We start from the raw sequence: 104,647 nt of genomic DNA, 5'->3' as shown, positions 1-104,647 counted from the left end.
GGTGATGTCAAGCCGCGTGTGTAAATTGACGAAGGGTGCGCTGAGTCCATTCCAAGTTAAACCGGTTAAAGATGGAGAAAATAATCCGTTCCACACTCTGCACGTTGACAAAGCATACCATCGGTCGTGTGCGCCGCCGGACTTCGACGAAGCAGCGTTCAATGATATTGGTCGTTCGGAGCTTCCGCCAGAGGGGCCGCGGACACTGGAAGAACGCGAGCAACTCCGGCAGGTCTTCGAGCAGCCGCGTCACCAGTGATGGATACGCGTCCCGCCAGCGGCGCGCGAACGTTCGAGCGGCGTGTTCCGCCTCCGCCCGACTCGTTGCCTGATAGATCGCTTGAGCGCCCGCCTTCATCGCGGCGTGATCCCGACGACGGGCGCCACTCAACAGATTGCGGAGCTTATGCACCCAACAGCGTTGATGGGCCACCCGGGGATAGACGGTCTGCAGGGCGGCCGCCAACCCCGCACAGCCATCAGTCACAATCAGTTGGAGCTGGCGGCCTTCGAGGCCGCGCCGATAGAGATCCTGTAAGAGGCCCTCCCACGCCGCCTGGCTCTCACCGGTACTCCGGGTGAAGGCCAGCAACTGCCGCGTCCCATCGACCCGGATGCCATAGGCGACGAGTAGCTGCACCCGCTTGCGTCCGCCTGGTCGCCGCACCCGCAAGCTGACCCCATCCAGAAACAGATACCGCCAGTCATCGGTCAGGGGCGCCTGATGAAACTGCGCCACCGCGTGGTCCAAGTCCCGCGTGAGCCGCGAGACGGTCTGGGCACTCACGGGGTCCTCTGTGAGCAAGGCCACCACCCGCCCCACGGCCCGTGTGCTCAACCCCCGAAGGAACGCTTCCCGGATCAACAACAGGATCTCGTCCGCTCGGCGCGCCAAGCGCGTGAGACCGCTGGGCAAGAAGGTCTGCTGCCGCGTCCGGGCCACCCGCACGCGGAGGGTCCCCAGGCGCGTCCCGAAATCTCGTTCGTAGAAGCCGTTGCGGGTATCCGGCCGCTCCAGACTCCGTTCATACTCGCGCACCCCGAGATACCGATCCCGGGCTTCGATGGACAGCCGGCCTAAGAAGTTTTGCCAGCTCTGCCGCGTGTGTCGGGCTAAATCGCCCCAGAACTGGTCCCGAATATCCCGCTGCAAGTGTTGCCACTGCTCGGTCCATGGTGCTAGCGTCGTCATGGGTGTAAGCCTCCTTTAGTGGAATGGGTTCGCCTTCGACAGCAACCCAGCTTACACCCTTCGTCTTTTACACAGAGAAGATTACATCACCCGACCTGTGGCTCGACGTCAGTGATGTGCCGAACCCGGTCATGAGAGGAGGCTAGTCGCGGTGGCCATGAGCGCTGACGGCGAAAGTTCTTCTATGTCATAAGTCGATCAACGGTGCGACAGAGTTCTCGTACCGCATTGGCCGACGTTGCCAACGCCGCCCGTTCGTCACTGGTGAGTTCATACTCCAGAATCTGCTCGGCCCCTGCTCGCCCGATTATCACTGGAACCCCGACGACGACGTCTTTGAGTCCGTATTCTCCCTCACACAACACCGCACAAGGCATCACCTGTTTCTCGTCCTTATGGATCGACTCGACCATCGCCACTGCTGAAGCGGACGGAGCATAGAAGGCACTCCCTGTTTTCAAGAGGCCCACGATTTCGGCTCCGCCTTCCCTCGTTCGCTTGACGATGGCGTCCAGCTTTTCCTTTGACATGAGTTCGGACACCGGTTTCCCCTTCACAGTGGTATACCGCGGCAGCGGCACCATCGTGTCGCCGTGTCCGCCCAACACCATCGCCTGCACCTCCGTGGCCCGTACGTTGAGTTCTGCGGCAATGAACGTGCGCATTCTCGCCGAATCCAACACACCGGCCATCCCGAGGATCCTGGATTTCGGCAAGCCGCTGACAGAACGCGCGACATGCACCATGGCATCCAATGGATTGGTGACAAGGATCAGGATAATGTTCGGAGAGCGGGAGACTAATTCCTTGACGACGGATTTCACGATTTTCGCATTCGTCGCCAACAACTCGTCTCGACTCATGCCCGGCTTTCGTGGAATGCCGGACGTAATCACCGCAATCGATGATCCCGCGGTCTCCATGTACTCGTTGGTGCCGACCACCTGCGTGCTGTACCCACAGACCGGCCCCGCCTGTGAAATATCGAGCGCCTTGCCCTGTGGAACCCCTTGGGCGATATCGACCAATACCACGTCGTAGAGATTCTTTTCGGCCAACCGCTGCGCCGTCGTCCCTCCGACATTCCCCGCCCCAACTACCGTGACTTTCGGCCGTTTCATCATTGCCACCTCGTGAAGCGTGAAACGTAGGGTGTGAAGCGTAACATCTCCTTATTACACCGCACGCCGTAACCGTCACGCATGTTCGTGTTCCGTCCAGCCCGCAACCTTGAAGTTGATCGTACAGACGAAATTATCTTCGTCATAGAAATTAACTTTGATTTTCTTCTTGCCGAATGTTTTTGCCAAAAACTCCTCCGGATTGTCGACGAGTTCCTGAAAACCCCCGGGAGGATACTCTCCCAGGTCATGAAAGACCACGATCATCCCTTCTTTGACTTCCTGCAACACCTTCACCCGACAACGTGGATAGACTTCCCAGAATTTAGCTTCGATCATTTCCTTCGTCGGTTCCGGACGGTCTTCACCCGGTTTCACCGTTTGTCCGAACTTGGCTAATCGGCGGACATACGGATATTGGTGCCCCGTGAAGAGCTTGTATAACCAGGCGGGGATCGTCGGCTTACCGATCGAGTGTGTCATGTCTTGAATTCTTATGCCGTCAATTGCTTGTAGATTCCGGGCAACTTCGTCGGGAGTGCTTCAATGCGGTCGATGACGCAATACTGGGCATCGGCGTACATGCGGCGTAGATATTGCTCGGCCTCCCGATCGATGGTGACACAGAACGTCTCGACCCCCCGTTGTCTTGCCTCACGGAGAGCCATTTTCGTATCTTCCAAGGAATAGTCGTCCTTGTACTGGTCGTCCAAGGGACGTCCGTCGCTCAGCAACACGAGGATGCGGTTCTTCGCTTCGCGCGTCAGCAACTTGGCGGTCGCATGGCGGATCGCCGCCCCGTCGCGGTTCTGATGACGCGGAACGAGCCCGCCCAACCGATGAGCGGTTGACGGACCCAGGCGATCGTCAAAGTCCTTGATCGTCAAAAAATCGACGTTCGCTCGTCCTTGGCCGGAGTAGGCGTAGAGTCCATACTGATCGCCGACGGCATCCAGAGCCTCACAGAGCAGCACCAAACCCGCCTTCTCAATATCGATCACCCGCCGACGGTCTCCGAGTTCTCGGCTCGTGGAGCCGCTGATATCGACCAGGAAGGCTACCGCGACATTCCGCTCTTTTTTTTCGCGCCTGACATACAAACGATCGCCGCCTTCCATCCCGGCCCGCTGCTCACCTATTCTTCGGATGAGGGCATCAAGGTCCACTTCTTCTCCGTCGACTTGGCCCGCGACGCGCCGGAAAGCCGGAGGTCGCAACCCTTCAAAAAACCGGCGCAGCGACTTGACGGTACTCTGCTGGCCGGCCAAGGTCGCCGTGACGAACTCGTCTGATCCCCAATCCGCCGGCTGTTCCATCACACGGCACCAATCCATCCGGTAATCTTCAATTCGATAGTCCCACTCAGGGTAAAGGACGGCTCGCCCTTCATGGGCCTTCGGCTCTTGCAACGATTGCACATCGGTATCACGCGTCAAACGTTCCTCAACGACGGACAACAGTGAACGTTCTTGACTGACCATGTTTCTGTCTTTGGACGCCTGCGTACCGCTCAAGACATTCCGAGTCACCGTGCCGTCCGATTGTGCCGGATATTGCTCCTTCGGTTCCAGCGGTTCCTGACTCCTTGAAATGAATTCCGCATTCATCGAGCCCCGATGGATCACGTCGGCCATGGCACGGTAGTCGTCGCCCCGCTGGTCCGGTCGCATGGGTGTCGTTTCCGGTTCTTTCGGTTCTTCGAGCGGTTCCGCAAGAATCATTTCACCGCGAGCCGCCAGCAGTTCCTCCAGTCGAACATAGACCGCATCGACCCGACGCACCGTATCTTCCGCCGTGGCTGTCGTCGTCAGAACGGACTGACAGAGACTCCAGAGAATCGACACTTCCTCCCTGACCGCCTTGGGAACTGCGGAATCAGGCGATTCCCCCGTGGAGAGCCTGAGAAGGCAATCGACGACCAATTCCTTGGGGGTCACCCCTCGAGCAGGATCGCGGGGGCCGATGGATTCAGCCGCCAACCGCGCCAGATCCTTGTGAAGACCGGGGTACTCGGCTTGAAGCAGGAATTCCACGCGCGCATCCTCCAGCACCACCCAAAGATCTCGCACCAGTAAGGGGTTCGGGTAAAGCTGAAACAGCGCCGCCAGGGTATCGGCCGTAGCTTGCGGCGATCGCCCATACCGCCCACGTACGGTTTCAATCAAATCCGTGAGAGATTCGAGCCGGAGGCGATAGGTACCGAACTCCAAGTGTCCGGCCTCGTGCGCCGCCATCACAAGATAAAGACGCTCGTTTTCCGCAGCCGTTGGATACCGACGGAGCAGCGCCGGCAACGAAATGCTTCGACCGTCCTGGGTGACCGTCGCACGGGCTGGAGATGTCACGGAATCCGGAAGGGCTGCCACAGTGACTTCGGTTCCGCAAAGTCCCTGAACAAACAGTTTCAACCTTCGGGCGACCTGTCGAAACGACACCCCGCTCAAGGCCTCCTCGACCGACGTCAGCGCTCTCTGAGACTCCGCCGCAAAATAAGCGCGTGCGCCGTCCGGACTGTATGCCAACACTTCCATGCCGGTCCCGAACCAATTCTCGAACTTTGCCGGAGCCTCAGGACTGTCCCCGATCAGTTGGACGAGTTCCGGAACTCGACGGAGATACTCCAGGGTGACTTCCGCGCTCTTCTCGGCAAGCAGGGAGCCGTACTGCAATACTTTGATCTGCCAGTCCAGGGAAGGCATTGCACGCAAACGATCGGCCGACTCCGAAAGCCAGGCCAAAGCCGCCTCGGCCGATTGCCCGGCCAGCACCGAGCACAGAGACACCACTTTCCCTCGAACGGACGCTTCCCTGATTTCTCCCAACATCGCCGGGCTTGTTCTCAGAAACTCGATCGTCGCTACATAGTCCGGCTTTCCCAGACTGTTCGGTACGATCAATTTCATTCCCAAGGTCGCCCAGTCCCTCACACTTTCCACTGGGAGCACGCGGGCAAGCGCTGAGATCTGTCGGATGAATTCGAGCCCGACGACCACGTCGATCTGGGTCAGTTCAGTGCCAATATCCAGCCACGGTCGCAATTGCTCTGAAGGAACTTCAGATAGGATCTGGAGCGCCTGTTGGATATATTCCAAGGCCACGTTCGGATCTTGTTCGGCGATGTCCAGGCCGATCGTCAGCACCTCGATGCGCGCATCAGGCCGTTCGATCAATCCAAGGACCAAGGGGCTATTCTTAAAATATTTGAGCGCGGACGCTCCGGAAGATTGAGTGATCGCGATTCCAAGATCGAGCCACAATATGACCTCCGAGAGCGCGCCGCGCCGATCGAGCTCAGGAAGAGCTTCGATCGCCGCACGGAAGACTTTCAAGGATAACTCTTGGAGCTCGTCAAGCAACGACAGGAGACGCGCCTCCTCGTCCGGCCTTGCCGTGGCCTGACACACATGGGCTGCGAGCTGCTCGGCCTCTTGAACCCCTAATTCGTGGGCCAGCCGGTCCAGCAATGTCCGTCGGATTGATTCTTCTGTCATGATTGTTTCCGATCGTCCGAAGGGACGGATTGTAAAGCAGCGAATTACCCTTGTAAACTAGAGGCTCCGCCCATCGTTGCCCGGAGGAGGTCCATGGCTGAACCGACGCAGGAGAGTCTCGATAAGATTTGGAAGTTCGTAGAAGGTTTCGCCGAAAAAAGCGGAACGGCGATGCATCCCAACAGGGCCGTGACCGAGGCGGTCGTCAAAGGGCTCGCGTCCCACATCGACGAACTCGGGAAACCGCTTTGTCCGTGCAACTTCTACAAAGATAAGGCGGCCGAAGCCAAGCTCCGGCGCTGGATCTGCGCCTGCGACGAAATGCAGATCTACAAGTACTGCCACTGTCTGCTCTTCGTGCGTGAAGACGGCATGCCGATCACGGAGTATTTGCCGGAGGGCCATGAGGGTCGTGAAGTATACGGGGTGGTTTCCGATCCGACGCCGGACAAGGGTCGTGCCCTTAAACACAAGGCGACCCACTCTCCTACGGTCGCCGACGAGTCCTCGACCGTGCCGGTTTCCTCGACATGATGGGGCATCCTCTCAGGCTTCTCGGCTGGTTTGCTGGTGTTCTGCTGGGCGGTAGCTTGTTCTATCCGCAAGCGATGGCCGCCGAGCCGAGCCCTTCGAACCCGCCCCAGTTCAACGAGAAAGAACTCTTCTCATACAAACCCAGAGGTCACGCAGCGGCCGCCGGACAAGTGTTTCTGAGTGCTCCGTCTGGAAAAGCCTTTACGCAAGCGGGGGTCTCCATCTACATGATTCCGACGGTTACCTATACACGCCATTGGTTCGATCGAAACATACGTGTGAACGCTTGTTCCTCAAAACATGAGAGTTCACCGTCGGAGCACTCCACACTTGCCGTTTCACCCGCAGACTGCATGCGGCACATCCTGGCTCAACTTCTGACCGACAAGCGGTTCCAGCCCTATCTCCGCACCACTCGGGCAAATCCGACAGGCCATTTTTGGTTCACGAAAGTTCCCGCCGGCCGTTATTATATTGTCAGCTTCCTCGAAGGAGGGGGCAACGGGCCTCACAAGGAGGAGCACGCGGCCGGAATGGCTTGGTTGACCATCGAGTTGGAAGCCGAGGAGAAAGCCACAAACCTTGTGTTGACCGATTGCAAGGGCACCTTCTGTTGATTCACACTTTCCTGCTTTGTCGGCCGGGATGCTTCGACAGGGAGGATGGAACGGCATGCGCATACTGTTGGTGGAAGACGACGTGGATCTGGCTCAGTTCATCCGGAAAGGATTGAAAGAAGAGCACTACGCGGTGGACGTCGCAGCCGACGGCGAAGAAGGGTTGGCGTTGGCATCGGACAATCCGTACGATCTCGTGATTCTCGATATCATGCTGCCCAAGCTGGACGGCCTCACGCTCTGCCGCCGTGTGCGCGACAAGGGAATCATGACTCCGATTCTGCTGTTGACCGCGCGCAATACAGTGGAGACCAAGGTATCGGGTTTTGACACGGGCGCGGATCAGTTTTTGGCGAAACCGTTCGCCTTCTCGGAACTCTTGGCCCGGATCCGGGCCCTGCTGCGCCGGGGCAGTGCTCAGCAACTCGCCCACCTGCAGGCGGCGGACTTGAGGTTGGACCCCGCTTCCCACCGCGTCTGGCGGGCCGGACAGGAAATCTCCCTGACGAACAAAGAATACGCACTGCTGGAGTTCCTCTTGCGGAACAAGAATCGTGTCCTCACGCGAACGGCGATCATCGAACATGTGTGGGACATCAGCTATGATCCCATGACGAACATCGTCGACGCCCATATTCGGGCCTTGCGCGCGAAGATCGACCGGGATTTTTCACCGCCGTTGATCGCCACGGTACGCGGGGCCGGATACATGCTCGAAGAACCAGAATCATCGGCATGAAGTCTCTGCGCAGCTTGATCACTTGGTCCGCCTTTGTCTTGATGGCGGGGCTCCTGGTGTTTTCCGCGCTCGTGTACGCCGCCAGCGAGATCCTCTTGCAACGTTTCGTGGACGGACGACTCCTCGTGTTGGCGGAGACGCTGGCTGAGTTCGTCGAACGGCAGCCTGATCTCTTCAAAAGCGACAGGAAGGATAGCGCCCCAACCAACGAATTGACCCAAAGCGCGACGGAGCCGCACGTCCTGCCAGACGTGACCCATGCCCTTCGCGTCTTTTCACCCGATGGCTCGCTCTTGTGGAGAAGTCCTCACGCGACAGCACACATGTCACTTTCCACGCGTGTGCTGGAACAGGTCCGCCTGAAGAACATTCTGTTCGAGACACTCGACGCCCCCGATGGAACTCCTGCGCGACACCTATTTCTTTTCCTCGTCGGCAAAAACCACGTGCAGTACATCTTGCAGGCGGAAACCTCCTTGCTCCATTACCAAGAAACGTTGCATGGTCTGGTGTTTCTGCTCGCCCTCGGATCCGGAGCCACTCTAATCTTGGCCTGGGTCGGCAGCCTCTGGTTGGCCAGAAAAGTGCTGGCCCCAATCGACGCATTGTGTACGGGCGCCGAGACCATGTCGGAGGCCGACCTTGGGAAACGACTAGCGGTGGATTCACCCTATCGAGAATTCCGACGCCTCACCCAAGCCGTCAATTCCGTGTTGGATCAGTTTCAGCGAGGCAGTGAGGTCCAACGCAATTTTTGTGAGATCGCCGCCCATGAAATGAAAACGCCCCTGACCATCCTGCAGGGGACCCTCGAGGTGGCGCTCATGAAAGCGAGGACCCCAGGAGAGTATCACGAAGTGCTGCTCAATAATCTCCAGCAGGTCGACCGGCTTATTGCTTTGACCCGCCCGTTGTTGACCCTCGCGAAATTTACCAGCAGCAAGCCTCCCGTCAATCTCGTGCCGCTTGCCTTGGAACCCTTAATCCAAGAGCTCGTGGATGAGTTGATTCTCTTGGCTGATGACCGTCAGATTACCTTGCGGTTCGAATCCCAGCCGGTCCCCTCGGTACTTGGCGACGCACAGTGGTTGAAACAAGCATTGATCAATTTGCTCGATAATGCGTTGCGCTACACCCCGTCCGGTGGAGCCGTCACCGTCCGCCTGCAAACCGTCGGTCATGAGGTCACCGTGGCGGTCGAGGACACCGGGCATGGTATCGAGCCGGAGAGTATTCCCCATCTGTTCGAGCGATTCTACCGGACCGATTGGGCCCGCGCCAAAGATTCCGCCGGCACCGGGCTAGGGCTACCCATCGTGAAAGAAATCATGGACGCCCATGGCGGGAGTATTTCGGTCACCAGTGAGGTCAATAAAGGCTCCGTCTTCACTTTACGTTTGCCGGCTCTCGCTCAACAAACGGTCCCAGCCTAGCACGATCTTCGGCGGCAGCCCCGTTCATTCCTTCCGCGCACGATAGTGAGCAACCACAGTTCCGACGGACTGGACATCACCCGGGCCCGAGTGATGAGATGGAATATTTTCACAATGTCTTCATGCCCGTCCATGTGTGCCCAGTACACTCACATTACGACACGTTTGTTCTCAAACGGCTTGAATGAAGAAGGTATTGCACAGGGCAACTATCATCCCTGCGTCAATGGTGTGTTTTCCGTACGTCATTGCAGGCCTAGGACCCACAATTATTGTTGGCGCGCGCACTCTGGTGGAAAAACAGTCCGCGACAGAGTCGCGGCTCGAGGACGGATAGTGTCCCTTACAACCGACCAAGTAGCGACATGTTGCAGAGTCTCCTTCATACCTGGGCGTCCCGAATTTGCGCCACGTTGAGTCGGTGGGCACTCAGGAGAGTACGTCGCATCAATGCTGTAACGAGTTTCGACACCAGTTCATTGTCTGGTGATCACGTCTTTCTTCAAATACCCATTGACGAAAGTAGATACCCGTTTATTCTGAGAGAAGCTGGTTACCATGAAGAATTCTTCACCATCCCCTCATGGAGGCTTCATCTTAAAGGCGTAGGTAACGTAGGTACTTTAAGAAAGTGAAAGGGGGGTGAGCGACATGATTTCCTTTATCGAAGTATTCTTACTAGCTGCCATATTCGGTGTGTTGTACACCATGCTGCAGCTTGCCAGTAGATGAGGTGAGTCTAAGTCGATCGCGTGGGCTGATCCTCTTGGAACGCGGAGGACGCGTACCCGTTGACACGCCGCTACAGGGTAGCGACCTCCCGACTGTCCGATCTAAACCGTGGCGCCGATCGAAAGTCGATTGAAGTAGCACGAACCCTGAGAGCCATGGACGATGAAGATATCTTCATAATTTCATCATCCAGCATTCATTTTGGAACGCTATCATTAGCAGCATATGAAAGGTAGAAGGAGGTGAAGGGGTCATGATGACGATATTTTTTGCGTTGCTCGCACTGACGGCTGTTTTTGGAGCGATGTATAAAGCAGTGTACCTGGATCGTGACTAGTAGCGGCAGTGGGAGTGAGAGAGTGGATCCGTCTTCTTTCTTGATGAGAAGGGAGAGGCCGTGGAGACTAGGGCTTTTGAAGGATCTCACTACGCGCCGTGTAGGCCGGTGCCAACAACGGACGGCAACACGGCGCGGTACCCTTGCTCTCTACTGGTTCGGGAAATGCCGAACGAAGGATGAATTTTCGACCGTCAACTGACACAGACAACGAACTCCCGTCCTACTTCCGTTCTTTGATTGCCCGCTCCACTTCTCTACCGGCTTCCCGAGCCTTGATCGATTCTCTGCGATCATGCTGTTTCTTTCCTTTGGCTAACCCCAGCTCGACCTTGGCTTGACCTCGTTCTGAAAAATAGATCCGAAGCGGGATCAGAGTGAGGCCCTTTTGCTGGGTTTTCCCCAGGAGCTTGTTGATTTCCTTGCGATGCAGGAGCAGTTTGCGGGTCCTGACCGGATCATGGTTCATAATGTTGCCGTGACTATAGGGACTGATGTGGCAATGGTAGAGAAAGACCTCGCCCTCTTTGACGCCCGCATAACTGTCCTGCAAGTTTACTCGTCTGTCCCGGAGTGATTTCACCTCGGTACCTTTGAGCACGATCCCGGCCTCGAACTTTTCTTCGATAAAATAATCGTGATAAGCCTTGCGATTGGTGGCCACCACCTTCCCCTGATCCTCCGTTTCTTTAGCCATGATTCGACTCCGGCGCCTTGATCTCGGTCTCCGCTACCGCCTATGATGGCACATGGCCGCCCAGGGTACATTCAATTCCTTCGGCAGCATCCTCTCAGGGCTCTCCAAGCGGCTCGGTCTCGAATCCAGACTGGTGGAACTTCGTTTACAGCATCGGTGGCGCGACATTGTGGGCGAGCCCATGGCTTCCCACACCAGGCCGACCCAGATTCGCTTCAAAAAGCTGTACCTCGTCGTCAGGAACTCCGTCTGGCTGCAACAGCTGGCATTCCTCAAACCGGCGCTTTTGGCGAAGCTGCAGGCTGAGGCAGGAGCAGGGTTTGTAACCGACATCGCGTTTCGCGTCGGAGAGATTCCTGACGATACGAACTCCTCCCCGGTGAGTCCCGATGCGGACGTCCGATCCCCTCAGACCAATGAATCTTGGGCCGAAGTGGTCTTACATACCACGGCCATCCAGGATTCCGCGCTACGCGAGCACTTCAGAAAGGTGATATCGGCTTACCTCGTCCAGACTCCGCCTCCACCGGTAAAGGATCCGTCACGCGTCCTTTAAAGAGGATCCTGGTGTCGCTGGAAACTTGACCAGTCTTCAAGATGGGCCCCAACCCTCCTTCTTCATCCTGATCCCGCAAGCGATAGTATCCGCGCATGGATCGTTCATACCCCTTGACGACCGCCTCATCTCCGGCCACATACTTCTCCAAGACTTCCGGATCGGTCCACCCATGGTCGTCAAACACGTAAATCAGGATCTGGCTGTACGGACCACTGGGATCCCCCGGAGTCGTGGGATAGATCTTCATGCGGGCGAAATCGTGTGTTTGGTGGCCGACCTTTCGGAAACGCCTTACCAGCGATTCAATCTCCTCATCGGTCGTCCCGCGGGGAACGTCCGTTGTGACGACGTGGCCTGATTGCGCGCCGACCGTATAGGGAGGAATTGATCGATCGGGACGGCTCAGATACATGCCGCCCCAAATCAAGGCGAAGGATCCTGCAAAGACGGCCAGCGCGAACTTCACGACGATATCAAGCGGCTTCTTGGTCTTGGGACCGCCGGGAGGGATGGACGTCGGTACCTGCTCGTGCATGGAACAACCGCGCGGCTCGGTGCGGTTAGGCCTCGGGGGGTTCTTCCGATCCCGCGTCCTCCCGTTCGACCGCTTCCGCGAGCCTGGCGACACCTACGACTCGGTCTCCTTCGCCGTCCAGGTCCAGAATGCGCACGCCTTGGGTATTGCGGCCGATTTCACGGATGTCCTCCACCTTGCAACGAAGCACCTTCCCTTGCGCGGCGATCAACATGATTTCGTCGCCGTCGCGTACTTGGAGAAAACCGATGGCCAGTCCATTGCGCTCGGTCGTCTTGACGCTGATGATGCCCTTCCCGCCACGACCCTGAATACGATATTCGCCAACGGGTGTTCGTTTGCCGTAGCCGCCTTCCGTGACAGTCAAGATCGAAGTGGTGGAATCGGGGGTAATGGTTTCCATGCCGATGACTTCGTTTCCTTCTTCAAGCGTGATCCCTTTCACGCCATACGCGGTCCGACCCATCGGCCTCACTTCTTCTTCTTTGAATCGAATGGTGATGCCCTGCCTAGTCCCAAGGAGAATCTCCCGTTGGCCATCGGTCAGTTGAACTCCGATCAGTTTATCGCCGCCCTCGAGTCCCAACGCAATGATCCCGCCTTGCCGTGGATTGCTGAATGCGGAGAGTTCCGTCTTTTTGATGATGCCCTTCTTGGTGCCCATCACGATATAGCGGTCGTCTCGGAATTCTTTCACCGGCAGCGTGGCCGTGACTTTTTCGCTTCCTGACAGAGCAAGCAGATTCACAAGGGCTTTGCCCTTCGCCGCCCGACTCGCCTCCGGTATCTCATGGACTTTCAACCAATAGACCTTGCCGGCATCGGTGAAAAAAAGCAGTGAATCATGGGTGGAGGCGGTGAAGAGGTTTTCGACGAAGTCTTCCTCCTTGATTCCCATGCCGATCTTGCCCTTTCCCCCGCGTCGCTGGGCGCGATAGAGGGACACGGCATTGCGTTTGATGTAGCCGGCGTGGGAAATGGTCACGACCACTTCTTCCGCTGCGATCAGGTCTTCCAGACTGATCTCCGCTTCTTCTTTGACGATTTGCGTCCGCCGCTCGTCCTTGTAGGCCTCGCGTATTTCGGTCAGCTCGTCTTTGATGATGGTCCGGACCAGAGCTTCGCTGGCGAGCACGGATTTCAGATATTCAATCTGCTTGAGCACTTCCTGGTATTCCTCGATGAGCTTGGTGCGTTCCAGCTGTGTCAAGCGCTGAAGTCGCATGTCGAGGATGGCGTTGGCCTGTATCTCGGTCAGGCCGAACTGCCGCATCAATCCGGCTCGGGCCTCATCGGGGGATTGCGATCCCCTGATGAGCGTGATGACGGCATCCAAATTGTCGAGCGCGATCTTGAGTCCTTCGAGGATATGCGCCCGCTCCTCCGCTTTTCGGAGTTCGAAGGCCGTCCGTCGCACCACGACTTCCCGTCGATGCTCGAGAAAATGATGGAGAATCTGCTTGAGGTTCAGAATCTCCGGACGATTGTTCACCAGCGCCAGCATGATGACTCCGAAGGTGGTTTCAAGCGGCGTGTGCTTGTACAGATTGTTCAGCACCACCAGCGGGATCTCGCCTCGCTTCAGCTCGATGACCACTCGGACCCCTTCGCGATCCGATGATTCGTCCCGCAGGTCGGAGATGCCTTTGATCCGGTCATCCTGAACCAACTCGGCAATCTTCTTGATCAATGACACTTTGTTGACTTGATAGGGAATCTCCGTCACGATCAGCCGTTCGCGATCGGTGCGTTCATCGGTCTCCACGACCACTTTCGCCCGCAACGTCAAGAGTCCCCGGCCGGTCTCGTAGGCTTCCTTGATCCCGCTCATGCCGTAAATGAACCCGGCCGTGGGGAAATCAGGCCCGGGGATCTTCTTCATCAGCTGGGCGATCGTGACATCCGGACTATCCAACAGCAGGAGCAACCCATCGATGATCTCAGCAATGTTGTGCGTCGGTATATTCGTGGCATAACCAACCGCGATGCCCCCCGCTCCGTTAATGAGGAGATTGGGCACCCTCGTCGGCAACACCAGCGGTTCCTGCCTCGATTCGTCGTAGTTCGGGCCGAAATCAACTGTTTCCTTGTCGATGTCGGCCAGCATCTCCTCGGCAAGTTTGGTCATGCGCGCTTCAGTGTAGCGCATGGCGGCCGCTGAATCGCCGTCCATCGACCCATAATTTCCCTGACCGTCGACGAGGGGATAACGCATGTTGAAGTCCTGCGCCATCCGTACGAGGGTGTCGTAAATGGCCGTATCACCGTGGGGGTGATAGTTGCCCATGATCTCGCCCACGATCTTGGCCGACTTGCGGTAGGCCCGATTGGAGGCGAGGCCCATTTCGTTCATGCCGAACAAGATACGGCGATGGACCGGCTTGAGTCCGTCGCGGACGTCGGGCAGCGCGCGACCTACGATCACGCTCATCGCGTAATCGAGGTACGACGACTTCATCTCATCTTCGATCGCGATGTGGCCCAAACGCTCGTCAAAGGGCATTCCGAACTCCTCGTCCACTGCCATTCGTCAATCGGCCGATCAACCCAGGCTCCACGGTTGAGTTGGCCGATGCCACGCTATACGTCAAGATTCCTTACCTCAAGGGCATGGGTTTGAATGAAGTTGCGCCGCGGTTCGACCTCATCGCCCATCAAGATCGTAAAGATTTCATCGACGCCGGTGAGATCTTCGAGCGTCACTCTCAAGAGCGTCCTCACCTCGGGATTCATGGTCGTTTCCCAGAGCTGTCCCGGGTTCATCTCGCCCAGCCCTTTGTAGCGCTGGATGCCGAGCCCCTGCTTCCCCATGTCCAAGATCGCCTTCACCAACTCATCGGTCGCTCGATGGAAACTTTCTTGTCCCTTGGCTTTGAGTTTGTAGGGGGGGCGCCCTAGTCCAATAGCGGACGGAGTTAGTTTCTGCAGTTCACGGAAGTCCGCCGAACCGACGAGGTCATGGGTGACGTCCAATTCATGAGTGACCCCGTTCATGTGTAGCCGACAGACCACCTTGTTCGACTGATGTTCTTCGTCATCCACTACGTCGAAGAGCGCCGTCACTTTCGGTAAGGCGACGGCGAGCGACCGCCCGATGTTTTCGATCGATCGTTGGAGCGCCGCACGATCCTTGAGCAGGTCGCGATCCAGCCCGGGTTCATCGACAAAGGCCCGCAGCATCACGGCTTCGTGTGATTTCTTGTTGAACCGGCCGAGCAACGTTTCGAAGGCGATCATTTTTTTGAGGATTGGCAGCAGCCGGCGTCCGGTCACATAGTCTTGAACCCCTTCCATGTACAGTTCGACATCCTCGACCGCCAAATCGGCCAGGTATTCGTTCAGCGCCCCTTCGTCTTTGAGGTATCGCTCGGTCTTGCCCTTTTTGACTTTGAATAACGGAGGCTGAGCGATGTAGACATAGCCCCGTTCGATCAACTCAGGCATCTGCCGGAAAAAGAACGTCAAGAGCAAGGTTCTGATATGGCTGCCGTCCACATCGGCGTCGGTCATGAGGATGATTTTGTGGTAACGAGCCTTGGCGATATCGAACGTATCTTTCTCCGTCTTGTCGCTCTCTTCTCGCTTGCGACCGATGCCGGTGCCCAGTGCCATGATGAGCGTCCTGATCTCATCGCTGGAGAGCATCTTGTCGAACCGTGCCTTCTCGACGTTCAAGATCTTCCCTTTAAGCGGCAAAATCGCCTGAAACTTTCGATCACGCCCTTGCTTCGCGGATCCGCCCGCCGAATCACCTTCCACGATGTAGAGTTCGCTCAAGGCCGGATCTTTTTCAGAACAATCGGCCAACTTTCCGGGAAGCGAGCCACCATCGAGCGCGCTCTTGCGCCGGATCAAATCCTTGGCTTTCCGAGCCGCTTCCCTCGCACGGGCGGCGTCGACGGCTTTGCCGATGATCTTTCGAGCCACCGGAGGATTTTCCTCGAAATAATTTCCCAAGGCCTCGTTGACGGCGGCCTCGACAACACCTTTGACCTCGCTGTTTCCGAGCTTGGCTTTCGTCTGACCCTCGAACTGCGGATTGCGCACCTTGACGCTGACGACCGCCGTGAGCCCTTCCCGCACATCGTCTCCGGTCAGCGATTCGGTTTCTTTCTTGAGCAGATCATTGGCATTGGCATAATTGTTGATCGTCCTGGTGAGGGCGGCTTTGAACCCGACCAAATGCGTGCCGCCTTCCTTGGTGTTGATGTTGTTCGCGAATGAAAACAGGTTCTCCGCGTAACTGTCGTTGTACTGGAGCGCCACTTCAAGGATCATTTCGGGCTTTTCGACCTTGACATAGATCGGCTTGTGTAACGGCGTTTTGGCTTCGTTGAGATGCTCGACGAACGACACGATGCCGCCCTTGTACAAGAACACTTGCTCTTTCGCCGGTTCCTTGCGCTCATCTCGAAGGGTGATGGCCAAGCCTTTATTGAGAAAGGCGAGCTCCCGGAGCCGCTGGGCCAGGACGTCGAAGCTGAATTCCAGCGTCTCGAAGATCTGGCCGTCCGGTTTGAACCGAACCTTGGTCCCTCGGCGTTTTGTCTTGCCTGTCGCATTGAGAGGTGCATCGGGCTTGCCCCGTTCATATCGTTGTTCGAACACTTGGCCGTCCTGCCAAATCTCCAGCTCAAGCCATTCCGACAAGGCGTTCACAACGGAGATACCGACCCCGTGCAAGCCGCCGGAGACGGTGTAGGCTCCCTGCTCGAACTTGCCGCCCGCATGAAGGACGGTCAGGGCTACTTCGGCGGCGGACTTCTTTTGCGTGGGATGCATGCCGGTGGGAATACCCCGTCCATTGTCGATGACCGTCACACTCCCATCGATATGGATCATGACCTCGATCGCCTCGCCGAAGCCGGCCATGTGTTCGTCGACGCTATTGTCGACGACTTCATAGACCAAATGATGAAGTCCGTCGACGCCGGTGCTCCCGATGTACATCGCCGGGCGCTTTCGCACGGCATCGAGGCCTTCGAGGACTTTGATCTGATCGGCGCTGTAGCTGTCTGACTTGGGTCGGGAAGAATCGTCTGTGGTCATCCGTTTCCTAAGAGTCCGTTGAAGTGCACACGTCGAATCGTCCGGCCTTATGATACATCGGAAGCGTATTCCAAAAGATGTCCCGCCGAGTTACAGCCAGAGGCGAGACCTACGCAGGGGGACGTCACGTCTCCGCCGTTGCGACACAATGCAGGCGGACCCTTTCAGTCTCCCCGCTAAATCTTCACGGGCATGACCACGCACCTGAATCCCGGACTTTCAGGCTCCTGGATCAGACAGGGACTCAGCGGCGTTTCCATCTGAAGCGAGATGGTTTCCCCGTCCATCACACTGAAGACATCCAGGAGATATCGAGCATTGAATCCCGTGTTCAGGCTCTCTCCGTCATATCGGGCCGGCAATTCTTCGGTGGCTTCCCCGTAGTCCGGACTGCTGGAGAACAGGGTCATCTTGCCCGGTACGAAGGAAACCTTTACGGCGCTGGCTTTATCCTTGGACAGCACCGATACACGGCGCAGCGCGCTTTCCATCTCATTGCGGTTCACGGTGATCTTCTTCCCGCTTTCTTTTGGAATGACCTGTTGGTAATTGGGGTAGTTGCCTTCCATCAACCGCGACGTCAACAGTAACCCACTCTTACGGAAGATCATAAGGTTCTTGGAAAAACCGATGAGCGGCTCGGCATCTCCCCCTTCCTCCAAGAGATGACGGATTTCATGCGCAGCTTTCTTCGGGATGATCGCTTTCATTTCCTGCGGCAGTCCTTTGCTGCCCGCCTGGCCGACTTCCTGCTCCGCCACCGCCAAACGATGGCCGTCCGTGCCGACGAGGCGAAGAGTGGTTTTCTTGTCCGTCGCCACCAGGGTAACCAGAAGGCCGTTCAAGATATACCGGGCATCGTTATCCCCGGCGGCAAAGAGCGTCTTCCGGATCAACTCCAGCAGTCCTTCTCCCGCGAGGGGAATCAATCCCTCTCGTTCGATCGTCGGCAACGCGGGATATTCGCCGCTGGGGAGGCCCACGACCTTGAACTGGCTCTTTCCAGCTTGAATAGTGGTCCAGTTGTTGTCGCTCGCCGTGAGTTCAATGTCACCGGTCGGTAGTTCTTTGACGATTTCGAACAGCTTCCTCGCCGAAATGGTGACCCCGCCGGTCGACAGCACGGTCCCCTTGTACAGGCCGCGCATGCCGATCTCGAGGTCCGTCGCCACGATTTCCACGCCGTCCTGCTTGGCTTCCAAGAGGATGTTCGACAGAATCGGCATCGTGTTCCGTTTCTCGACGACACCCTGGACCCTTTGCAGTCCCGTCAATAACTCATCCCGACCAATGCGTATTTTCATGGAGAATTCTCCCGTCAAAGCCCTTAACTGCGAAGAATCTGCTCTTTCAACGCTTCAATCGTCGTTTGCAGGACCGTGTCCGTCTCCCTGGCCTTCGCGACTTGGCGACAGGCGTGAATGATGGTCGTGTGGTCCTTACCGCCGAATTGGCGTCCTATTTCCGGATACGACGCGTCGGTCAGCTCCCGGCACAAATACATCGCGATCTGGCGAGGGTGCACAAGCGTCTTGCTACGACGGCGCGATTTCAGTTCCGTCATCTTGACGTGGAACTGCGTACAGACGGCTTCTTGAATATCATCCATTGCAACGATCTTTTTCTTATCCCCGATGACATCACGGAGAACGCTCTTGGCCAGCTCAAGGGAAATCACCTGTCCGGTCAACGACGCATAGGCACCCAAGCGAACCAGACTGCCCTCGAGCTCGCGGATATTACTCTTCATCGTGGTCGACAAAAATTGGATGACGTCCTCGGGCAGTTTCACCCCTTCATCCTCTGATTTCTTTCTCAGGATGGCGATGCGTGTCTCCACATCCGGAGGTTGCAAGTCCGCGATGAGCCCCCATTCAAAGCGTGATCTCAAACGCTCCTCGATATCCGGCATGTCCTTGGGAAAACGATCACTGGAGAGCACAATCTGCTTATGGCCTTCATATAAAGCATTGAAAGTATGAAAGAATTCTTCTTGAGTGCGTTCTTTTCCCACCAGAAACTGAATATCATCGATCATCAGCATATCGATGTGCCGGTAACGCTTCCGGAGATCCATCATCTTGTCATAGCGAATCGAGTTGATCACTTCGTTGGTAAATTGTTCGGTCGTCAGATACGCAATCCTAAGATCGCTTTTTTCGCCCACATGGTTGCCTATGGCGTTGAGAAGATGCGTTTTCCCGAGTCCCACTCCTCCGTAAATGAAGAGCGGGTTGTATGTTTGCCCGGGCTGTTCCGCCACCGCCATGCACGCTGCATGGGCGAACTGATTCCCGGCCCCCACGACGAAGTTCTTGAACGTGTATTTGGGGTTCAGCTGAATCCCACGCCGCGGCTTCGTCTGCGTTCCTCCACGGGGCGCAGTTACCTGAGGGTGGGACTCGACTTGCTGTGTCACACCTTTTTCACTGACTGTAAACGCAACTGCCACTTGCCCGCCGCCACGGGCCGTAGCCATAGCCTCTGCCAGAAGAGGGCCATAGTGCGTATCCAACCATTCCCCAAAAAATTTATTCGGAACTCCAATATGCGCCGTAGAATTCTCTATCCGTTCCAAATGCACCGGTATGAACCACGTGTCATACACCTGTTTCGGCACCTTCCCTTGGATATATTGCAGAACCTCCTGCCAGATAGTTTCGAGACTCATAATCTACTCAAATCCCTATACACAGGCTTATTCACACCTGTGGATAAATACCTTCTTACCGCCGTAATTTGTGTGGGAAGCTGAGGGTGCATACCACGACGGACCAGTTTCTGTCGAGTTGCGAGCGCCCATTACGACGGCCTCTCCTCTCCCATTCACAAGCGCTTCACAGTTTGCCACTCTTCCATCGAGAAGCAGTCCCCAATGTTATCCGTCCCTCTATTATTCGTTTTTATTAATAAAATCAAAACTATATAAGTTATCACCCTAATTCACTTGCTTATTACTACTACCACTCCTACTAGTTTTCTTTAAGAGAGAGATATCGGAGTCATAGAGTTAAAATCTTCTCGGCCTTCAGTAAAATATCTATCACGTCGCTATAGGACAACTTATCCCCGGCTTTCACCCCGAGCTTATGCATACCCCGCACTACTTCTCCGGAAAGCTGTGCTTCAAGAGACACAACCACTTCAGAAGTGTCTTCAGAGAAAAGCGCACGGTGCAGCGCATGAACGGGAGACCGAATAAGATAAACCATCTGGTTCAAAAAACGAGGGCACAGTCCATTGAACGAATAAAGGAGTTCAGAGCGTTCGCTTCTTCTCTCCTCACAGAAAATTCATTCCGAAGTAGTATCTGGTCCGACTTGTCTTCCAGAAGGAAGGGGATGTCGAGTTGGGCAATAGACGGAAGATACTTTTCCAGGATATCGACATCGATGATATCATCAGTCTCTTCAGAAAGAAGGCGAGGAGCTTCACCGAGGAGAACAACTGTGGTCTTATGCGATCCTGCCGCAAGGCCAAGGGCGATACGTAATGCTTCGACAGGTCTGTGGGTGTTGCGAGGGTCTTCTTGAATAACGACGGCGATATTTTTTGCCATAGTCGGAAGATTACGTAAAAGACAAAAACTTGTCGCATGCGTCGATCAAGCCGGAGAGGACGACCAACCCACAGAGGGACATTTTTGGATCGATAGTATCCGTTGGAACGTGATGTTGCTGGCAACCATATGCACAGGCAAAAACGCGACCTCCGGTCTGAGCCAATGCCCGGTATTGGTCACTATGGATGTTCTTCACACCTTCATCTATCAAGTACACGTAAACCTCATGTCCGGCGCGAAGGGCAGCCTGGGCTAACCCGTGAACTGTCGCGGCACTTGTATGCGATGGAGGAAGAGCTAGAAGGAATCCAATTTTCTTAGAATCCACAGGAATAAACTTATAATTCTAATAGGTTATGATTCAGAATATAGAGATAGATTACGGAGTTTTCCAAGGGAAGTCAATCTGAAAAACTATGAGTTACGAAGGGGGCATGAAGGACCGTACGCGGAGTGCGAGGATGGACAAATCAACGTTATATTGAGCCTTAGTTTCCATATCGCGGAGCATAGCGGATCCTTTTGCCGCCTCATCATCTCCGAGGATTAATGTAAAGCGACAGCCGAGTCGATCGGCTTGCCGAAGGTGTGCCTTCAGCGTTGCGGATCGAAAATCGGAGACTGCATGGATTCCGGAGAGACGAAGCTCTTCAAGAGCCGTGAGACCGGCCGCAGCACCCTGACCACCGAATCCCGCGACATAGACCGTCACCTCTTCCAGTGACTGGAGAGGCACGGATTCCGGCAGCAACATCGCTATTCTTTCGAGACCTATCGCAAAACCGACGGCGGGAGTGGTCGGCCCTCCAAGAGTTTCTACGAGTCCGTCATACCTCCCTCCCGCGCCGACTGCGTTCTGTGCACCCAGGTTCGTGGCGGTCACTTCGAAGGTGGTGAGGTTATAGTAATCCAGGCCTCGAACGAGGCGATGGTTCAAGGAATAGGGTACTTTAATGACGTCGAGACCGGCTAAGACTTGGGCAAAGTAAGCACGAGCCGGCTCGGCAAGCGAGTCAGCGAGTCGAGGAGCCATCTCAGTAATCATGCGGCATTCCGGGACCTTACAGTCGAGAACTCGTAGCGGGTTTGTGGCGATCCGGTAGCGACAATTTGGACAAAGACCGGGCTCGTGTTGTCGAAGGTACGCGACGAGATGAGGCCGATAGCTATCCCGATCGGCGGCATAACCCAGATTGTTAATCTCCAACGTGAGTCCAGGCAGCGCGAGGTGAGAGAGGATGCGCCAGAGGAGGGCGATGACCTCGATATCGGCTCGAGGATCGGCCATACCGAGGGACTCGACGCCGAACTGATGAAATTGCCTGAGGCGTCCGGCTTGAGGCCGCTCGTGGCGAAACATCGGCCCGGAGTAAAAATATTTTTGAGGGACCGGAATCGCAGCACGGTTGTGCTCGATGTAGGCTCGAACCGTCCCTGCGGTCCCCTCCGGGCGAAGAGTCAACGACGTACCGTCCCGGTCTTGGAACGTGTACATTTCTTTCTCGACAATATCGGTCGACGCGCCGATGCTCCTCGCAAACAGCGTGGTCACTTCAAAGATCGGAATGCGAATTTCTTGAAATCCATACCGGGTGGACCACCGCCTGGCGGATTCTTCGATGAACCGCCACCGGGGTGATTCTTCCGGTAACAGATCCTTGACGCCTTTGATGCCCTTGATCATGGTCATGAGCTGATGCGATGGTGTTAGATCAGGGATTAGAGGAATTCCTGCACCGCCGCGCGGTCGAAGGGACTATAGCGGCGCTTTCTGGAGCAAGTCAACGGACTGATCTTGCACGGTTCTGAGTCCAGGGGTATAGTGCGCGACCTACGTAGGGAGTCACATACCCAACCTGTCTAATCGCAAAACCGAGCTATGAATCAAGATCAAAACAGTCGCCGCGTGGTCGCCATCGCGCCGATGCCCCCTGAACCATCTGCCTATGCGCTCGCCCGATATAGTCGATCCCCCGATTCCATAGAAAACAGCATCAAATGGGTTCATGGGCACTCCTCCGAGAAGTTTTGGGAACAGTTCTACTTCGATTACGGGCATGCCTCGATCGCCGATCTCGGACACGTTACGATCTGCTTTGAAAACATCTCCGAACTGGCCGCTATTCGGCTGGAAGACGAGCCATTGTGGGATGGACAGGCGAAATCGAGTCGCTATCAGAATTTTGCATCGGACCGCTGGTTTGTCCCGGGTCAGATTCGAGGCAGTGAAACGGAAGCTGTGTACGAGGGCATCATTCGAAGTCTCTCGGAGGTTTATCGGCTGCTTCATGATCCGCTCAAGACATTCCTTGCTGAACGAGAGCCGCGGCCCGACTCGATGAAACCCGCCGATTACGAGCGGACGATTGCCGCCAGAGCCTTCGACATCACACGGTATCTGCTTCCTCTCGCGGCAAAGACCAACGTCGGACAAGTCGTCAGCATTCGGACGCTGGAAAAGCAGATTACACGGCTCTTGTCGTCGCAACTCCCTGAGTTGCGGGGAATCGGGGAGGATTTGAAAGAGGCGTGTCAGAGTCCACCGGTGAATCTGTGGGGTGAACTCTGCGGTCAGACCTTAGGCGGGACCGATCCTCTGGCGCCGACATTGGCGAGGCACGCGAAGGCGAATGTCTATCAAGAATCGGTGTATTCCGATTTGGCTCGGCATGCAAAAGACGTATTACGCGGCACGGGATTGGACCAGCCGGAGACCTGGGGGGCCGTGGACGCCGTCGAGTTCATCGGGGGTCATCATCCGCTGGACGAACTTGTCACGACGTTGCTCTACCGCGTGTCGCAGGCCCCGTACCGAAAGATCCTCGAGGTGGTGACAGGATGGCCTGAGAAGGACAAGCACGCGACCATCGAGGTGGCCACGAGGCAACGCGGACCCTACGATGAACTCATCAAAGAGTTTCGCAGCGGCTACTCGTTCATGTTCGACGTCCTCATGGACATCGGGGCGTGGCGCGACATGCACCGTCATCGACGCTGTCAACAAGTGCAGCAGAATTTCACGACGGTCCACGGCTACGATGTCCCACCACCGTTGATCGACGCCGGTTTGGATCAGGAGTATCGGCAGGCGATGGATGCCGTACGTCAGGATATCGAACTGCTCAAGAAAAAGGATCAGGAAGCCTCGCTTTATGCCATTCCGTTTGGATTCAAGGTGCGCTGTTTATTCAAGATGGACTATGCCGAGGCGGAGTATATCGCCAAACTCCGGTCCGGCGTGAAGGGCCATTGGTCGTACCGAACGGTGGCTTGGCAGATGAAGCAGCAGCTGGCCAAGACATTTCCCTTCCTCGGCGACGGGATTCAGGCGACACCGCCTGATGTCGAAGACGCACTGACTCGATAAAAGCCTCCCATTCTCATGAGCGCCCATCAGCAACAATGCGAAGCCGCCATCGTGGCCGGAGCATGGGATGTCCTGTTCGCGGAGTCCTTGGCCTGGAGCCGGGATCCGGATGGAGCAAAGGATCCACGGCCTCTGTTTGCGCGCAACGTCGTGTATCTTGTGCAAGGTCGGTTCGCCGATGCGTGGAAAACCCACGCGCTTTGCCTCGAAGCCGCGCAGGACATTGAGACAGTGGGTGACTGGGTCCATGATCTGCTCGATCGACATGGGGACAGCGGCTATGCCCATTTGGCCAAAGGCTTGTTTCTCGCGCAATCGGGTCAATCCGAACAATCGATGCGGCCATACGCCGAAGCCGCACGATTGCTTCCACAATCTGCCTATCCGCACTACTTCCTGGCACAGATTCACGAACGGGCCGGTCACCTGGAAATGGCGATCAAAGAGTATCGTGAGGCTGTCCGATTGGCTCCGGATTATGCACCGGCACGGATGAATCTCGGAGTCGCCTATCAAGACCAGGGGCGGCTGGAGATGGCGATCAAGGAATACCGAGAGGTGATCAAGCTCACTCCGAACGATTCGGCAGCCCACTCCAATCTCGCCTGCGCGCTCGCGGAACAGGGAAAGATGGAGCCGGCGGTGCAGTCCTATAAGACGGCGTTGAAGCTGAACCCCCAGGATGCCGAAGTGCACTTCGCGCTGGGCGGCCTTTATGAAACGCGCGGTCGTCTGGACTTGGCACAAAAGAGCTACCAGGAGGCGCTCAACGCCAACCCCGACTTCGGCCCGGCCCATTCCGCGCTCGGCTGGCTCGCGTTAGGGAAGCATCGACTTCAAGAGGCGGCGGACATTTTCAGCCGGGCGCTCAAGTGCAATGAGGAAGATGCCCGGGCCTATCACGGCATCGCCGAAATCTACGCGATCCGCGGCAAGCGCCAGAGCGCGATGGAAAACTACAGCAAGGCCCTGAAGTACTATCAAGATCCGGAAAAGCGGAATCAGATCATGAACCAGTTGTTTCAGGAAGGGCAGGTGGGGGATTAAACGCGTCGGGCTTGGTCCTTCTGTGCTCACTGAGCAGAGAAAGGATTCACAAGCAGTATATCTGATATGAGCACCATCACACACATCACGGATCAGCTCCAGTCCGATCTCAGCCAATTTCGAGAAGAAGTCGGTGTCATCAACACGACGTTAGTACGACTTACGTGGCAAGTGCATACACATCATTTCCCAGCCACATTGTGGGCCTATATTATGTCTGGGTTTTCCAAGGTCGATCTATACTCGAAGCTCTGGGATGGAGGTGCGACGAAAGAGCAGACGCCACGAATGTGCACATTTTTCGCTCGATATCTGCCAAGAAATCCTTTGGCCGACTCACTGGCAATTCAGCTATGGCGCCATACACTGATGCACACCAGTCGGCCTCGTCGCCTTCGTGATTCAACCGGTCGTGAGTACTCATACTTGTTGCACTGGGGAGCTCCGGAACTTTTGCGCGATGACCACTACAGAGTTTCTGGAAACAGCAAACTCGACTTTGGTCTAGAATATTTCATAGAGGACCTTGGTACTCTATTGGGCGCTTACCTTGTCGACCTCAGCAAGTCGCCAGAGCTACAGGTGAAAGTCTTGGCAACATGGCCAAAGATCGAAATTCAAGATTTCAGAATGTGAAGAGCTGTTCGTCTTCTGCAGGATATTGTGGTGTTCTCTTGACGTAGGTCGATGCAGAAAGAGGACGAGAAGCGCGCAGAAACTTAGAATACGTTACAGTTCTCTGATGGCGCCCTGCAACACGGTAATCTGCGTGGTCGGGTCGCCGGTCGCCTTCAGTTCGTTGCGGATCTGGTCCTTCAGGTAGGATGAATAGCCGACTCGGTCGATGAGGAGGTCGAGAAATCGCTCAGCCGGTAACAGGCTTTGTTCCTTGAGTTCGTCCAGGGTCTCGTCGCTCACCGGCACGTACGTGCTGCCGATGTGGAAGACCACATTGTAGTGGCGTCCGGTGGCAATCCGTTCAAATCTCAAGCCCTTCACAGATTCCTCCTCGGCAGGATGTTGAACAAACCCGCCCGCTTCGTTCTCGCCTCGCTCAACGCTCAACATACTTAGAAGTATGCCTCTGCATCTCGCTCGCTGCGGCCTCGCTGGACGGTCTTTGTGAACATCCTGCAGCGCGAATAGAAGGGGATCATTCTAGACAAGTTAGAGCCGTGAAGACAAGGGTGCCTGAGAGTTCGCTTGGTGGACAGTGATGACGACGGACATTTATCATGACGTTCCCATGAGAGGAACCCAGGCGAGCTGAGTCGTCATGACGGCAACGGAGCTTATCGAGTGGTGGATTACTCGCCTTGAAGGCGAGCAAGCCCGACTGACTGATACGAGGCATGACGCGCCGATCGTGGCGTCGAGAGGCCGTTTGGTCAAAACGACGGGGGGACTTCATCTGTACGAATTCACGCTGCCGGCCGATGTCCTCCTGAGCGTGGATCTTCCGGTGTCCGTCATTCCCGTTGACGAGGCGGATACGACAGAGGGAATCGTGCTGCGGCAGACAGGCAACAGCATCCTGGTCCAACTGGTGGATACCCTTGGAAGCGACGTCCCGTCAGTGACTCTTGTTCCTGATCAGGACGGCCTTGTCAGCACATCAGTCGGACGATTGAAAGATATACTGGCCAAACCTGACCTCTATCATCTTGGACCGACCGAGCGGTTGGCCTCGCTGTTGCAGATGCCAGCCGTGGATTCTGAGACATTTTCTTCCGCCTCATCCGTCTTCACGACCGTGTGGTCGCATGACCGGTCACTCCGCCGCCAAAAGCTTGGGAACCTGGCGATGGAACTCATCCGCGCCAACAAACGCATCCTTCTGATCAGCCCTGATCATGAAGAATGCGATGAGATGGTGGGGACAGTCGGGCGTACCATGAAAGCCGGCGGACTGAACCACAAGACCTGGATCACCCGGTATGAACTCCCCATCACCTGGCAGGCCGGGGACCTTGCTCTTCACGAGCTGGGCTTCGAAGCGCAGATGCACCAATTCCATGCGAAGTCACAAGGGGACAAAGCCTCCTTAAAATACAAGTACGACCGTTTTCGCGAGTTGGCTCCTTTTTTGTCCCAGAAAGAAGCGAAACAAAAGGATCTGGACGAGGTCCGTCTTTTGGAGTGGCGCCTTGTCACGCAGATGCGCGATCTTCAAGTGCGGATGGCCGATGTTCAGAAGACGCTCAAGGAGTTCGAGAGCCTGCCGCTGTTTCAACGTCTGACGTTGCAGGCAGTGGGAAAGAATGCCGAATCTCTCAAGCAATACTGTGCGCTGTATCAAGGGCAGATGGATCAACTGGACAAAGAACTGGATGTGGTCAAAGATCGCATTCAGCAGCTCGCACCGGAGGCCGCGGTTCCCAGAGGGAAGCGAGCCGAGTTCGAGGAACTCCAAGCGCAGATCGCAAAGCTGGGTGGAACCAAGAAGGTCCGAGAATTATTGGCAGCCGAGGAGCAGCCGAACCGCCAGGCTTTCATCCAGAATCGAAGACTCGTTGCCGCCACACCCGCCAGGGTGGCAAGCGATCCCCTGTTCAGCCGGGTGCGCTTCGATGTCCTCATGGTCGATGAGGCTCCCAGGATCGCCGCACCGGCACTCCTGGCGGCGGCGGCGCTGGTGCGCGAACGCATTATCGTCAGTGGTGATCCACGAGAGATCGCTATCGTCGGGCAATGGCCCATGCCTCCAACGGTCATGCGCGCCACACCCCTGAGCAGGTGAGCCGGTTGCTTGACGCGGGCGAGGAAAATTCAGGATAATCCGACTCCTTGTGTTGCTTCCCGTCCGGATGTTCAAAGCAGCCGTAGAGACTGGAAGGATGAAGGGAGCGGTCGAGAGCCGTACAGGCTGCTCGAAATGGGTTCCACCAAGATCCCAGCGAATAAGATCCCAGGTGTACTGGAAGGGTACGTCGGAGATCCGACGGCTGTGAGAACGACGGTGGAAGCCATTTACAGCAACTCATAGAGCCGAAGTGGCGGAACTGGCAGACGCACTAGATTCAGGGTCTAGCGCCCTCACGGGTGTCCGGGTTCAAATCCCGGCTTCGGCACCAACCAGTATATGCTTCACGGAGCCTCAGCGGGCTGAGGCTCCTCTTCATGAAGCGCCGAACCAACACTTCCAACCGGTCTTGCCTCGTTCAATCCGATTCATTCGTACCGTGAGCTCAGTAAGCCACATATTGCCTTTGATCCCTCCGGATGGACGCTGCTGATGGGCCACGTCATATCGGTTCGGCGATTGATGGCGATGAGGTACAACACCGTAACGGTTTCATCGATCCGGGATGAACAGCGATATGAATATTTTGATGACATTGTGACCTCGTTCGACAACAATAGCACCATCTTGCACGCCATCGATGTCGCGAGGGACTCCTCAATTATTCGTATCACCGAGGGTTGGACAGCAAGCCAGCAAGCGGTTCATGGTCCTGAAAGGCAGGTACGCGATGAGGCTAGTTGCGATCGTGGGAATTTTGATCTTGACCAGTGCACCCGTTGCGGATGCAGCAGGATCGAGTGATGCGAAGAAAAATAGTGATTTGAATAGGGCCATGTCTCTGTCCGGTGAAGAACCATATGAGGCCCTGAAGCGTGGGGATTACAGGATCGCGGCCGGGCTCCTTTACCCCTTGGCGGAGAAGGGCGACGTACGAGCGCAATACAATCTTGGGATGCTCTATGCAAGCGGGCTGGGTGTCGAGCAGGATTACCATGTGGCTCTGAAATGGCATCGATTGGCGGCGAGTCAGGGTCATGCCGGGGCGCAAAACGAACTTGCGCAGATGTATGCGAAGGGTCAGGGTGTGCAACAGGATCACGTTCGGGCGTATGTGTGGTACAGCGTGGCGGCGGAATTGTTGAGCGGCGGGTCGAAAAATGAACTCACGAAGGACCGGGACAGAATGGCGTCGCGCATGACACCGGCTCAGATTCAGAAGGCACAGGAGTTGGCGCAGCAGTGCCAAGAGTCGAAGTTCACGAAGTGCGGAGACAAGTAGGGCTCACGCCGGAAGTTGAATCACGCCTCGGAGACCACACCCCATCTCACCGTTTTTCGTGCTAGACTCAGCTGTTATCATTGCATAATTCACCTTACGGCATTCCATTCAGCAGGTGGACGTGGAAGTCATCGGCGAAGCCGCCGATGAGTACTTTCAGTCGGATCTGTCAGTGCGGTGTGAGATGAACGGCAACCTGTGGGTCTCCACCAGTGGACTACGATCTTTGTCGAGATTAGACTGTACGAGGGTGGTCCTATGGAAAAATTTCAGAGAGCTCTTTCGCGTCTCGTTGGCTCTGAGTCGTCGTAAGAATGCGAGACGAAGAGGTAATGAGTCATGAAGATCTTCATAAATCTGGAGAAGGTGATTCTCGCTTCGGGTCTTGCGCTTTGTGCCGCCATGCAATCGGACTACGGTGTTCAAGCGGATGATACGGCCCTCGATCGGCCAGGATTCTCCCTGATCACTCGCGACGGTTCCGGTGATGTTGGTCGGTTCACCTCGGTGGCCATAGGCGCCGACGGTCTCGGCCTGATCAGTTTCTACGATGCAACCAATGGGGACCTCAAGGTCGCCCATTGTTCGAACCAAGCTTGCACTTCCGCGACAATCAGCTCGCTGGACCGCACAGGCGATGTCGGGCAGTACACCTCGATCGCGCTTGGGAGCGACGACCTCGGTCTCATCAGCTACTACGATGCGACGAACGGGGATCTGAAAGTCGCCCACTGCGTCGATGTCGCCTGTACGTCGGCCACGCTCAAGACACTCGATCAGGCCGGAGATGTCGGCCAGTACACATCTCTGACCGTCGGCACCGACAAGCTGCCTCTCATCACCTACTACGATGTCACGAACGGCGACCTGAAGATCGCACACTGCACCGATGTGGCCTGTGAGGCGGCGACCATTACGGTCCTCACGTTTTTGCAAGCAGAGGGGAACGTCGGGCTCCACACCTCGGTCACTATGGTGATGAGCCAGGGCGTCATCAGCTATTATGACGCCACGGACCACTATTTGAAGTCGGCCCTATGCCCCGATGTGGCCTGCACGGAACCGACCCTCACCACGACTCCGGATAAAACCGCCGATGTGGGCCAATACAGTTCCGTGACGATTGGGACGGCCGATAGTCGTCCCCTCATCAGCTATTACGATGCGACGAACGGAGATCTCAAAGTTGTCCACTGTGAAGAGGTGGTGTGCACATCTGCGACGCGCACCACGTTGGAGAGCGACGGCAACGTCGGCCAGTACACCTCTATCGTGATCGGCAGCGACAACCTCGGTGTCATCAGCTACTACGATGTGACGAATGGAGATTTGAAAGTCGCCCACTGCGCCGATGTCACCTGTTCCTCGGCCACCCTCGCGACACTTGATAGGACCGGCAACGTCGGTCAATACACATCCGTGACCATCGGGACGGATGGTCTGCCGCTCATCAGTTACTATGATGTCACGAATGGAGACCTGAAGGTTGCGCATTGCAGCGACGTGGACTGTACCTCCGCAACCGTGACTCCACTGGACGGAGCCAAGATTGATGTGGGAGCGCCGTCGGCGATGGTAATGGGAGCTGACGGCAGGGGCGTGATCGGCTACTACGACGCGACGAACGGCGATCTCAAAGTCGTTCACTGTCTTGACTTTGCCTGCGCTTCAGCGACGCTTACCACCGTCCAGAGTCAAGGTGATGTGGGCCGACACGTGTCCATGGCCATCGGGGCCGATGGTTTCCCTTTGATCAGTTACTACGACGCCTCTAATGGGGATCTGCGAGTTGCGCACTGTACAGATCTCGCTTGTATCACTCTGACTCACCATCCGTTAGACGAGGCCGGTCAGGTTGGACAGTTCACGTCGATGGCCGTTGGGACTGACGGCCGAGGCCTCATCAGCTATTACGATGCGACGGACGGGAATCTGAAAGTGGCCCATTGTACCGATCCTGTCTGTAGCTCAGCCAAGGTCATAACCCTTGTTAGCAACGGCGACGTCGGTCAGTTCACGTCGATCACAATCGGCGCCGACGGGTTGGCGCTCATCACCTACTACGATGCCACGAACCAGGATCTGAAAGTCGCGCATTGCGAGGATGTCGCATGTAGTTCTGCGACGGAGAGTACCTTGGATAGTGCTGGCGATGTCGGCCGGTATAGTTCCGTGGCGATCGGTGCCGATGGATTGGCATTGGTCAGCTACTACGACACAACGAACGGCGATCTGAAAGTGGCCCACTGTATGGACCTTGCGTGCAGCTCTGCCAAAATAAATGCACTTCGAAGCGAGAATAACGTAGGCCAGTTCACCTCCATTACCATCGGTTCCGATAGCCACGGCCTCATCAGCTATTACGATGCGACGAACGGGGACTTACGGGTTGCGCACTGTGCCGATGTCGATTGTCAGGCGGCCACCCACACGATCATCCAGAGTGAAGACGATATCGGTCAGTTCACGACGATTGCGATGGGGATGGATGGTCGAGGTTTGATCAGTTATTACGACGTCACGAATGGTGATCTGAAGGTCGCCCATTGCTCGAACAGCTTCTGTGTGCCGTATCACCGCCGTTGAACGGCAGCCTTCCCCAGTTTTCCACCTTCCCGACTAAGACGCGCGCAGATTTCGGATCTCGGTCAGCGTCTTCTCGATCTCAACGGACGAGTTCAGGAGGCTCGGCGCGAGCCTGGCATACTTTGTCGCGTAGGGTGTCACGCTCCCGACAATGCCGCGGTGGCGAAGCTTCTCTATAACTGCGCGGGGCGCCATTCCATCCACCTCAAAACAGACGATCCCTGCTGACAGATCTTGCAACATCGGTGTGTGTAGTGAAACATGAGGCATGGCCGCCAAGCCTTGTTTCAGCTGCTGATTCAGTTCATAAATGCGCTGCGTCACCCTTTCTTTCCCGATGGCCTGATGAAACAAGAAGGCCTCATCCAACGCCCAGCGATGTTCGAAGGAATGGAAACCGCCCGGCGTCATGAGAACGGATTGCGGGAGATCTTTCGGCGATTTGTTTTCCATCCAGAGGTCATAGGCCTGTGTGTTGAACGTCGGGATAATGGCATGGGCGATCGGCCAGGCCTTGGGGTGGCCCCAGACGAGCCCCGTGCCGCGTGGTCCGAACATCCATTTATGCGTTCCGGCGATGAGAAAGTCGCAGCCGAGCTCGCTCACGCGGAAATCTTCAACCCCCAAGGCGTGCACTCCATCCACGCAAAAGATGATTCGGTTCTGTTCGTCACGCGAGCGATTGATGGATTGGATCGCCAGTGCCATGTCGTGGATCGGCAGTTTGAGACCCGTGCTGGAATGAACCCACGTAACCGCCACGATCCGGGTCGCGGGAGAGATGCCCCTTTTCAGGGAGTCGACGAGCTCGTCGCGCGACAGGGTCTTGAGTGAACGATAGAGGGGAATCTGACGTACAGTCGTACCTGTTCGCTCGGCGCGAAGACGTAGCGAAGTTTCAGTCGAATAATGGTCGTGCGTCGTCGTCAAGATTTCTTGCCCGGTACGCACTGTGAGCCCCCCATAAAGCAGACCCAATCCCATGGTCGTGCTGTCGGTCAACGCGATGTCGGTTGGGTGGGCACCCAGATAGTCAGCCGCTGCGCGAAGGACCTTCGCTTCTTGTTTCTCCTCGTGCTCAACCCAATAGCCGATAGGATCGGCATCGAGGCCGGCGCGATGCCGTTCGATCGCTTCACGCACGGGGGTAGGATGGGACGCAAGAAAAAACGCGGCAAGATGGATGAGCTGCGGAGACAACGGAAACTGTGCCCGGAGGTCTTCCCAGTCCTTGAACCGGTACTTCGGGGATTGTTCGTCGGCCAACGCGCGAGATGAGGCACCGGCCAGCACCGCGGCGCCCAGAGTCAACCCAGTGCGTACCAGAAAATCTCGACGGCCGATGTAGGTCATACCAACCTCCTCTTCAGGACCCTTTCTTGTACTCTACTGCGACGGTGGAAAATCGTGCAAGGCAGAGCGGGCCGGCGAGCGTCCTTCGACAGGCAGGACGAACGGAATATCACCGGAATGTAAGTGAGACAACACGAGCAGGTTATTGAAAAACTATTGTGAGGTTCTGAACCGATAGGATTTCAGAACCCCGCTGCCGGGCTCTTATTCAACACACGACTAGGACTGGTAGTTCTCCATCGGCGGACAACTACAGACGAGATGGCGATCGCCGTAGGCTTCGTCGATACGACTCACGCTTGGCCAGAATTTGCTGTGCTTCACCCACGGAGCGGGAAAGGCCGCTTGTTCCCGGCTGTACGGACGATTCCATTCCGTTGCCGCGACAATCGCCGCGGTATGCGGGGCGTTTTTCAGCACGTTATTCGTCCGCGGTTGACGTCCGTCGACGATCTCCTGAATCTCGGCGCGGATCAGAATAAGCGCTTCGCAGAGCCGATCGAGTTCGCTCTTGGCTTCGCTTTCCGTCGGTTCGATCATGAGCGTACCGGCAACCGGGAAAGAAACGGTGGGCGCGTGGAAACCGTAGTCCATCAATCGCTTGGCAACGTCCATCGCCTCGATGCCCGCGCTGTCCTTGAATTCCCGCAGGTCCAAGATGAACTCATGAGCCACCAGGCCGGAATCGCCACGGTACAGAATGGAATAGTGCTTTTCCAACCGCTTGGCCATGTAGTTGGCATTGAGAATGGCCACGTGCGTGGCTGCGGTCAATCCGTCACGGCCCATCAGGGCAATGTAGACCCAGGAGACCGGCAGAATGCTCGGGCTGCCGAACGGGGCCGCCGACACCGGGCCGATGGCTTGCGGCCCTCCGAGCTTGAGCACAGGATGTCCCGGCAAAAACGGCACGAGATGTTGAGCCACGCCGATCGGTCCCACGCCCGGTCCGCCGCCGCCATGGGGAATGCAAAAAGTCTTATGGAGGTTGAGGTGGCAGACATCCGCCCCGATGTCACCCAGCCGGCAGAGACCCACCATGGCATTCATATTGGCTCCATCGATATAGACCTGACCGCCATGGGTATGAATGATTTGACAAATGCGGCGCACGCCTCCCTCGAACACGCCATGCGTCGAAGGATATGTGAGCATCAGGGCGGCCAATCGGTCCCGATGTTGAGCGGCCTTGGCCTCTAGGTCGGCGACATCCACGTTTCCGTTTCGATCGCACGCGACGGCGACGACCGTCATGCCGACCATGGCGGCGCTGGCGGGGTTCGTGCCGTGGGCCGATACGGGGATTAGGCAGACGTTGCGGTGTGATTCACCTTTGGATCGGTGGTATGCCCGGATCACCATGAGACCCGAATATTCGCCTTGAGAACCCGCGTTCGGTTGGAGCGAGAACGCCGCAAAGCCGGCAATTTCCGCCAGCCACGATTCGAGCTGCGCGAACAAGGTCCGATAGCCACGCGTTTGTTCAGCCGGAGCAAAGGGGTGGAGGCGGGAGAACTCCGGCCAGGTCACCGGCAGCATTTCAGCCGTCGCGTTCAGTTTCATGGTGCAGGAGCCCAATGGAATCATGGAGTGGACGAGCGACAGGTCCTTGGACTGCAGCCTGTATAAATACCGGAGCATTTCGTGCTCGGAATGATAGCGATGAAAGACTTCGTGGGTCAGATACTGACTCGTCCTCGCCAAGGGAGACGAGTAGTCGAGGTCGAGGGAAGCGGCCAGATCCGAGAGGGAGAAGGGCAACTGGTCCAGGCCGACGAAGATGTTCAGGAGGCGGTGCACTTCCTCCTCGGAGCTGACTTCATCGAGTGAAACTCCGATCGAGCCGTCTTCATAGTGCCGGAAATTGATCCCCTGCTCGTTCGCCCTGGTCGCAATCTGATCCGCTTGATCCTTGGAGACCGGTATCCGCACCGTATCGAAGAAGACTTTCGGCAAGACTTCGAATCCCAGCCGACGCAGTCCTTCCGCCAACAGCAACGTGAGGCCATGTACACGTTCGGCGATCCGACGCAATCCGTCCGGCCCATGGTAGACCGCATACATGCCGGCCATGACGGCCAGCAAGACTTGAGCCGTACAGATGTTACTGGTGGCTTTCTCCCGTCGAATGTGTTGTTCTCGAGTCTGAAGCGAAAGCCTGATGGCCGGCTTGCCGGTCACGTCTTTGGAGACACCGACAAGGCGACCCGGCAGCTGCCGTTTATACTCCTCCCGGGTGGCGAGAAACGCGGCATGGGGCCCACCGAATCCGACCGGGACACCGAATCGCTGTGTCGACCCGACGGCGATATCGGCGCCGAATTCACCGGGCGGACGGAGCAAGGTCAGGGCGAGAAGATCGGTCGCGACCGCCACGCGAACGCCGGCCTCATGAGCCTGTGTGACCAATGTGCTGAAATCACCCACGTAGCCGTCCGTAGCCGGATACTGCAGCAGAATGCCGCAGAGCTGGGGGCGCGAGCAATCCACGGACGAAGCGACACCGGTCTTGATAACGAGGCCCAAAGGCTCGGCTCTGGTCTGCAGGACCGCCAAGGTTTGTGGGTGGCAGTCACGCGAGACAAAAAATTCCTTGCGGTCTTCGCCTGCGTTACGGGCGATTGTGTAACACATCGCCATCGCTTCAGCGGCCGCGGTCGCTTCATCCAAGAGCGAGGCATTCGCCAGCGGCAGACCCGTCAGGTCCGCCACCATGGTCTGAAAATTCACCAGTGCCTCGAGGCGGCCCTGCGAGATTTCCGCTTGGTAGGGCGTGTATTGGGTGTACCATGCCGGATTCTCCAGGATGTTTCGCTGGATCACGCCGGGGGTCACGCAATCGTAGTATCCCATGCCGATGACTGATCGATAGACCTTGTTCTGGGACGCGAGGTCTCTCAGACGGGCCAGGACGGCTTGTTCGCCGTCGCTTGCCGGAATGTCCAGGGATCGACGAAGACGGATGTCCGAAGGAATGGCCGTATCGGCCAATGTGTCGAGCGAGCGTAGACCCAACGTAGCCAGCATTTCTTGAATATCGGCTTTGGTGGGGCCTAAGTGCCGGTGAAGGAAGTCGTCCGTGGGTTGTCGCCAGCTCTCAATGGTCATGGAGTCATCCACTTTCTGTAGTCTTGAGAAGATTGGGTTATCTCAAGTCTCTGCCAATCGCGCAGCGTACCATGCCATCGACTCTTTTCCAAGTGACCAGCTCCGCCTCCTCAATGCCACGAGACCATGACCGTCCCCGTGTTTGGAAGGAAAGCTGGTCTGAAGCAGCTTTCGGACTCGGCAAGAACTCCGTCCGGTCGGTCGTCCTGCAGAGCCGCCGGCTTTGATTGCTTTTTACGTAATTCACGCTATTGTTAACTCATAACCGGGCCCGAATGGGGAGAGCTGACCTATGGTCGCCATGAAACAGAGTCCAGAGGAAGGGACGGAGAAGGGACCGCCGCGGCATTTTTCGGGGGTCACGGTTCTCATCGCCGCGTTTGTTCTCGGCGTCACAGGGGTCATCGGATACACGGGATACGGAATGTTCAAGAACCAAAGCCTGATTCCGAGGTTTCTGGTCCCCCATTTACCGCCCGGTCAGTCTCACGTCGTCCGCACGGAGCCGCTGCCCAAGTCCTTACCAAGCGATGTCCGGCTGACTCGCGAAGGGATTGATCACCTCCTAGGCGCGCTCGACGAAGCTGTCCGGCGAAAGGATGTCGACGGCGTCCTGCGCCACATTGCTCATGACGCGACCATCACCATTCATCTGAAACAGGGCCCGCAACAACAGATGGCCGTCCTGACGCGAGAAGAGTATCGGAAAACCCTCGGCATGAGTTTCTCCTTTCCCAGTGCCAATGACTTCACTCGTACGACTACGTCCGTCTCGTTGGCCTCGGATGAGCGGAGCGCGAAAGTGTCCTTCAAGTCCACAGAGACGCTGCGACAGGCCAATCGGGAATTCAAGACGGAAGGCGAAGAAACGCTGGTCTTTCATATCCGCGACGGCAAGCCCATGATTACTTCCCTGGAACAGACCTTCCCCGGCGATTCGACCTAGCCTCGGCTTCGTGGGCATCGGGATTCTCTCCTAGCTCCAAGATTCACAGTCAACGGTCTGGTATAATCACGCGGCTGATCAACACCGTCGGAGTTTGTATGCGGGTCCTCGTCATCGAAGATGAAACCAAAGTCGGCTGCTTTATCAAGCGGGCGCTTGAAGAAGAAAGTTATGCCGTCGATCTCTGTGAGGACGGTGCCAAAGGGTTGGACATGGTTCGGGGCACCAACTACGACCTCCTGGTCGTCGACGTGATGTTGCCCTCCATGTCCGGTCTCGATGTTCTGAAGAACATTCGCCGGGAACGAATCCACACACCGGTGCTGATCCTTTCGGCCCAATCCCAGATCGATCAGCGGGTCAAAGGACTGGATGCCGGCGCCGATGACTACCTGACCAAGCCATTCGCCATCGATGAACTCTTGGCGCGCGTGCGAGCCCTATTGCGCCGTGGGGCATCCGAAAGCCCGGGGATCCTTCAGGTGGACGATCTCATTCTGAACCCGGCGACCCGCGATGTGACCCGCGGCGGGCAACGTATCGATCTGACGTTAAAAGAGTACGCCTTGCTCGAATATCTGATGCGCCATACAGGCCGGGTGCTCACCAGGCCCATGATTTCCGAACACGTGTGGAATCAAGACTTCGACACGTTCACGAACGTCATCGATGTCTACGTCAATTACCTCAGAAATAAAATCGATCGAGGGCGAACCAAGAAATTGATCCATACCATTCGCGGTAGCGGGTATATGCTGAAAGCCGACTAGCACGATGCCGAAACCTCTCTCGCGTTCGTGCAGCGACTTTAGATGGGCCAAACCGACGACAAGGCTCTACAGCGGTATCATTTCGTCACGGTGACCAGGAACTGACCTATGCCGCTACGTGTTCGGCTGACCCTCTGGTACGGGACCGCTCTCGCCGTGGTCTTGATCGTTTTCTCCGTGATTCTGTATGCCATTACGGCGAGAAACCTCCGCGACACGGTCGATGAATCGCTGGAAGAAACGGCGACGACCGCCGTGCGATCGCTTGAAGCCCGAGGATTTCTTCCGTTGATCGACGAAGAAGAGCTGATTTCACAGTTTCCCGAGCTCGCCAGAATCGATAAATTCTTCCAGATCTTCAGCCCCTCGGGGACGATCACGATCCGATCCCCCAATATCAGGCAACACGAGGTTCCACTCAGTCGCACGGCTCTAGAAACCGCCTTCGCCGGCCAGAGCACGTTCGAGTCGGCCAAGTATCCCAATGAGCCTCCGTTGCGGCTGATTTCCGTGCCCATCATGTATCGGGGGAATCTCCTGTACATCGTGCAAGTGGGCACGTCGATGGAGTCGGTCGGAGAGACGCTCCACCGATTCCTGATTCTACTCCTGGTGGCCATCCCGATCGCCTTGGCCGTCTCTCTGGCGGGGGGATGGTTCTTGGCGGGACGAGCGTTACGTCCCGTCGATAAGATTACGCTTGCGGCACAGCGCATTGCCGCGGGAGATCTCAGCCAACGCCTCACCATGCCGGCGGCTCACGACGAAATCGGCCGACTGGCCGCCACCTTCAACAACATGATCGGCCGACTGGATGTCTCGTTCCGCCAAATCCGTCAATTCACCAGCGATGCGTCGCATGAGTTGCGGACCCCTCTCACGGTGATGAAGGGCGAAACGGACTTGGTTCTGCGGCGACCTCGTGCTCTCGAAGATTATAAGTCGGTGCTCGAGAGCAATTTGGAGGAAATTGATCGAATGACCCGAATCGTCGACGAGTTGTTGTTCCTCTCCCGTGCCGATATGGGAGAGGTCAAAATGGAGTCGTTGCCCGTGGCGATGGAGTCCTTGGTTGAAGATATTCATCGCCAGGCCACGCTGCTCGGGCAGGACCGCAATATCGAGGTCGTGCTGGGAACGGTGATGCCCGTGGTCGTTCAGGGCGACGACTTGCGACTTCGCGAGCTGTTGCTCAATCTCGTCGAGAATGCAATGAAGTATTCGTATCCTGGCGGCAAGGTCGAGATCTCGCTGTTGAACGACGGTCGAGAGGCCAGGTTGTCGGTCACGGACCATGGGATCGGCATCGCCCAGGCCGATCATAAGAAGATTTTCCAGCGGTTCTTCCGCACGGATGTCGCCCGCGCTCACACGAAGAAGGGGACGGGCCTCGGTCTCGCCATCTGTGCCTGGATCGCGGATTTGCACGAGGGTCGGGTAGAAGTCAAAAGCGATCTCGGCCAGGGATCAACCTTTACGGTCGTGCTGCCGCTCACTCATTCCGCCGCTTAGCAAAGTTTAATCCGCCGTTAATCTGCTTCTCATCACCGGTTGTTAGCTTCCGTCGAGACCGGGAAACGTTCTTTGTCGTCTAGAATTCGATTTCCGTCGATCATCGATCAACGGCGTCACAAGGAGGAAGTCATGCCATCGCATCCGTATCGCGCCATCGGTTCCGTGATAGGAATCGGTCTTCTGAGCGGCGTCCTGATTTGGGGCGGCCACTTACTCACGGCATCCTACGCATCGAACGTTCCGTCACCGACGGTTATGCCTGTCGCCGTAGGCCCGCCGGCAAGCGGCTTCACGGAGGTTGCCAAGCAGGTCACTCCGGCGGTCGTCAACATCACGACTGTCATGACGGACAAGGTATCGGAGGGATTCGCTGTCCCTGACGAGCTGCGAGACCGAATGGAAGAATTTTTCGGTAAACCGTTCGGTCCTCGCGGGCGGGGACCAGCCGACCCTTTTGAACCTCGAGGGCCGCGGAGGGGGCAAGGGTCGGGCGTCGTCATTTCTGCGGATGGCTATATCTTGACCAATAATCACGTGATCGCCAAGGCGCGTGAGGTCAATGTCACGCTTCCGGACAAGCGCGAATTCAAGGGAAAAATCGTCGGCACCGATCCCAAAACCGATTTGGCAGTGGTGAAAGTCAACGCGCAGGATCTTCCTGCCGTACCGTGGGGCGATGCTTCACGTCTGCAAGTCGGGGAGTATGTGTTGGCCGTCGGCAATCCGTTCGGGTTGAATTCCACAGTGACCCTGGGAATTGTAAGCGCGGTCGGTCGGGGCCATATGGGAATCACGCAATATGAGGATTTCATTCAAACAGACGCCGCCATCAACCCCGGTAACTCAGGCGGTGCATTGGTGAACACCAAAGGCGAGCTCGTGGGCATCAACACCGCCATCTTTTCGCAGACCGGAGGGTATCAAGGCGTCGGCTTCGCGGTCTCCACGACGATGGCCAAGCCGATCTATGAGAGTCTCGTCAAGAGCGGCAAGGTGGTCCGGGGTTATCTTGGTATCGGTCTTCAAGACCTGAACCAGGACCTGGCAAGGTCGTTCAGCGTGAAGGACGCCAAAGGCGCGTTGATCAGTGACGTGAAAGAGGGAAGTCCGGCGGAGCAGGCAGGCCTGAAGCAGGGCGACGTAATTATCGGGTATCACGGCACTCCCGTGGAAGATGGAGTCGCCTTGCAGCGTCTTGTGACCAGAACGTCAGTCGGCACGAGGGTGATCCTGAAAGTAATCCGTGATGGACGAGAACGTGAGTTGACCGTGAGAGTCGGTGAGCAGCCGGAAGAAACGAAGATTGCCAAGGCGGAACGGACCGACACCGACTATGCCTTATCCGGTCTTGCGGCCGAAGACATAGATCACGACACCGCGAAAGAACGTGGTCTGAAAGAGAAGCAGGGTGTCGTGGTGACTAAAGTCGAGCCGGACAGTGGAGCCGGGAAAGCCGGGCTTATGCCGGGCGATGTCATCCGGGAAATGAACCGGCAGCCGATCACGTCCGTGAAGGATTTCGAGAGAGCGTCCTCCGAGGTGAAAAAGGGGGACAATATCTTAATGCTCATCAATCGGCGTGGAAATTCTCTGTTCCTATCCGCAAAAGTATAGTCTTGAAGAAACCGAGAAAAGGGGAGCGGTGTCATCCCGCTCCCTATCGGTTTTCCGTCTACAGGTACGAAGGGGTCAGTCGAACACCACGGTCTTTCTTCCGTAGACTAAGATACGCCGCTCGATGTGCCGCCGCACGGCCCGGGCGAGCACGATCTCTTCCAAGTCGCGTCCTTTCCGCACGAGATCTTCAACCGTATCCCGATGTCCTACACGAATCACGTCTTGTTCGATGATCGGTCCTTCGTCCAAATCTTTGGTCGCGTAGTGTGCCGTGGCTCCGATGATCTTCACGCCGCGATCGTAGGCCTGCCGGTAAGGATTGGCTCCGATAAAGGCCGGAAGAAAAGAATGGTGGATGTTGATGACCGGGCTGCCGACCTGAGATAAAAAATCCGCGGTGAGAACCTGCATGTAGCGGGCCATCACCACGAGCTCTACCCGATGCTCTTTCAGCAGGGCCAAAACCTGTTGTTCCTGCTGAGGCTTGGTCTCCTTCGTCACGGGATAGACGGCAAAGGGAATCTTGAAGAGATCGGCCCAGCCGGCGCAGGTGTCGTGATTCGAGATAATGACCGGGATATCGATGTGCAGCTCGTCTCGCCGGTGCCGCTGGAGGAGATCGGCCAGGCAGTGATCTTGTTTCGAAACCAGTAGGCCGACGCGGGTTCGTCGGCTGGATGGGTATACTTCGTAATGCATCTCATACACTTTTGCGATCGGAGCAAAGGCGGCTGGAATGTCGTCCGAGGGAATCTGAAATCCCTCCGTGGCGAATTCCATCCGCATGAGGAAATCGTTCGTTTCCTCGTCAGTGTGATGGTCGGAGTCGAGAATATTGCCGCCGAAGTCGTGAATAAATCCCGATACTCGCGCGACGATGCCTTTACGGTCCTTGCAATGGATCAGCAGAATGATCGAATCTTTTGTCCGGGCGGTCATCGAGGTTTTACTCCAGTGTTGGACGGCGCTTTGAGCGTAACAGGAACAACAAGAAACCACACTCAGTGAATGGGATTCGTAACGATGCGTCCGATGAGATCGAAGCCGGCCGCATCAGTGATCTCGACCTTGCAGAAGTCACCCGATGTTGGAGCGAGGACATTGTGGTGCGCAAGGTACCGTGGAGCGGGATCAGACTTGCCTTCGTCGATGTAGACCACCCCGTCGATTTCAGGAGCGAGTCCTGCGTGGCGTCCCTCCAAGACGCCGTCCGTTTCTGCGGAGCGTCCATCGATGAGCACATCGAGGATGGAGCCCACGTTGGCCCTTCCTTTGGCGACCGCAATCGATTCCTGGATCGATAGAATCGCGCTGCGGCGCTCATCCATCACCTCCCGCTCGACTTTGTCGCCCAGGTCGACGGCCGAGGTTCCTTCCTCGTCCGAGTAGAGAAAGACGGCGACCCGATCGAACTCCGTCCGCTCGACGTAATCGCGCAGCTCGGCGAACGCGGCGTCGGTTTCGCCGGGGAACCCCACGATGAACGCGGTGCGAAAGGTGACGCCGGGAATACGATGTCTGATCCGCTCGACCAATCGCTCGATGGCCGCCCGGTCACCCAATCGGTGCATGGCTTTGAGCATCCGATCGTTGATGTGTTGCAACGGCATGTCGATGTACTTGACGATGCGTTCTTCGCCCGCATAGAGGTCCAACAGCTCGTCGGTGACTTGCTGCGGATATAAGTAGAAGGGTCTGATCCAACGCGCATCCTTTACCGTGACCAATTCACGGAGGAGTGACACGAGTCCATGGCGAAGTCCGAGATCGACTCCGTAGTTGACCGTGTCCTGTGAGATGAGGTTGATCTCTTTGACCCCTTCGGCGGCGAGCCGGCGCGCCTCAGCGACAATGGATTCTACCGGTCTGCTGCGCTGTTTCCCGCGCATCAGCGGAATGGCGCAGAAGGCACAGTTACGGTTGCAGCCTTCGGCGATCTTCACGTAGGCGCTATGCCGGTTGCCGAGTCTTAGGCGGGGGGCCAATTCATCGTAGAGGTAGGGGGGTTGACTGATCCAAAGGCGTTGGTGCCGTTTCTTGGGAGCCAACAAATCTCGGCAAATCTCCGCGATCTTGCCGAACTCCCCGGTGCCGACCACCCCATCCAATTCCGGTAATTCCTTGAGCAAGTCGCCTTGATAGCGTTGTGCCAAGCAGCCGGCCGCAATCAAGACACGGCAGGTGCCGGTTTTCTTTAGACGGCCGTGTTCGAGAATCGTGTTGATCGATTCTTCTTTGGCTTCTTCAATGAAGCCGCACGTATTGACAATGACGACCTCGGCCTTTTGGGGTTCGTTGGTCAGTTGAAAGCCATCGGACACGAGGGTCCCAAGCATGATTTCCGAGTCGACCTGATTTTTGGAGCAGCCTAGGTTCACAAACCCGATCGTGGTTTTCCGAGAACCGGCTTCGATCAGGGATCCGTGCCTGTCCCGTTGGGCTGGCGGTTTGGTGCTTCGTGGAGTGATCAGCGGTTGTGACATGGAGGCAGTCTACGGGAGGGCCAAAAAGACTGTCAATCAGGCCGTGCAGACCCTTGCGGGCAACCGCTCACTTCCCATAGAGTGCCCCTCATGATTCGAACCTTCCAGGGCATCAGACCAACGATCCCCGAATCCTGCTTTGTCGAAGAGACCGCCGTTGTGATCGGCGATGTCGCCATGGGTGACTACTGCAGCGCTTGGTTCAACGCTGTCATCCGGGGCGATGTGAACTACATCCGAATCGGAGAAAGAACGAACGTCCAGGATCTCTGCATGCTCCATGTGACGCATGATACCCATCCACTCATCATCGGTAACGATGTCACAATTGGTCACAATGTCGTGTTGCACGGCTGTACGATCCATGATCGCGTATTGGTGGGCATGGGCGCGATCATCATGGACGGTGCAGTGATCGGCGAAGATTCCGTAGTGGGAGCCGGAGCTTTGATCGTCGAGGGCACGCTCGTTCCACCGAAGAGTTTGATCCTTGGATCACCGGCTAGGGTGAAGCGACCGGTTACCGAGAAAGAGCTCGCCTGGGTTAGAGAGTCGGCAGAGAACTACGTGAGATACGCCCGCCAGTATCTATCCGATTCGGGGAAGAACGCGGGGTTCAAAGTGTAAAAGTCGGCAAGGTGCAAAGGTGAGACGTTATGACGTGCGGAGTGTTCGACTTTTGAACTTGCGCCGTCCGATCCGAACAACACAGATCGGATCACCCACCAGAGCCGTAGGGTACTGTTTCCGTTCCACGCGGTAGGGAACCCCATGCCGATGGCACCAATCCGCAATCCAGATAGCTTCCTCAGTCGATGTCGTCACGAGGCCCGGCAGCCGCAGCTTTGGCAGGCAGCGGTTCACGATGGATTGAACAATCCGCCGCTCCTTCTGAAACCGTCCAGGGTCAAACGTCACGGGATCCGCTCGGCCATAGGACAAGGGCGATAGGTGGGGGAACCGTTCAGGATCGTTCAAGACACTCACAATCCAGAGATGGTCGAAGAGGCCTGACGCGAGGGAGGCGTCCTGTGCTCTAAACTTCACGGGGAGCGATCGGCAGGCACGATTGAGGACCGCTACCTCCGACCGCCTAAGATTATAGGGCGCGACCTCGCGCTCGAGTTCTATCACTTCCGCGATTAATGTCGGCAGCTCCGTTACGCCGGCTCCGACATACAGACTTCGCCCGCCATGCGGTAACTTCTGTACGAGAACTTCGGCCACTTTGGTTCCTAGCCGTCGGCAGGGTTCCCGCTTCTTACGCCAGAACTCATCGCCCCCTTCGTAGCAATAGACGGATTCCAAGCGCTTGTAATCAAGGCGATCAAATATAGAGGCGATAGCTTGCCGAGTTGAACCAGAGAGGCGCGTCCTCATTGAATCCTGCTAGGCTTTTCCCTTCGACTGAAAACCGATTCGTCGCTTAGGTGCGTCGGGAGGTGGTTGCAGCAGCGGTTGCAGTTTCTCGTACAGGTCCACCAAGGCGGTATCCTGCTCGAGCAAGGTCTTATCAATCTCAGCGAGACGTTTGAGAATGGTTCGGTTGGCGGCGATCTGTTCTCGCAACTGAACAAAGGCTCGGACCACAAAGACACTCATGTGAATCGCTTGTTCGCTATGAAGAATGTTAGCGGCCATCACGGCGCCGTGTTCGGTAAAGGCCCAAGGGTGATACCGACGACCGCCGTGAGGACTGGTCGTAGATTCAATAGCTTGCGAACTTGAGGTCGCACATTACGACCTCAAGTTGGTGAACTCCACGGCGGTGAGTTGAAAGGCGAAATCGTCAGGGAACCGATGCCGATTGCGTTTGAATGCTTCGTTGAAGCGCTTCGTTTGCACGCCGTACAACTTGGCTAAGTCCGCGTCCAGGATGACACGTTGGTTTCGAATGACTAGGATCAGCGGCTCCAAGGTATGAGGAGCAAGATCAGGTTTTCGAGAAGGCATCAGTTCGACTGCCTCATGAAATCGGCTTCCCCACATACCGTCTCTCGCGGCACTCCTGTTCCGCTTCAAGCCGGTCGAGGCGGTCAAGAACTTCCTCGGGCAATGGACTCGACGAACCACGCAACCGGCGCAGCTCGCGCTTCTGTCGGTAACGGCGCCACACCGCTGAGCCACGGGATTCTAGCCAATTCGGCAAATGAAAGCTACGCAGAACGCCGACCGGCCAATGCGATGATCGCCGCCATGAGACCATCGGCCACTGACGCAATGAAGTCGAGGTTCAAGGTGTCGAGCGTGTCGGTCGAACGATGGTAGTGAGGATTGCGGAAGTTCGCCGTATCGGTGAGCATGACGGCGGGGATCCTTTGCTCCCAGAACGAGGTGTGATCGCTACGCCTGGTGTCCGGGAGCCTTTCTCCGTTGCCAGGCACGATCAAGGGAACGATCGGGAGGTGTGATTTCATAGCCTGAACGACGGAGCTGGTCAGGGCCTGTGACCGCTCGTTCCCGACCACGGCGAGAAAATTTCCAGTCGTGGGCACGGCGATGGGCACACCGGGAGGAATTTTTTGCGAGTTCGGTTGGTGGCTCGCATAACCGACACATTCCAACACGATCGCGCCGTGGATCGCTTCGCGATTCTTTCTCAAAAGCCCCGTATAGGCGGCGCTGCCGAGCAAGTTCTCTTCTTCCAAGTTGAAGGCGATGAAACGGATCGGTCTGGTGACGTTCAGGGCTCGGACCTGGCGAGCAACGTGGAGCATCACCGAGAGGGCGCTGGCGTTGTCGTCGGCACCGGGAGACCCCTGCACTGTGTCGAAGTGTGCGGCGAGGATCAGCGGCGGCGCGGATTGGAATGGCTCCGTGTCGGGAACCACCGTTCCGATCACATTATGGTACGTGCCGCCCAGGGCTTGAAAGGGTGGCTTCGTGACGGTCAGACCGGCTTCTGAGAACTGTCGGTGTAGATACGCTTCGGCTTCCTGCAGGCGAATCGGAGAAGAGAGAGGATGACGCTCGCCGATGAGGCGATGGAGGTCCTTGTTGAGCAGATTTCGATCAACCGGCACGTGGTCCGTCAATGGTGAATTAATTTACGATCTCAGTCCCAATGCCCTTGTGCGTGAAAATTTCAAGCAGTACGGCGTGGGGAATGCGCCCGTCGATGATATGGGCTTTCCCGACCCCCTCGGCCAACGCGTCCAGGCAGGCGTGAACTTTCGGGATCATCCCCTCCGTGATGGTCCCTTTCTTCATCATGCGCTGCACGTCTTTCCGGGAGACGGTGGAGAGATGGCGCCCGTTGGCGTCGCGAATGCCTTTGATATCGGTCATCATGACGAGTTTTTCCGCACGTAACGCACCGGCGACCGCCCCCGCCACAAGATCGGCGTTGATGTTGTACGTATTCCCTTCGCGATCCGTTCCGATGGGCGCGATCACGGGGATGTAGTGATCTTCCTGCAAGTTGCGTAATAAACCCGGATCGACCTTTTCGATGTCGCCCACCAACCCAAAATCACCGTCGCCGTCCGCTCCCTCCAACTCGCGATCGAGGCTTTCGGCCCAGGCCTTGGCCGTCAACGGCTTGCTGAGAATCAAGCCTCCATCCTTCCCGCTCAACCCGACCGCACTGCCGCCGTGTCGGTTGATCAAATCGGTGATCTCCATGTTGATTTTTCCCGCCAGGACCATTTCCACGATTTCCATCGTGGCCTCGTCGGTAATCCGAACGCCATGACGGAATTTCGCTTCGATGCCGAGGCGGTCGAGCATCTTGTCGATTTGCGGACCGCCGCCGTGAATGATGACGGGATTGATGCCGACGTACTTCAGCAGCACGATATTTTGCGCAAACCGTTCCTTGAGGGACGAATCCGTCATCGCATGGCCGCCGTATTTGACGACCACGGTCTTACCCCGAAACGTCCGAATGTACGGGAGGGCTTCGATGAGGACGTTGGCCTTCTTGATCAGTTTGTTCATGCTGAACTTCCGGCGACCACCGCCGGACCCTTACAAAATATACCGGCTCAGATCCTGGTCCTTCACGATATCTTTCAACCGGTCCCGGACGTACGTCGCAGTAATGTTGATCCGTTTGTCGGGCCAGCCTGGTCCCTCGAAAGAAATGTCTTCAAGTAACCGTTCCATGATGGTGAACAGGCGACGCGCACCGATGTTCTCGGTCCGTTCATTTACCTGCACCGCTACCTCGGCGACCTCTTCCAGGCCGTCCTTGGTGAACTCAATGGCGAGCCCTTCGGTGGCCAGCAAAGCCTGATACTGCCGGACCAAGGCGCCTTTCGGTTCCGTCAGGATGCGCACGAAATCCTCCTTGGACAACGGACTGAGTTCGACACGGATCGGAAATCGACCTTGAAGCTCCGGGATCAGATCGGACGGCTTTGCGACATGAAACGCTCCGGCGGCGATGAACAGGATGTGATCCGTCACGACGGGGCCATGCTTGGTGTTGACCGTACAGCCTTCCACGATGGGAAGGAGATCGCGCTGGACACCCTCTCGGGATACATCGGGCCCCATGGTGCGCTCACGGCCGGCGATCTTATCGATCTCGTCGAGAAACACAATGCCGGTCTGTTCCACCTTGGTGATGGCCTCCCGTGTGGCGTCATCCATGTCGATCAGTTTCTGCGCCTCTTCCTGCGTCAGGTGTTTGAGCGCTTCGGGCACCTTCATCACCCGTTTCTTCTTCTTGCCCTGGAACATCCCGCCCAGCATGTCACGAAGATTGCTCTCGAGGTCGTCCAGGCCGCCCACGTTGGAGATGACGCCCACCGGAAGTCCTCGCTCTTTGACTTCCATCTCCACGGTTCGCTCATCCAGCTTCCCTTCGCGCAGCTGCAGACGCAGTTTCGATCGCGTCGTGTCGTGGGAATCGTGAGGGGTCTGAGCCGCAGGCTCGCTCGTGCTGTCCACAAAGCCCGGGCGAGGGGGAGGCGGCGGCAGGAGCAAATCGAGCAATCGTTCCTCGCCTTGTTGTTCCGCCTTCTGCTGAACGGAGGCCAACCGTTGGGTCTTGACCATGTTGATGGCCAGTTCGGTCAAGTCACGAATGATCGATTCCACATCACGTCCGACGTAACCGACCTCGGTGAACTTCGACGCTTCGACCTTGATGAAGGGGGCTTCGGCCAACTTGGCAAGCCGCCGCGCGATCTCCGTCTTGCCCACGCCGGTCGGCCCGATCATGATGATGTTCTTCGGCATGACCTCATCCCGGAGATCGGGCGACAGTTGCTGACGGCGCCAGCGGTTGCGAAGGGCGATGGCGACCATTCGTTTCGCGTCCTTTTGTCCAATGACGTAGCGATTCAGTTCTTCGACGATCTGACGCGGCGTGAGACTGTTGAGATTGAGCGGTTCGGCGTCGCTCGCAAGCGGCTTCATCATCGTGCGTTATCCTTGGAGTTCTTCAACAGTAATCTGTTGGTTGGTATAGATGTCAATAGACCCGGCGATATTCATGGCTTCCGTGACGATGACCGGAGCTTCGAGCTGGGAGTGGCGTAAGAGCCCGCGAGCCGCTGCCAGCGCATAAGGCCCACCGGAGCCGATGGCGAGAATGCCGTCTTCCGGTTCGACCACATCGCCGGTCCCAGAAATGATGAACGACTGGTCCCGCCCCGCAACGGCGAGCAGCGCCTCCAATCGTCGAAGCACCCGGTCGGTGCGCCAGTCTTTCGCCAGTTCGACCGCGGCTCTCGTGAGGTTGCCCCGATACTCCTCCAACTTGCTCTCGAATTTCTCGAACAACGTAAACGCGTCGGCCGTGGCGCCGGCAAATCCCGCCAGCACTTGGTCATGATGCAAGCGTCGGAGCTTCTTGGCATTGTGCTTCATCACCGTGGTTCCAACGGTCACCTGACCGTCGCAGCCCATGGCAACTCGACCGTTGCGCCGGACGCATAGGATGGTGGTCGATCGAATGGTCATGACGATTTCCGGTCCTTTCCTGACGAAGAACGTGTCGCCGCCCGCGCTCGCGGATGGGCGTGGTCGTACACCGCGACGAGTTGATCCATTGCCAAGTGGGTATATTTTTGTGTCGTACTCAGCGACGCGTGGCCGAGCATTTCCTGTATGGACCGTAGGTCTGCGCCCTCATCGAGGAGATGAGTTGCATAGGAGTGCCGCAACGCGTGGGGACTGACCGCTCCGCTCGCGAGACGGCTGGAGTATCGAGAAACCATTCGAGCCACGCTTCTCGTCGTGATCCGATCCCCACGATGATTCAAGAACAGCGGAGACGACAGATGACTGCTGCCGATCGTCGGTTTCAAGGACTTGCGATACTCTCGGATCGCGAGAAGCGCCATATCTCCGATGGGAACCATCCGCTCCTTGCGGCCCTTTCCTCTCAGACACACGATGCCGTCCGGCTCGTTCAAGTCATCAAGATTGATCCCCACGACCTCACTCACCCGAGCACCGGTCGAATACATTGTTTCCAGCATGGCACGATCGCGCAAAGAGAGAGGCGATTGTCCCACCGGAAACTCCATGAGCGCTGCTGCATCGTCCTTGGTCAACACACGTGGAAGTGGCTTTGGTACCTTGGGGCTTCGCAGGTTTTCCGTGGGGTTGTTACGGAGATGCCCCTCACGAATGAGAAATCGAAAAAAACTTCGCAGGCAAGCCAACTTTCTGGCCAAAGATGAAACTTTCTCACCTCGTCGATCCAGGTCGTGTAGGTACGCACGAATATCGTCGCCGGTGATCGTATCGATGTGAATAGGTGAGGTGTCTTGTCGGGTTCCTTGAAGGAACTTCTCCAGCTGATGCAGGTCGGATCGGTAATTGCGAATCGTCTCGTGTGAGGCGTTGCGTTCGACCTGGAGCTGCATTAGGAAAGTCTTGATCGCATCTTCCATGCGTCGAAATCCTCAAGCGCTCGCTGGCTCAACGCGCGACGCTTCTTCTCTTTGTCTTTGGGGGGTGGCGACAAAGGTGGAAATAAACCGAAATTCGTATTCATCGGTTGGAAATGGCGAGGATCCGAGGCGGCGATATGGGAAACCAAGCAGCCATGCGCGCTTGTGGGAGGAGGTGTGATCAACGGTTCCCCCGCCAAAGCTCGCGCAGCGTTGATCCCGGCCAGGCCTCCCATGGCCGCCGATTCGGTATAGCCTTCCACGCCGACGAGCTGCCCGGCAAAAAAAAGCGTGCCGCGAGCTTTGAACTGCAAGGTGTTCAACAGGAGCTGTGGGGAGTTAATGAAGGTATTGCGATGGAGGCTTCCATATCTAAGAAACTCCGCCTGTTCGAGGCCTGGAATCATCCGAAAGACGCGCTTCTGTTCGGGATAGGTCAGTTTGGTCTGAAAGCCGACCAAATTGTAACAGGTGCGATGGATGTTTTCTGTGCGTAGTTGCACGACTGCGGCGGGCTCGAACCCGGTTCGTGGATCTTTGAGGCCCACCGGCTTGAGCGGACCAAATTGCATCGTCTGGCGGCCGCGCTCGGCTAGCACTTCGATCGGCACACAGGCCTCGAAATACGGTGTCTTTTCAAATTCCTTCGGCTGTACTTTTTCTGCGGCCATCAGGGCATCATAAAAGGCAGTGTACTGTTCTGCCGTCATGGGACAATTCAAATAATCATCTCCACCCTTGTCGTAGCGCGAGGCACGAAAGACCACGTTCATGTTGATCGAGTCCGCATCGACGATGGGCGAAATGGCGTCATAGAAATACAAATGTTGGGATTGCGTTGCAGCACGAATGGCTTGAGACAGCTTATCGGAGGTCAACGGTCCCGTTGCGATGATACAGAGGCAGTCCGTTGGAATGTCGGAGATTTCCTCATGAAGAATTCTGATGCGTGGATGTCCTTCCAAGGCATGGGTGATGTGCAACGAAAACTGATCACGGTCCACCGCCAGCGCCGATCCGGCCGGAACACGGGCCTGCTCTGCGGCGGATATGATCAGCGAATTCAGTCGACGCATCTCTTCTTTGAGTATGCCCGGTGCATTCAGCGGGTCCAAGGATCCCAGCGAATTTGAACAGACGAGTTCGGCCAAATGTCCCGTCTTGTGCGCCTTCGTCATTTCTTTCGGGCGCATCTCGTAGAGCGTGACCTTGGCGCCGCGATTCGCCGCTTGCCAGGCGGCTTCGGAGCCAGCCAGACCTCCACCCACGATGACCACATCGTCTCTCATGATCGAACATTCCTTTGAGTGAAAGGCGTTCATTCTAAAAACCATCTTTCGGTGAAGTCAAGGAGAGAGACAACGTTGAACCATGCCGAAACCCCATGCTAGACTCTACCCCGGTTGGGCGATTAGCTCAGTGGTAGAGCGCTTCCTTCACACGGAAGAGGCCACAGGTTCGATACCTGTATCGCCCACCATGCTCCCTTTTGGAACCTCGCTGTTTCTGTTAGCTGATTGGGATCTCCTCACAAAGTCGAAATCTTGGACAGAACCAAGGATATCGGCTACACTTCTCATTGTTTTGGTAGGAGAGACAGGTTTGTAAGTGAGACAGAACCAAAATCTAGCGAGGTGCTGTTATGAAAGTCAGGCTGACTGTTATCGGTGTCATGATGCTGGCGATGGTCGCTATGGGCTGCAGCACGACGCACCAACAAGGCGCAAGTGTCGATGCCAAGGAATATACGCCTCCGACTAGCATCTATAACATTCTGGACAGCACCGCACTAGTCTACTCGGACCCCGCCGCGGGTTCGGCTGTCAATGATCACCCTCTTCGCTGGCTGGGTTTCGTTGCCAATCCGATCGGTCATGCGTTCGATTATGGGATCAATCGTCCAATCTACACGCTAGCCAGCGGATTCGCTTATCTCTCAGGCTATACGGCTGAAGACAATATGGTGAACGCTCAACGACGGTAGTTCTGGTCATTCTCGCGGTCCAGCGAGGGCCCGCTCTTTCCCAAGAGCGGGCCTTTTCATTTCCTCTTCGCGATGCTCCCCTCAAATCGTGTATTGTTCGGTGATACGCAGTTCAGGATTGTTCTATGGATTTCCTCCGGTACATATCTTTGGCCTACCTCACTATTGGTGTGGGTCTAGTGATCGGGTGTAGCGGTTCAGCGGCTCCCATCAAACCTCCGCTTCCCCCCTCCAAAAGCGACCTGGTCCTGCTGGGCTCAGCGGCACTGTGTGAGCGTCAGGTGGAATTCCTGAAAAAACATCCCATCGTATCCCACACCTCGAAGGATTGGGGAAGCGGCCAGGAACTCACGATTCCATTGAACAACAGTGCATCACACGGAGAAGAGTCTTATTTTTTTGACGAGGATGGTGTCTTAGTTGGAGCGCTGTTTACGTTCCCAAAAGGACTGGATCTCGACCCCTATCCTGTGCTCCGGCGCACGCTCTCCCAGTTGAAACCCTCCGTGGAGTTCTATTTGAACGTGGCTCAATTGGAAACAAGAACAAATATGGAAAGCAGCGCGCTCCTGGAAACTGGAGACGAAAAAAGTACGACCCAGTATCTCGTTATCGGTCTGAACGAGCACCCGGTGCTGCTCCAGGCCTCGTTCACCATTGATCCTTATGTACGGCTCTTCTCTCCGTACCGACGAGAGTTCCTCGATCGGCTTCGCAATCCGGCGGGCGGTAAGGGGGGGCAGAAAATGGAGAGCCAGGGAACCGAGGATAAAGAACCGTTTTCGTCTTTGCAGCAATTCGCTCGTGGCCAAGCCGCTCAGCTCGCCTATTGCGGTGACAAGAACTATGATGTCGCGGCCGATGCGTATCAAAAAGCGATTGCCAGTGGATTCACAAATCAAGTATGGCTGGCCGAAGCACGGCACAAACTTGGAGTCACATGGCTGGTGAAGGGACAATTTGAAAAGGCGAAAGCGGAATTGCAACAATCACTGGCCCTGAGGCCCAATACTCCGGAAGTTTTGAACAATCTCGGCACCGTCCAGGTCAAACTCGGGGACAGAGCTGCCGGCATACGCTTGTTTGAAAAAGCGGTGACCCTGCGCCCCAACTATGCTCTCGCCCGATTCAATTTGGCCGAAGCTTCTGAAAGCACGAACCCTAAACGCGCCATCTCCGAGTACGAAACCTATCTCGCCCTTGTGGAAGGAATCCCCGAAGAGGAAGCTCGTGTTGCGTATGCCAAGGATCGGGTCAAGGCCTTGAAGCAGTAGTCTCGGCTTCTGTCGTGAGTATCTTTGCGCGTTCGATCCCGCGAGCAGAAGACCTCAGCCTCGAGCTTGCTCTTCCTGCTCTTGAAGGGTTTTGCATTCGATACAGAAAGTGGTGACCGGGCGGGCTTTAAGCCGCTTGTAAGGGATGTCTCCGCCGCAGCGTTCGCATGTCCCGTAGGTGGCGGCGTCCATCCGCTCCAGGGCTTCGTCGATTTTCTTCAGCAGTTTCCGTTCGCGTTCCCGAATTCGCATGGAAAAATTCTGGTCGACTTCAGCGGAGGCTTGGTCACTGACGTCGGGAAATGCCTCGAGGTCGCCTCGATGGGTCAAGACTTCCCCAACGTCAGAGAGGATGGCCGCGCGTTGACGTTCGAGATCACGGCGGATGTCGGGGTATTTGGCGTTCCGAGTTCCGCCTTTCGACTTGTTTGCCGGACGTTTTGCACGTGCCGGACTGGAGGACTTTGTCGAGGGAATGGGTGTGCCGGAACGGCGTCTCTTCATGGCTAGAATTCTGAGTGTAAGAAAAACATGGAACTATACCAATCCGGTTGAGAGGGGTCAACGAGGCGGAAACTTTCCCACATTCGTTTATAAATCCCGCCGACCTTCGATCGATTTCAGCAACGTCACCTCATCTGCATACTCAATGTCCATGCCGACGGGAATTCCGTAAGCAATTCGAGAAACACGGACCCCGAAGGGCTTGAGCAACCGTGTCAGATAGATCGCCGTGGCTTCTCCCTCAATGGTGGGGTTCGTCGCGAGAATAATTTCTTCGACCCCGCCCAGTTTCACGCGCTCTACAAGCTCATCCGCTTTGATGTCTCCGGGACCTATCCCGTCCAGCGGGGAGAGCGCGCCCAGCAAGACGTGATAGAGTCCGCGATAGGCGCCTGCCCGTTCGACGGCATACAGCGTGCTTGGTTCTTCGACGACGAAGATCTTCGTCCGATCGCGTTTCGGGTCGAGACAAAACTCACATAAGTCCGCTTCGGCGATGTTGCGACATTGTCTGCAAAATGCCAATCCATCCTTTACCGCACGAATAGTATCCGCGAGCCGCAAGGCATCCTCCCGTTCGGCCTTCATAAGATGAAAAGCCAACCGCTGGGCGCTTTTGTGGCCGATCCCTGGGAGGCGGACCAGTTCCTTGATCAGTCTCGCGAGCAAGCCCTGTTGATCGACGGCCATCGTTAAAACAGACCCGGAATTTTCATCCCGCCTGTCAGCGCTTTCATTTCCCCTTCCATCAATTCTTTGGCTTTGCGAAGCGCTTCGTTCGTCGCGGCCACCACCAGATCCTGGAGCATGTCCACGTCGCCGCCCTTGACCACCTCGGGATCGACCACCACGCTGACGATCTGCATCGCTCCATTCGCTGTGACGGTGACGATCCCTCCACCGGCCGTCCCGCTGACGGTTTTTGACGCTGCTTGCTCCTGGAGCTTGGCCATTTGTTCTTGCATGGCTTGGGCTTGCTTAAGGATGTTGCTCATGTTGCCGAAAGGATTTTTCATTCGCTTGCCTCCTGCTGTGCGATAGTGCGGACCTCCGCCAATTCGGCGCCGAATATCTCAAGAGCCTGCTTCACCGTCGGGTTCGCTTTCGCACGTTCGAATAATACCAACCGTTGTTCTTGTTCCTTGGCCGCTCTCGCTTGAGCCATCGTCGGCCCCGGTGGATCGGTGTCTGTCAGCTCGGCGATGCGGACACGTATCGGATGCCCTAGCTGTTGTTCACACAATTTTGATAACACCAGAAGGTTTTCTTGTTTCTCAAGTCTGGCTCTGGCCACAGTGGCTTGTTTGGGAAACCCGATGGTCACCACGCCACCTTCTATTCCAACAAACCGACCGGATTCGAGGAAGGGGGCAATATTTGGAAAGGAAGAGGCGATTTCTTCTTGCACTGAGTCCCAATGCAACGACGGTTGTGAGTCGTCGGTTGTGGCGGGCATGGTAATCGGACTGACTATCATCGTTGCGGTTGGGGGAGAGGGAGGCAGTTCGGCTGAAATCATCGGCCTGTCATCCGTTCCTACCGCTGACGTTTGAACGGGTGGAGAGACTGGCCTAGACACGGCAGGTGTGCTCTGGCGTGAGGGAGGAGCGGAAGGGGTTGCAGAAGCAGTCTTGCGTCCTTCTGGTTCAGGTGATGGTTTTTGGCTAGACGATGCTGTCTGTACCGGGCGGGTCACCGTCGACTCTCGTTGACGCAGCAGTCGTGTGGCTCGAACCGCTGCGGTTTCCATCACGAAACGAGGGTGGCTGCTCAATCGTAACGAATCCTCCGCTTGGATAAAGATGGCCAGCAGTTCCTGAAGTTGTTCTGGAGTGAATGCCTTGGCATGCATCAACAGTTGTTTCAGGTCGTCTTCCGAGGTTTCAATCAAGCCACGCAGCTCGGCCGTACCGGGAACGACTGCCGCTACGAGCAGATTACGGATCAGTTCCACAACTTCCGAGCAAAACGCCCGCAAGTCATGTCCCCCGTCAAGCAGAGTGGCAAGGCTCGCAAGAGCGGTAGGGCTGTCTTGGGCCACGATCGCTCGAAGGAGTTCGTGCACCAGTTCTTGAGGGACGGCTCCCAATAGCAGTTCGAGGTCTGTGTGGCAAATCGCCTTGCCGCCATAGGCAATAGCTTGATCGAGCAAACTCAGGGCATCTCGCATGCTCCCTTCACTGGCACGAGCCAAAGCCATGAAACTCCGTTCCTCGAGCGTCAACTGATCTTGTACGGCCACGTGTCGAAGCCGTTCGATGATCTCGGTCCTGGCAAGGCGACGAAAATTGTAATGCTGACATCGCGAGAGAATCGTTGCAGGGATTTTGTGGATCTCCGTGGTCGCGAAAATGAAGACCACATGTGCGGGTGGTTCTTCGAGCGTCTTCAACAGAGCATTGAACGCGGAGTTTGAGAGCATGTGGACTTCATCGATGATATAGACTCGAAACTGACCACGGAACGGCGTGAATTTCACGTTCTCGCGGATCTCCCGCACATCGTCCACGCTGGTGTTGGACGCACCATCAATCTCGATGACGTCAACGGAGTTTCCTTGCGCGATCTCGCGGCAATTCTCACAGATGTCGCAGGGTTGACTTGTCGGTCCCTGTTCACAATTGAGTGCTTTGGCGAGGATCCGCGCGACAGTCGTTTTTCCGACGCCTCGCGTACCGGAAAAGAGATATGCATGCGCGATGCGCTTCGTCGAGACCGCGTTCGTCAGGGTCTGGACGACATGAGGTTGACCGATCACGTCATCAAAGGTACCGGGTCGATATTTACGCGCGGAGACTTGGTAGTCCAACTGTCGCCATGCTCCCGATGTTAAGTCACTAGCAGATCTTGCAGGTATGTATGACGCGCCTCATTCGCAAGTTTCTAGAGAAGTGGGGCCAGGTGATCCTGCGGCACACAGAACTGACTGCTTACCGTTGCTTCCTTCCGGACCTGGCGGGGTTCACAGGGTCCTATTGCACAGGGCCCAGCCCCTATTTTTCACGAGACCCTCCAACACAGTTCCCGCTTGAGGTGTCTATTCGGCGGCGTCAATTACGATAAAGCATAAAGCCTAGAAGAGCCGCCGGTACGAGCAAGCTCGGTTTGGCGGAGAGGGTGGGATTCGAACCCACGGTCCCGTTGCCGAGACGCATGCTTTCCAAGCATGTCGATTCGTCCACTCTCGCACCTCTCCGCATCGAGAAGTGCAAAGGCAAGGCATCTTAGCATGCGTATTCGTGACCGGCAAGGTGAGCAATCCTTGCCGGTCCTGACGGAGAGGAGTTCGGCGGATGGCGACTCTCTTATCGGAAACAATAAAACAATATGTGTTAGGGATGGACTGTGGTGTACGTAGGAACGCAGCGATTGCGATCAAGTACGGGGAGAAGGAGGGCATCAAGCGGTTCGGCTGGGCCATTCATACTAGGGATAGAATACCCCCGGTCGTATGGGTTGACACTTACATACGTCCAACGGTACAACGCTATACGACATCGCGTGTTTTTGCTTCTCAGGTCACCATCAAAAAAGGTGACAGCTCCGCGGGCATCCTCGACCGTGCGAGAGTGGCGGAACTGGCAGACGCGCGAGACTTAGGATCTCGTGGGCAACCGTGGGGGTTCAAGTCCCCCCTCTCGCACCACTACTACCATCCGACGAGGCAGGGAGTTCGATTTCGACGATGAAAATGGAAGTGACCGAATTGGGGCCGATGAAACGCGCCTTGAAGATTGAGGTGCCCGCCGATGAAGTGACGCAGCAATTTTCACGTGCATATTTGGAACTCAATCGCCAGGTCCAGATTCCAGGGTTTCGTCCCGGGAAAGCTCCGGTGGCCATTTTGGAAAAGCGTTATGCTAAAACAATAGAAGAAGACGTGATCCGGAAGCTCGTGCCGGATTTCTATGGTCGAGCGATCAAACAGGCCGGGATCAATCCAGTGGTGGTGGATATTCCCCCACTGGATCGCGTCAAAATAAAAAAAGATTCTCCGTTTATCTTCACGGCGACAGTCGAAATTAAGCCCACCATCCAACTTCGCGACTACAAGTCCCCGAATCCTATTTCCCTCCAGGCCGACAAGCGCACCGTTGCGGAAGAACAGGTAGATCGAGCCCTGGAAGTATTGCGTGAACAACAGGCTCGGCTGGATGAGGCCGAAGCCGGTACAGTTCTAGCCGAAGGTGACTATGCTGTCGTCGATCTCGAAGGATTTTTGGATGGAACTCCTCTGGAAGGCACGAAGAAGGAAGGCCAACTCCATAAGGTTGGATCGAAAGCCGCCTTGCTGGGGATAGAAATAGATGCTCATCTGATCGGGAAACAGGCCGGGGGTATCGTGGAAATTCCTCAGACCTATCCAGTGAGCCATCCGGATCAACGAGTTGCCGGAAAAACTGTCCGTTTCCGTCTAGCGATAAAGGGGGTGAAACAGAAGAAGCTCCCCATCCTTGACGATGAGTTTGCCAAAGACTGCGGGCCCTACACGTCACTCCAAGAATTACGAGACAAGTTGCGCGGCCAGATGGAACAGGCGCTCAAGAAGGATGTCGAGGAGTCCTATAAAGATACGCTTCTCAAACGTCTCATCGACACCCATCATTTCGATCTCCCCGACACACTCGTTGAGCGAGAGCTCAGCACGATTGTACGGCAGAAATTACAGGCTCGGTCGCGCGGCAAAGCCACCGAATCCCTTCCTGCGCCCGAGGCGGAAGAACTGAAGAGAATCCGTGAAGAGAACCGTGAAGAAGCGAATCGTCGCGTCAAAGCGGGATTGATCCTTGAGGCCATCGCTGAGAAAGAGGGCTTGTCGGTGAGCCAGGACGATTTGAACAATGAAGTGACACGATTGGCCACGGAACTCAGGGTACCAGTGGCCGATCTCGTGAAAATGATCCAGGCCGGTGGCCAGGATGCCATTGAGGAGTTACGAGCAAGGATCTTGGCCGACAAGGCGCTGGACGTCGTCTATCGTCAAGCGGTCATACAAGGATAAACGCAGTCGCCCATTGTACCGGAGGTGCATGGAGCACGGACATGCGGTTTATCAAGGAAAGGAATCGAGCAACATGCTGGTCCCGATCGTCGTGGAGCAAACGAATCGAGGCGAACGAGCCTATGACATTTACTCGCGCCTTCTCAAAGATCGCATCATTTTCTTGGGCGCCCCAATCGATGACGTGTTCGCCAATTTGGTCATTGCTCAACTTCTCTTTCTTGAAGCGGAAGATCCTGAAAAAGACATTAATCTCTATGTCAATTCGCCCGGGGGCAGTGTGACCGCCGGGTTGGGCATTTACGATACCATGCAATACGTGAAGCCCCCGATCAACACCATCTGTCTCGGTCAGGCCGCCAGTATGGGAGCGCTCCTCTTGACCGCCGGAACAAAGGGCAAGCGATTTGCCCTGCCCAATGCGCGGGTGATGATCCACCAACCCTTGGGAGGATTCCAAGGACAGGCGACGGAAATCGACATCCATGCCCGAGAAATTCTTAAGATTCGCGAACGCCTCAATGAAATTCTGGCCAAACACACCGGACAGCCGATCGAGAAAATCGCGCATGACACGGAACGAGACTATTTCATGTCAGGAGAAGAAGCGAAACGATACGGTCTCATCGACGAGGTCATTACGCGACCACCGAAATTTCTGAAGGCAGGAGAATCCGGCGACGGAGCAAAAGACGGAATCAAAGGCAAGTAACGCAGGGGGGGTACATGGCAAAGCAGGAAAAGATGGACCGACACTTGCGCTGTTCGTTCTGTGGGAAAAGCCGTGATGAGGTGCGAAAGCTGATTGCCGGACCGACGGTGTATATCTGTGATGAGTGTGTCAACCTTTGCAATGACATCATTGCGGAAGATTGGGAAGAGGCCAAAGAAGAAATTTCGTCCAAACTCAAGAAACCAGCAGAAATCAAACATCATCTCGATCAGTATGTCATCGGACAGGAGCGGGCGAAACGCATTCTCTCGGTGGCCGTGCACAATCATTACAAGCGTATTTCCTCAAAGGAAAAAGAAGTCGACGATATTGAACTTCAGAAGGGCAATATCCTCATGGTGGGTCCGACCGGAACCGGAAAGACCCTCCTAGCCCAGACCTTGGCCAAGTACCTGGATGTTCCGTTCACTCTCGCTGATGCCACGACTTTAACGGAAGCTGGTTATGTAGGCGAAGATGTCGAAAATATCATTCTGAAGCTTTTGCAAGCCGCGGACTATGATGTAGAACGGGCTGAGCGCGGGATTGTGTACATCGATGAAATTGACAAGATCAGTCGGAAAAGCGACAGTCCGTCTATTACCCGTGATGTGTCTGGCGAGGGCGTTCAGCAAGCATTACTGAAGCTGATTGAGGGTACGGTCGCGAACGTTCCCCCGCAGGGCGGAAGGAAACATCCCCATCAAGAATTTATTCAGGTCAATACCAGCAATATTCTGTTCATCTGCGGTGGAGCATTTGTCGGTTTGGAACAGATCATTGAGCAGCGTCTGAATCGAAAGTCGATGGGATTTGGGGCCGAGATCCTCGGGCGAAACGATGTTCGCTTGGGTGATCTCCTGGCGAAGGTTCAGCCTGAAGATTTTCTGAAGTACGGCCTGATACCGGAATTCGTAGGGCGGTTACCGGTCGTAGCCACGTTAGAGGAGTTGGACGAGCGCGCGTTGATCCGTATCCTCACCGAACCCCGGAATGCATTGACCAAGCAGTACGAAAAACTGCTGTCGTTCGAAAAGGTCAAGCTCCGATTCACGGAAGGGGCATTGGGAGCGGTGGCGCGAAAAGCTTATGCGCAGAAGACCGGTGCCAGAGGCCTGAGGGCTATCCTGGAAGAAGTCATGCTTGACGTCATGTACGATGCTCCTTCTCAGAAGCAGATCGTCGAGGTGGTAATAACGGAAGACGCAATCTTGGGCAAAAACCCACCGATGCGTATATTCGAACAGGAAAAAGACGCTAAGACTGCGTAGTCATTGATAAATTCTGCAAGTGGTCAATGACCCTGCCAGTTATTTATTGAGAGGACCGAAGCCGTCTCTTCTCCTGCCTAGATAGTTCAGGCTCGTTCTCTCACTAGCCTCCTTCTCTTTGCCTCGACAATGGGAAAGGCCGCGCTATACTTGCCTCGTGCGTGTCTCGGATGGAGGGCTTGTGAAATACCCTGTTTCTTTGAGTCTTCGGCACAAAGCCAAAGCTATCGAGCTTGACTCAGAACGTGAAATGGTCGTCTTATTCGGTACGAATGGGGAGATCATCGGTAATCTATCCTGGGACTTTGTCATCGATCAAATTCTCGCCTATCGAAAGGTGTCCGTTCAAAAAGAAGTCCGATCAGAACCGCGCATATCTCTTGCTTTCCGTGTACGCTACAACAGCCCAGAGGGGTTGCTGTTCGAAAGCCGAGCGGGCGGCATTGGTGGTGGGGGGTTATTTATCGAAAGTCAAACTCCACTTCCAGTAGGAACGAAGCTCGCCATGGAGTTCTCGTTTCCCGAAAAACCCGAGGAATGGATGCCGGCAAAAGGAACCGTAGCGTGGGTTTGTCCAAAAGCCGACCAATATACGTTCAGTCCCGGAATGGGGGTCCGGTTCACTGAGATAGCCGAGGATGTCCGTGAGCGAATCCATGCGTTAGTGAAATCGATCCAGAACATGGGGCAAGCAGCGTAGGATCGGCTTCTGACTTAGGCCACTCGGAAAAGGTAGGGATGACGTTATGACGTTTCCTGTCGTTTCCACTGTTGGACACCAGGGGAAATCCCTCGTTATTGATCAGGGGCGGGAGGCGATCAACATACACGACACGTCGGGTCAGCTTTTGGGCGGCATGTCGTGGGGTGCGATCATTGAACGAGTGCTTGTCAGCGGGGAGGATGCCCGATTCGCTCATTGTCGTACGCAGCCTCGTGCACCGCTTGCCTTGAAAATTCGGTATACGACGCCAGAAGGAAAGCAGTTTGATAGTCTGACCGGTGGAATCGGTGGTGGAGGGCTCTTTATCGAGAGCGGTACTCCTCTTAGTCCAGGTACAGAACTGACGGTCGAATTTTCGCTTCCTGATCGGCCGTGGGACAAGCTAAAAGCGAAGGCGAAGGTCGCTTGGATTCGCCACAAGCCGGAGCGATACCTTCTATTTCCAGGTATGGGCATCCAGTTCGTGGACTTGGATAAAAAAGTACAGGAGCAACTGGTCGGATTAGTTGAGTCCTTGAATCGGAGTCGGAATCCTTCGTGAAGCTGAACGAGCGTATCTTGTTCAGATCAGTAATAATCTCGTAGCAGCATCAAGAAAGATTTCTTGCGCGACCCGTACACATCGATACTTCCCTCACTGCCTCTCCTATTAAGCTTGTGTTCAAGATTCCGGTGCCGGGCTTTGGTATCAGTCTACAGCGATAGGAATCCTCTGGGTTGGTGAAGCGCCAATAACCTTAGTCGGCAAGAGACTTGAGAGCGCTATGGAGAGCGGTCAGGCAAGGGTTATGCAGATTTCTGACGGTCTTCTTGCACGTGTGGTAGTTCTTTAGCGGCTTCGAGGGACTGCTGAATTTCCTTTTGGGCCGCATCCATTTCTGCTTGGATGGTACGCATTTGAGGGTCGACACTGTTTTGAACATCGGACACGGCTTGCCGGAACGTTCGCACGACCTCTCCCAGGCCTTCACCGAGGTGTTGCAGGTCATCGGGCGATACTGCCGCCGCTGATTGCATCGTTTTTGCCTTGAGCGCGGCCTGTTGCGCCTGTACACGAGCCACCGCATCTTTGTTCACAATGGCCGAAGGCCGTTTAGCCGTCCCTTTTGCTTGGGAACCAGCGGGCAACGATGGATACGAAGCCTGGGACCTCGGAGGGGGAGCTGCAGCCCGTTCTTCCATTGAGATCACTTGGCTGGAGGCAGATGCCGGTGTCTGATTTGAGGGAGGAACGGATGCCCGCGGAGTTTGAAGGCTTGCATTGTACTGCAGTGAAGCAGTGGTACCAGGCGTCAGCTCCGGACCAGGGACATAAGGAGTGTTTGGCCGAGTCGTTACTGGCGATGATCCTATGCTCGGTGGCGGTGTTGGCGGCGAGATGATGTGGGTCGAAACCTGAATCACTGGTGGCGCCCCCGTTGCTGGTTGAGTCTCGTCCGGAGCGGGCTGGGGCACTTCGTTCACTTCTTTTCTAAACCCCTTCAATGCCTTGCCGACACCCTCGCCGATCTGCGGTAGACGACCTGCTCCGAAAATGATCAACAGGATGATGAGAATAATGATAAGTTCCGAAAAACCCATTGTGCCGAACATGTACGGCCTCGCAAGTGATCGGCGGAGGTACCCTTGTCAAATGAGTGAATCTAGCCGCCCGTCCGACATGGTGTCAAGAAATGGTCAGAGCACGTTCAGACATGACGAGGTCGTCATAGAAGCGAAATAATTTCAGTTTGAAGTGGTAGGCCATGCACCACGGTTTCTCGATCCGAAATGTAGACGTCCAGCTCACTCCTGATCCCAAACTCTCCGGGCAGGTAAATCCCCGGTTCAATAGAAAAGCAAGTTCTGGGCAGCAACCGACGACCATCCTGCGTTTCCAGGTTGTCGATATTGGCTCCGTTACCATGAACCTCTTCCCCGATCGAATGGCCGGTTCGATGAATGAAGAAGTCACCATAGCCCGCGGCCCGAATCGTATTCCGACAAACATCATCGACTTCCCATCCGCAGGGAAAACGGCCTGCCGCCACTTGATCCTGAACAAACGATAGGGCCGCATCGCGTCCGTGCCGAACATGTTCGAAGATCGTGCGGTGCTTTGCGGGTACCTGCGTCCCGGTGTAGCCAGTCCAAGTGATATCGCCATAGACCGAGCCCTGTGTCGTTTGTTTCGCCCATAAGTCGATCAGAACTAGGTTGTCTCTGGTGATCAGTGAAGAAGCGGGTTCAGTGGGCCCGTAATGAGGATCGGCGCTATGGGCGTCGACAGCTGCAATGGGAGCACTGGACGTTGTCATACCTGCATCGTGAATACGTGTGAGTATGAACTGTTGCAAACCATATTCTGATAGCCGACGTTCGTTAGTGAGGCAAGACGCCACATGGTCGAAGGCTTCGTCGACAATCTTTCTGAGTGCCGTCACGGCGTACCGGTGGGATTCCAGTTGTTCATCTGTCCAGACCGCTTCGAATCGTTGGACGAGATCGGCTGAGGTGATTACCTCAATCCCAAAACTTCGAATCAATTCGACGGTACCGGCATCGACTCTGGACATATACGGAACTGCGTTGAACGGCGAATACTGCATGGCGATTCGCCGTCGACCTCGCAATATGGAGGCTAATAGGGCATGTTGCTGCTCCCATGAGACGTACTGTTGGACCTGACCGGGTAACTCATCCAGCACGTGTGGTTCGATCTTGTGAAGGAGTTTGACCGGTTCCCCCGACGTTGGGATCCAATAGTACCAGCGCCGAGTGACATGCAGGGTTGGATCAAGGAGTAACACTCTATAGGCGAGCGGATCGCTGCCGCGGAAGTCGTAAAAAAGCCATCCGTCAACTGTACCCATGCTACGGAGGGTTTCTTGAATCGCAACGATCCGCTTGTGGCAAGCAATGTTTCGCATGAAGGCTCCCATCTTATCCCCGAGGTATAGGAGCGTCAATCAAGCTCCACGTCTCTGTATGAACCATGGTACAATGACATCCCATGAATCTAGACTCAACTCGGGATACCCCATCTCATCGAGTTACGTTCTTCTTCGGGCCTGAACCGATAGAGGGGCAACCCGATGTACTGGCCTGTGTGTTTAACGTGAAAAAACGGAGTTGGAAAGCGGGTATCCAGGTTGCCGTTGAGATGAAGGTCGATCAGTTGTCGATCCTTCGACAAAAGATAGGCCTTACCGGCCTACTCGCTCAAAGTTTGGCGAGGCTCAATCTCCACGAACGTCTTCAGTACCGAGAACGCATAGAAGACCTGTTTGCCCAAGCTGTGTGTTGGTGCAAGCTGGATCTCCAAATGCGGACCGGTCTAACCCAAGAAAATCAGCGAATCTCAGCCGATGAGTTGATGATCGAATTGGATCAGGGAATCAGTAATCGCGTCGACTATGTGCTCTCGTATATCTTGGCAGAGTTGGATCTGGCTCCTGATTGTCCAATGCCATCATCCTAATTGTTGAAGCTCAGGGGTTGCATTCGGCGACGAATTTGTTATAACGCATGCCAGGACTAGTGTATGATCGTGCAGTATTCCCTCGTTGTGAATAGGAAAAAGGAAGGAGGCACTTCACGTGAGACTCCCAATCGTGATTCTCATCGTCGTCATCACGTACTGTTCGATGCTTGTCGCTCCGGCTTGGAGTCAATCATCATCCGCTGAGGCGCAGCAAGGGACCTATTCCGGAGCCGGGATGGGAGCAGCTTCAGCCGTCGCCACTATCTTGTATTTCCCGTTCAAAGCGGCATTTGCCTTAGGGGGTGGAATCGTCGGCGGCCTCGCCTATGTGTTTTCGGGGTTCAGTGAGCCTACGGCCAAGAGCATTTGGGTTCCCAGCATTCTCGGAGACTATGCCATTTTTCCTGAGCACCTTAGTGGTGATCGCCCAATCCGTTTTCTCGGTGTTGCTGCCGAAAATGGGGGAACTGCCGTCACGCCTTCCCCGACGAACTAGCCCGCGCATTGAGTATGAAACCTGTCATTGGCGTCACTCCAGACTTCAATGCCGGTGACAGAAAAGATATGGGCGGGCGCGAGCCCACGTATTTTTTACGGGCTCGCTATATTCGAGCCATTGAAGAACTCGGCGGCATTCCTCTCATACTCCCGCTGGTCGGTGATCCGGCTGCTCGACGAAGGCTCCTTGACGGGGTCGACGGACTTCTCATCACCGGGAGTGGACCAGATCTCCCACCACGTTTCTACGGAGAGCGGCAGCGCTACAAGTTTCCCCTCGTGAGTGAGCGCCGCTCAAGTTATGAATTGGATCTAGTCCACCAAGCCACGAAACGAGACCTTCCGCTCCTGGGGATTTGTGGAGGTATGCAGACGGTCAATGTCGCGTGCGGAGGCAGCCTCTTTCAAGACATTGCCGCACAAGTTCCGAATGCGATAGATCATCGTCAAAAAACCAGGGCGGTCCATGTTTCTCATGCGGTGACGGTGGCACCCCAAAGCCTCCTGAAGAAGATTGTCGAAAAAGGAAAGCTCATGGTGAATAGTTCTCATCATCAATCGGTCAAGACGGTTGCCCCCTCGCTCATCGCGAGTGCCATTGCGTCCGATGACATTATAGAAGCGATCGAATCTCCTACGCATCGATTTATCCTTGCTGTTCAGTGGCATCCCGAATTTTTATTTGAGCGATATGCTCCCCATCGTCGGCTGTTCGAGGCCTTGTTGAGCGCGGCCAGCCGGGCTCGCGCATGACGCCTCCAGATCACTCACATGAGCGCGACTCACTTTGCCGGTTGGCCGCCAGTCATACTGACGGTCCCGTCAGGGACCTGCGAGCACCAATCACGTCACAAAGAGTTCTGGCACTTTACGCTCGAGAGGGATCGTGAGCAGCCCACTTCTGCGGACGAAATCGATTGATCAAATTCTAGCTGACGCAGATCATCCTGAGCATCGCCTCAAAAAAACACTGACGGCATGGGATCTGACCGCACTGGGAATTGGCGCGATTATCGGGACGGGCATTTTCGTTCTCGTCGGCACCGCCATCGTAGGCGACGCCCATCGACCGGGTGCCGGACCAGGAATCGTCCTCTCCTTCATTCTCTCCGGCATCACGTGCGCATTAGCCGCGCTCTGCTATGCAGAGTTTGCTGCCATGATTCCGGTCGCGGGCTCGGCCTATACGTTTTCCTACGCCACGCTGGGCGAATTTCTTGCGTGGCTCACCGGCTGGAATCTAATCCTGGAATATGGTGTCGCCTGCGTAGCAGTCGCCATCGGCTGGTCCGGCTATTTCAATAAATTGCTGAGGCTGGTTGGTTTAGAACTCCCTTATTGGGCCACCAATCCGCCGCATTGGGCTGGTGGGCCTGAAGGGAGCATCGCCAATTTTCCTGCCGCGATCATTGTGTTGTTGGTTACAGCCCTTCTCGTGATAGGCATCAAAGAAAGCGCTCGCGCGGCCGGTATGATCGTACTCCTGAAACTTGCCGTGATTCTCTTTTTCATAGGCGTAGGGACTCCCGCCATCAGCACTGACAACTGGACGCCCTTCATGCCGAACGGCTTCGAGGGGGTCAGGGCCGCGGCGGCCATCATCTTCTTTGCCTATATCGGGTTTGATGCCGTCTCAACGGCCGCAGAGGAGGCTCGGAACCCTCAACGAGATGTGCCGATGGGAATTCTCGGGTCTTTGGCCGTGTGCACCGTGCTCTATATCTCTGTAGCCGCGGTCCTCACCGGCTTGGTACCCGTGGATCACATCGACATTCATGCTCCCGTGGCCGAAGCACTGAGTCTCGTCGGGTTCAAATGGGGAGCCGCCATCGTAGCGATCGGGGCCGTGGCGGGTATTACGAGCGTGTTGGTCGTCATGATGCTCGGACAAATCCGAGTGTTCTTTGCCATGTCACGCGATCGGCTCCTGAGTCCCGGCTTGTCCAAGGTTCATCCCGCGTTCGGCACTCCACATCGCGCGACCATACTCACCGGAGTCGCCGTCGCAATTCTTGCAGCGTTTTTTCAGATAGGGGAAGCAGCCGATATGACCAACATAGGAACCTTTTTTGCCTTTGTGTTGGTCAGCTTTGGGGTGATGGTGCTCCGGTACACGAAGCCGGATCATCCCCGTCCCTTTCGCCTTCCCTTGATGCCCCTCGTTCCGCTCTTAAGTATCGCGGCCTGTCTGTACCTCATGGTCGGCTTACCCTGGACAACGTGGGTCCGTTTTGGGGTATGGACCGTCATTGGTATTTTTGTCTACGCCGTGTATGGGATGAACCACAGTAAACTGGCAACGCAGCGCGTCGACAGTGGTTCGTTGTCACAATGAATCAGAATCGACGCAAAACAGTGTGGCTAGTCTGACTTCGCGGAAGGCTGGGCTGCGGAGGCTGGTGCTGCAGGAGACGTCTCTCCGACCGGGACCGCGGCTGTCCTAACGGTGTTGGCCGTAGGAGCGGCTGGGGTGGGCGATGCCGAAGAAGTATCTCCTGAAGAGGGGACCGGCTTGGGCGAAACGGCCGGCTTGGAAGTTGGGGCAGCTGGTTTGGGAGGTGCCGGTCTTTCCGGCTTAATGCCTCCTTCCCAGGAGGGCCCTGAATACATGTCTGACGTTAGGCCCTTGGTCTTCCATTTTTCCTCGAAATCGGCAGCGGCCTTATTTGGTGTTTCGCCGACCCCCAAAACCTCGTTCCACGGATAAACCTTCGGTCCGATCTGACAACCAGATTCTGTCCTTCGTAAATACAACGCGATCGGATTACCCCGGTAGGGTCCAAGAAAAATATGGACAGATCCAACGTACTCGAGCAATGAGGCCATAAGGCCCTCCAAGGAACGCTCATGATGCCACAAGAGATGAGAAGAGGGCAAGGTATTCAGTGGGGAGAAAGTCTTCGCTGCCTCATTTGGAACGATACGGGTTTTCCACCGTGGCGTCGTCGGCAGACAATGGTCAAAGGTGTTTCCCTGTTCAACCAAGCCGACAACAAGAGTCATACATCGGCTTTTGCGGAACGCTTTTGTGCTTGGTCTAACGAGCGCAAGAGCGCCATGTGGCTTCGGCAGCCGACGACAAGCCTGGCGTCAGAAATCGTCACCGGTCGATAAGGAACAAGGAACCGTTCTTTCAAACGGCGGATACGGGCCAGGGATTGGGCCAACCGTCCGGCCGAGATGTCTGCATTCGCAACGGCCTTCTCAACTGCGTTCAGCGCTGCTGTGGCTCTGTTGCGATCTTTACAGATCAACGGCATGTCGCAACCGGCTTGGATGGCTTGTATCGCCGCATCGCCGATTCCGTAGTGATCAATGATGGCGTGCATCTCCAGATCATCCGTCAACACGACACCGTCGTAGTGCAACTCCTCGCGAAGAAATCTCCCAATGATCGTCGGCGACAGGGTTGCCGGCCGTTTCTCGTCCAAGGCCTGATAGAGAACGTGGGCCGTCATCATCGTCGCCACACCATCCGCAATCGCGCGCCGAAAGGGAGGAAACTCTATGCGTTCCAATCGCTCTCGCGCCGCTGTGACGATGGGTAATTCCTTGTGCGAATCCGAGTTGGTATCGCCATGGCCGGGAAAATGCTTCCCGCAAGCCACGACGCGATTGTCCTGGAGACCTCCCACGGTAGCCAATCCCAATTCAGAGACGATGTCAGGAGTCGTGCCGAATGCTCGATCACCAATCACCGGGTTGGCGGGATTGCTGTTCACATCCAGCACCGGAGACATGTTCATGTTGATGCCGACGGCCTTGATTTCTTTCGCGGTGGTGGCTGCAGCGGCATAGGCCAGTTCGGAGGAATGACATCGCCCCAAGACTTCGCACGGTGGGAAGATTGTAAACTCTTTCGGTAATCGAGAGACCCGTCCGCCTTCTTGATCGATGGAGATCAACAGGGGGGAGTGCGGACTGCAGCGTTGAAGCTCGTTGGTCAATTCCACGATCTGTGCGATCGATTCAAGATTTCTGGAGAACAGGATGACGCCCCCGGGCTTATATTCCTTGATGAAGGAAGCGAGTTCCGTCGAAACGGCAGTGCCATCGAATCCGATCATGAAGAGTTGGCCGATCTGGTCTGATGACATCCTCAAGCCGTCTTTCTCTTACCTACAGCGAGCGATTGATAAGGAACTGGATCAACAGTCTGGTTCCGATGCCGGTTGGCCCCTTGGGGATATACGCCCGCTCTCGCTCGCTCCAGTCGGTACTGGCGATGTCGAGGTGCACCCATGGGTAGTCGCCGACAAATTTACTCAAAAAGAGAGCCGCCGTGATCATGCCGCCGCCGCGGCCGCCGATGTTCCGCATGTCGGCGACATCGCTGCGTAGTTGTTCAAAATAGTCTTCCCACAAGGGCATTTCCCATACCCGCTCACCGGCTCGAAGACCGGCGTGGCGAATCGCGTCTTTTAAATTCGTATCCGTACCGAACATTCCGATCGCGAACTGGCCGAGTGCGACGACGCAAGCTCCGGTCAGTGTGGCGATGTCGATGAGTGCCGCGGGCTTGTAGCGTGCGGCATAGGACAGGCCGTCGGACAGGATCAGCCGGCCTTCGGCATCGGTATTCTGAACTTCGACGGTCTTGCCGGACAGCGTTTTGACGATGTCACCCGGTTTCATGGCCCTGCCGCCGGGCATGTTTTCCGTGGCCGGCAAGATGCTGACCAGATTGAGCGGCAGTTTGAGTCGGGCCGCGGCCCGCATGGTGGCCAGGACTTCGGCGCCTCCCGTCATGTCCGCTTTCATGTGTTCCATATTCTCGGCCGGCTTCAGGGAGATACCGCCTGTATCGAACGTGATGGTCTTCCCGACGAGGACGACGGGGCGTTCGTCCTTGTTGCGGGCGCCGCGGTATTCAAGAATGATGAATTTCGGCGGTTCGTGGCTGCCTCGAGCCACGCCCAGCAGCGCGCCCATGCCGAGTTTCTCCATATCTTTTTGTTCGAGGATTTTCAGCGCCACGCCCGTTTCTTTCGCAATGGCTCGTGCTTCCTGCGCGATTTTCGTCGGCGTCATCACGTTGGACGGATGATTACAGAGGTCCCGAACGAAAACCGTCGCTTCAGCCGTCGCGAGGCCACGACGAATCCCCTCGGACAACTGGCGCAGTTGATCGTTCTGCGAAGCCAGAATGGTCATCATCTTTACGTCCTTACCCGTTGGAGCGTCACTGCGATAGGCGGTGAACTGATAACTCCCTAGGATGGCCCCTTCAATCATGGTCTGGGCAATGTCAATCAGCGAGGCACCGGGAAGCAGGACGCTCGGAAGCCCAACTGTAAAGGCTCCGGATTTGACTTGGCGGACTCGTTTGACGGCGTGCCCCATCGCCTGTCGGATCTGATCCAACCCCAATTCCTGTCTCTTCCCCAGGCCGACAAGAATCACCCGTTTCGCCGGAATTTTCCCGTGGGTATGAAACACAACCACCTCACCGGTCTTCCCGTCGAACTCCTTTGATTGCACGAGCTCATGGAGTGCTCCATCGAGGGCTCGATCCAACATCGCCCCGTCTTCATTGAGTACCCCTTCTCCTTCACAACACAGGAAGGCCAGCGCATCAGTGGCCTGGGTGTCGACTCGTCCTTGTTTCGCTTCGACTCGCATACTCTTCATTCGGTTCTCCTTTGATATGTCGACCAGCCGTTCTTATCAGGTCATCAGGACTACGACATCCGATCGATGTACCCTCCTCACACTCCCCGCATATCAGGTGCCCAGATATGTTTGTGGAGTTGTAATTGAAGGCGAATAGGCAGTCGATCTGCCAGGATCCATTCGGCCAGGCGTCGTGAGTCGAGCGTCCCAAATACCGGACTAAAGAGGACCGGGCAGCGATCGGTCAATCTGAAGCGATCGAGAATCCCTTTAGCCCATTCGTAATCACGCCGGTCTTGAATGACGAATTTGGCTTCGTCCTGGGGCCGCAAACGTTCCACATTGGGCCAGTGCATCCGCTCCGTCATGCCGCTTCCCGGGCACTTCACGTCAAGTATAATGCGGACCGACGGATCGACGGCGGTGGTATCCACCGCTCCGCTCGTTTCAAGTAGAACCATGAATCCTTCTCGGCACAGACGCTGGAGCAATGTGCCGGCATCCGGCTGAGCAAGCGGTTCACCTCCGGTCACCTCGACCAACCGACAACCGTAGGATCGCACCGTGTCGAGAATGTCGTCGATGGACAGGTCCGTTCCGCCAAAGAACGCATAGTCCGTGTCACACCAGGTGCATCGCAAGGGACAACCGGTCAAACGCACAAATACACAAGGAAGGCCGGCGAAGGTCGACTCACCTTGAACGCTATGGAAAATTTCGGTGACGCGCATGAGCTGTGTGCAGGCTTACGTCCGTATATGTGGAAGGAGCCGTCGCGATACGATTGATCCGATCACACAGCAGCTCATCGCCATTTGACAATCGGCCAGTTTTCACGTCGAGCGATGGACGCCATGCCACGAATCGGATTCACGACGGTGGGGTGGCCGACGGCCCGAAGGAGGCCTAAATCACCCGGACTGTCTCCGTACGCATAGCATTGGGACAGATCCAGGGTCAGTTCCTGGGTCAACCGATCGATGAGCTGGCGTTTCCCTTGTCCATAAGGGAGGGGAGGCACGAGGAAGCCTGTGTAGAGGCCGTTCTGTTGCTCCAAGCGACTGGCAAAGCATCGGTCAGCTCGAAGCGCATCGGCCACCGGAGCGATCAGGAAATCGATGGATCCTGTGACGAATATGATGGCATGGCCAGCCCGGCGATGCTCGTCGAGCATCCGCATGGCGGCGGGAGAGACGCGAGGGCAGAGTTCTTCGCGACAAAACTCCTCTCCCAACGGTTGGATCACTTGGGAAGGTTTCCCCGCCAAATAGAGCTTCCGCTCACGGAGCGGATGGAGCGACAAGGTCGGGAAATGTCGCAAAAGCCATGACACGCTCTCGCGAGCTTCAGGCCACCCGACGATACCACGTCGCCACAGCCAGCGGAAAAACCTCACTTCGCTCGCTTCACCAGGCAAAATGGTATTGTCGACGTCAAAAAACGCCGCAATAGACGACGAGAGGCCTCGTGGGTCTGTCCGCATCATCATGGCTATGGCACCGTAGGAAACCAGACGCCGATTCTACCGAACGTCCCCTTGATTGACAACAATTTTACCCTCCTCCTATAATGCATTTCTTTTCAGTCAGACGTCCCGTGGACGCATCGGATCATTCGGTGGCCGAAGTGGTGGAATGGCAGACACGCACGTTTGAGGGGCGTGTGGCGAAAGCCGTGCGGGTTCAAGTCCCGCCTTCGGCACCATCATCGATACGATTCCCGCTGATTTCCCAACTAAGACTCCGGGCCATTTGGATCTAGACTTTCACCTATTCTCATAGGACACTAGCCCCCTCTTGAGCGTCTTTTCTTAGATACCTGCGAGCTAGTCGAACGGTTTTTGCGCTTTCCCTGAGGAAAGTCGCAATCGTGTATCGTTCGCGACGCAAGGTGGTCGCTTCGATGAGTTGCGCTGGCTCGTGAGGTACCGTCGGCGTCGCCGGTGCAAGGAGCCTCATCATGAGTCCTACAAGTCACCGTCCTGAATTGGATGAACTGCGGAGGCAGGTAACCGATCTCGCACGTGAACTTGCCGAACGAGACCGAGTGCTGCACGAACGGACCCGCCACCTCCAGGTCGCCCAAGCTCTTGCCCACCTGGGAAGTTGGGATTGGGACATCCCCAGCGGCGAGGTGGAATGGTCGGATGAACTCTATCGGATTTTCGGCTACGAGCCGCGATCGCGGACGATGACCTTTGACAGCTTCGTGTCGGCGGTTCTCCCGGACGATCATGACCGGGTCCTGGCTTCGATTGATGATGCACTGGCAGGGGCCGCAACGTACGACCTGGAATGCCGAATCGTCCGCCCCAATGGCGAAGTACGGACGCTTCATTGCTGCGGCGAGGTCGTGCGCGACAGTAGCGGCCAGCCGCTTCGTATGTCCGGGACGGCGTTGGACATTACCGATCGCAAGCAAACGGAACTCGCTCTGCAGCAACGCGAAGCTCATTTCCGTGCGCTCATCGAGCATTCTTCCGATGTCATCACGGTGCTGAATCCGGACGGAACCATCCGGTTCGAAAGTCCCTCCGTCGAACGATTGCTCGGATACGCGCAGCATGAACTCAGCGGGCGTCGTGCATTTGAATTTGTTCATCCAGAGGACCTTCCTGTTGTGACGGAGAAATTTCAGTTGCTTCTCCAGCAACCAGGACGGCCTCAACTCGCCGAGTTTCGGTTTCGTCACAAGGACGGTTCCTGGCGAAATTTCGAGAGCATCGGCCGGTCGATCCGAGAACCGGATGGCCAATACAATGTCATCGTGAATTCACGCGACATTACCGAGCGGAAGCGCACGGATGCGATGCTACGGGCTTCGCAAGAAAGGCTTCGACAGGCCCTCCGCGCGTCGGGGACCGGATTGTGGGAATGGAACACGGAAACGAATGCGGTCGTCTTTTCCGAAGAATGGAAACATCAGCTGGGCTACGGGCCAGCGGAGATTGCAGATTCGTTCGAGGCCTGGACGATGCTCCTGCACCCGGAAGATCGCGATACGGCGATTGCATACGTACAAGAGTACGTTTCTAATCGAGACGGAGACTATCGACAGGAATTTCGGCTTAAGCACAAAAACGAGGGGTACCGATGGATTGAAGCCAGGGCCTCGTTTGTGACCGAAGCGGATGGTCGCAGGATTCGTCTCCTCGGCTCACACGCCGATATTACCGATCGCAAACGGATGGAAGAGTCGCTACGGGAGAGTGAAGAATGGTACAGGACTTTGGTCGAGCTCTCACCGTCGGGTGTCTTCGTCTTTAGTGAAGGCCGAACGGTCTACGTTAACCAGACCGGTGCCGTCCTTTTGGGGGCGAAAGATGCTCAGGAAATCCTTGATAGGCCGACGTTTGAGTTCATCCATCCGGACTATCATCAGGAAGTGCATGAGAACGTGAAACGACTGCTGAGCGGCGGAGTCTCCGTCCATAGTGCCGAACGAATCTATCTGAAAATGGATGAAACCCCGATTCCTGTTCAGGTCGAGGCGGCTCGAATCACATGGAACGGTAAACCAGCCATCCTGGGGCTGTTTTCCGACATCACGGAGCGAAAACAAGCGGAACAGACTCTCTGGAAAAGCCGACAGGCGATTCGTGCGCTCCACGATATCGCCTCCGCGCAGGGCCAGTCGTTCAAGGAACGGGTCGAGGCGTTACTCCAGCTCGGGTGCCGCTTCTTCGACCTCCCCATCGGGATGGAGACATTTGTCCGAGGCGACGAGTTGGAGGTGGGACAAGTGAAGGCGCCCGACATGGCGTTCCATCCAGGCATGCGTGTGTCGCTGAGTAAGACGTACTGCAGTGAGGCCCTTCGCCGGAACGGGCCGGTCTGTTTCACGCATGCCGGGGCTTCCCCGGAGTGGCAGCGGCACCCGGCCTACGCTGCATTGAGGTTGGAGACTTACATCGGGGCCGGGATAAACGGCGTTGACCGAACCTATGGGACCCTGTGTTTTGCGGGTATCACACCCCGCAAGAAGCCGTTTACCGATTCTGAACGGGACTTCATTCAGCTCATGGCGCGGTGGCTTGGCGGTGAGATGGACCGTCAAGCGGCTCTGGATGCGCTGCGCCAGAGCGAGGAACGGTACCGAACCCTCTACGATGAAACTCCTTCCATGTACTTCACCGTGGACGGATCGGGAGTCATTCGGTCTGTCAACCAGTATGGCGCGCAGTACTTGGGCTATCGTGTCGAGGATCTGGTCGGGAAGTCGGTAGCGGAGATTTTCTTCGAAGAAGATCGAGCGCGCGTCTGTGCAGAGATGGCCGCGTTCTTTCGTCATCCGGAGGGAGTGGCGCAATGGGAATTGCGCAAAGTTCGACGCGATGGCGCGGTGCTGTGGGTGCGAGAGCTCGCACGCGTGCTGCAAAGCCGGGATGGAGAGTCGTTAACCCTGATCGTATGTGAGGATATCACGGAACGCAAGCATTCGGAAGTGGCGCTACGTATCAGCGAGGAGCGTTTCGCCAAAGCGTTCAAGGCTAGTCCCCATCCGGTCGTTATCAGTGAGTTGGATTCTGGTCGAGTGGTGGATGCGAATGATGCCGCGTACCGGATGTTCGGATATCGAAAGGAAGACGTTGAAGGACGGACCACGTTACAGATGGGACTCTGGCCTTCGGTGGAGGACCGGGCTCGCTTCGTTGAACAGTTGAAACGTGGAGGGTCAGTCCGCAACGTGGAAGTGACCCTTCGGAGCAGGGACGGGGAAATCCGCCAGTGCCTGTTGTCGTCGGAACTGATCGAGCTGAACGGCAGACAATGCAGCGTGACAGTGGGGGATGATATCACTGAAGGCAGGCGCATGGAACGAGCGTTGCGGTTGACCCAGTTCTCTGTGGATAAGGCCGTCGAGGCGATCTTGTGGTTAGATCCCAACGCTCGAATGTTCAACGTGAATGACACGGCATGCCGAATGTTGGAGTACTCGCGCAAGGAACTGACGGCTATGACCATCCATGATATCGACCCGAATTTCCCCGTGGAGCGGTGGGTGCAGCATTGGGAATTCTTGAAACAACAGGGATCGTTGACATTCGAAGCAAAGTTTTGGTCGCGAACTGGAACCGTTTTGGACACGGATGTGACCGTCAACTATTTGCTGCATGAAGGAAAAGAATACGGCTGTATGATCTTACGGGACATCGGCGAGCGTAAGCGGGCGGAGGCCGAACTTCGCAGGTCCCATACGTTCCTGCGACAGGTCATCGACACAGACCCCGACCTCATCTTTGCCAGGGATCGTGATGGACGTTTTACCATGGCGAACAAGGCTGTGGCCGATTGGTATGGCACGACGGTGGAAGACCTAATCGGGAAATCAGATGCCGACTTCAATGCCAATGCGGAAGAGGTAAAGTTTTTTCGACAGAGCGATCTTGAGGTGATCAATTCCAAGAGAGACCGGTTCGTCCCTGAGGAGAAGATCACCGATGCGGAAGGAAAGACCCGCTGGCTACAAACGGTCAAACGCCCAATCTTCGATGACCAAGGAAATGTGCGCATGGTGCTTGGAGCGGCGACCGATATCACCGAACGCAAGCGGATGGAGGAAATGCTTCTCCAGCGCGAGCGAGACTTGAGCGCCGCGCTTCAAGAACGGGAACGGATCAGTCAAGACCTCCACGACGGCATTCTCCAGTCGTTGTATGCCGTGGGACTTGGTCTAGAAGCATGTAAGCCTCTGATCAGGAAGCAGCATGATCATGTGGCGGAGAAATTCATGGCGACACTGGATCAAGCCATTGGGCAGCTCAACCAAGTCATGACGGAGGTTCGGAATTTCATTGCCGGACTCGAGTCCCAAGTGATGCAGGGAGGAGATTTCACGACGGCTCTGCGGACCATGGTTGAAACGATGTCCGTCTCTTCTGTCGCCAAATGTCGGGTCCGGATCGACGACACGGCCGCACGGCGGCTTTCCACCGAACAGGCGCTCCATATCATCAATATCGTACGGGAAGGGTTGAGTAATGCCCTGCGCCACAGCCGCGCCAAACACATCACGGTCTCGCTTCGGGAACTCGTCCGTTCCGATCGTCTCGCCGTGACGGATGACGGCATCGGGTTTAATACACGTTCGGTTCAGGGGGTGGGCCATGGGTTGGTCAACATGGCGGCACGGGCTCAAAAGGTCCGAGGCTTGTTCGCCGTCCAATCGAAGCCTGACAAAGGGACGAGGATCTCGCTCGATCTTCCAAAGGATACTCACTATGCTCACAACTAAAGCACAACATATTCGAGTACTGCTCGTCGACGATCACGAGGTCATTCGCGTGGGGTTGCGAACGGTGCTTGGTCAAACTCAAGGAGTCACCGTTGTAGGAGAGGCGGGGACCATGGCGGATGCGATTCAGCAAACACAACGGTTGAAGCCTGACGTGATCTTGATGGATGTCCGGCTTCCGGATGGGTCCGGTGTCGATGCCTGTCGGGAGATTTTAGGGATACTGCCGGGAACACGAGTGATTTTCCTGACGTCCTATGCAGACGACGATTCCGTGCTGGCCGCTGTACTCGCCGGCGCTCATGGCTACATCCTCAAAGAAATCGACTCACCCGCATTGCTCGAGGCGATCCGTTCGGTTGCGAAAGGCCAATCGATTTTGGACTCCAGCGTGACGGAACGGGCGCTGCGGTGGTTGAGAGGAATTCATGATATGCCCGCGGCACCTGGTACGGACCAACTATCCTCTCAGGAAGAGCGAGTCGTCGCCCTGGTCGCCGAGGGAAAGACCAACAAGGAAATCGCTGTCGCGCTCGGACTGAGCGACAAGACGGTCAAGAATTATTTGGCCAACGTCTTTCAGAAGCTTCGCATCACTCGACGCGCGCAGGCCGCCGCCTTTTTTGTAAAACGGCAAGGATAAGCGACAACATTCGGCTCTACTCCGTTTAGATGCAAAAATCCACCTTCGTAGCTACCTTCATCCCTGAATGTTTTCCTTCCAATTGTTGTAGATTCTCACCACTAGTTCGCATTCTTAACTAACGGTCTGCCAACCGGGAGGTTGTCCCGCATGATTGCTGGTCTCTTCCTCGGCTTGCTTCTGTCCATCAGTTTCTTGCTGTGGATAGTGATTCGACAGCGCCAAGAGAACATCCTGAATTCAACCGTCGTCGAGGCGACCAATTGCAGCGTGCTCGTGACGGATACGGCATCGTCCGATCATCCCATTGTCTATGTAAATTCCGCCTTCCTGTCGCTGACCGGCTATGCCGAGCATGAGGTGATTGGTCAAACGACATCGATCTTGAGCGGTCCTGGTACAGATCGGGCATCGGTGGAAAAGCTCGCAATGGCCGTCCAAGGCGGATGGTCCTGTCGTGTGCGGTTGCATCAGTACCGCAAAAACGGCACCGCATTTTTCAGCGATGTGTCGCTGTCCCCTGTGAAAGACGCACTGGGCCGGGTGACGTCGATCATTTGGACGATCAATGAAGTATCGGAAAATGAAGTGTCGGAAATTGGGCCACTCAGAGGAGCATGTGATAGGAGCCAATACGAAAACATCGTCATGCATCGGCAGGCCGAAGAGGCGCTCCGAGAAAGCGAGACACGACTGGAACTTGCCGTACAGATAGGCCAGGTCGGGATCTTTGAATACGACCATCGAGCGGATTCCTCCTCATGGTCACCGATCCTAAGGGACATCTGCGGCGTCGGGGTCGATGAGGCCGCGTCATGGCAGCGGTACCTCGAGCTCGTTCACCCCGATGATCGGGAACGTGTGATCTCTATGGCCCAGCAAGCCCGCTCTTCGACCGGCAATGGAACCTGTGAGGTCGAGCATCGTCTCATCAGACCGGGCGGCGGCGTGCAGCACGTCAATCTTCGTTCTCTGGTTTCGTTTGAGGGCGATGGTGCCTCAAGGCAACCGATCCGCACACTCGGAACAGTTGTCGATATCACCGATCGTAAGCACGTTGAGGCCCGTCGGCGCGAGACGGCGAGGATGGAAGCGATCGGCACCTTTGCCGGCGGTATCGCTCATGAGCTGAATAACGGTCTTACAGCCGTCCTCGGCTTCAGTGAATTGGCGCTTCCGTTGCTTCAGGCTGAAAGCAAAGCGCATCGCCATATCAGACAAGTCGTCGCGGCGGCGAAAAAGTCTCGAGAGCTGATCCAACAGTTGCTGGCGTTCGGTGCGCAGAACAACCAAGGTCGATGTCCCCTCCTCCTCCACTCGTTGGTCAAAGAATCCCTTAGATTCCTTCGTCCGACGATTCCCTTGTGGATTGAACTCAAAGCGCAGATTGCGCACGCAACCACCCCAATCTTTGCCAATGCCGTGCAGATGCACGAGATGATTTTCCAGCTGATCGATAACGCCATCCGTGAGATGCAGACAACGGGAGGAATCCTCGAAGTTCAGCTTCAGAGTCGCGAGCTGATAACGGATCAGATCCTGCCTTCCGGCCGGCTGCCCGCCGGAAGGTATGTCTATTTGAGCGTTCGGGATACAAGTCAGGGCATAGACGCTGAGGATGTCGGCTCCTTTTTGAAGCCCAAGGTCGTCGCTGAGAGAGAGGGGGTGGGACTCGCAGTCGTCTATGACATCGTCGTGGACCATGGTGGTGCTTTAACAGTAGAAAGCCATATCGACAGCGGTACTTGGGTATCGGTGTACCTTCCCGCTCTGCCGTCTTGTGCTCAATCGATTGCTGAAAAGGACGTTCCGCTCCCACACGGACATGAGTGTATCTTATTCGTCGATGACGAAGAGTCTGTGGTTCGTTTCGGTAGAGAAGTGTTGGAATCCCTCGGCTATTCTCCGGTGGTATGTCAGACGCCTAGGGAGGCATTGGACGTCTTTCGAGCCGAACCAAAACGGTTTGACTTGCTGATTACCGATCGAACGATGCCGGGGATGAGCGGAGATCATCTAGCCAAGGAATGTCGGGAACTTCGATCGGATCTGCCCGTTATTCTCTGCAGCGGGTCACATGGTATTCAAGGTGCCGATGATGCCTATTCGAAGGAAGTTACCGAATGTCTCCTGAAACCCCTTACGTTGTATGAGCTGGCCTATTCGATTCGCAGGGCATTAGACCAGTCTCCCTCTTATCCGGAATGGCGGGAACCGCCGGCCGACTCCGGCCCGGCATCTTCAAGAATATCGATTGAGGTATCGGATGCCGTCAGTCCTCGTGGTTGATGATCAGGACCAGGTTCGTCATCTCATCCGGGAGACGTTGGAGCAAGCTGGGTATGAGGTGGCGGAGGCCCGTGACGGGAAAGAAGGGCTCGATCGGTATCGTGCCACATCGCCGGACCTTGTCATTATGGATATTCTCATGCCGGATCAAGATGGACTTGAGGCGATCATGACCCTCCGCCGGGAGTTTCCCGACACTCGGGTTATCGCAATGACAGGGGGATGCGATACGATCGGTGTCCTCAACTTCTTGGACGTCGCCAAGATGCTTGGAGCCAGACGCACGCTTCAAAAGCCATTTGAACTGAAAGTTTTGCTCGATACGGTCGCTGCCGAACTGACTGCCTAAAAAACTCGCCGTGGACGCCCAACGTTCTACGCATTGACATCACGACGCGGTCTCGTCAGACTTTGCAATGCATGTCCGGACCACGCCTCTCATGATCTTTCTCAATCTTTCTTTGGGAACCATAGTCCCTGCAATTGGGTTCTGGCTCATATGGGGGGGAACTGTCTCGTCGGCCATCGTGGCCGGATGGGCTCTGATTGTGGGTCTGTTCTTATGGTTCATGACCGAGTCGATTACGGAACTATGGGCCTGGTCAACCTTATTGCTCGGTCTGGAAAGCTTTGCCTGGCCGTTGGTGTTAATGATTCAACTCAGAAACGGTTCGGAATCGCTGCCCGAATCAGAGATGGGAACGATCCTTTCAGCCGTCGTGCTAGGGTTCTTTTCATCGGTGTTTTGGATTTCGTTTGCCTACGGTCTGTTCAAACGAGCACGTAAGCCGGATTCGGCGTCAGAAAAACAGTCTTCGACGGTGTCGACTTCCCGGGTGAACAAGAAGAAGCGCTTGTAAACTTATCCATTCTCGATCGGATCGATGTCGACGATGAATTTGATCTGTTGCTTGCGGTACTCCCGCTCCATTCTTTGGACAGAGTCATGGATCCGACTTGTCAGGGCGGTGAGGGCGCCCTTTACCAAGATGCGATACCGTTGACGGCCTTTAGGGCGTCCCCGCACGGCAAGCACTGGACCCAAGACATTGAGAGGCTCCAGACCACTTGCGTTCTGTTCCAGCGCCGCACTCCATTGTGTGGCGGCCTTTTCGACGATACGAAAGTCCTTCCCGGTTACCGAAAGGTCAGCCAAATGGCACACGGGCGGATAGTGAAGTAGTTTGCGTGCGGCGAATTCCTCGTTGTAGAACAACTCGGGGTTCCCGGATATCAAGGCCCGTATGACATGATGTGTTGGGAGACGTGTCTGTACGATGACTCGACCTCCCATGGACGCAGGACATGCCAGGCTGGCGGCATCAATCAGGAGGTGGTACGTGCGTTCCGCTGCGCGAAAGTCCGAGACGTGCAACCCGGAATCTGCTTGAAGAATCCCGATCAGGCCGTAGCGGGGCAGCGGTTCCCGGCAGAATAGTGCTTGAGTCCCAATGAGAATATCCCACGCGCCCGACCTGGTACCCTGCCACAGAGCATGAGCGGACGTTGGGTGCCGAAGTGTGTCGCCATCAATCCGGGCAATTTTGGCCAGTGGGAATAATCGACGAACTTCTGCTTCGACACGCTCGGTACCATCACCAACAGGGTTCATATGGGCGGTACGGCACAACGGGCAGAGGTCCGGCAACCCATCGGTTCGACCGCAGTAGCGGCAGGTTAATCTGCCGGCCTCACGATAGTAGGCAAGCGGTACGATGCAGGATTCGCAACGAGGAACCCAGCCACAGTCACGGCAAACGAGGGTTCCGGCATAACCTTTTCTATTGAGGAAGAGTAGGATCTTGGTATGAGTCCGTAGGGCGTCGTGCATTGCGCGGACGAGTTTGTGGCTCAAGAGACTTCCTGCTGCCTCGTTGCGGAGGTCAACGAGCTCAATCGTGGGTTGAAGAGCAACTTCTTGCGGCAGGTAATGAATTTCCGCTTCGGGATCGAACCGTGCTTCAAGGGACGGGTGAGCGGAGGCCAGTACAATAAGCGCCCGTTCACTCTCGGCTCTCAAACTGGCCACCTCTCTGGCATGATAGCGAGGTTCTTGAGGTTCTTTCAGGGCAGGGTCTTCTTCTCCTTCCACCCAGATCAGTCCAATCGAGTGGAGCGGTGAAAATATAGCGGAACGGGTTCCTACGACTACTGCGGGCGTCTGTGCTGGACTCTGTTGCCATGGACCGGATGGAGAAGATGAGTGTGCCAGCGTAATTTGGAGGTTCGTGAGCCGTGAGAGCTGTTGTTTCAACCATGATGCTCTCGCGATTTCGCCGACCAGGACTATGGCCGATTTTTTCATTGAGAACGCTTGCTGAATGGAGCCGGCAAGCCGGCTGAGCCGGTATTCCCAAGGAGCGTGGAGCACGAGCTTCCTCATGCGATTGCTGTGAAGGCAATGTGCGACGTGCATGTTCCACGAGGAGTCGATCTCCGGAAGAGGTTCGTTTGATAGAATACCATCGACTGACGGACGGTGATCATCCTCCCCTGCAATACGCTTTCGATGTGGCTTTTGTAACTCACTGTTGGAGTTGTCCGAGGGTGTGAGCGCGATCCACGACTTGTCGAGGAGGGCATCGATTTCCTGAACAGCCTTTCTCGGTCGGATTGGTCGAAGTGTCGCGCACAAGATTCCTCGAGTGCGTCGAGCTATTCTGTCGAGAATTGGCTTCAGATGGTCTGGACAAAGACGAGCTTCCAAAGCCGCGCGACCCTCAGCCGTAGCCACGTATCTCGCGGAAGAGGTTTTTCTTGTCACCATGGGGGGCAGGATGAGCCGAAGACATTGGCCCCAGGGTGCGACGTAATATTCGGCGATCTTGCGGGATAGTTCGAACAGTGCCGGAGGCAGTGTAGCAGCGTGCTCGTTAGGAGCTAGGGAATGGATCCGTCTAAGAGAGGCGACCTTTAGCTCAGCCGTTAGATCATTACTGAGCGAAACGACGACCCCTTCCAACACCGTACGCCCAAACGGAACAAGGACACGGCGGCCTATTGCGATGGTCTGATCTAAGGTGTGAGGGATGAGATAGGTGAAAGTTTTCGCGATATGGCGGGGCACGATAACGTCGGCATAGAGCATTTCCATTCGATGAGGGAGGGTCGAGGATTCATCGGATGTCATGCCGCATTTTAACAGTCTGGTGATCCGAAGGATATCCGTTACAGCGGCGTTCTTGGCCAAGTAATACCGATTGGGCAAGATCGTTCAGAGAAGAGTCTACATACGGATGCACCTTAGCTAAATTCGATGCTATTCCGTCGGGCTTCCGGCAGTCGGTTGCTGTGGAGGACTGTCTTTCTTGTTGGTGTCCGTCGATGTTGAACTGCTCTCATCAGGGTTGCTGGGAGGGTTTGACTGTTCCTTTGGGGAGGTTTGTGGTGAATCCCGCAGAGCCATGGGCGCTCGACTAGAGGAATCTGCCATGTCAGAAGCAGAGGGAAGCGGCTGATCGTTGTTATCACGAGTACGCACAGTGGAAAGATTTCCTTCCGGCCTTTGGGCTTGAGTTTGAACGTCTGGTTTAGGCGCTGGAGTTTCTGCGTCTGGTGTATAGAGAAGAATCTCTACACGGCGATTCTTCATGCGGCCTTCTTCCGCCGTATTCGTGGCGGCTGGTTTGGTGTCACCTAAGCCCACCGCGCTGACCCGTTCGGGTTCAACACCACCTTTTTCCATGAGATACCGGAGGACCCCGTTTGCGCGCACTTTGGACAATTCTAAATTACTCGGATAGCGGGACTTTAGAGAAGGGCCGATCTCCACGTTATCTGTATGACCTTCGATTCGGATCATCCTCATGTCGCCACTGCTGCGCAGGTAGTCAACGAACTGATCAAGCACTTTGTAATTCTCCGGCTTAATAGCCGCATCCCCTGAATCATAATGCAGAAACTTTGCAAGATCTCCAAGGTTCAGACGGCTTTGCCCCAATGCATCCTGTATTTTCAATTTGCTGGCCACCAGATCGGCTGAAATCATTTGGCTGACTTGCGCCGTTGGCGATTCAGAAGCTGCTCCTGCCGCGGACTGAATACTGGGCGCCAAATCTCCGACGAGCTTGAAACGATCTCCTTTAATGACGCGAGTGTTGGCTCTGAGTACTTTGGCGGTTGCCGTATGAGATTCCAACGACAGCACCTTAAGTTGGCCTATTATTCGTGGCGGAAGCCCGGCACTGTGGCGCTGAATATCGAGAAGATCACCGGTCTTCAGTCCATCTTCCCTCCCCCGATCCAGGTACACAACATTCGATTGAGAAACCAGCGTCATCGTCCGGTCGGCCTGGAGCTCAACAATCATGCCCTCCAGATCGGAAACGTTTGACGCAGAGCCTATCTCCTGAGCTGGGTTCGGAGCAACAAAACGCGCGACAGGATCCCCCGGAGAAATCGGTCCATAGCTGAGCACAGCCTCTACTGTCGTGAGGGCATGATCAGTTGCCGTCACTCTCACGACCGCTGAACGATTCATGACAAAACCTAGGTATTCCTTCGTCGCAGGATGGAAAACCTTGCGAACCCGCCGGTAGACAGTGAAGAGGTCGCCAACTGTCACCTCAGTAGGGTTGTTCAGTTTGAGATAAAGAGAATCACGCTTCCCGAGTAGCATTCGATTGCCCGTTGATTGATTGTCGCCCGTTATCAAGTTTACAGTTCCGTCGATAGAGAAAGTCTTCTGGATCGTACCGCTGGAAAAGGCCAGCGCGGCCTCTGAAAAACGAACGGAATCAATCTCCGGTGTCTGTGCCAGCGCTCTATCAACAGAGACGCCGATTTCAGCGCACAGGACCAAGCTGAGGATCATCAGGGTTTTCATAGATTGATTCCTTTACGATAGTGTTCCTTGAAAAACATAGCAAAAGGCGCTGTATTGTCAAGAATTTGAGCTTGGTTGGCAGGAGTTTGACGGGTTGTTCTTTCCGGTGGTAACGTGAGTTGGTTATTCCGTCTCAACTCAAAGTGGGTGGTGACCGAGCGATGAATGGTAAGAAAACGCCAGCAATGCATCTCTCCATGGAGTCCTGTGAAAAGGACCGAATCTATACACAGATCCACCGGCGACGAAAGGTCAAAGCGTTTTCTCCTCTTGAATTAGAATGGGAGAGTTCGGGAGAGGTGGACAAAGCAAAAGAACTCAGGCTCGTGATGCCTAATTGTGAAGTGGCAATAAAAGCCTAACCGCCTCAACTATTTCTCCACCTCTCAAGTCACTACACCACCTAGGGCTTTCGGGTCTGCCGAACTTAGGTCCTTTGTTCGCTTGCTATCCTCGAGACTGGAGCACTAAGATTTTGCGCGTCAGGTCTACAATACCCTTTTTAGGTCAATGATTTGTGCGAGAACTTAAATGACCGGCACCGAAGTTCTTCTTGAATATCTGACGAAGTTTTTCCCGATCTTTCTTTTTATCTTTGTTGGGTTAATTTTGGGACTGTTAACGCTGCTGGTGAGTTATTTTGTGCAGCCCAGGTATCCGGAGCCGGAAAAACTATCCACCTACGAATGTGGAGCCGAACCATTTTCCGATGCGCGTATGCCGTTTCCCGTCAGATATTACATTTTTGCGATGTTGTTCGTCATCTTCGATATTGAAGTGATCTTCCTCTACCCCTGGGCCGTCGTATTTACCAAGATCGGGATGATCGGGTTGATCGAAATGATGATCTTTATTGGACTATTTATCGTGGCCTACGTGTATGCCTGGCGAAAAGGCGCGCTGGAGTGGGACTGAGGATAGGATAGTATGGGACTGATTCAACTGGGGCGGCATGAAAAAGACGGGGCTCCGGACGTCATTACAGGGTCTTTAGAAAAGGCCGTGAACTGGGCGAGGAAAGGTTCCCTCTGGCCGATGACCTTCGGACTCGCCTGTTGCGCCATCGAGATGATGGCCGCCGTTTCTTCTCGGTATGATATGGATCGGTTCGGGGCGGGAGTGTTTCGTGGTTCACCGCGGCAGTCGGATTTAATGATCGTCGCTGGAACCGTCTGTCGCCGTATGGCGCCGGTGATTCGAAAAATCTACGATCAAATGCCGGAACCCAAATACGTGATTGCCATGGGTTCCTGTGCCACCTCAGGGAACATCTATGATAGTTACAGTGTCGTGCAGGGCGTCGACCGATTTATTCCAGTTGATATTTATGTGCCTGGTTGTCCTCCGACTCCTGAGGCGCTCTTGGACGGCATCCTGAAACTACAGGAGCGCATTATGCAAAAACGAGTCTTTGTAACCCAACCGGAGCAAGTCAAAGCCAGTTTGAAGGTCTAGCGGGGCGCTATGCATCCACTGCTTGAACGGATTCAACGAACGTTTACGGATGGAGTCACCGGCTTGATCGAGTGGCGAGGCGATGTGGCAGTGACTGTCTCGAGAGACAAGCTCCATGAAGTCGCTCAATTTCTTCGTGGAGATCCTGGGATGGATTTTGATTACATTGTCCATGTGAGCTCAGTGGATTGGCCAGACGACGAGGAGCGATTCGAAGTTGTGTGGGAGTTTTACTCCATGCGGAACCGGCATCGCATTCGACTCAAGACCCGCGTGCCTGAATCGGATTGCGTCGTGGATTCTCTGACGGATCTTTGGAAAGGCGCCGATTTCATGGAACGCGAGGTCTTCGACATGATGGGCATCCGGTTTCGAAATCATCCCGATCTTCGCCGTATTTTGATGCCGGACGACTATACCGAGGGCTATCCTTTGCGTAAGGATTTTCCGCTCCGCGGCAAAGGGTGGCGAGACACATTTGATTTTCTGGACGAAGTTCCACGATAGGTGTTCTACCGGCATGGCATTCGAAGATCAAAGAACCACCGTTTATAAAATCAATCCGGAACATCCGGAGAGCGAGACGCTTCCGACCTTGAGAACAGAGGAACTCCTGCTCAACATGGGACCGCAACATCCCAGCACGCACGGAGTTCTCAAGGTGATCTTAGAATTGGAGGGTGAACGGTTGGTGAAATCCACACCAGTGATGGGGTACCTCCACCGTGGAGTCGAAAAGCTCGCGGAAGAAGGCACCTATCATCAGTTTATTCCTCATACGGATCGGCTCGACTATGTCTGCGCGATGTACAACAACTTCGCCTATTGCCGCGCCGTCGAGAAGCTCTTGAACTTACAGGTGCCGGAGCGGGCTGAGTATTTGCGGACGATTGTAGCCGAGGTGCAGCGCATCATTGGACATCAATTTTGGTTGAGCGCTCAGGCCCTTGATATTGGCGCCATGACCGTCTTTTTTTATTGTTTCCGGGATCGGGAAATCCTGCTCGATTGGTTCGACGAGCTGTGCGGGGCCCGTTTGACGACCAGTTGGTATCGAATCGGTGGCGTTGAGCGAGACCTGACGCCATCGTTGATCGACAAGCTCAAACAGTTCCTCGACTATTTTCCACCGAAGATCGACGAATATCAGGTATTTCTGGAGCGAAACCGCATTTGGCTTGGGCGCACGAAAGGCGTCGCGGTCATTTCCGCCGAAGATGCCGTAAATTTTGGGTTAAGCGGACCGGTTCTTCGTGGATCCGGAGTGGACTATGACCTTCGCAAATACGAGCCCTATAGCGCCTATCCCAAGTGCGAATTCAGCGTGCCTGTCGGGAAGAATGGGGATACCTACGATCGCTACTGGATTCGGGTGATGGAGCTCTATGAGAGCGTCAAGATCATTCGGCAATGTCTTGAACAGATGCAAGAGGGGCCGATTATGGCGGATGTTCCGAGCGTGACCCTGCCACCGAAAGAACGCGTCTTTACGAACCTGGAGTCGATGATCCAACAGTTCAAGCTTTTTTCCCAAGGATTCGACGCTCCTCCGGGAGAAATCTATTGCGGCACGGAGGCACACAAAGGGGAACTGGGGTTTTATATTGTCAGTACGGGGGGAGGAAAACCCTATCGATTGAAGATCCGTGCTCCTTCCTTCATCCATATGGGTGCGTTCGATCATATGGCCAGAGGGTATATGATCTCGGATGCCTGCACCATCTTCGGGACGTACGATGTCGTGATGGGTGAGTGTGACAGATAAAGACGAAACATGAGATGCGAAAGTGAAAGGTAAGAACAGGAATTTGCTTTACCTTTTCCCCATTCGTGGAGAAGACCCATGGGTTTGAAGCCGGCTACAAATCCCGACGTTGAAGCCGCTACGATCGAATTAACGATCGACGGAAAAGCTGTGACGGCGAAGGACGGGGTCTCGCTTTATGACGTCATCTCGATGACGGGCAAGATCATCCCTGCCATGTGTTATCACTACACATTCGACCCGTTCGGTTCCTGTGGGATGTGCCTCGTGATGCAAGAGGGGAAGAAAGCCCCCGTGCGATCCTGCACCGCCAAGGCAACGGCCGGAATGGTGATCCGCACTGAAGGGGAGGATCTCTTTCTCGCCCGCAAGAAAGCTGTCGAAAAGCATCTCTCCGTGCATCCGCTCGATTGTCCGGTCTGCGATGCGGACGGCCATTGTGAACTTCAAGATATGGCCTTCCAGCATGGCGTGACTAATCTGGCCAATGCCAAGCAAAAATTTATTCCGGAAGATACGCGCAGTCCTGTGCTCGACTTTAACATGAATCGCTGCATCGCCTGCGCGGAATGCATCAATGTTTGCAAGGATGTCCTGATGATCGACGCCTTGCAGTTCATGAAAAAGGGGGGATTCAACCAGGTCGTCGCGAAGGGCGACCTGGCTTTGAATTGTGAATTCTGTGGAGACTGTTTGGCGGTCTGTCCGGTTGGCGCCATCACAAACAAGTTTTCCAAGTATCTGTATAAACCGTGGCAGATGAAGACGACGACGACGACCTGCAACTACTGCGGAGACGGTTGCCAACTCCACCTGGAAACGAAGGATGAAGAAGTGATCCACGTGACATCGCCGTTATCCTGGAAGAATAAGTGGGGAGACCGTTCGGAAACGGCCAAGGGGCACGGCGGGCTCTGCGTCCGCGGACGTTTCGGGTTTGAATATCTGGACGGTAAAAGCCGGCTTACGCAGCCGTTGGTTCGCGAGGGCGGTCAGTTGGTGCAGAAACCCTGGTTGGAAACGATGCATCTGCTCGTGGACAAGCTTGCCGAAATCAAGACCAAAGACGGGGCCGATGCCATTGCCGGGCTTGTCACGGCTCGGTGTACGAATGAAGAGCTGTATTTGTTTCAGAAGCTTATGCGAGCCGGTTTTGGGACCAACCAGCTCGATAGCAGTGCACGCTATGGCCATATGAACTTTGTCCTTGCGTCCAAGCATGCCGTTGGACTGGGAAGAACGCCGAATGATTGGGAAGATCTGACGAAGGCAAAGGCGATCATTTTGATCGGTTCCAATATCACCGAGACGAATCCCTTGACCGCCGTGCGAATCAAGGAAGCTATCCGAGTCTATAAAGCTCAGGTGGTGACGCTGGACAGCGCCATCACTAACATTGCGAAGTTGGCATCCCATCCGTTTTTGATCAAGCCGGGGACGGAAGGAGCCGTGATCGACGGGTTGGTCAAGGCGACCATCGACCAAGATTTGGTTGATGAAGAAAGTACCGGGAAACATCCTCAGGCGTTTGAGGCACTCAGAAGCGCGGTGGCGAATGTGTCATTGGAGCAAGTGTCGGCTCACACCGGTCTTTCGGTGGAGGCCTTCAGAGAAATCGCGGCTATTTTTGCCGAATCGCCGAGATCGATCATCCTGTGCGCGGAAGGAATTGTCAGAAGAACGAACGGTTATCAGAATGTCTTAAAGTTGATGGATCTTGCCTGGATCACCGGCAAACTCGGTCGAGTCGGTTGCGGTGTGAACACCGTGACGGAGGAGCCGAACGAACAAGGGGCTGTTGATATGGGGGCGGCGCCTGAGTTCCTTCCGGGACAGGCTCGCTTTGACGACCCCGCAGCACGAGAGCGTTTTGCCAAAGCTTGGGACGCATCCCTGCCACCTGTCCGATCAGGCGCCCATCTCGTTGAAATTCTGAAGCGGTGCAAGAGCGGACAGATTAAGGCCCTGTACATTTTGGGCGAGAATCCGCTCGCGACTCTTCCGGCTTCGATGGAGGTCCGGGCCGCTCTCGAACGACTCGAGCTGTTGATCGTGCAGGATCCTTTCTTGACTGATACGGGGAAATTGGCTCATTTTGTCCTTCCCGCCTGTAGCTATGCGGAGAAGGACGGCACGTTTACGAACCTGGAAGGTCGAGTCCTTCGAGTTCGCCAAGCCATGGATCCACTCGGAGAGAGCTTACCGGACTGGCACATCATGACAGCCTTGGCGAATGCCATGGGGTGCCGGTGGGAGTATCAATCCGCCAATGATATTCAGGCCGAGATCATGAAGCTGTTGCCCGGATACTACAATCTCGGACAACCACGAAAAGTGATGCCGGTTCCTGACCAATATTTGTCCAATGACTATGGAGCGGAAGTCAAAGTCCGTTATCAACAGACTCCGTCATCGGGAGAGAACAGGCGCCCCTTTTCCCTCTTGATGGGACAGCTATTGGTGCATTCCGGAAAACTGTCCACGCAAGCGCCTGGACTCGTCAAGATTGCCCCGAATACCGGCAAGCTGCGGATGAATATACAAGATATGGAACGCCTTGGGTTGCAAGACGGTGCGAAGGTGCGTGTAACGTCGGATCGTGGCTCTCTTCAGCTGGGAGTGCAGCCGGATCAGTCCATCGCACCTGGCACCTGTTTTTTCCCTGAACACTTTAACGAACCTCCAGTGAAGGATTTGATGACCGTGTCGGTTGATTCCACGACCGGCGTCCCGTCGTTCAAGCAGATGTGGGTGAGCGTTGAAGAGGCGTAAGGAATGCCTGCGTTCTAACGAGGAGCTACGATGAGTGTCGCCGCGCTGACCAAGAAAATCCTTCATGCCGCGTTGTTTTATGAGATTTGGGATGCGATGAAGGTCACGTTTCGGCACATGCTTCATCGACCGATGACCTTTCAGTATCCGCGCGAACAACGAACGATCCCGGATACACATCGGGGAGCGCTAGGCTTACTTCGATACGATGATGGACGCGAACGGTGTGTCGGGTGCGATCTATGTGAAGCCGCCTGTCCTTCGCATTGCATCAAAGTGGTCAGCGCCGAGGATACCGCCCGCCCGCTCCAGCGCTATGCCAGCGAATTTTATATCGATATCACGAAGTGTGTGTTCTGCGGCTATTGTGTTGAGGCCTGTCCGGTCAACGCGCTGGCGATGACCAAGATGTACGAATATTCAACCCACGACAAACGCAGTCTGCTGTTCGACAAAAAGCGGTTGTATGACATCGGTGAGCGCCACCTCGAGGATGGGAAAAAATATTTGTACGCGCACAACCAAGAGAAAAACGTCGAACAGAGCCGCGAGTACCGCTACTATTTTCCGCAGTCGGTACAGAAGTCGACCCAACCGCTTCCCAAACATCTGAGCTGAGCCGCACGCATGGTCGGAATGTTTTTCGTGTATTTCGCGTTGGTGAGCATTGCCGCCGGTGTTCTAACGGTGGCGTTACGTCATCCTGTTCACTGTGCCTTATCCCTGCTCGTGCTGCTCATGCACGTGTCCGGCCTGTTCATCCTCCTCAACGCGGAGTTCCTGTGGGCCGTGCAGGTGATTGTCTATGTTGGGGCTATTCTGGTGCTGTACCTCTTTGTGTTGATGTTGATGAATCTCAAGACGGATGAACGGTATTTTCATCCTTCGGCCCTGTATATTCTCGGACCTGCTGTCTTGGGGGCCAGTTATGTTCTCTACCTCCTCCTGCGGTCTCCCTTTGATGGGGCAAAGGGGGATACCCCGGCCAGTGTCGTGCTGCAAGACGGCGACACCTACGCCGTGGGCATCAAAATGTTCAGTGACCATCTCTTACAGTTCGAGATCGTGGGCATTTTTCTGCTCGGAGCCATCATCGGCGCCATCGTCCTGGCCAAGACGCCTAAGCCGCTGGACGCGGAGAGAGAGCGGTCATGATTCCGTTGTCAGCCTATACAGCCGTCAGCGCCGTCCTTTTTATGACGGGGCTCTTAGGGGTGCTCATCCGGCGGAACTTCATCATTGTTCTGATGTCGGTCGAAATCATGATGAATGCGGCCAATATCAATTTGGTCGCCTTTTCGCACTATTTGGAATCTATGGCCGGACAACTGGTCGCGCTGTTTATCATCGCCATTGCCGCGGGCGAAGCGGCCGTCGGGTTGGCCATCATTATCGTCGTGTTCAGAGGCAAGATTTCCACGAATGTGGATGAAATGAACCTATTAAAGTGGTAACAGGATGTGGGCCCTCACATCCAACGGTGCAGTCGGTGGCTCGTACCCCTCAACGTACCATCCAAGAGTACGCTTTAGGATCCGGCTCCGTGCAGCATGGTTGGCTAACTAAGCATCCTCAGAATGGCACGGTACTGTGTCTGAATTGACAGACCTTCTCATCAAATTGATTCCAGTTTTTCCGCTGCTGGCCGTCCTTCTGAACGGACTGTTCGGACACCGCTACTCTCATGATATCGCCCATCGATTGGCTTGGGGGTCGGTCGGTTTCTCGTTCCTCTGCACGGTCGGCGTCTTCACCGATGTCATGCGCACGGGAGCTTCGCATGAAGTCGTTGTTTACCAGTGGATCTTCGGAGGCGACCTCGCGATCAATTTCGCCTACTTGGTGGATCCTCTGACCTGTGCCTGGCTGCTGATTGTCACCGGCGTGGGGTTCCTCATTCACGTCTATTCCGTCGGCTATATGCATGGTGAAACAGGGTTCACGCGCTTCTTCACCTACATGAATTTATTCATGGTCTCCATGCTGCTGCTTGTCATGGGGAACAACTATGTGGTGCTCTTTATCGGTTGGGAAGGTGTCGGGCTCTGTTCCTATCTCTTGATTGGCTACTATTACGACAAGGTCTCAGCTGCCAAGGCTGCCTCCAAAGCGTTCGTCGTCAATCGGATCGGCGATGCGGGATTTCTCGTCGCTATCTTCCTAGTCTTTATCAACTTCAAGACCCTCGACTATACCAAGGTCTTTGCTCAGGTGGGACAACTCTCCCCCGACATGGCCACCGCCATAGCTCTCTGTCTTCTCGTCGGAGCAGTCGGGAAATCCGCACAACTTCCCCTCCATACCTGGTTGCCCGATGCCATGGAAGGTCCGACGCCTGTGAGCGCGCTCATCCACGCGGCGACGATGGTGACGGCCGGCGTGTATATGGTTGTCCGCAATCACATGATTTTTGACCTTTCTCCGTTTGCGATGTCGGTCGTGGCGTTCGTCGGTGGAGGCACCGCCTTGTTTGCAGCCACCATTGGACTCGTCCAGACCGACATCAAGCGCGTCTTGGCCTATTCGACCGTAAGCCAGCTCGGTTACATGTTTCTGGGTTGTGGGATCGGTGCGTATTCGGCGGCGGTATTCCACGTCATGACCCACGCGTTCTTCAAGGCGTTGTTGTTCTTGTCGGCTGGGTCGGTCATCCATGCCCTCTCGGGTGAACAGGACATTCAAAAAATGGGCGGACTGAGCAGCCGAATCCCATGGACGAATCGGTTGTTTCTGATCGGCACCGTTGCGATTGCCGGGCTTCCTCCCTTAGCGGGGTTCTGGAGTAAAGACGAAATTATGGCTCATGCCTTCACTCATCATCACTATCTGCTCTATGGCATGGCGGCCATCGGGGCGCTGATGACATCGTTTTATATGTTCCGCTTGACGTATCTGACGTTCTACGGTGCTTCTCGCATGGATCATCATACTGCCGAGCACGTGCACGAATCGCCGATGATCATGGTCGGTCCCTTGGTGGTCCTGGCGTTCCTTTCGATCGTGGGCGGATTGATCTTGGGGTTTCCTCCCGAGCATGGGTGGCTCCATGGATTTTTGGGACCAGTCGTGGGGTCGGGGAATGAGCCGGAAGCCGGTGCCGGCCTGACGATATTGTTGATGAGCATCGCGATTGTCATTGCTTTGGTCGGATGGGGACTCGCACATTTCCTCTATGCCGTGAGCCCGATGACGGCGGACGGGTGGGCGGAGAAGTTTGCCGGTGCCTATCGCATCTTATTGAACAAGTATTATGTGGATGAACTTTACGATCGTCTTCTTGTCGAACCGCTCAAACGTCTGGGAGCGGGACTGGATTGGTTCGATCGTAGGATCATCGACGGTATCGTGCGTGGCGTGGGACGGCTCGCCGACTGGGGGGCCTCCGGTTCCACATGGATCGAGAAATATGTCGTCTACGCCGGACTCAATGTCATCGGCTATGGAAACCATCTCGCGGCCCGCGAAGGCCGGAAGATGCAAAGTGGAATGGTCCATCACTATGCCGCCATCATCGTGGCGGGACTCTTCCTCCTAGTCCTCGTCGTCCAATTGTTCGCTCAGATGTAGTCGTCACCAGACCGGACTGCGGTTATGCTCGAAGAACTCACAGCTGGATTCCCGATTCTGTCCTGTATTTTATTCCTCCCCGTTGTCGGGGCGGCCGTATTGTGGCTGTTCGACGAAGAAGACATGGTCCGGACCTCAGCTCTCACCATCGCGCTGGTGGAGCTTGCCCTCGCGGTGTTTGTCTTACTGCGGTTTGTGCCGGAAACGGCCGCCATGCAATTCACTGAACGTGTCCGATGGATTCCGGCGTTAGGCATCAGCTACCACCTCGCCGTCGATGGGATCAGCGTCTTGTTCGTCGGGCTCACGGCCTTTCTGACGGTCTTGGTGGTGGTCTACTCGTGGGACACGATCCGACATCAAGTCAAACTCTACATGATGTGTCTGTTGGCGCTCGAAACGACGACGATGGGCGTCTTCGTGTCGCTGGATTTGATCCTGTTCTTCGTGTTCTGGGAACTCATGCTGATTCCCAGCTACTTCCTCATCAAGCTGTGGGGAGGGGGCGCCGAGCGTCACTATGCCGCGCTGAAGTTCGTCATTTATACGCTGTTGGGCAGCGTCTTCATGCTGGTCGGCATCGCATTGCTGAATATCAATTACCATCAATGGGCTTCGCTGCATCACACGGATCAAACCTACTCGTTTGATCTACTCGACCTCTTGACGGTACCGATTCCGGTCTCCCAGCAACTCGTCATCTTTTGGCTGATGTTCCTGGGGTTTGCGTTCAAAGCACCGGTGTTCCCTTTCCACACGTGGCTGCCGGATGCACTGTTGGAAGGGCCGATTGGAATGGCCGTGGTCTTGGCGGGTTTGAAACTAGGCACGTTCGGTTTTATGCGTTTCAGTATTCCCCTGCTTCCGGATGCGTCGAAAAGCGAAACGGTTGTCATGGTTGTGATCGTGCTCGGGCTCTGCGCGATTCTCTATGGAGCGTGGATGGCTTTGGTCCAAGCCGATTTTCGGCGGTTGTTGGCCTATAGCAGCGTCAGCCATCTTGGCTTTGTCGTGGTGGGATTGTTCGCTCTGAACTATCAAGGTTTGCAGGGCGGCTTGCTGACGATGATCAATCTGGGCTTCAGCACCGCAGGGCTCTTCTTTATCGCCGGGTTTCTCTACTCTCGGCAGCAGACGACTCAGTTGTCCGCGTTCGGAGGGATGGCGAAACAAGTTCCTCTTCTGGCGACCTTCTTCCTCATTATCGGGTTGGCGTCGATCGGGCTTCCGGGCACCAACGGTTTTGTCGGCGAGTTTCTCATCCTGCTGGGGGCGTTCAAAGCCAAATGGTGGTTCGGTGCCATTGCAGTTCTGGGGGTGATTTTCGGCGCTGCATACTTTCTGTGGTACTACGAACGTTCAATGATGGGTCCGTTGGGTGCTGCAGTGAAGGGGACGATGAGCGACCTGCAACCGCGCGAGAAGATCATTGTCGTGTCACTGTCCATCATGATTCTCTGGATTGGGCTCTATCCATCGCCGTTCTTACGAATCATGAATGGATCCGTTCAAGCACTCGTTGATCGAGTTTCTCAGGAGACCAGGGTGTCACTCGAAGCCAGCCAATCCGGAAGAAGGTATTAGGTCGCGCAATGGGAGAGTCCACACTGCTCTATATCCTGTTTGCCCCGTTTGCGGGGGCCTTGGCGTTGATTTTTATCTCCAATCGACAGCCATTGCTCGTGCGAAGCGTCGCCGCCAGTGCGGCGTTTGTGTCGCTGATCGCGTCGCTCTATCTCTTTTACGCATACGATCCGGTGAAGGGCGGATTCCAGTTTGTCCAAAAGTTCGAGTGGTCCAGGCAGCTCGGCATTTCATTATACCTCGGCGTCGATGGAATCGGGACCCCGCTCGTTTTGGCCTCGACGATCTTGCTGTTCGCCGGCATCTTCGTCTCGTGGCACATCAAGGACCGGACGAAGGAGTTTTACATCTGGCTGCTGATTTTGGCTGCCGCCACGATCGGCGTGTTCATGTCCCTCGACTTGTTCTTCCTCTATTTCTTCTACGAGATGTCCGTCATTCCGATGTATTTGTTGTTGGGCATGTGGGGCAGCCACACCAAGAAGTATTTGGAGATGACCGACCCCGAGGGGCTCAAACTGCGTGACTCGGTCGGTTTCATCCTGAATTTTGGATCGAACAGCAAAGAATATGCGGCGATGAAACTGGTGCTGTTTCTGTCCGCGTTCGCCGTCGTTGCGCTCATGGGCATTCTCCTGATCTATAAATATTCCGGCCTGAACACCTTCGATATTCTGGTGTTGCGTGAACAGGCGAATCTCATGAATATCCCGATGCTTGGCACAACGCTGGACAAGATCATCTGGGTATTGGTGTTCTTCGGTTTTGCCTCGATCGCTCCGCTATGGCCCCTGCACTCGTGGTCTCCGGTCGGCCATGCAGCCGCCCCTGCGGCCACGAGCATGCTTCATGCGGGGGTCTTGATGAAGCTGGGGCATTTTTCCATTATCCGGGTGGCCTTCGAAATTCTCCCTGAAACGACCAGGGAGCTGATGCCGATCGCGGCCGTTCTTTGCATGTTCAGCATCATTTACGGCGGCTTCGTAGCGTTTTACGCCAAAGACACAAAATACGTGATCGGCTATTCCAGTTCCAGTCACATGGGCTATGTATTTCTCGGTATGGCGGCGTTGAATTACATTAGCTTGAGCGGCGCCGTCATCTACATGTTCGCCCATGCGATGGCGACCGGCATGCTCTTCGCGATGGCTGGGTGGGTCTATGATCAGACCCATACGCGCGACATCCCCTCCTTGGGCGGTCTCTCGAACAAAATGCCATTCATTTCAGCATGTTTCATCGTCGCTTGTATGGCGTCGATCGGGATGCCGGGTACGGTGAATTTTATCGCGGAAATCATGATCATCGTCGGCAGTTGGAACAAGTACCCTCTGCAAGTCATTGTTGCGATGTTAGGTATCGTGCTGACTTTGGCGTACCTGTTCAAAATGATGCGCGGACTTTTTTACGGGCCGATGAATCAAAAGTACAGTCATGCGCATGATGCGATTTCTCCGGTCGATCGCCTGCCCTTATTGATCATGATTTCGATCAGCATCGGGTTTGGGATTTTTCCGATGCATTTGTACGAAGTGGTTCGTTCCGGGGTGGATCCGTTGGTTGCGAGGATTACGCAGGTGGTTCCTGTTGCCCAAACCGACGATGACGGGGTAGGAACGGGGCGGGAGGACATCATCCTTGAAACACCGGAGGGTGCTTCGATTGCCGCCAACAAGCTCCCACGCCTGCCTACGGATGTTTCAGGGAGGATGAGCGAATGACATTCTCGCTGAACCTCGCCTTCTCCGATCTTCTGCTCTTATTGCCGGAAATTGTTCTGACCTGCTGGCTTTGCGTGGTCCTCATCGTCGATTTCTCTCTTCCGCGCCTCCCCAAGGAGCGACTGGCCTATCTTAGTGTGGCCGGTCTGGCAGTCACACTCGGATGTTTGGGCTGGTTCGACCTCAATCATATTTCCGGCACCCTCTTCGGCAACATGTTCGTGCTGGATCGCATGGCGATCTTTTTCAAAATCTTTATCCTAGCCGCGACGATTCTCGTCATCCTCGCTTCGATCGAGTACGTCAATCGATTCACGCTATTCCGAGGGGAATATTACTGTCTCGTCGTCATGGCGGCACTCGGCATGATGTTCATGGCCTCCGCCAACGATCTATTGTCGGTCTTCGTCAGCCTGGAGTTTGCTACGCTTGGCTTCTATGTGCTGGTGTCGTATCTGCGTGATGATTTGGCTTCAAACGAAGGCGGGCTCAAGTTTTTTATCTTGGGCGTCTTTGCCGCGGGGTTACTGGCCTACGGGATTAGCCTCGTCTACGGAGAAACCGGCAAGCTAGTCTTTTCAGACATGACGACGGCCCAGGCGACACCCGGTTTAATCATCGGCTTTCTGCTGATCTTTGCTTCTCTGGGATTTAAAATCGGCGCCGTCCCATTTCACGCCTGGATTCCCGATACCTACCACGGAGCTCCGACTCCCATAACGACCTTTTTGTCGATCGCCCCAAAAGCGGCGGCCTTTGCGATCTTGCTCCGCATTTTCCTGGTGGCGTTGGGCACGTTCAAGCCGTTATGGGTGTCCTTATTGGTGGCGGTGTCGATCTTATCGATGACCTACGCCAATATCGTGGCCATTGCCCAACGCAACATCAAACGGTTGCTGGCCTATTCGGGCATTGCTCAAGTAGGGAATGTGTTGATCGGGCTTGCGGCAGGCACCAAAATGGGAAGCGATGCCATTCTGTTCTATCTTCTCGCCTATCTGTTCGCCAATATCGGAGCCTTCGCCGTCGTGATCGCGGTCAGCCAAGCCATTGGGCGAGACGAAATCGAAGACTACCGTGGTTTGAACAGACGGTCACCGTTTCTGGCGTTCTCGATGTTGCTGTTCCTCCTGTCCCTGGCCGGTGTGCCGCCGCTGGCCGGGTTTATCGGCAAACTCTACATCTTCGTCGCGGCCATCAAAGAGGGGCTCTATGTACTGATCGCCGTGGGACTGATCAACATCGTGATATCGATGTACTACTACCTCATCGTCGTCAAACAGATGTACATCAATGAGCCGCTGGACCCCTCTCCTATCGCGATTTCGGGAGCAATGAAGACCGTGATCTATATCGGTTTAGCCGGAACGTTGGTGATCGGCATATATCCGCAACCGTTCACGGACTGGGTAGTCAACGCGACGCTCATGTTTGCGAATTTTGTCGGTCCTTCGGCTGTTGCCGTTCCGTCCGGGCCCCCGCTTGGTAGTTAGTTTTCTGCTTCCCCCGTCCAAGAGTTCTGCTACAATCATCATGACTTTACGCGAGAACAGACTTCGTTGTATGGCTTCCGTACGATCACTGCGGTATCGTGATGCCAGTCGTCTTGATCGATGGAATCAGCCTCCAATCATGACTCACCAGCTCCTCTCCTAGCGGCTGAGAGGTCTGCATCGCCAGCAGCAGCTCCCGCAGGTTCATCAAGTGTCTGGCATGCTTCAGTGGCATGGTTTCAGAAGCTGACCATCGAGCAACGTGTTTTGGCCGGTTTCAGCCTGGTGTTCGTCGGGATCCTTATCGTCAGCGCGATATCCTATCAAAACATGAACATCCTGCTTACCAATCGTGGGTTGGATGGCCGTAGCCACGATCTCATTCAACTTCTGAATACGATCGATGCCGCGATGAGCGAAGCCGAGGATGCGCATCGACGCTACCTGGTGACGGGAGAAGAGTCGTACTTGGAGGCCCACAAGAGGGTCATGAAGCAAAGGCCGGCATTCGTGGGGTATCTCGAAAATTTGGTCCATGAGTCGGCCGAGCAACAGCAACGGGTCAGACTCCTCGATCGGATGATGGATCGGCAACTGAATGCCGAATCAAAAGCCATCGCCCAGTTCCAGGAGGGGGGCTTCCAAGCCGTGAAAAAAATGGCCTTCGAAGGAGCTGGAAAGCGCGAGCTCGGGGTCATTCATCACATCATTGGGGAAATGGATTGGCATGAGCGGCAAGCCGTCGCACGACGCATCGTGGAATCGGCCGCCGGGACTAGGAATACCATTATCCTCCTCGGCATCGGTGCATTGTTGCAACTGGTTCTCTTGGCATGGGTGTACTACCTCATTCGACACGACATCACGGAACGGCGACGTGTCGCCGGAGAGCTACAACGCCGAGGAGAGCTCCTGGAGGCGGCGAACAAGGAACTGGAAGCGTTCAGCTATTCGGTTTCTCACGACCTACGCGCGCCATTGCGTCACATCGACGGCTATGCCTCGCTCTTGCGGAAGTCGGTCGAGCAATCCCTGAACGACAAAGCTGCTCGGTATTTGCAGACGATTTCCGACTCCGCCAAACAAATGGGGCAGCTGATCGATGACTTACTGGTGTTTTCTCGCATGGGTCGACAAGAGATGCTTCACACAACCGTCCATCTGGATCAATTGATCAAAAATATCCTTTCCGATCTCCGCTTGGACTTGCAAGGACGGGCAATATCATGGACAATCGCGTCACTGCCTGAAGTACAGGGTGATCCGGCCATGCTCCGACAGGTATTTATGAATATAATCTCCAATGCCGTGAAATTTACGAGCACGAGGCCTATGGCCACGATTGAAATCGGCGTGGAACATCCCAGCTCTACAGAAGTCATCGTTTTCGTCCGTGATAATGGCGTAGGGTTCGATATGCAATACGCCCCTAAACTGTTCGGAGTGTTCCAGCGATTACATCGTTCCGACGAATTCGAAGGAACCGGTATTGGCTTGGCCAACGTTCGTCGGATCGTTCATCGCCACGGTGGACGGACCTGGGCGGAAGGTGCGCCGGACAAGGGCGCGACATTCTATATACTGCTCCCGGGAAGGAGGCTTGACGCATGACAGCAGCCAAACCGATCCTCCTCGCCGAGGATAACCCGCGGGACGCCGAACTGGCTTTGGCGGCGATGGAGGCTGAGCACATCTCCGACAAAGTCGTCTTGTGCCGTGACGGAGCCGAAGTGTTGGACTATTTGTATTGCCGCGGACAATTCAAGTCACGCTTGAGAGGAAACCCTGCCGTGGTGTTCCTTGATCTGAAGATGCCGAAAGTAAACGGACTTGAAGTCTTGCGGACGATCAAGGCGGACGTCAATCTTCGTCCCATTCCCGTCGTCATGCTGACCTCGTCGCGAGAAGAACGAGACCTTACCGAGAGCTATGCGCTGGGGGCGAATGCCTATGTCGTCAAGCCCGTGGAGTTTCATAAATTCTTGTCCGCCGTCAAGGAGTTGGGAACGTTCTGGGGACTCGTCAATGAACCTCCTCCTGAAAGCTGTCGTCCCACAAATTGACCCGCCATGCCATGACGACTCCGCTACGAGTAATGCATCTCGAAGCTAGCCTACAGGATGCCGATCACATAGAAGCGCTGTTGACGGATGAGGGTCTTCCTTGTGTGATACGACGTGTAGAGACGCGCCGTGCCTTTACGGCGGCCTTGAACGATGGCTCGGTGGACCTGGTCTTAGCCGAATTCGACCTTCCTCAGTTTGATGAAGGCGGCGCTCTGGAGCTGGCCCGCCAGTTGTCTCCGGACATACCGTTTATCTTTGTCACGGCTGGGCTTACGGAAACACAGTGCGTAGAGCAAGTGCGGCGCGGTGCGACGGATTGCATTTCTAAAGAAGGAATTGGTCGACTTGCCCCATCGGTGCGGCGGGTACTGGGAGAACAACAAGCACGGGCGGCACGGAGGCAGGCGGAGGAAGCGCTTCTGCAAAGTGAAATGCAACTTCGGCAACTTCAAAAGCTGGAAGCGGTCGGTCGTCTGGCGGGTGGGCTCGCACACGATTTCAATAACCTGTTAACGGTCATCATGGGCCATAGTCAGGTGCTGCTGAGTGAAATGGGTCCGGATCATCCGCTGAGAAGCAGGGTCGAAGAAATGCAGAAGGCTGGGGATCGAGCGAGGGTCCTGATACGCCAATTGCTCACGTTCAGCAGAAAACAGCCTTCCGGAGCGAAAGTTGTGAGCTTGAATGCCACTCTCAGTAACGTGGAAACCATGCTCCGAAGGCTGATCGGATCGGACATTCAGCTCACGCTAAAACTGAGCGTGGACGATCTTCGAATCAAAGCGGATCCTGCTCTGATCGAACAGATTGTCATGAATCTCGTCGTCAACGCCAGGGATGCGATGCCCAACGGCGGCAAGCTCACGATCGAAACCGCTTGGGCTGTGCTCACTCACACGCCCAGATACCATGCGCGTCCTGTTCCGCGAGGAGAGTACGTGAGGCTATCGGTGTCCGACACGGGTTGTGGAATGTCCTCGGAGGTACAAGAGCATATTTTCGCCCCCTTCTTTACGACCAAGGAGGAAGGAAAGGGAACAGGGCTTGGGCTATCGACTGTGTTCGGTATCGTCACCGAGGCCGCTGGAGCATTGGATGTGATCAGCGAGATAGGAGTCGGAACGCGGTTCGATGTGTACCTCCCGCACGTTGTCAGCGAGATTGAAGCAGCGACGGATGAGAACATAACGTTGCAACCAGTGGAGGGTCATGAAACCATTCTCCTTGTAGAAGATGATGAGGATGTCCGTACGCTGATTCGTGACGAACTTCGTAAGCTCGGATATCGCATCATCGAAGCAAGGAACGGGGTAGAAGCCTGTCTGGTGGCGACTCCTCATATCGGGAAGCTTAAACTGTTACTTACGGACATCGTGATGCCGGGGATGAGCGGGACTGAGCTGGCGAGGCATCTACGCGTGATTAAACCGGAATTGAAGCTTCTCTTTATTTCAGGATATGCGGATGATCTTGGTATCGGAAACGGCGACCCTGCCAGTGCCTATCTGCAAAAGCCGTTTACACCGGAAGCATTGGCAAGTTGTGTGCGCGAGCTCTTGAACATGAAACCGACAAATCGATCGAGAGTCCATCAACAACCGGAGGCCGTTGAACAGTCACGAGGAGCCAAGTGATCCTGAACCGTGTGCCGTCCTCACTTGTCTGCTCGCGGTGAATGATCGGGTATCGGCGGGGACCGGCATGAATAGAGACCGATGGTTCGAAGGAACCAGGCGGACCGTGCGCTTCCTCCTCCTATGCGGCATTCTCCTGCCCGACCTCTGTCCAGCCCAGGATATCTCCTGGGAGCGCCTTTCTGATGGTCTGACGGTCTCGGTGTGGAATCCAGGCGACGCTTGTCCTACCGTGCCGTCCTTACTGGTCATCGAAATGGATCCCGAACATACAAAGTTCACAGTTCATCATTACGCTCAAGAAGGACTTTCCACGCCTCCCAAAATCGATGAATGGCAGAAGCGGACCGGTCATCATGTGCTATTTAACGCCGGATTGTTCCGCGAGAACTTTGCGTATCTGGGTCTTCTGTACAAGGACGGACGTTCATTAGGAAGTCGACGTCACGCATCCTGGCAGGGGTTGTTTGTAGCCGAACCCATTGCCTCTGGGTTGAAGAAGGCGCGGATCCTCGATCTCAATGCGGAGAGTTTTGACGAAGAGCAACCTCACTATCGTGAAGCGGCACAGGCATTGATGCTTTTAGATCTGGCAGGCAAGATCCGCGTCCGCGAGAGCGGCAAACATGCCTATCAGACGATTGTCGCCGAAACTGTGGCCGGACACATTCTTCTCTTCAAGAGCCTCGGCGTCGTCCGTCTCTACGACATGGGTCAATGTTTCAAAGATGCGTTCCCTGCTGTGCGCCAAGCGATGGCAATGGACGGCGGGTCGTCCTCGGATGTCCGCATTTTGGAGGCGTTATGGGAAAAAGACATACGCAGACAAGAACATGCTTCCTGGAAGAGTCTGCTCGGCGGGAGCGGCACTCATATTCCATTGCCTACCGTGATCGGAGCCAGCCCAAGGTAATGAGCCGATCGTGGCGGAAAATTGCAGTTGCAGCGATCTGCCTGATGACGGAGGGCTGCGCTGACGGGGCGAAGATCGTTCAGCAACACGACAGGGGTGGGGTCGTCATTTATCCGTTTAAGGATGGACAAGGCCCTATGCTTTCAGCTTTCCGCAAGGACGCCATGGATCTCATGAAGGAGAAGTGCAGCGGCAGGTCCTACGACATTGTTCGTGAGGGAGAAACCAAGGGGCGGACTCGAGTCGTGAGTCCGCTTGATGGAGCGCAGGAAATGGTAGAGGAGCGCCGGTGGGGGATCCAGTTTGAGTGCAACTAAAATGAACCGAAGTGGAATGCCCAATCAATCTGAGTGATGTCTAAGACTTCTTCATCGT

Annotated in this window: 89 protein-coding genes, 5 tRNA genes and 1 other RNA gene (1 of these 95 running past the window's edge); 52 read left to right on the top strand and 43 right to left on the bottom strand. The window is 55.5% G+C overall.

Annotated elements, in window-relative coordinates; translation table 11 throughout:
* Positions 1-7: 7 nt before the first annotated feature.
* From A4E19_10575 to A4E19_10560, 4 genes are all read right to left on the bottom strand, one after another.
* A complete protein-coding gene (locus A4E19_10575; protein OQW30341.1) occupies positions 8-1,192 on the bottom strand; it encodes a hypothetical protein in 1,185 nt (394 codons plus the stop codon).
* 182 nt (positions 1,193-1,374) lie between these two features.
* A complete protein-coding gene (locus A4E19_10570) occupies positions 1,375-2,313 on the bottom strand; it encodes a malate dehydrogenase (GenBank protein ID OQW30354.1) in 939 nt (312 codons plus the stop codon).
* Between the two features lie 75 nt (positions 2,314-2,388).
* A complete protein-coding gene (locus A4E19_10565) occupies positions 2,389-2,796 on the bottom strand; it encodes a hypothetical protein (protein ID OQW30340.1) in 408 nt (135 codons plus the stop codon).
* Positions 2,797-2,807: 11 nt separating this feature from the next.
* Positions 2,808-5,804, bottom strand: a complete 2,997-nt coding sequence (locus A4E19_10560) for a hypothetical protein (protein ID OQW30339.1) — start codon at positions 5,802-5,804, stop codon at positions 2,808-2,810.
* 93 nt (positions 5,805-5,897) lie between these two features.
* On the opposite strand from A4E19_10560, the gene A4E19_10555 reads away from it, so the two are divergent.
* The 4 genes from A4E19_10555 to A4E19_10540 are packed head-to-tail and all read left to right on the top strand — an operon-like array spanning position 5,898 to position 9,127.
* Positions 5,898-6,338: a ferredoxin:thioredoxin reductase gene (locus tag A4E19_10555; GenBank protein OQW30338.1), complete on the top strand. Its 441-nt coding sequence runs from the start codon at positions 5,898-5,900 to the stop codon at positions 6,336-6,338.
* Complete coding sequence (locus A4E19_10550) at positions 6,335-6,955, top strand: hypothetical protein (GenBank protein ID OQW30337.1); 621 nt, start codon at positions 6,335-6,337, stop codon at positions 6,953-6,955. The genes A4E19_10555 and A4E19_10550 overlap by 4 nt, the downstream gene beginning before the upstream one ends.
* Positions 6,956-7,010: 55 nt before the next feature.
* A complete protein-coding gene (locus A4E19_10545) occupies positions 7,011-7,694 on the top strand; it encodes a DNA-binding response regulator (protein ID OQW30336.1) in 684 nt (227 codons plus the stop codon).
* Positions 7,691-9,127, top strand: coding sequence for a hypothetical protein (locus tag A4E19_10540; GenBank protein ID OQW30335.1), 1,437 nt, complete (start codon positions 7,691-7,693; stop codon positions 9,125-9,127). Before A4E19_10545 ends, A4E19_10540 begins: the two co-directional genes overlap by 4 nt.
* 1,292 nt (positions 9,128-10,419) lie before the next feature.
* Here A4E19_10540 and A4E19_10535 read toward each other — a convergent pair.
* The 9 genes from A4E19_10535 to A4E19_10495 all read right to left on the bottom strand — a co-directional run bounded on the left by A4E19_10535 (position 10,420) and on the right by A4E19_10495 (position 22,282).
* Complete coding sequence (locus tag A4E19_10535; GenBank protein OQW30334.1) at positions 10,420-10,893, bottom strand: SsrA-binding protein; 474 nt, start codon at positions 10,891-10,893, stop codon at positions 10,420-10,422.
* 482 nt (positions 10,894-11,375) lie between these two features.
* The gene (locus A4E19_10530; GenBank protein OQW30333.1) at positions 11,376-11,987 is read right to left on the bottom strand and encodes a hypothetical protein; all 612 of its coding nucleotides are present in this window, start codon (positions 11,985-11,987) and stop codon (positions 11,376-11,378) included.
* 25 nt (positions 11,988-12,012) lie between these two features.
* The gene (locus tag A4E19_10525; GenBank protein ID OQW30332.1) at positions 12,013-14,490 is read right to left on the bottom strand and encodes a DNA gyrase subunit A; all 2,478 of its coding nucleotides are present in this window, start codon (positions 14,488-14,490) and stop codon (positions 12,013-12,015) included.
* 77 nt (positions 14,491-14,567) lie between these two features.
* Positions 14,568-17,036: a DNA gyrase subunit B gene (locus A4E19_10520; GenBank protein ID OQW30331.1), complete on the bottom strand. Its 2,469-nt coding sequence runs from the start codon at positions 17,034-17,036 to the stop codon at positions 14,568-14,570.
* A 176-nt stretch (positions 17,037-17,212) separates the two neighbouring features.
* Positions 17,213-18,340: a hypothetical protein gene (locus A4E19_10515; protein ID OQW30330.1), complete on the bottom strand. Its 1,128-nt coding sequence runs from the start codon at positions 18,338-18,340 to the stop codon at positions 17,213-17,215.
* A gap of 23 nt (positions 18,341-18,363) precedes the next feature.
* A complete protein-coding gene (locus A4E19_10510; GenBank protein OQW30329.1) occupies positions 18,364-19,707 on the bottom strand; it encodes a chromosomal replication initiation protein DnaA in 1,344 nt (447 codons plus the stop codon).
* Positions 19,708-20,038: 331 nt separating this feature from the next.
* Complete coding sequence (locus A4E19_10505) at positions 20,039-20,248, bottom strand: hypothetical protein (GenBank protein OQW30328.1); 210 nt, start codon at positions 20,246-20,248, stop codon at positions 20,039-20,041.
* Positions 20,249-20,253: 5 nt separating this feature from the next.
* Positions 20,254-20,595, bottom strand: a complete 342-nt coding sequence (locus A4E19_10500; protein ID OQW30327.1) for a hypothetical protein — start codon at positions 20,593-20,595, stop codon at positions 20,254-20,256.
* A gap of 424 nt (positions 20,596-21,019) precedes the next feature.
* A complete protein-coding gene (locus A4E19_10495) occupies positions 21,020-22,282 on the bottom strand; it encodes a histidine--tRNA ligase (protein OQW30353.1) in 1,263 nt (420 codons plus the stop codon).
* 195 nt (positions 22,283-22,477) lie between these two features.
* Between A4E19_10495 and A4E19_10490 the strand changes: the two genes are divergently transcribed.
* The 3 genes from A4E19_10490 (at position 22,478) to A4E19_10480 (ending at position 25,648) form a co-directional block, all read left to right on the top strand.
* Complete coding sequence (locus A4E19_10490; GenBank protein ID OQW30326.1) at positions 22,478-23,965, top strand: hypothetical protein; 1,488 nt, start codon at positions 22,478-22,480, stop codon at positions 23,963-23,965.
* Positions 23,966-23,980: 15 nt separating this feature from the next.
* On the top strand, positions 23,981-25,012 hold the full coding sequence (locus tag A4E19_10485) for a hypothetical protein (GenBank protein ID OQW30325.1): 1,032 nt from the start codon (positions 23,981-23,983) through the stop codon (positions 25,010-25,012).
* Between the two features lie 66 nt (positions 25,013-25,078).
* Entirely contained in the window at positions 25,079-25,648 is a 570-nt protein-coding gene (locus A4E19_10480; GenBank protein OQW30324.1) for a hypothetical protein, read from the top strand.
* A gap of 93 nt (positions 25,649-25,741) precedes the next feature.
* Here the strand turns inward: A4E19_10480 and A4E19_10475 are convergent, their stop codons facing one another.
* A complete protein-coding gene (locus tag A4E19_10475) occupies positions 25,742-26,080 on the bottom strand; it encodes a hypothetical protein (protein OQW30323.1) in 339 nt (112 codons plus the stop codon).
* A gap of 208 nt (positions 26,081-26,288) precedes the next feature.
* Between A4E19_10475 and A4E19_10470 the strand changes: the two genes are divergently transcribed.
* Together A4E19_10470 and A4E19_10465 are read left to right on the top strand one after the other, a co-directional pair.
* A complete protein-coding gene (locus A4E19_10470; protein OQW30322.1) occupies positions 26,289-27,752 on the top strand; it encodes a hypothetical protein in 1,464 nt (487 codons plus the stop codon).
* 247 nt (positions 27,753-27,999) lie between these two features.
* Positions 28,000-28,086: transfer RNA gene (locus A4E19_10465), tRNA-Leu, on the top strand.
* Between the two features lie 97 nt (positions 28,087-28,183).
* On the opposite strand, the gene A4E19_10460 is transcribed toward A4E19_10465, so the two are convergent.
* A complete protein-coding gene (locus A4E19_10460) occupies positions 28,184-28,393 on the bottom strand; it encodes a hypothetical protein (GenBank protein OQW30321.1) in 210 nt (69 codons plus the stop codon).
* Positions 28,394-28,461: 68 nt separating this feature from the next.
* Between A4E19_10460 and A4E19_10455 the strand changes: the two genes are divergently transcribed.
* Both A4E19_10455 and A4E19_10450 read left to right on the top strand, forming a co-directional pair.
* On the top strand, positions 28,462-29,037 hold the full coding sequence (locus A4E19_10455) for a hypothetical protein (protein ID OQW30320.1): 576 nt from the start codon (positions 28,462-28,464) through the stop codon (positions 29,035-29,037).
* Between the two features lie 339 nt (positions 29,038-29,376).
* Positions 29,377-31,623 (top strand): hypothetical protein, encoded by a 2,247-nt coding sequence (locus A4E19_10450; GenBank protein OQW30319.1) that lies wholly within the window; start codon positions 29,377-29,379, stop codon positions 31,621-31,623.
* A gap of 33 nt (positions 31,624-31,656) precedes the next feature.
* On the opposite strand, the gene A4E19_10445 is transcribed toward A4E19_10450, so the two are convergent.
* Complete coding sequence (locus A4E19_10445; protein ID OQW30352.1) at positions 31,657-32,967, bottom strand: hypothetical protein; 1,311 nt, start codon at positions 32,965-32,967, stop codon at positions 31,657-31,659.
* A 228-nt stretch (positions 32,968-33,195) separates the two neighbouring features.
* Positions 33,196-36,084: a glycine dehydrogenase (aminomethyl-transferring) gene (locus tag A4E19_10440; GenBank protein ID OQW30318.1), complete on the bottom strand. Its 2,889-nt coding sequence runs from the start codon at positions 36,082-36,084 to the stop codon at positions 33,196-33,198.
* A gap of 292 nt (positions 36,085-36,376) precedes the next feature.
* On the opposite strand from A4E19_10440, the gene A4E19_10435 reads away from it, so the two are divergent.
* The 4 genes from A4E19_10435 (at position 36,377) to A4E19_10420 (ending at position 40,929) form a co-directional block, all read left to right on the top strand.
* Positions 36,377-37,030, top strand: a complete 654-nt coding sequence (locus tag A4E19_10435; protein ID OQW30317.1) for a hypothetical protein — start codon at positions 36,377-36,379, stop codon at positions 37,028-37,030.
* A 98-nt stretch (positions 37,031-37,128) separates the two neighbouring features.
* Positions 37,129-37,800 carry a DNA-binding response regulator gene (locus A4E19_10430; GenBank protein ID OQW30316.1) on the top strand — a complete coding sequence of 224 codons (672 nt, stop codon included), beginning with the start codon at positions 37,129-37,131 and terminating at the stop codon, positions 37,798-37,800.
* Positions 37,801-37,908: 108 nt separating this feature from the next.
* Positions 37,909-39,312 (top strand): hypothetical protein, encoded by a 1,404-nt coding sequence (locus A4E19_10425; protein ID OQW30315.1) that lies wholly within the window; start codon positions 37,909-37,911, stop codon positions 39,310-39,312.
* A 132-nt stretch (positions 39,313-39,444) separates the two neighbouring features.
* Complete coding sequence (locus A4E19_10420) at positions 39,445-40,929, top strand: hypothetical protein (GenBank protein ID OQW30314.1); 1,485 nt, start codon at positions 39,445-39,447, stop codon at positions 40,927-40,929.
* Between the two features lie 75 nt (positions 40,930-41,004).
* Here the strand turns inward: A4E19_10420 and A4E19_10415 are convergent, their stop codons facing one another.
* Positions 41,005-41,871 carry a formyltetrahydrofolate deformylase gene (locus A4E19_10415; protein ID OQW30313.1) on the bottom strand — a complete coding sequence of 289 codons (867 nt, stop codon included), beginning with the start codon at positions 41,869-41,871 and terminating at the stop codon, positions 41,005-41,007.
* 62 nt (positions 41,872-41,933) lie between these two features.
* The gene (locus tag A4E19_10410) at positions 41,934-43,415 is read right to left on the bottom strand and encodes a hypothetical protein (protein OQW30312.1); all 1,482 of its coding nucleotides are present in this window, start codon (positions 43,413-43,415) and stop codon (positions 41,934-41,936) included.
* Between the two features lie 90 nt (positions 43,416-43,505).
* Between A4E19_10410 and A4E19_10405 the strand changes: the two genes are divergently transcribed.
* On the top strand, positions 43,506-44,042 hold the full coding sequence (locus A4E19_10405; protein ID OQW30311.1) for a gamma carbonic anhydrase family protein: 537 nt from the start codon (positions 43,506-43,508) through the stop codon (positions 44,040-44,042).
* 27 nt (positions 44,043-44,069) lie between these two features.
* Here the strand turns inward: A4E19_10405 and A4E19_10400 are convergent, their stop codons facing one another.
* The 9 genes from A4E19_10400 to gid form a co-directional block, all read right to left on the bottom strand.
* Positions 44,070-44,795 carry a hypothetical protein gene (locus A4E19_10400; protein OQW30310.1) on the bottom strand — a complete coding sequence of 242 codons (726 nt, stop codon included), beginning with the start codon at positions 44,793-44,795 and terminating at the stop codon, positions 44,070-44,072.
* Between the two features lie 9 nt (positions 44,796-44,804).
* Positions 44,805-45,056: a hypothetical protein gene (locus tag A4E19_10395; protein ID OQW30309.1), complete on the bottom strand. Its 252-nt coding sequence runs from the start codon at positions 45,054-45,056 to the stop codon at positions 44,805-44,807.
* A 96-nt stretch (positions 45,057-45,152) separates the two neighbouring features.
* Positions 45,153-45,404 carry a hypothetical protein gene (locus A4E19_10390; GenBank protein OQW30308.1) on the bottom strand — a complete coding sequence of 84 codons (252 nt, stop codon included), beginning with the start codon at positions 45,402-45,404 and terminating at the stop codon, positions 45,153-45,155.
* 167 nt (positions 45,405-45,571) lie between these two features.
* Positions 45,572-46,438 (bottom strand): hypothetical protein, encoded by an 867-nt coding sequence (locus tag A4E19_10385; protein ID OQW30307.1) that lies wholly within the window; start codon positions 46,436-46,438, stop codon positions 45,572-45,574.
* A gap of 19 nt (positions 46,439-46,457) precedes the next feature.
* A complete protein-coding gene (locus A4E19_10380; protein ID OQW30306.1) occupies positions 46,458-47,354 on the bottom strand; it encodes an acetylglutamate kinase in 897 nt (298 codons plus the stop codon).
* Positions 47,355-47,384: 30 nt separating this feature from the next.
* A complete protein-coding gene (locus A4E19_10375; GenBank protein OQW30305.1) occupies positions 47,385-48,785 on the bottom strand; it encodes an HslU--HslV peptidase ATPase subunit in 1,401 nt (466 codons plus the stop codon).
* A 6-nt stretch (positions 48,786-48,791) separates the two neighbouring features.
* Positions 48,792-49,322, bottom strand: a complete 531-nt coding sequence (locus A4E19_10370; GenBank protein OQW30351.1) for an HslU--HslV peptidase proteolytic subunit — start codon at positions 49,320-49,322, stop codon at positions 48,792-48,794.
* Between the two features lie 2 nt (positions 49,323-49,324).
* The gene (locus tag A4E19_10365; GenBank protein OQW30304.1) at positions 49,325-50,266 is read right to left on the bottom strand and encodes a hypothetical protein; all 942 of its coding nucleotides are present in this window, start codon (positions 50,264-50,266) and stop codon (positions 49,325-49,327) included.
* Positions 50,239-51,555: a methylenetetrahydrofolate--tRNA-(uracil(54)-C(5))-methyltransferase (FADH(2)-oxidizing) TrmFO gene (gene gid / locus A4E19_10360; GenBank protein ID OQW30303.1), complete on the bottom strand. Its 1,317-nt coding sequence runs from the start codon at positions 51,553-51,555 to the stop codon at positions 50,239-50,241. The genes A4E19_10365 and gid overlap by 28 nt, the downstream gene beginning before the upstream one ends.
* A gap of 116 nt (positions 51,556-51,671) precedes the next feature.
* Between gid and A4E19_10355 the strand changes: the two genes are divergently transcribed.
* From A4E19_10355 to A4E19_10345, 3 genes are all read left to right on the top strand, one after another.
* Positions 51,672-51,746: transfer RNA gene (locus tag A4E19_10355), tRNA-Val, on the top strand.
* Between the two features lie 162 nt (positions 51,747-51,908).
* The gene (locus tag A4E19_10350) at positions 51,909-52,250 is read left to right on the top strand and encodes a hypothetical protein (GenBank protein ID OQW30302.1); all 342 of its coding nucleotides are present in this window, start codon (positions 51,909-51,911) and stop codon (positions 52,248-52,250) included.
* 125 nt (positions 52,251-52,375) lie between these two features.
* Positions 52,376-53,524 (top strand): hypothetical protein, encoded by a 1,149-nt coding sequence (locus A4E19_10345; GenBank protein OQW30301.1) that lies wholly within the window; start codon positions 52,376-52,378, stop codon positions 53,522-53,524.
* Between the two features lie 54 nt (positions 53,525-53,578).
* Here A4E19_10345 and A4E19_10340 read toward each other — a convergent pair whose 3' ends face one another.
* The 6 genes from A4E19_10340 to A4E19_10315 form a co-directional block, all read right to left on the bottom strand.
* Positions 53,579-53,911: a hypothetical protein gene (locus tag A4E19_10340; GenBank protein ID OQW30350.1), complete on the bottom strand. Its 333-nt coding sequence runs from the start codon at positions 53,909-53,911 to the stop codon at positions 53,579-53,581.
* A gap of 204 nt (positions 53,912-54,115) precedes the next feature.
* Positions 54,116-54,718, bottom strand: coding sequence for a recombination protein RecR (locus A4E19_10335; GenBank protein OQW30300.1), 603 nt, complete (start codon positions 54,716-54,718; stop codon positions 54,116-54,118).
* A 2-nt stretch (positions 54,719-54,720) separates the two neighbouring features.
* Positions 54,721-55,044: a nucleoid-associated protein gene (locus A4E19_10330; protein OQW30299.1), complete on the bottom strand. Its 324-nt coding sequence runs from the start codon at positions 55,042-55,044 to the stop codon at positions 54,721-54,723.
* Positions 55,041-56,837 (bottom strand): hypothetical protein, encoded by a 1,797-nt coding sequence (locus tag A4E19_10325; GenBank protein OQW30298.1) that lies wholly within the window; start codon positions 56,835-56,837, stop codon positions 55,041-55,043. The genes A4E19_10330 and A4E19_10325 overlap by 4 nt, the downstream gene beginning before the upstream one ends.
* 83 nt (positions 56,838-56,920) lie before the next feature.
* Positions 56,921-57,020, bottom strand: an RNA gene (gene ffs, locus A4E19_10320) — signal recognition particle sRNA small type.
* A gap of 114 nt (positions 57,021-57,134) precedes the next feature.
* Positions 57,135-57,224 (bottom strand) — tRNA-Ser (locus A4E19_10315).
* Between the two features lie 367 nt (positions 57,225-57,591).
* Here A4E19_10315 and A4E19_10310 point away from each other — a divergent pair.
* The 6 genes from A4E19_10310 (at position 57,592) to A4E19_10285 (ending at position 62,278) form a co-directional block, all read left to right on the top strand.
* A tRNA-Leu gene (locus A4E19_10310) sits at positions 57,592-57,674 on the top strand.
* A 39-nt stretch (positions 57,675-57,713) separates the two neighbouring features.
* A complete protein-coding gene (locus A4E19_10305; protein ID OQW30297.1) occupies positions 57,714-59,030 on the top strand; it encodes a hypothetical protein in 1,317 nt (438 codons plus the stop codon).
* Between the two features lie 28 nt (positions 59,031-59,058).
* Positions 59,059-59,742, top strand: a complete 684-nt coding sequence (locus A4E19_10300; GenBank protein OQW30296.1) for an ATP-dependent Clp protease proteolytic subunit — start codon at positions 59,059-59,061, stop codon at positions 59,740-59,742.
* A gap of 14 nt (positions 59,743-59,756) precedes the next feature.
* Entirely contained in the window at positions 59,757-61,013 is a 1,257-nt protein-coding gene (locus A4E19_10295; GenBank protein OQW30295.1) for an ATP-dependent Clp protease ATP-binding subunit ClpX, read from the top strand.
* Positions 61,014-61,194: 181 nt separating this feature from the next.
* Positions 61,195-61,713 carry a hypothetical protein gene (locus tag A4E19_10290; protein OQW30294.1) on the top strand — a complete coding sequence of 173 codons (519 nt, stop codon included), beginning with the start codon at positions 61,195-61,197 and terminating at the stop codon, positions 61,711-61,713.
* Between the two features lie 46 nt (positions 61,714-61,759).
* Positions 61,760-62,278 carry a hypothetical protein gene (locus A4E19_10285; GenBank protein ID OQW30293.1) on the top strand — a complete coding sequence of 173 codons (519 nt, stop codon included), beginning with the start codon at positions 61,760-61,762 and terminating at the stop codon, positions 62,276-62,278.
* 245 nt (positions 62,279-62,523) lie between these two features.
* Here the strand turns inward: A4E19_10285 and A4E19_10280 are convergent, their stop codons facing one another.
* Together A4E19_10280 and A4E19_10275 are read right to left on the bottom strand one after the other, a co-directional pair.
* A complete protein-coding gene (locus tag A4E19_10280) occupies positions 62,524-62,919 on the bottom strand; it encodes a hypothetical protein (GenBank protein OQW30292.1) in 396 nt (131 codons plus the stop codon).
* A gap of 524 nt (positions 62,920-63,443) precedes the next feature.
* Complete coding sequence (locus tag A4E19_10275; protein OQW30349.1) at positions 63,444-64,646, bottom strand: hypothetical protein; 1,203 nt, start codon at positions 64,644-64,646, stop codon at positions 63,444-63,446.
* A gap of 233 nt (positions 64,647-64,879) precedes the next feature.
* On the opposite strand from A4E19_10275, the gene A4E19_10270 reads away from it, so the two are divergent.
* The 4 genes from A4E19_10270 to A4E19_10255 all read left to right on the top strand — a co-directional run bounded on the left by A4E19_10270 (position 64,880) and on the right by A4E19_10255 (position 68,033).
* On the top strand, positions 64,880-65,197 hold the full coding sequence (locus A4E19_10270; GenBank protein ID OQW30291.1) for a hypothetical protein: 318 nt from the start codon (positions 64,880-64,882) through the stop codon (positions 65,195-65,197).
* 118 nt (positions 65,198-65,315) lie between these two features.
* Positions 65,316-65,696 (top strand): hypothetical protein, encoded by a 381-nt coding sequence (locus A4E19_10265; protein ID OQW30290.1) that lies wholly within the window; start codon positions 65,316-65,318, stop codon positions 65,694-65,696.
* Between the two features lie 14 nt (positions 65,697-65,710).
* Entirely contained in the window at positions 65,711-66,451 is a 741-nt protein-coding gene (locus A4E19_10260) for a gamma-glutamyl-gamma-aminobutyrate hydrolase (protein OQW30289.1), read from the top strand.
* Between the two features lie 130 nt (positions 66,452-66,581).
* Positions 66,582-68,033, top strand: a complete 1,452-nt coding sequence (locus tag A4E19_10255; GenBank protein OQW30288.1) for an amino acid permease — start codon at positions 66,582-66,584, stop codon at positions 68,031-68,033.
* Between the two features lie 664 nt (positions 68,034-68,697).
* Here A4E19_10255 and A4E19_10250 read toward each other — a convergent pair.
* From A4E19_10250 to A4E19_10235, 4 genes are all read right to left on the bottom strand, one after another.
* The gene (locus tag A4E19_10250; GenBank protein ID OQW30287.1) at positions 68,698-69,795 is read right to left on the bottom strand and encodes a beta-N-acetylglucosaminidase; all 1,098 of its coding nucleotides are present in this window, start codon (positions 69,793-69,795) and stop codon (positions 68,698-68,700) included.
* Between the two features lie 22 nt (positions 69,796-69,817).
* Entirely contained in the window at positions 69,818-71,329 is a 1,512-nt protein-coding gene (locus tag A4E19_10245; protein OQW30286.1) for a leucyl aminopeptidase, read from the bottom strand.
* 77 nt (positions 71,330-71,406) lie between these two features.
* Positions 71,407-72,042 carry a 7-carboxy-7-deazaguanine synthase gene (locus A4E19_10240; GenBank protein ID OQW30285.1) on the bottom strand — a complete coding sequence of 212 codons (636 nt, stop codon included), beginning with the start codon at positions 72,040-72,042 and terminating at the stop codon, positions 71,407-71,409.
* Between the two features lie 74 nt (positions 72,043-72,116).
* Positions 72,117-72,800: a haloacid dehalogenase gene (locus A4E19_10235; protein ID OQW30284.1), complete on the bottom strand. Its 684-nt coding sequence runs from the start codon at positions 72,798-72,800 to the stop codon at positions 72,117-72,119.
* Positions 72,801-72,931: 131 nt separating this feature from the next.
* Here A4E19_10235 and A4E19_10230 point away from each other — a divergent pair.
* The 6 genes from A4E19_10230 to A4E19_10205 all read left to right on the top strand — a co-directional run bounded on the left by A4E19_10230 (position 72,932) and on the right by A4E19_10205 (position 81,337).
* Positions 72,932-73,015 (top strand) — tRNA-Leu (locus tag A4E19_10230).
* A 255-nt stretch (positions 73,016-73,270) separates the two neighbouring features.
* Positions 73,271-77,545, top strand: a complete 4,275-nt coding sequence (locus A4E19_10225) for a hypothetical protein (protein OQW30283.1) — start codon at positions 73,271-73,273, stop codon at positions 77,543-77,545.
* Positions 77,532-78,188, top strand: coding sequence for a hypothetical protein (locus A4E19_10220; protein OQW30282.1), 657 nt, complete (start codon positions 77,532-77,534; stop codon positions 78,186-78,188). The genes A4E19_10225 and A4E19_10220 overlap by 14 nt, the downstream gene beginning before the upstream one ends.
* 150 nt (positions 78,189-78,338) lie before the next feature.
* Entirely contained in the window at positions 78,339-80,477 is a 2,139-nt protein-coding gene (locus A4E19_10215; GenBank protein ID OQW30281.1) for a hypothetical protein, read from the top strand.
* Positions 80,455-80,826: a histidine kinase gene (locus tag A4E19_10210; GenBank protein OQW30280.1), complete on the top strand. Its 372-nt coding sequence runs from the start codon at positions 80,455-80,457 to the stop codon at positions 80,824-80,826. The genes A4E19_10215 and A4E19_10210 overlap by 23 nt, the downstream gene beginning before the upstream one ends.
* A gap of 67 nt (positions 80,827-80,893) precedes the next feature.
* On the top strand, positions 80,894-81,337 hold the full coding sequence (locus tag A4E19_10205) for a hypothetical protein (GenBank protein ID OQW30279.1): 444 nt from the start codon (positions 80,894-80,896) through the stop codon (positions 81,335-81,337).
* Between the two features lie 2 nt (positions 81,338-81,339).
* On the opposite strand, the gene A4E19_10200 is transcribed toward A4E19_10205, so the two are convergent.
* Together A4E19_10200 and A4E19_10195 are read right to left on the bottom strand one after the other, a co-directional pair.
* Complete coding sequence (locus tag A4E19_10200) at positions 81,340-83,607, bottom strand: hypothetical protein (GenBank protein ID OQW30278.1); 2,268 nt, start codon at positions 83,605-83,607, stop codon at positions 81,340-81,342.
* Between the two features lie 129 nt (positions 83,608-83,736).
* On the bottom strand, positions 83,737-85,302 hold the full coding sequence (locus A4E19_10195; GenBank protein OQW30277.1) for a hypothetical protein: 1,566 nt from the start codon (positions 85,300-85,302) through the stop codon (positions 83,737-83,739).
* A gap of 531 nt (positions 85,303-85,833) precedes the next feature.
* On the opposite strand from A4E19_10195, the gene A4E19_10190 reads away from it, so the two are divergent.
* The 17 genes from A4E19_10190 (at position 85,834) to A4E19_10110 (ending at position 104,589) form a co-directional block, all read left to right on the top strand.
* Complete coding sequence (locus A4E19_10190; GenBank protein OQW30276.1) at positions 85,834-86,217, top strand: NADH-quinone oxidoreductase subunit A; 384 nt, start codon at positions 85,834-85,836, stop codon at positions 86,215-86,217.
* A gap of 12 nt (positions 86,218-86,229) precedes the next feature.
* Positions 86,230-86,757 carry an NADH dehydrogenase gene (locus A4E19_10185; GenBank protein ID OQW30275.1) on the top strand — a complete coding sequence of 176 codons (528 nt, stop codon included), beginning with the start codon at positions 86,230-86,232 and terminating at the stop codon, positions 86,755-86,757.
* A 9-nt stretch (positions 86,758-86,766) separates the two neighbouring features.
* Entirely contained in the window at positions 86,767-87,264 is a 498-nt protein-coding gene (locus tag A4E19_10180; protein OQW30274.1) for an NADH-quinone oxidoreductase subunit C, read from the top strand.
* Positions 87,265-87,379: 115 nt separating this feature from the next.
* The gene (locus tag A4E19_10175; protein ID OQW30348.1) at positions 87,380-88,522 is read left to right on the top strand and encodes an NADH dehydrogenase; all 1,143 of its coding nucleotides are present in this window, start codon (positions 87,380-87,382) and stop codon (positions 88,520-88,522) included.
* A gap of 78 nt (positions 88,523-88,600) precedes the next feature.
* Positions 88,601-91,294 (top strand): hypothetical protein, encoded by a 2,694-nt coding sequence (locus tag A4E19_10170; protein ID OQW30273.1) that lies wholly within the window; start codon positions 88,601-88,603, stop codon positions 91,292-91,294.
* 30 nt (positions 91,295-91,324) lie between these two features.
* Entirely contained in the window at positions 91,325-91,912 is a 588-nt protein-coding gene (locus tag A4E19_10165) for an NADH dehydrogenase (protein ID OQW30272.1), read from the top strand.
* Between the two features lie 9 nt (positions 91,913-91,921).
* Positions 91,922-92,449: a hypothetical protein gene (locus tag A4E19_10160; protein ID OQW30271.1), complete on the top strand. Its 528-nt coding sequence runs from the start codon at positions 91,922-91,924 to the stop codon at positions 92,447-92,449.
* Positions 92,446-92,748, top strand: coding sequence for an NADH-quinone oxidoreductase subunit K (locus A4E19_10155; GenBank protein ID OQW30270.1), 303 nt, complete (start codon positions 92,446-92,448; stop codon positions 92,746-92,748). The genes A4E19_10160 and A4E19_10155 overlap by 4 nt, the downstream gene beginning before the upstream one ends.
* Positions 92,749-92,884: 136 nt before the next feature.
* Complete coding sequence (locus A4E19_10150; protein ID OQW30269.1) at positions 92,885-94,861, top strand: NADH dehydrogenase; 1,977 nt, start codon at positions 92,885-92,887, stop codon at positions 94,859-94,861.
* Positions 94,862-94,885: 24 nt separating this feature from the next.
* Positions 94,886-96,445 carry a hypothetical protein gene (locus A4E19_10145; protein ID OQW30268.1) on the top strand — a complete coding sequence of 520 codons (1,560 nt, stop codon included), beginning with the start codon at positions 94,886-94,888 and terminating at the stop codon, positions 96,443-96,445.
* Between the two features lie 8 nt (positions 96,446-96,453).
* On the top strand, positions 96,454-98,166 hold the full coding sequence (locus A4E19_10140; protein ID OQW30267.1) for a hypothetical protein: 1,713 nt from the start codon (positions 96,454-96,456) through the stop codon (positions 98,164-98,166).
* The gene (locus A4E19_10135; GenBank protein ID OQW30266.1) at positions 98,163-99,659 is read left to right on the top strand and encodes a hypothetical protein; all 1,497 of its coding nucleotides are present in this window, start codon (positions 98,163-98,165) and stop codon (positions 99,657-99,659) included. The genes A4E19_10140 and A4E19_10135 overlap by 4 nt, the downstream gene beginning before the upstream one ends.
* Positions 99,660-99,887: 228 nt before the next feature.
* A complete protein-coding gene (locus tag A4E19_10130) occupies positions 99,888-101,270 on the top strand; it encodes a hypothetical protein (GenBank protein ID OQW30265.1) in 1,383 nt (460 codons plus the stop codon).
* Positions 101,267-101,722: a two-component system response regulator gene (locus tag A4E19_10125; protein OQW30264.1), complete on the top strand. Its 456-nt coding sequence runs from the start codon at positions 101,267-101,269 to the stop codon at positions 101,720-101,722. The genes A4E19_10130 and A4E19_10125 overlap by 4 nt, the downstream gene beginning before the upstream one ends.
* 32 nt (positions 101,723-101,754) lie before the next feature.
* Positions 101,755-103,359, top strand: a complete 1,605-nt coding sequence (locus A4E19_10120) for a hypothetical protein (GenBank protein ID OQW30263.1) — start codon at positions 101,755-101,757, stop codon at positions 103,357-103,359.
* A gap of 67 nt (positions 103,360-103,426) precedes the next feature.
* On the top strand, positions 103,427-104,272 hold the full coding sequence (locus A4E19_10115; GenBank protein OQW30262.1) for a hypothetical protein: 846 nt from the start codon (positions 103,427-103,429) through the stop codon (positions 104,270-104,272).
* The gene (locus A4E19_10110; protein ID OQW30261.1) at positions 104,272-104,589 is read left to right on the top strand and encodes a hypothetical protein; all 318 of its coding nucleotides are present in this window, start codon (positions 104,272-104,274) and stop codon (positions 104,587-104,589) included. The genes A4E19_10115 and A4E19_10110 overlap by 1 nt, the downstream gene beginning before the upstream one ends.
* A gap of 40 nt (positions 104,590-104,629) precedes the next feature.
* Here the strand turns inward: A4E19_10110 and A4E19_10105 are convergent, their stop codons facing one another.
* Positions 104,630-104,647, bottom strand: partial view of a hypothetical protein gene (locus A4E19_10105; GenBank protein OQW30260.1) — the 3' end only. It continues 561 nt past the right edge of the window; 18 of the gene's 579 nt are visible here — the last part of the coding sequence; its start codon lies off the right edge, out of view — the gene reads right to left on this strand; it ends in the stop codon at positions 104,630-104,632.

Source organism: Nitrospira sp. SG-bin1, assembly GCA_002083365.1.
Taxonomy (GTDB): Bacteria; Nitrospirota; Nitrospiria; order Nitrospirales; family Nitrospiraceae; genus Nitrospira_D.
The sequence above is the reverse complement of the archived record's forward strand: the minus strand, read 5'-3'. Positions and strand labels throughout refer to the sequence as shown.

Coding starts and splice junctions, on each gene's coding strand:
- A4E19_10245 (OQW30286.1), bottom strand. CDS start 71,329: ATGAAGAGTATGCGAGTCGAAGCGAAACAAGGACGAGTCGACACCCAG.
- A4E19_10120 (OQW30263.1), top strand. CDS start 101,755: ATGCATCTCGAAGCTAGCCTACAGGATGCCGATCACATAGAAGCGCTG.
- A4E19_10165 (OQW30272.1), top strand. CDS start 91,325: ATGAGTGTCGCCGCGCTGACCAAGAAAATCCTTCATGCCGCGTTGTTT.
- A4E19_10540 (OQW30335.1), top strand. CDS start 7,691: ATGAAGTCTCTGCGCAGCTTGATCACTTGGTCCGCCTTTGTCTTGATG.
- A4E19_10160 (OQW30271.1), top strand. CDS start 91,922: ATGGTCGGAATGTTTTTCGTGTATTTCGCGTTGGTGAGCATTGCCGCC.
- A4E19_10435 (OQW30317.1), top strand. CDS start 36,377: ATGGTCGCCATGAAACAGAGTCCAGAGGAAGGGACGGAGAAGGGACCG.
- A4E19_10145 (OQW30268.1), top strand. CDS start 94,886: ATGCTCGAAGAACTCACAGCTGGATTCCCGATTCTGTCCTGTATTTTA.
- A4E19_10565 (OQW30340.1), bottom strand. CDS start 2,796: ATGACACACTCGATCGGTAAGCCGACGATCCCCGCCTGGTTATACAAG.
- A4E19_10210 (OQW30280.1), top strand. CDS start 80,455: ATGCCGTCAGTCCTCGTGGTTGATGATCAGGACCAGGTTCGTCATCTC.
- A4E19_10415 (OQW30313.1), bottom strand. CDS start 41,871: ATGACCGCCCGGACAAAAGATTCGATCATTCTGCTGATCCATTGCAAG.
- A4E19_10500 (OQW30327.1), bottom strand. CDS start 20,595: ATGGCAAAAAATATCGCCGTCGTTATTCAAGAAGACCCTCGCAACACC.
- A4E19_10275 (OQW30349.1), bottom strand. CDS start 64,646: ATGCGAAACATTGCTTGCCACAAGCGGATCGTTGCGATTCAAGAAACC.
- A4E19_10570 (OQW30354.1), bottom strand. CDS start 2,313: ATGAAACGGCCGAAAGTCACGGTAGTTGGGGCGGGGAATGTCGGAGGG.
- A4E19_10490 (OQW30326.1), top strand. CDS start 22,478: ATGAATCAAGATCAAAACAGTCGCCGCGTGGTCGCCATCGCGCCGATG.
- A4E19_10220 (OQW30282.1), top strand. CDS start 77,532: ATGCTCACAACTAAAGCACAACATATTCGAGTACTGCTCGTCGACGAT.
- A4E19_10480 (OQW30324.1), top strand. CDS start 25,079: ATGAGCACCATCACACACATCACGGATCAGCTCCAGTCCGATCTCAGC.
- A4E19_10535 (OQW30334.1), bottom strand. CDS start 10,893: ATGGCTAAAGAAACGGAGGATCAGGGGAAGGTGGTGGCCACCAATCGC.
- A4E19_10215 (OQW30281.1), top strand. CDS start 78,339: ATGATTGCTGGTCTCTTCCTCGGCTTGCTTCTGTCCATCAGTTTCTTG.
- A4E19_10405 (OQW30311.1), top strand. CDS start 43,506: ATGATTCGAACCTTCCAGGGCATCAGACCAACGATCCCCGAATCCTGC.
- A4E19_10205 (OQW30279.1), top strand. CDS start 80,894: ATGCATGTCCGGACCACGCCTCTCATGATCTTTCTCAATCTTTCTTTG.
- A4E19_10190 (OQW30276.1), top strand. CDS start 85,834: ATGACCGGCACCGAAGTTCTTCTTGAATATCTGACGAAGTTTTTCCCG.
- A4E19_10510 (OQW30329.1), bottom strand. CDS start 19,707: ATGAGTCTCGAAACTATCTGGCAGGAGGTTCTGCAATATATCCAAGGG.
- A4E19_10155 (OQW30270.1), top strand. CDS start 92,446: ATGATTCCGTTGTCAGCCTATACAGCCGTCAGCGCCGTCCTTTTTATG.
- A4E19_10555 (OQW30338.1), top strand. CDS start 5,898: ATGGCTGAACCGACGCAGGAGAGTCTCGATAAGATTTGGAAGTTCGTA.
- gid (OQW30303.1), bottom strand. CDS start 51,555: ATGAGAGACGATGTGGTCATCGTGGGTGGAGGTCTGGCTGGCTCCGAA.
- A4E19_10180 (OQW30274.1), top strand. CDS start 86,767: ATGCATCCACTGCTTGAACGGATTCAACGAACGTTTACGGATGGAGTC.
- A4E19_10260 (OQW30289.1), top strand. CDS start 65,711: ATGAAACCTGTCATTGGCGTCACTCCAGACTTCAATGCCGGTGACAGA.
- A4E19_10530 (OQW30333.1), bottom strand. CDS start 11,987: ATGCACGAGCAGGTACCGACGTCCATCCCTCCCGGCGGTCCCAAGACC.
- A4E19_10460 (OQW30321.1), bottom strand. CDS start 28,393: ATGGCGTGCAAGATGGTGCTATTGTTGTCGAACGAGGTCACAATGTCA.
- A4E19_10200 (OQW30278.1), bottom strand. CDS start 83,607: ATGACATCCGATGAATCCTCGACCCTCCCTCATCGAATGGAAATGCTC.
- A4E19_10270 (OQW30291.1), top strand. CDS start 64,880: ATGAAGGTCGATCAGTTGTCGATCCTTCGACAAAAGATAGGCCTTACC.
- A4E19_10545 (OQW30336.1), top strand. CDS start 7,011: ATGCGCATACTGTTGGTGGAAGACGACGTGGATCTGGCTCAGTTCATC.
- A4E19_10525 (OQW30332.1), bottom strand. CDS start 14,490: ATGCCCTTTGACGAGCGTTTGGGCCACATCGCGATCGAAGATGAGATG.
- A4E19_10110 (OQW30261.1), top strand. CDS start 104,272: ATGAGCCGATCGTGGCGGAAAATTGCAGTTGCAGCGATCTGCCTGATG.
- A4E19_10485 (OQW30325.1), top strand. CDS start 23,981: ATGAGCGCCCATCAGCAACAATGCGAAGCCGCCATCGTGGCCGGAGCA.
- A4E19_10395 (OQW30309.1), bottom strand. CDS start 45,056: ATGGCCGCTAACATTCTTCATAGCGAACAAGCGATTCACATGAGTGTC.
- A4E19_10115 (OQW30262.1), top strand. CDS start 103,427: ATGAATAGAGACCGATGGTTCGAAGGAACCAGGCGGACCGTGCGCTTC.
- A4E19_10520 (OQW30331.1), bottom strand. CDS start 17,036: ATGACCACAGACGATTCTTCCCGACCCAAGTCAGACAGCTACAGCGCC.
- A4E19_10125 (OQW30264.1), top strand. CDS start 101,267: ATGACAGCAGCCAAACCGATCCTCCTCGCCGAGGATAACCCGCGGGAC.
- A4E19_10375 (OQW30305.1), bottom strand. CDS start 48,785: ATGATGAAGCCGCTTGCGAGCGACGCCGAACCGCTCAATCTCAACAGT.
- A4E19_10390 (OQW30308.1), bottom strand. CDS start 45,404: ATGTGGGGAAGCCGATTTCATGAGGCAGTCGAACTGATGCCTTCTCGA.
- A4E19_10450 (OQW30319.1), top strand. CDS start 29,377: ATGAAGATCTTCATAAATCTGGAGAAGGTGATTCTCGCTTCGGGTCTT.
- A4E19_10410 (OQW30312.1), bottom strand. CDS start 43,415: ATGTCACAACCGCTGATCACTCCACGAAGCACCAAACCGCCAGCCCAA.
- A4E19_10470 (OQW30322.1), top strand. CDS start 26,289: ATGACGGCAACGGAGCTTATCGAGTGGTGGATTACTCGCCTTGAAGGC.
- A4E19_10225 (OQW30283.1), top strand. CDS start 73,271: ATGAGTCCTACAAGTCACCGTCCTGAATTGGATGAACTGCGGAGGCAG.
- A4E19_10345 (OQW30301.1), top strand. CDS start 52,376: ATGGATTTCCTCCGGTACATATCTTTGGCCTACCTCACTATTGGTGTG.
- A4E19_10420 (OQW30314.1), top strand. CDS start 39,445: ATGCCATCGCATCCGTATCGCGCCATCGGTTCCGTGATAGGAATCGGT.
- A4E19_10330 (OQW30299.1), bottom strand. CDS start 55,044: ATGAAAAATCCTTTCGGCAACATGAGCAACATCCTTAAGCAAGCCCAA.
- A4E19_10425 (OQW30315.1), top strand. CDS start 37,909: ATGCCGCTACGTGTTCGGCTGACCCTCTGGTACGGGACCGCTCTCGCC.
- A4E19_10475 (OQW30323.1), bottom strand. CDS start 26,080: ATGTTGAGCGTTGAGCGAGGCGAGAACGAAGCGGGCGGGTTTGTTCAA.
- A4E19_10335 (OQW30300.1), bottom strand. CDS start 54,718: ATGGCCGTCGATCAACAGGGCTTGCTCGCGAGACTGATCAAGGAACTG.
- A4E19_10175 (OQW30348.1), top strand. CDS start 87,380: ATGGGACCGCAACATCCCAGCACGCACGGAGTTCTCAAGGTGATCTTA.
- A4E19_10575 (OQW30341.1), bottom strand. CDS start 1,192: ATGACGACGCTAGCACCATGGACCGAGCAGTGGCAACACTTGCAGCGG.
- A4E19_10365 (OQW30304.1), bottom strand. CDS start 50,266: ATGGAAGATGCGATCAAGACTTTCCTAATGCAGCTCCAGGTCGAACGC.
- A4E19_10515 (OQW30330.1), bottom strand. CDS start 18,340: ATGAAAATACGCATTGGTCGGGATGAGTTATTGACGGGACTGCAAAGG.
- A4E19_10380 (OQW30306.1), bottom strand. CDS start 47,354: ATGAACAAACTGATCAAGAAGGCCAACGTCCTCATCGAAGCCCTCCCG.
- A4E19_10235 (OQW30284.1), bottom strand. CDS start 72,800: ATGATGATGCGGACAGACCCACGAGGCCTCTCGTCGTCTATTGCGGCG.
- A4E19_10195 (OQW30277.1), bottom strand. CDS start 85,302: ATGAAAACCCTGATGATCCTCAGCTTGGTCCTGTGCGCTGAAATCGGC.
- A4E19_10280 (OQW30292.1), bottom strand. CDS start 62,919: ATGGAAGAACGGGCTGCAGCTCCCCCTCCGAGGTCCCAGGCTTCGTAT.
- A4E19_10455 (OQW30320.1), top strand. CDS start 28,462: ATGGTCCTGAAAGGCAGGTACGCGATGAGGCTAGTTGCGATCGTGGGA.
- A4E19_10400 (OQW30310.1), bottom strand. CDS start 44,795: ATGAGGACGCGCCTCTCTGGTTCAACTCGGCAAGCTATCGCCTCTATA.
- A4E19_10185 (OQW30275.1), top strand. CDS start 86,230: ATGGGACTGATTCAACTGGGGCGGCATGAAAAAGACGGGGCTCCGGAC.
- A4E19_10560 (OQW30339.1), bottom strand. CDS start 5,804: ATGACAGAAGAATCAATCCGACGGACATTGCTGGACCGGCTGGCCCAC.
- A4E19_10550 (OQW30337.1), top strand. CDS start 6,335: ATGATGGGGCATCCTCTCAGGCTTCTCGGCTGGTTTGCTGGTGTTCTG.
- A4E19_10300 (OQW30296.1), top strand. CDS start 59,059: ATGGAGCACGGACATGCGGTTTATCAAGGAAAGGAATCGAGCAACATG.
- A4E19_10430 (OQW30316.1), top strand. CDS start 37,129: ATGCGGGTCCTCGTCATCGAAGATGAAACCAAAGTCGGCTGCTTTATC.
- A4E19_10505 (OQW30328.1), bottom strand. CDS start 20,248: ATGGTTTATCTTATTCGGTCTCCCGTTCATGCGCTGCACCGTGCGCTT.
- A4E19_10140 (OQW30267.1), top strand. CDS start 96,454: ATGGGAGAGTCCACACTGCTCTATATCCTGTTTGCCCCGTTTGCGGGG.
- A4E19_10170 (OQW30273.1), top strand. CDS start 88,601: ATGGGTTTGAAGCCGGCTACAAATCCCGACGTTGAAGCCGCTACGATC.
- A4E19_10440 (OQW30318.1), bottom strand. CDS start 36,084: ATGACCATTGAGAGCTGGCGACAACCCACGGACGACTTCCTTCACCGG.
- A4E19_10350 (OQW30302.1), top strand. CDS start 51,909: ATGAAAGTCAGGCTGACTGTTATCGGTGTCATGATGCTGGCGATGGTC.
- A4E19_10135 (OQW30266.1), top strand. CDS start 98,163: ATGACATTCTCGCTGAACCTCGCCTTCTCCGATCTTCTGCTCTTATTG.
- A4E19_10305 (OQW30297.1), top strand. CDS start 57,714: ATGAAAATGGAAGTGACCGAATTGGGGCCGATGAAACGCGCCTTGAAG.
- A4E19_10295 (OQW30295.1), top strand. CDS start 59,757: ATGGCAAAGCAGGAAAAGATGGACCGACACTTGCGCTGTTCGTTCTGT.
- A4E19_10240 (OQW30285.1), bottom strand. CDS start 72,042: ATGCGCGTCACCGAAATTTTCCATAGCGTTCAAGGTGAGTCGACCTTC.
- A4E19_10250 (OQW30287.1), bottom strand. CDS start 69,795: ATGTCATCAGACCAGATCGGCCAACTCTTCATGATCGGATTCGATGGC.
- A4E19_10495 (OQW30353.1), bottom strand. CDS start 22,282: ATGATCAAGGGCATCAAAGGCGTCAAGGATCTGTTACCGGAAGAATCA.
- A4E19_10285 (OQW30293.1), top strand. CDS start 61,760: ATGACGTTTCCTGTCGTTTCCACTGTTGGACACCAGGGGAAATCCCTC.